This is a genomic window from Paenibacillus sp. 2TAB26, from assembly GCF_052115145.1.
Classification (GTDB): domain Bacteria; phylum Bacillota; class Bacilli; order Paenibacillales; family Paenibacillaceae; genus Pristimantibacillus.
In genome coordinates this window covers 115,343-230,685 of sequence record NZ_JBFRGC010000002.1, presented here as the reverse complement: position 1 = coordinate 230,685, position 115,343 = coordinate 115,343, and the positions used below count along the sequence as shown (strand labels likewise).

The window sequence follows — 115,343 nt, the reverse complement described above, 5'->3', positions numbered from 1 at the left end:
TTTAGTGTCCATCTCTACATTTTGACCATTAACCTTTGCAGTCTTATTGCCTGCCTGAATTTGAACAATGTTCTCCCCTTCTTTAATTTCAGCTGTTTTCGTTTGGTTATTATAAGAAACTGTAGCACCCAGCAATTCACTTACAGATCTTAATGGTAAAATCAATCGATTCTGTTTATCAACATAAGGCTCCTTTGGATAGGTATATGCCACATAATAATTGTTCATTTTCAAAATAACGGGTGTACTTTTTTTGGGTGCAGCATAACTGACAGCTGTTATGGAGAACATCATTACACCCGCAATGGTCAATTTTATTAATTTTCTCATCATTTAACAAACACTCCTTTTTTAGCATTTATCGATAAAACGTAATTCTCTATCCATTTGTTGCGCTAAAGCCCGAATTAGGTAATGCTTTTCAAATTTTGAAATGATATATTGAAATCATTAGCTAGGAAAGGATGATTGCCGATGTTATGCATCTTTATCGAATACTTCAATATTACTAATGTCAATAATCTACCTATAAATCAAAAGGATGGTCCTATTTGAAAATTAAAAATAGCAATAATATCCCTGTCCGTTTTTTCATAAACGACAAAATTAAGCTTGAAAAAAATGCTTTAGCAGAACTTGATCAACTCCTCACCGTCAATGAATCTGTAGAAACCCTGAAACAGCACACTAGCGGTTATTTTACGAACGAAAATGCAAAAATTGAAGAGGTAGCGATCACTCCCGATTTCCACAAAGGCAGCGGCATTCCGATTGGTACAACCATCTTCACCAAAGGATTTGTCATCCCTCAAGCTGTAGGCAATGACATTAATTGTGGCATGCGGTTATACACGACATCGCTGAAGGAAAATGATATCCGGTCAAATCTTAAACAAATCGAATCCGATATTCGTCATATTTTCTTTGAAGGCGGACGTCATATACCAATGACAAGGGTGCAGCGTGAAGCTATTTTCAAAGAAGGATTAATGGGTATTCTCGAGACACAGAAATCGATTAAGTGCAATGGTTTGTGGGAATTTTATGATGCTAAGCAGCAAGAGGACGACCTTTTAAAGGTAAATCGATTTGGTTCATTTATTACGGATAAAGTAGATGGACTGGATAGTTATTTAGGCAGCGATGATTTGTCCTATGATAGTCAGATTGGATCGATCGGCGGCGGCAATCATTTTGTAGAAATTCAGAAAGTAGTGAATATACGCAATCATGCTTTGGCAAAGGAATGGAATATCAAAGCTGGCCAAATCGTCGTTATGATTCATACAGGCTCTGTATCTATCGGGCATCACGCAGGTCTGAACATCAAAGAAATGCTTAAAGAAATTTACCCCGCCTCTCTTAAGCATCCAAGCAATGGGATCTATGTCCTGCCTCATTCCGAACAATATGAATATCAATGGAATCGTTATTGGAACCTCCTTCATAACGCAGCAAACTTCGCTTTTGCGAATCGCTTATTTCTGGGGCTTATGCTTCAAAAGTCATTGTCCAAAAGCATAAAGGATTTTGAGTATAAATTACTCTACGATGCCCCTCACAACTTCGTATGGGAAGAAACGATTGATGGCAGCGAAGGTTTTATCCATCGCAAAGGCTCTTGCACAGCAAAGTCAGCTGAACAAATGGCCAACACCCCTTTTCAATTTACGGGTGAGCCGGTCTTTATACCTGGATCCATGGGAGCGAAAAGCTACATTCTTGCAGGACTTGGCAATCGTGAGAGCTTATTCAGCGCTAGTCATGGTGCTGGTCGAAGCCTTTCAAGAGGAGATTCAGTAAAAGTAGATGATGCTTTGTTTCGCGAATTTATTTCCAAGTTTAATATTGTTACACCTATTGATCCGAACCGTAACGATATTGAATCCAGACAGGATATACTCAAGAAATGGGAAGAAGAATTGAAGAAAGAGGCTCCGTACGCTTACAAGGATATCAATGCCATCATCGAATCACATGAAGAACACGGCATGGCACAAATTGTTGCAGAAGTTGAACCTATTTTAACGATAAAAGGGTAAAGCTTTTTATACTGAAGGTTTAGTGGTTTAAACTAAAATATTTCATTTTTAATAATTAAAAGAGCAAAAAAGCCACGTCCTTGTGACGTGGCTAACAGATGACATTCTATATTTTAGACAGCTTTATTTTAACCATGTGTCCAATAAGTGTGAAACAGGATTATATATGTAGATAATCCCATCCAAAGGGTTGGGGAGTCCAATATGTAAAGCTTGAGCAATGCCTATTACAGTCCCAAACAGCAGAAGAATGGAAAATATCCATAATTCTTTTCTTGATTTTCCTCTTAATAGCGCAGGAACATCAATGGCAATAATTAAAGCGACCGCTACAAGGATCACTATGATAGGTACCATATGTGCATCTTCACTCCTCTTTCTTCATGTCTTCCAGAAAGGAATTAGACACCGTACCTAAATGTCGAATCTTATGATTTACCTTCACATTTACTGGCATCGTCTCAAAAGTGTGATCCCAATTTTTTTTGAGCTTTCTCCAATCTTTAGGATTCGAACGATGAATAACATCCCCAAATCCAAAAATATCAACTTTGTATTTTTTCTGCACTTTTTTTACTGTCGCGTCAATGAAACCCTCCACTTTGCTGTTTGCTAGCCTTTCTACTTCTGCAATATTTTTCGTCTCCAACAAATCTATGGAGCATTGTACTTCCCCTATATTAATTTCTATTCGTACTTCAATATCGATCTGAGGTTGTCCATTCTTTACGCTGCCTTTGACCTTTGTCTTAGACCGAATGACCTCGAACGTAATTTTGCCGCCTTGTGGACAAGCAACAAAACCAACCGTGCTTTTAATTTCATCGCTAATATAGTTGTATGCTTTGCTTTCAGTTTCATTTAGCCAACCAATCAACTTATCCTTCTTAAATACCGCGAGTCCCGAATATTGCAATGTAGTTGGGGTCAGAACCTTCTCCATATTTCTCTTTTCTTGCCCTATTTGCTCGTCTCCCAAAACAACAAGACCTGTTAATACAGGATCTCTTCCTTCGCTCACGAGTGTAGTAATAAGCTCATCCAATGTAACCGTTGTTGTTGGAGCCCATTGCTGCTCAGAAGTCTGAAGAGTAGAGAACAGACTGACCGCGGGGATCGTTTCCAGCTTTGTTAATACTTTTAGCGTATTCTCGGCAGTCGTATGCTTTGAAACAACGATAAAGAAATCAGTACGAATTTCTTCATCTCTTGACAAGAGATCTAACGCCTGACCGATTCCTTCCTTAGCTAAGGATTCGCCAAGAACCACAATTCGCAGATGGGAAGGATAGATTTTACGAGGGTTTACTGTAGTCATTTTGCGTATTGCTTCGAAAATGGTATTAGCCGTGATTTGATACGTCGTGACGGGTGTCTTGTCACCGCCCTTCTTCCCTGCAACTTCAGTCGGCTCGACGACCTGAACGGAAACCTTATATTGATTTCCGACCTTGTCAATCCCCAAAGCTACAGCGATTGCGAGCTCATTCAACTCACGGCCCTTCCAACAACCTGTGACGAATATAAGCGAGATGACAATTAAACAGAGTAAATATCTTTTATGCATCATCGATTATCCACCTGCATTATCGCGCGACGGTTCAGAATGACTACTTTGTTCGCGAATGATGTTGTTTTTATTGATCAATTTAGGTCGCGCAATCATTGCCCATCGGGGGAATCGGAATATGGTATCCTTTTGCTCTTCAAGATTAAATGGTGCAAATGGACTCAGGTAGGGAACTCCGAATGAACGCAAACTGCACAAGTGAAGTACGAGTGCAAAAATCCCAATAATAATCCCGAACAACCCAAAAGAAGCAGCAAGTATCATCAAAGGAAAACGAAGCATTCTAAAGGTCATGGACATGTCGAAGGCCGGAAGCACAAAGCTGGCAATCCCCGTTAGTGCAACGACGATTACCATGGCGGCAGATATAATCCCCGCCTCAACAGCCGCTGTTCCAATAACCAATGTTCCTACAATGGAGACGGCCTGTGCAATGGCCTTTGGCATTCTTAAGCCAGCTTCCCGTAAAATTTCAAATGTTACCTCCATCATCACGGCCTCGATGAACGCTGTAAAAGGTACCCCTTCTCGTTGAGCAGCCAAACCGATTAACAGCTGCGTAGGCAGCATTTCCTGATGGAATGTAGTGACAGCAATGTAAAGTGACGGACCTAACAGAGAAATAAAAATACTAAGAAAACGAAGCATACGAATCAACGTGCTGATATCCGCGCGCGTATAATAATCCTCAGCAGCCTGTATAAACGAGATAAATAATGCTGGGACGACCAATACAATCGGCGTTCCGTCAACCAAAATGGCTACTTTCCCTTCCAAAAGCTCAGCTGCTATGACATCCGGACGTTCCGAATGATACAACGTAGGAAAAGGAGTATAGGTTTTTTCTTGGATTAATTCCTCAATGTAGCCGCTCTCCAATATGCCATCAATATCGATCCGATCGAGACGACGATGCACTTCTTCTACTATCTTGTCATTTGCAATTCCTTTGATATACATGATCGATACATCGGTTTTTGTCACTCTCCCAATTGACGTTGTTGTGAGCCATAAATTAGGATCTTTTATTTTGCGGCGGATTAACGCCGTATTGGTTCGAATACATTCTGTAAAGCCTTCTTTCGGTCCCCGAATAACGGTCTCTGTCGTGGATTCCGTGACTGCACGGTCTTTCCAGCCTCGCATGCCGATGATGAACCCTTGGGCGCAACCGTCCAATAAAAGAATGACATCTCCAGACAACAAAGCAGTTGTCAAAGTACCAAATTCAGAAACATCCTTGATAGCTCCTACCGTTAGAATTTGATCCTTCACAACTTGGAGGATCTTCTCTGGGCTTGATACGTTTGGGTCAAGCTCCGTATTAGGGATGCTTGGCATAAGCGATTCGATGATGAATTTCTGCACAGATTGCAAATCCGTTAATCCATCTGTATAAAATATCCCGGCTTTAAATTTCTCTCCTGCTCCAATCTGAATTTCTCTGATCACAATATCGCTGCTATCACCTAGCATATTTTTTACATATTGGATATTATCATCAAGGCTTAAGTTCAACCTTTTTTCTTGGGCAGCTTTGTTGGAATCTATTCGCTTGCTTGCTGGAAGCTCCATCTTGTTTTTTGATTGATTATTGAAAAACCCCATTTGTCTATGTTCCTCTCTGCTCTGAAATAGGGTAATTTTTTTGAAAATATCTTTTACATTTGTTAACCAAACTTCGTTGATTCATACATTCATTGAATGAAGAGAGTAACTAGGACAAGTGTTTATCTAACAAAGTAAAAGGTAACAATGAGAAGATGCTGCAATGCTTTAGTCAAAGCTAATGGGGAATGGTTTTTATGGACGATATAATATAACGCAGATAACTTAGAAAGAGGCCAAAAATGGTAAGAGACATCAAAATAAATGTGCGTCAATTTACTGTGTTAGTCATATTGTATTCCGTTGGTACTGCTGTCTTAATTATTCCATCAACATTAGCTGAAATCGTCAAACAAGACGCTTGGATCGCGGCTGTTCTCGGTGTGGGATTAGGGATGTTACTCGTATTATTGTACAATGCCGTAGGGAATATTTATCCAGAAATGACCCTAGTTGAAAAAAATGAGAAGCTTCTCGGACGCTGGCTGGGAAAGGCCGTTTCTATTACCTTTGTTTTTTTTGCATTCATTACAGCGGCAGATCTTTTGTATTATATGGCGGATTTTATAACTACACAGATCATGGCCGACACACCAGCGCAAGCTATTCATATTCTTTTTGCTTGCATAGTCATCATGGGAGTTCGTCTTGGTCTTGAAAATCTAGCTCGGACAGCGGAGTTTTTTTTCCCTTGGTTCGTTTTATTATTTATCATATTAGTCATTTTCATCTCGCCGCAAATCGACAATCACAACATTCAACCCGTATTTGATACTGGAATAAAACCGATGATTCGTTCTACTTTAATCTTCACAAGTATTTTCTCTCTTTCCCCTGTTGTTTTTTTAATGATTTTCCCTGTTTCAGTGAATCAACCTAAAAAAGCACAAAAAGCTTTTTTGATAGGCACATTTATAGGGGGAATCATTTTAATTATTATTATCGCTTTGGCTATTCTAGTTCTCGGTCCTGATACAACAGGAAGGCATATGTATCCAAGTTTTGCGCTAGCCAAAAAAATAAACACAGGAAATTTTATACGTATTGAAGCCATAATGGCTGGAATATGGTTTGTCACGATTTTTTTTAGAACATCACTGTATTTTTACGCAGCTGTAATCGGTCTTGCACAAACGTTGAACTTAAAAGACTACCGCTCACTTACGTTACCTTTAGGGATGATCATGGTCGTATTTTCCCTCATTTTACATCCTAATGTCCTTCATGGAATTGAATTCAACAAAGGAGCATGGATACCTTATGTCTCGACATACGGACTCATTCTTCCTTTGATTTTATTAGTCGTTCATGCGTTTCGAAAACAGTTTTTAAAAAACTAACGTTTGAAAATAGGCTGTCCAACAAGTCATTTAGATGATTGGACGGCCTTTATTAATTACACTCCCCTACTCCTGCATTGTTCATCGATTCGTTACATTTCACCCTCCATATAGCTCTATCGAGTCATATTATTTTCACTTCATAAAGGGCATACTGATTTCAGCCCAATTGGAAGCTGTAATCATTTATTCATTGTGAAATACATCACATAGTTTGAAAGCGAGTGAAATCATGAAAGAAAACAAACAAAATCGTCCAAAACAACAGGAAAAAAAATTAATTATGTTATGTGCGGTTGTGACACTGCTCATGCTGCTGTCGATCATCCGAAAATTTATGAGCTAGTTCAAACAAGAATCAATCATCTAAGGAGTGAATTCCATGCTGCTTAACGGCTATGATCCCGTTGTATTCAGTCGTATACTAACCTCTCTCACCCTTGGCTTCCACATCATCTATGCCACGATAGGTGTCGGCATCCCGCTGATGATAGCACTAGCCGAATGGATCGGCATTAAACGAAATGACTTTCATTACCTGCTGCTTGCAAGGCGCTGGGCTCGTGGCTATGTAATCACCGTTGCAGTAGGCGTCGTGACAGGAACAGCTATTGGCCTGCAGCTAAGTCTGCTATGGCCAAGCTTTATGAGAGTTGCTGGACAATCTATCTCCCTGCCTCTTTTCCTTGAAACCTTTGCATTCTTTTTTGAAGCCATCTTTCTCGGTATTTACCTCTACACTTGGGATCGCTTTAAAAGTAGGATGACGCATTTTTGGCTGTTGATTCCCGTCGTTATTGGTTCTTCAGCTTCAGCTTTCTTCATTACGATCGTGAACGCATTTATGAATTACCCGGTTGGATTTACTTTAGTTAATGGTGAAATCGCGGACGTTAATCCTATTGCAGCAATGCTTAGCCCGGCCATGCCGACTAAGGTAGCACATGTGCTCTCTTCAGCTTACTTAACCTGCGCATTCATACTCGCAGCCATTACGGCTTGGTCGCTGCTTAAAGGAAAAAACCATATTTACTATAAGAAAGCTTTAAAGCTCACAATGGTTTGTGCCTTTGTTTTTATGATTTCTACAGCGCTTATCGGAGATTTGTCGGGAAAATATCTTGCAAAATATCAACCCGAGAAGCTGGCTGCAACGGAGTGGCATTTTGAAACGATGGGCAAAGCGCCGCTTATACTCGGAGGTATCCTTACCGAAGACAATGAAGTGAAATACGGACTAAAAATCCCGTTTGGCCTAAGCATTCTCGCTCACAGCAATCCGTTTGCTGAGGTTACTGGATTAAATGAATTTCCTGAGGATGAGCATCCGCCTCTATGGATTCATTACCTCTTTGACATTAAGATGGCTTATGTAGCCTTTATGGTGCTGGTCTCCCTTCTGTTTATTATTGAAATGGTTCGAAAAAAAGGGAATACATACCGCCGCTGGCTTCTTTGCGCCGTTGTTATTGCTGCTCCAGTAGCGATACTCACCATTGAGCATGGTTGGATTTTCTCAGAGGTTGGCAGGCAGCCGTGGATCTTAAGAGGCATTATGCGTACTGCGGAAGGTGCAACGACATCCGATCATGTCGATTTGATGCTTTTGCTATTTGCTCTGCTTTATCTTGTGCTCGGCATTTCTTCTGTAAGAGTTCTAATAAAAATGTTCCGAAATAATCACGCTGAAGATGAAATAGCTGCCTACGAGAAGGAGGCTCATGATCCATTATGAGTTATGAAGTCATTGGTATTACCGTGCTTTGGACTTTTCTGTTTGGCTATCTCATTATCGCTTCTATTGATTTTGGCGCCGGTTTTTTCAGCTATTACAGCTCTATTACTGGAACGAGGCATCTGATCCATTCCATCATTGATCGGTATTTGTCCCCAGTATGGGAGGTCACGAATGTTTTTCTCGTGTTCTTTTTTGTCGGGTTTATCGGATTTTTTCCGGATACCGCCTATTATTATGGAACTGCCTTGCTTATACCGGGAAGCATTGCCATTGTGCTGCTAGCTATTCGAGGGGCTTATTATGCTTTTAATCATTACGGCTCACGAAGTCGGAAAATCTATACACTCATGTACGGGGCTAGCGGCTTGCTTATTCCAGCTGCCTTATCAACAGTACTAACGATCTCAGAAGGAGGATACATCAAGGTTACAGACGAAGGAAAAGTAGTATTTCTCGTTAACGAACTGTTTAGAAGCAGCTATTCCTGGTCCGTTGTTCTGCTCGCCCTTGTAAGCGTGCTGTACATATCGGCTATGTTCTTAAGCTTCTATGCCCATAAAGCAGGCGATGCTCCTGCATTTAAGATCGTTCGAACATACGCGCTCGTATGGAGCTTACCGACAATACTTAGCAGCCTTCTTGTTTTCTTCGCCATCCATGACCATAATCGTGAGCACTATGAGAAAATGCTGGATAGATCATGGATGTTCGCTTTATCCTTTCTCTTTTTTATGTTAGCTGTTTACTTGGTGTGGAAGCGCCAGCGACTTGGATTATCGTTTATCTTCGTCATTTTGCAGTTTGCATTCGCCTTTTATGGATACGGCTCAGCTCATCTGCCTTACATTCTGTATCCCTATTTGACCATACACGATAATTTCACCAATGACTCGATGGCTATTGCGCTAATCATAGCATTTGTACTCGGCTTGCTGCTTCTGATCCCTTCACTATACTTGCTGATGCGTCTGTTTTTATTTAACACTAAATACGTCAAAGGCAAATAAATACCGTAAACGAAAGCAGGTGTACGATATTGGAAATTACTTTAATTATGATTGCCCCTCTTCTCATAATAGGCATTGCAGTTGTGTTCCTATTTGTATGGGGTGCTAAAGGCCAAACTTCGCCTAGGGAATAATCTCATTAAAAAACGCGTCTTTTTCCTTTTGGAATTGGACGCTTTTTTATTAAGATCTATATTCACGATGAAAGTATAGCCTCTGCTACAAGCTGCCCCGATAGGGTTACCATCGGTGTTCCCCCGCCTGGATGCGTCGTACCTCCGACAAACCATAAACCCTTTAGATCAGCTTGATTGGAGGGTCTGGCAAAGGTTTGCCGCGCTGTATTGGAGGAAATGCCATATATAGCTCCGCGGTATGCCGATGTCTGCTTTTGCATTTGGTCAGGAGTGTAGACTGCTGAAAACTCTGAATCATCAATTAAACCAGACAAGCCATATGCTTCAAGTTTCGTTAAAATGTTTTTCTGATACGATTCGGCTTCTTGCTCCCAGTTCAACAGCGGAGAAGTGTATGGAGCGTTAGTCAGGATAAACAGGTTGCTGCCTCCAGCAGGGGCCATCCCATCCTCTGAGTAACCTGAATGGCAAATGTAAATTGCAGGGTTCTGAGGTGCTCTTCTTTGCTGGAAGATGTCGTCAAACTCACTGCCATAGTGTTCTGGGAAAAACACAGTATGATGCAGCAGCTGGCTGTAGGTCTTCTTACTGCCAATGAGGGAAACAAAACCTGATAACGATGGCTCATACGATGAGATTTTGGCATTGCTCATGCTTGGTCGCTTTGATTCTTCCAGCAGGTTTTTGCAAATAGCCAGCACATCACCATTTGCGATGATGATATCAGCTTTATAGTCCGCTTTGCTCGTAACAACACCTGTGATGCGACCGTTTACTGATGTAATCTGTTGAACACTCTCGGACGTATGAATCGTTACACCAAGCTCCTGAGCAAGGCGGCCGAATGCCTCCACAATCTGGTAGGTGCCGCCTCTCACTCCATAAATACCTAACTGCAGCTCCAAATGAGCAAGCATTGCAAAAATAGACGGAGCCGTCCGAGGAGCCGATCCAACATAGGTCGCATACCGTCCGAAGAGTGCAAGTGTATGCGGATGCCTAAAGTAACGGCGAAGCAGCCGTTCCAATGTCAGCCATGGACGAATCCGCAGCAAACCCGCAAGCAGTCGGAAGTCAACTTTATCCTTCCATGACAGCAGCAGCCGATTCATGAATAGCTGATCAGCTTGTTGATATAACGCAGCAGCCTCTTTCATGAATGAGTGATACTGCTTCGCATCCTCTGGACTATATGCAGCAATTTGCGCTTCCATTAGAACGAAATCAGAGCATAAATCAACCGTCGTTCCGTCTGCAAAATGATTCCGCGTGCCCGGGTTCAGCGGATAAAAAGTAACGTAGTCCTCCATTCTTCGACTAACGCTCTCGAATACATGCTGAAATACATGAGGCATCGTAATCGTGCTTGGTCCACGGTCGAAGCGATAACCGCCAAGCTCAATGCGCTGAAGCTTTCCGCCGAGTGCTGCCTGTTGTTCAAGCACAGTGACGTGATAACCCGCATATGCCAATCGAATCGCTGCAGATAATCCGCCTAAACCTCCGCCAATGACAATGACTCGCTTCACGAATACCTCCTCCCTTTCCATTCATAACCAGTGCCATTTAAGCTCGCCCGCCATGAGGCCAAGGCAATCGCTGACAGCAGAAATATACTTGCAGGTAAACAGAGGGATAAGTACCAGGGCTGTCCACTTTTCCTATCAATGATTCTCTTCAGACAAATGCCTAGTAGATAGCAGAGCGAGCTTGGCAATAAAACAGTTGTAAGCCATCCTTCCGGATATGCATGCATGAGAAGCCCAGCTAAACTAATGATCATCATTATCGGAGGCAGTATATAAAGCAAGGTGTACATAAACAACATAATTCCAAGCAATAAGCTGCTGCGACCTATACCTGCAAATATATTTTTCTTATAGCCGTTCCAAACCCCGGCAGCGTTCTGATACATACGCATGGAAATTTGGGGGCAAACGTAGGCTAAAGTGACGGGAAGCCCGGCTTTTTTGACAGCACCAGCCAGCCGCATATCATCGACGAGATGACCTTTGAAGCCAGCATGGCCGCCTGTCGCCCAGTAGCTTTCTGCTGAAATCATCAGAAAAGCACCGTGTGCGGCGACGAACTTTGGATCTGGCGATTGCCGAACGAGTCGTATTGGCAGATGGCAAGCAATCGAGAAGCTCATCATCGGGACGATGAGCTTCTCCAGCCATGTTCCAGTTTCCTGCTTAGGGAAACCGGTCACGAGCCCTTGACCTTGCGCTAAAGCGGTGTCAAGCGCATCCGCGAGCGCACCCGGCTCAAGCCGCGCATCAGCGTCGAGGAATAACCACCATTCGCCGTGCGCCGCTTCGGCGAGCTGATGACATGCGTGCGACTTGCCCAGCCAGCCGAACGGCAGCACATCACCGGGCAAAACGCGAACACGGCTGTCGCCTGCTGCAGCGAGCCGCGCAGCTTCTGCTGTTCCGTCTGTGGAACGATCATCCAGCACCAGCACCTCAATAAATATGGAAGGCTCCAGCAGCACCGATTGTATACATGCTGCAATGTTATCCGCTTCATTACGCGCCGGGATAAGAACCGACAGCCGTGGTCTAGGTGTAATTCCGTGAACATCTGGAGCATCAGCTTGAATGGACTCAGCTCCTCCTGACAGCCAAACTCGTCCTATACCGCTGCCTCCCAACGAAGGCATTTGCGAGAGGTTCCATAACACAAATAATAGCTGCAGCATCAGGGCTGCAGCTACCGTCCAAAAAAAGATTTCCACCTTGTCACCCCGTTCATCCAAGCATCAAAAACCTCGTTCGTTGACCGTTTCGCCTTCAGCATTGATCGATACTCGGCTAGCTCCCCGCGAGCTGCTGCTATTACTGCAAGGCGGTGTTCATTCAGTTGATCCTCCAAAGCCGATTCAAGCATTGTCGTAATGGTTTTACGTCCCAGCTGCTGCCATGCTCTGTGGATAGGTTTACCGAATTGAAGACTGACTTCTGCCTTTTGATGAAGTCCTAGCGAATAATATGCTGTTACGGGCTGAACAATCGTTCCCGGACAGCGCTCCAATAAATAGCCAGCGCCGGTTTGAAATCTTAAAGGTCTACGCTCTAGATGCTCGATATCTCCTTGTGGAAACAACCATACTCCATAACCTTGATTTAATAAACTCTCACTATATCGAAGGGAAGCAACGATCGCTCGGCTTGACTTCTTATCAATCGAGAAAGCTCCTATTTTGCGAAAAAATCGATACCGCTTCATTTGTTCTTCATCCATCATCATATAGTGTTCACGCGCTGAAGCGTTTGCGATCGCATGATATACAACCATTCCATCCCACCAAGAGCTATGATTCATAAGATAGAGCACAGGCTGGCCTTGCGGAACTGGATCGATCTCACCGCTCAGTTGAAACGAGTGAAAATGTCGTCTTAACAAATAGTTTTCATTGTATTGCGCGAATATTCGTTTAAACCACTTGCTTGAGTCGGATGCGATCAATCCTTCCCGCTCCTTCCGCCACAACGATAGCTGCCAATGCGATGATGAACGGCATCATTAAACCTTCTTTGGCCCCTAAGAGACCAAACATAAACAGCATCATTTGCGTGAGTCTTACAGCCTGGATTCGAACGTTCGCCGATACTTCTCTTAAAGGGAACAGAAATGATATAGCTGCTGATATAACGAACCAACTGATGAAGTTTGCTGCCGGTATCCCGTAGAAATCACCAGGCTCATGCCAAATCCAGAACTGCCTAGCGAAAGCCACTGGATCGAGTACGAGGTCAAAAACAACCGTCCATAAGCCGGTATGAAGCGCACGCGTCCATCGATTCGAGAAGGCAGTCATTCGCATCACAGTGACAATGACACCAATCCACGCACAAAATATGGCGAGGGGTACTCCGCCAAGCGAGATGCCAAGTAAAGATGTGTATTTGTAGTCTCCAAACGGCCATCCCATCGTCACACCAAGCCATTCTACAGCAAACGTAAGTACCCCAACGAGCATTATTCTACTCCAGCTGCGACGGCGCTCCTCGCCCATCATGCCTTCAATATGAATGGCATACAGGGCAAAAAACACGAGAAACAAACCATTGGAAAAGGAAAGCCACGTTGGAACGCCAATGGTCAGCATGAGGATTAACCCGATGCAATACCAAAAAATAAATAAGTAGCGGATCATAGCGATACCGCATTGCTGTCATTAACCTCTGATACGAGCATATATTTCATTTTTATATTCGTATAAAGCTTTAATTTATTTAATGAGCTGACGATAGCTCGCTTCTTATAGACTTCGTAGTTGGCAGCCTTTACTTCATCCAAAATCGCTGCATAGAAGCTTGCGGCCAGCTCAACTGAAAAAGCGCTGCTGGCAGGATACGTTTCAAGCCCGCGCAAGCCTCGTGCGAACCAACTGCGTGAAAGTGTATCCAGCTCTTGAACAAGATGTTGAAATCGTTCGTCGACAACGCCCATTTCGAAGTCGCTTTCGGTATAGCGATGACGAGCGAGCAGCTCAAGCGGCAGGTAACGACGCCCTCTGCGCTGATCTTCGCCAACGTCGCGAACAATGTTTACAATTTGCATGGCTTTGCCAAGCCATATTCCTGCTTCTATTACTTGAATATCTGGCTGATCATGCAAGACTGGCAGAAGCATCTCCCCAACAGTTCCAGCAACCAAGTAGCAGTAGTCCTCCAACTGCTCCATCGTCTCATAGTGGGTGAAAGATAAATCCCGGCGCTGGCCCTCCATTTGTCTGAAAAACGGTTTTTTGCTGAGTGGAAAAGTATCAAACAGCCACCGTAAAGAAGCCCATATGAAATGATCCGCTGCCTGATCCAAACGGTTAAAATGTTGTTCTAGCTCATCAATGGTATAGGGAGAACGTTGCGGCTCATCTACTGCATCGTCTATCATGCGGCAGAAAGCATAAATAACGTAAACGGCTTCGCGCCTTGGGCTAGGCAAATAACGAAAAGCTTTATAGAACGATGATGATCCTTTCTGAATCATCGCTTCACATTGCGCCAAACAGACAGTGGGTTCCATGAGGTCACTCCTTTAACAAATAGTTGGCTAGCAATCTGGCACCTTGCATAACAATCGGGATTCCACCGCCAGGATGCACCGATGCCCCTACAGCATACAAACCTTTTATCGGATATGGCACGATTTGAGGACGGAACACTGCCGACTGTCCAAAAGTTGGCGCGATGCCGAAGCTGCCCCCATGATAGAGTCCATCCGACTCCGCGTCCTGCGGCGTCCTTACTTCCTTCCATTGAATCGCAGCTCTCAAGCCGGGAAAGCCCCTCTTCTCAGCCTCATCAATTACATGCTCGACTAACGCGGGCACTTCATCCTCCCACGCTACAGAACCGTGTGGCGGAGCGGGAATCAGCATATACATGACGCTCTCACCTGGAGGTGCTGCTTCCATATCCATAGCTGACGGATAAAATATGTAAAAGGATGGATCTCGCGGAAGCTGATTGTTTTGAAAAATTTGTTTTAATCCACTTTGTAAATTGTCAGGTAAAAAAAACTGGTGAACGGAAGCTTGCTCCCACTGTTTGTTTAGGCCTAAATAGATCAAGATTGTTCCTGAAGACGGCTTATAGGCTTTCATTGGAACAGTGTTCTTTGGCATCAATGAGGCTAGATGCGGAAAATCACCGTTATATACAATCGTATCATGCAGCGTTTCCCTGCCGCCTTCGTCTATCACGCCAATGCAGCGTCCATTCTCAAGTAACAATTGCTCAATCTGAGTTTCTGTCTTGATTTGAACCCCTCTACTCCGCAGCTCCTCTTCCAAGATGGAAACGATTCCGGCATAACCTCCTTTTACATACCAAATGCCATAAGCATGTTCAGCGAAGGGCAATAACGTATACAATCCGGGAGATTGAAAAGGAGCGCCACCTATGTATAAGGTTTGTAGAGAGAACGCATCAAGCAGCTTCTCACTTCGGAAATATCGTCCTGCAAAGGAACGCACGCTTTTGTAGGCTTTAAGCTTCGTTAATAACGTTAGGTTTCGAAAAGTATAAAACTCTCGTTTTCGCAAAAATGGACGTTCCAGAAAAGCTTCCTTTCCTTGTTTAAAAGCCACTTCCATGTCCGCCATATAACGCCGAAAACCATCGACTTCCTCTGGAAACATTCGCTCAAGCTCTTCGATCTGGCGCTGCTGATTCCGCCATTTGTGAAATACGGTGCCGTCTGCATAATGAATACGGTAAAGCGGATCGCATTCGAGGAGCGGTATGCGTGATCGCTCGATTCCAGCTTCCTCCAAAATACTAAGCAGCATTTCAGGCAACAGCACAATTGTAGGGCCTTGATCGATCCGATAGCCTCCGCCTTCCTGAAAAGCTAATCTACCGCCAAGCCGGGGGCCTCTTTCATAAATAGTAACCTGCTTGCCTTGCTTGCTAAGCAGCAGAGCTGCTGTTAAACTGCCTATTCCACCACCGACAAAAGCTACTCCCACCGAAAGGCCTCCTTCTGTGAGTGGATGACTGCTGAAGATCCGCCAACCCTTATACGTTCACTATCATCCTGCGCCATAAGTAGACGGGTACTAATGCGCGCTGATTCGAAGATCGTCGGCAAGCCGCTGCCAGGGTGAGTTCCTCCCCCTACAAGCCAACAATTAGCGAGCTCTTCGAAGCGGTTATGTGGACGAAGCTTCATCATTTGATCCAGTGAATGTGCAAGATTAAACGTTGCTCCTTCATAGACATGATGATCATTTCGCCAATCTAATGGTGTAATGATGGCTTCCTCTTCGATGTCAGCCGAGAAGCCTGCTAGCTCTGGCTCCTGCTCCATACGCTCGATCATCTTTTCTCTAACGAGTGTCCTCTGCTCCTCCCAACTGACATTCGCTGTCAGATTCGGTACCGGCATAAGCGCGTATAAAGCGGTTTTCCCTTGAGGAGCCAGCGTTGGATCGTTAAGCCCAGGATTATGTATATAAATAGATGCGTCTGTAGACAGCATCTTTTTTGTCATGATTTCATGTACGTTTTGGCGATAGTTGTTGGCAAATAAAATGTTATGGTGCGGCATATGTATTTCACGATTTACTCCGAGGTAGAGCATATAAGTAGAGCAAGAATATTTCTTCTTGGCAAGCTTTGCCGGACTGTATTTCTTAAGCTCACCCGGTTCAAACAAGTGGTTCATAGCGGTTGCAAAATCAGCATTGATGATGATATGATCCGCTTCTATTTTTTCACCATTTTCCAAAAGCAGACCTACTGCTTTTCCGCTCCGGCTCAGCACTCTTTGGACACCGCAGGAGGTAACAATCTCGCCATCGTACTCGCGAATCACTTCAGCCATTGCCTCGCAGACGCGGTTAACGCCTCCAACGGGATGAAAAAGGCCAAATTTATGTTCCAAATAAGCAAGTATTGTAAATGTTCCAGGGCATTCCCATGGCGACATGCCTAAATATTTTGCTTGGAAAGTAAACGCATATTTCAGCCTTTCATCTGTAAAATAACGTGAAAGTCTGTCATACACACTTCCTACCGCATTCAGCCGCGGCAGCGCTTGAAACACATCTCGAGAAATATAGTCGCTTATCTTGCTGAAAGGCCGCTGCAGCAGCGGGGAAACCTTGTTATATTTCTCCCCCTCCTCTTTCATAAACTGAAGATAACCTTTACCGTTGCCGGGAAATAGCGCCTCGATCCTCTCAACCATCTGCTTCTCGTCCCGTGTCGGTGAAAATGTAACATCGCCGAATTGCAGCCTATATAGCGGATCAAGCGCTATGAGCTCAACATAGTCGTACAAAGAGCGATTTACAGATTGAAACATTTCTTCAAGCAGGTGTGGCATCATGAAAAACGTAGGTCCTCGATCAAAAAAATACTCACCCAGCTGAAGCCTGGAGGTTCTCCCACCTATATAGGGCTGCTTCTCATAAACGGTAACTCGGTAACCTCGGCCAGCCAGCTCCATGGCAGCTGCTAAACCGCCAGGTCCTGCTCCAATAACGGCCACGATTCCCTTATCCATACCAATTCCCCTTTCCAAAAAAACAAATTAACTATACAAACATTATACAAACATAATACATACTTGATAATAGTCTGTAAAGTTAATTTATTCATTAGAATTGGAAACTTAACCCTAAAACCTTATCTTTAAACCATCTTTCCCATTCTTCTTGATTGCCATTCGGCAGCACCCAATCAGAATACGGTTCAGGTACGTTTTTGAAGCCCTGTCCGCCTAGAACGACTTGCAGATCAGCATGATGAACCAATAAACGTTTTATAAAAGCAAAAGTGGGTTCCATTAAGTTTGCGTCAGTTAACGATATACATAGGACTCGAATTTGCTGCGACTTAATCAACTCTGCAATGCCATCCTCCGGAGTATCTGGTCCAAGATACAGCACGTCAGCCCCTTTTTTACGCAAAAATAAAGAAAATAAAAGTAGTCCTGCTTGGTGATGTTCTCCAGATGGACATAAAGCAAGCATGCGGGGCACTCGATTATCAATCGGAAAAAGTTGAAAGAAACTAAGACAACGCTGAATCACGAACTGTGTAATGAAATGCTCCTGCGCAACAGAAGCTCTGCCTTCTTCCCACTCCGTGCCGGCTTTAATCATTACTGAAAATAAGATTTGATAGATCATAATGTCATAGCCATACATGGAAAATCCTAAATCAACCATTGTTTTTGCTTGTTCCGTACGAAAGTTGCAAAGCGTGTTATACAAACGCTCCACCATTTCTTGATGAGCCTCTTCTGCCCCAACTTTAGCATGGGTCTCTGTCTTCGCTTCCAACATCCGTTCACGCAAAAGCTGCTGCTCCTTTAGCAGCCGAACAGCTTGTGAAATCGTCATCCCTTTCTCATCCGTCTGATTTTTGAGGAAGCGTAAATCCTCCATATTTTTATCATCAAAGAGGCGATAGCCTGTTTCTGTGCGAATGGGCTTAATCGCTTCATATCTTGTTTCCCAAGCACGGATCGTAACCGCAGGAATACCTAGCAGTGTTGAAGCTTGTCTGATTGTGTACATCATTACATTTCACTCTTTTCCTTCAGTTTCCAAAAAATGCGCTGCAGCCGAAAACGGTTATAGCGCTGTACAATGATAAATGGGACATTGGCGACAATGGCATAAACGATCATGATCCAGCCATAAATGCTTTCGTTCCATAGGAAAAATAGCGGCGCAGGCAGCATCGAAATGATGTGAGTCCACTCTCCGCGCCGCGTTTCAAGTATAAAGGTCTGCAAGTAAGCTTTCTCAAGGACAGCTAATTTTTTCTTGGCAAAGCCTCCTTGAAACAAGCTTCCTCCGTCTGGCAGTTTGTCTTTCCAAACACGAATGAATAACAATCGTTCATAGACCAATTCTTCTCCGCGCCTCTTTGTCTGAGGTTTCATGCGATCAGCAGTGCGACTGAACCAAGCATCAGGCATTTTCAAAAACAAATAGGACACGCCCATATGCACAAGCAGCCATGCAAAAATATTTACAACCAATGTCCAAAACGGTGAAAATTCAAAAATTCTCACTTCCGCCCGCTTCCCTTCATAGTTGAAATCGAGCGACCTTTCCATGTGACCTTGCGGCAAAAAAAGGTTTGCAGCGTTGAACTAGCGAAGATCCCCATAAAAAAGAGAAGCGGAATAGGAAACAGGATAGCGGTCTGGAAACCAAAATTTCCAGCTCGGCTTAACTGTATATTTATTAACAAAACATAAGCAAGGTAGCTGATTATTCCTATCGTTATTTGGTCGCTTGATCTCCAAAATTGAGGATTCAACCATTGTGTAACAACCGTAATCGAACCAGTTAGCCACCAGATTATAGCTAGTAAACGCAGCGGTGTCGTAGAAGATGCACCTGATGCGAAGCTTTTACTCCAGCCTGCACACAATTGCCGAATGCCTTCCGGGTACATTCGGAAAGCAATAACGCTTTTTCCGCAACAATTTCTAACCGTTTGCTGCTCAGCAAATAGAAGGCCTAAGCTGTAATTTTCGAGAATACGCTCACGAATAGCCTCGTGCCCACCTGTTTGAAAATATGATTCTCGGGTACAGACTATACAAGGACCGAAAGCGCCTACAGCCTTCTTATTTGTTGCGGCAGCAGTTTGAGGTGCTCCAACCGCAGCTAAGACGATGATGTTGAAGAAAGCTGACAACCATTCATAGGGCCGCTTCATCTTGTGGTAAGGCTGGATCGAAAGCAGCCCGTTCTGCTTGGAATGGGCCTCAGCCAGCATCGCCAACCCAGCATCCTCTAAACAAGTATCTGCATCAAGGAAAATAAGTAAATGACCGCTTGCTGCCTGCGCGCCATTCCAGCACGCCCAGCTTTTACCAAGCCAACCATCCGGCAGCTCGCCCGGGTTTACAACTATTGCACCAAATGATTCAGCGATGGCTGCTGTACGATCAATTGATCCGTCATCTACTACAATCACTTCAAATGGAGCGAGTTGCTGCCCCTTTATTGATGGCAATAACTGTGTCAGGTTTCTCTCTTCATTTCTAGCTGGAATGATAACTGAAATGCTTGGGAGACTCTTTCTATCGTTCTTTGTGAAAGGCACCAAATCCTCTTCTAATGGTCGGATTTTGTTAAGCAGCCAAGCACCACAAATAAGTCCGCCAAGCAACAGCACAACATTTCCAATCATAGATCTAATCCACTGTACAAAAGGTACCAAAATTCCTTATATGACTCGTTATTCCATGTTTTCTTATACAAACAGCTCATTTTCCCCAAAGTTGTGTACCACCTTTCACCAGGCTGATTAGGTCATTCAATTTGGCAGTTGATAATGGTTATACAAACTTACAACCACAGCCCTATCTTTGGTGAAAATGATGGCATTCAAACTATACGAGCCATTATTCGCTCTTTTTATAGCCTCATTCTCGTCGCTTAACGACGAAATAGCAGGAGCTATCCGAAGATTTGATCCTGCAAAAGCTGCATGTTATAGGTAAAATTTGTTAATACTGAAAGTGAAAAAGTGTTGGTTAAATGCATATCCCGCATTCTGCTTATCGCATTAACCTTTTACGTTAGTTCTACAACGATTATACGATTGTGTATATAGTTTGTCATCTGCATCGTTTCGGCTAAATGACCAATGATGAGAGGAAGTGCTCCTATGAGCAAAAAGATTATTGTCGTCGGAGGCGGTCTCGGCGGACTATCAGCTGCTATTCGCCTCTCTGTAGATGGGCATCAAGTGACCATATTAGAAAAAAATGAACGCGTTGGCGGCAAATTAAACGTAAGATCAGGGCAAGGCTACACTTTCGATACGGGCCCTTCTATTCTGACGATGCCTTGGGTGCTCGAACAGCTGTTTGAAAGTGCTGGCCGCAAGCTAGAGGATTATATGAAGCTGGTTCGTGTTGAACCTCAGTGGAGAACTTTTTTCGAAGATGGGGTAACACTTGATATAACAGGTGACTTCCCTGACCTAATCAAGCAATTCGAACAAATCTCACCGGTTGATGCACAGCAATTCCTCTCTTATTTGGATTATTGTCAGCAAATGTATCAGCTCAACACAAAAAGCTTTTATAACAAGAGCCTTAGTGGTCTGAGCGACCTGCGGCGTCACCACAGTATGAAGGAACTGTTAGCGATGGACCCGATGAAGACGATGCATCAGACGACTAACCGCTTTCTGAAGGACAAGCATTTGCGTCAATTGTTCGATTTTTTCATCATGTATATCGGTTCCTCGCCTTATGCCGCTCCCGCTGTGCTGTCACAATTAATCTATGTACAAATGGGGCTTGGCATCTATTATGTAGAAGGCGGTATGTACCGAATTGCGGAGGGTATGCTTAAGCTGCTTGATGAGCTCGGTGTGGAGGTTCGCACTTCAGCTCCAGTTGCTCAAATGAATACAGTCGGCCAAACCGCAACAGGGGTAACTTTAGAAGATGGCAGCGAAATAGAAGCTGATCTGATTGTGTCAAATCTTGAGGCTATTCCAGCGCATCAGACACTGCTGCAGCATCATCCGAAATCGGCCGACCGCGTAAAGGATTTAGCTAAATACGAGCCTACTGTATCAGGACTTGTGCTGCTTCTTGGCGTGGATAAAGTGTATGATCAGCTTCTTCACCATAATTTCTTCTTCTCTGAAGATCCAGATAAAGAGTTCAACGATATATTTGTCGAAGGCAAACCTACAGATGATCCAACAGTGTACATCGGGGTTTCAAGCAAAACCGATCCTGGACAGGCACCGCAGGGCAAAGAAAATCTATTTGTGCTTACTCATGTGCCGGCGCTCAAACCTGGAGAAAGCTTCGAGTCACAGAAAGCGGCTTACAGAGACCTGGTTCTGAATAAGCTCGAACGTATGGGACTAACGGAGCTGAGACAGCATATTGAGTTTGAATACACCTTCACTCCAGATGATATCCAGCACCTTTATGGTTCTAATGGCGGTTCCATCTACGGCATTGTAACGGACCGCAAGCTTAACGGCGGCTTCAAAATTCCAAGCAAAAGCAAGCTGCTCGATAATCTTTATTTCGTTGGCGGATCAACGCACCCCGGTGGCGGCGTCCCGATGGTCACTTTATCCGGACAACTCACCGCTGACCTCATTAAAGAGCAATTGAGCATTTCTGCAAAATCCGTCATGTAGGCAGATTCAATTCATATAAAAAAACCTCTAATCCGTTATCGCGGATTAGAGGTTTTTATCAATTGATTAATTATTAAATAAGTTCAAGGGCCATTCCGCCTAATGCACCGGCCACAACAATCATCCAAGGTGGTAGCTTCCAAAAAACAAGCATAATAAACAATACGGCAGCCAGCATAAAATCACCGGACTCTACTATCGCGCTAGTCCAAAGCGGATCATACAGTGCAGCAAGCAATATGCCAACTACAGCGGCGTTAATGCCAACTAATGCACCTTGGATTTTCGAGTTATTTCGCAACACATTCCAAAACGGCAATATTCCAGCAACGAGAAGAAATGCCGGCAAAAAAATTGCTGTAGTTGCAACAATGGCTCCAGTTAATCCACCAGAGAGAGTGCCAAGATAACTAGCGATTGTGAAAAGTGGACCAGGCACAGCCTGCGCAGCGCTATAACCTGCTAAAAAATCCGATTCATTAACCCACCCGGTAAATACAACTTCGTTCTCAAGCAGCGGCAGCACAACATGTCCGCCTCCAAACACCAGTGAGCCTGCACGATAATAGCTATCGAACATCGCAATCCATTCCATATTTCCCCATTGCCTTAGAAATGGCAAAACAATTAGAAGCGTGAGAAATATAACGAGGCAGGAGATCGCAAGGGAACGGCTAATTCGAATGTTCAGATCAGGAGTTCCCTCGACTGTTTTCATACGATATAACCATACCCCGATCAGTCCAGCTGCAGCAATAATGATTACTTGACTATAGGCCGCTTGCCAATATAACGTTATCGCAGCAGCGATGACTGCTATCGTAGCTCTGTTTCGATCCGGTGTTAGTTTCTGCCCCATCCCTAGAATGGCATGAGCAACGATGGCCACCGCTACAATTTTCAATCCATGAATCCAGCCTGTGTTTCCAAGATCAAATCCTTGCAGCAAAAAAGCAAAGGCCACTAATGCAATGATCGATGGCAGTGTGAACCCTAACCAAGCCACTAGTCCGCCCAATAACCCAGCCCTAACTATCCCTATACCGATCCCAACTTGACTGCTGGCTGGTCCGGGTAGAAACTGACATAAAGCAACGAGGTCTGCATAACTACGTTCATCCATCCATTTACGACGACGAATATACTCATTGTGAAAATAACCCAGATGGGCTATCGGACCCCCAAATGAGGTAAGTCCTAGTTTAGTAGATACAGCTAGTACTTCTACCAAAGATGCGATTGTTCCTCTTTTCAATCCTATAACCTCATTCCATTACTCATGTTATTTACATTGTAAGCTTGCGAATTATTGGCTTACAACCCTTTAACAAATACTTAATAAATGGTTACATAAAAAAAACCACCTCGTAAGGTGGTTTTTAAAATCATTACACATTATTTAGACTCCATCATCGCAGCAAATGTATCTTCTGTTACGACACGCCTTGCTGTTACATAACGTTTTGCGTAATAAGAATCGTTAAGATTTGTAATCGTAACCCCTTTGCTTGTAGAAGAATGAGCAAATTTCCCATCCCCAATGTAAATGCCCGCATGAGAAACGCCTTTGCCGCTTGTGTTGAAGAACACAAGATCACCCACGCGTAGTTCATCTTTATTGACCTCTGTGCCTGTGTCTGATTGCGATTGCGATGTTCTAGGCAGCTTAACATCAAATTGATTAAAAATATGTAGAATAAAACCCGAGCAGTCAAACCCTTTGCTCGTTGTGCCTCCCCATTTATAAGGAGTTCCAACAACCTCGCTTATGGAATTCGTAAGCACTGACTTGTCCGACTTATCTGCAAGCACGCTTCCTCCTCCAGTAAGCAGCAGCAAGCAGGATAACAATAAAATAAAACCCTTCTTCAAAACAACTTCTCCCTTCGGTGCCTACGAGGTTAGCTTATGGGTTCGGTTGAAGATCCCTATGCTTAAAAAAAATACATTAAGCAATTCACCCTAGGTGGTTCCCCCGTTTCCGATATACAGAACTCGGCATGTCAATAAACCTTATAGTATCGTTAAATTCGATTATTTTTACCATAATCCTGCAATTGGTTTATTAGAATACTTTCATTTTTCTTCATTATTATTATTTATTTAGCTGTTCCCTACATGATTTTTGTCAAGAGTGCTGATTTTTTTGTCATTAAAATAGATGAATTTCCAAGCACAATTTCAAAATATAACGGTTTAAACACAAAAAAAGAGTATCCGTATTTTCATACAGTTACTCTTTCTAGTTAAGCAAGTTTCGCCAAAATATCGACCTTCTGCCAAGAACGTCTCCTCCATCTGTAGAGCATCAGTAAAGCTCTTATCCATTCATCGATTGAAAAGGCCAGCCATATTCCTACCAACCCCATGTCGAACACGATCCCAAACACGTATGCCAGCGGCACACTAATCCCCCACATGGATACTAACCCGGCAGCAACTGGAAATTTCACATCTCCAGCCGCATTTAGACAACTGATAAGCACCATGTTGCAAGCCCGAGCCGGCTCCAGCATAATCGATAACAACATGAGCTGCTTGCCTAACAATATAATTTCCGCATCATTAGTAAAGAGGCTGAGCAATAGACCTGAGAAGCTATAAATACAAATACCAAGCGCAAGCGAAATGACGAACGCCAGCTTCAAACTTTGAATACTGGATCGATAAGCATCATCCTTCTGATGGGCTCCAATCAGATGTCCAACAATAATTTGCGTTCCTTGACCTATTGCCATTGAAAAAACAAAAACAAAAGAAGTTATGCTCTGCGAATAAATTTTTGTCGTTAACGCTGCCGTACCGATCAGCGTGACTAGATATGTGATTACAACCTGTGAAAGATTATAAGAAACATGCTCACCTGCCGAAGGAATACCTAGTTTAAATATAAGGCCAATATTTTTTCTTTGAAACTTAAATGGACTAATCAAGCCAACCTTATACTCCAAGCTTCGAATACATAAAATCAAATAAGCGATCATCCCTATGGTACGGGTTATCCATGTAGATGCTGCTACTCCTTCTACGCCTAAATTAGGTAAGCCGAAGGGCTCCATCAGCACCAGATAATTTAAAGTAATATGCAGTACATTTATCCCCAATGCGATGAACATCATTTCTTTCACAATACCGCGGCATCGTAAAATAGTACCTAACGTCATGCTTATTGCTGTGATGAAGACGGAGCTGCCAACAATCGATAGATAGCTGACTCCTTCTGCCATCACATCCTCGGGCACTTTAAAAAGCGCTAAAAACACGTCGGCATAGACAATCAATCCTACGCTAGCTATTAAACCGAGCATAACATTCAAAGTAAGCGCCGTTCTCCCGATTCGATCGGCGCCATGCAAGTTGCCTGCGCCGAGCCATTGATTGAGAATGACACTTGTACCCACCGTAACAAATCCAAACATCAAGCCCACTACAACTAAAATCTGATTAGCTATCCCAACCGCTGCCACTGCTCCATCAGAGTAGCTGCTTAGCATCATCGTATCGACCGTTCCAATCAGCATCCCAAATAAAGCTTCAATAAAGATAGGCCATGTTATCGAAATGATGCTCTTTTGGCGCGGATCAACCTGTTTACTCATTCAAATTCACATTCTTCCTGTTCATGTACTACCCTGCTGTTATCGTCAGACTACTGTTATCATGTATGAGAGTACACCCTATCCAACAAATAGGGGTTGAGAGAATGCGCCAAAACCGCCTTCCAAATAAACTGCCGCCCTTACGTAACCTTCATCACCACGACACTTGTAACTAACGCTATTGAAACGACCGGAAGTCTCGTATAGCACATTTCCGTCTTTGCCGAACAAAGTTGCATATTTGTACATCCGGTCCAATCCTTCACTCGCAAGCAGCTTAAACTCGATCGTCCCATCGGCTGCATGAATCGACTCAAACCCATAGCCTGTGGAAACATAGAAACTTCCGGATTTCATCGCTGAAGTAATACTCTCATTGGTGTTTTGCTCAGCAAGCACCATATTCCAAGTTCGTTTCTCTTGCCCATATACATGAAAATCGTCTCCGCCAAACCCCCATACTTTTCGCCCAGCTGAGAGCAGCGCATCCCATTTGTCAAACGCAATGTCGAACGCTGGATTTCCTTCGCCATTTACGATCTCGATTCCGGTGTAGCAAGGCATCGCGAGCATATCTTCAATCGGCCAATACTGCGAATAATAACGATTCGGATGAACGAGTACGCTCATTCCTCCTTGCTTCGTGCAAAGGTCAGAATACTGCTGATACCGTTCTACCGAAAACTCGTTGGAATAGCTGTCCATCATCGAGCGCGGAGGGTTAATGAGAAGCATATGCCTTTGCGGACTGCTAACCTCCATCGCTTCGAATACGGTCGTGATTGAACGTTTCCCTTCATGAACGGTAATGAAATCGTGGTCGGAAATGCCGAGGAAATCGTATTGCCCATACATCCGGTAAACCGTCTCAAGCGTTTGAGAGCCGCAAGCACTATTTGTCGTATGATTATGGAAGCTCCCTTTCAGCCACATGCCCTCTTGTTTACCATAAGGATTTGAAATGATTACTTGTGTCATTCAATATGTTCCTCCGTTCCTGCCTTATTCTTTGACCGAACCGATCATAACGCCTTTGGCAAAATACTTCTGAATAAATGGATAAATCATAATAATCGGTGTGATGACGATAATAATCGTCGCCATTTTCAGCGAGTTTCCTGTCACCTGAATTTTGTCCAGCATTTCATATTGCGTCGAACCAGCCGCTTGCTCGAGCGTATTTCGAAGCGCATCTGCCCGGGTCAGCATTTCCTGCAGCAATGTCGATAAAGGCCGCAGATTGCTCTCTCGAACATAGAAGGCACCTGTAAACCAATCATTCCAATGCCCCACTGCGTTAAATAACGCGATGACAGCCACAACCGGCCTGCTGAGCGGCATGATCACCTTCATGAAAATTGAAAAATCATTATATCCATCAATTCTTGCAGATTCTTCGAGGCTCGGACTGATCTCTTGGAAGAAAGTCCGCATAATTATTAAATTCCATGCACTATACAAGCCCGGAATGATATAAACCCAGATTGTATTCGTCAAATGCAAGTCTTTCAACAACAAATAGTATGGAATGATGCCGCCGCTAAACAACATGGTAAAAAAAATAAGCATGGTAAAAAATCGAACGCCTGGCATCGCTTTTCTCTTTAATGCGTAAGCTGCCATCGCAGTCAAAAAGACGCTCGCTAATGTCCCGACAATCGTTCGGAACATCGAAATGCCGAATGCACTTACAATATTGGAGGATGAGAAAACTTCCTTATAGTTTTCAATAGACCATAATCTCGGCCACAAATAGATGCCTCCTCTTTCCGCATCTTTGCCTGAATTAAACGACAAAGCAAAGATGTTCAGAAACGGAAGAATGATAGATAAACATAAAAGAATGATCAATACATAGATGGCAATCTGAATTAATTTTTCTCCTGTAGAAATCTTATAAAATGGTTTATCCACGTTATTTGCACTCCTTCAACATTTGCGAAGCAAAACAGCCTCGGAAGCATGTCCTTAGCGTTAGTGGTCCGTCTCATCGCAGTACATTTCATGTACGAATGAAACAGACCACCAGCAGCTTTAATGATTGTTATAGTTCTACTTTTGTATTTGGATCGCTATCTTTTTTCTCAAGCAATGCTAAGTAATCATCCAAGCCTGCAGCCTTTAATTGTTCAGATGCTGACTCCAATATTTTCGTTACTTGATCCTGGCTTTTAGCATAATAAGCACGTTTGAGGCTCTCGTCATAATTATCAAGTGCAGCTTTTAATTCCGTTTCCTTCGCAAACTCGCCAAGGAAAGCCGTTGGAGCATACGTATCTGAGATTATTGCATTCGCTCTTTTCTTATCCCACTCCCAATACTCAGCAATCTTGAGCGGTCCCTCATTGATATTAGGTTTGGCAGCATTACCGTATTCTGTTTCACCAAAATCCGCTATACGATCAACGTCTGTATTGCCAAGAATTTCGCCCCAATAGTTGCCTACCCCCGCAAACCCAAGCGCTTTCGCGGCTTTCGAATCTTTATCTTTCAATTCCAATACTTCATTTTTCACAATCGGGTTGCCCTTATCATCAAGTGTGTAGTCTCTTCCTTCAATTCCGTATTGCCAGAGCAGCTTGCCTTCGCGGCTCGCCAAGAAGTCAGCGAATTTGACGATATCTTCGGGATTTTTGGTTGAAGATGGAATCGCCCAAGCACCGCCAGCCGTTTTATAGCTAAGCTTCATCTGGTAAGGCTTATCCGCTTCATTTAACGGACCAATCGGCAAGTAATGCATATCCTTATTAAAATCAAGGTAGTTATGCATATCAGCAATAATCGCGAAGGAGCCGTTCAAAATCCCTTCTGTTGCACGATTTTCTTCCATCGTATAAAACTCAGGATTCATCAGCTTTTCTTTCAGCAGCTTTTGAACAAACGCTACACGCTTGAGCGGGTATTCCGTTTGACTCTCGTGAACAATTTTACCTTCCTTATTCCTTACAAAAGTTTGGTTCACATTTACAGTCAAGTCACTATACAACGCTTTAACTTCTGTTCCGCCCCAGTATCTTGGACCAATAACGCTGGCAATGTCTTTTCCATTGTTGTCTTTGAAATTTCCAGCTTTAATTTTTTGTGCCACCTCATACAACTTCTCGGAAGTTGTAATCGTTTTTGGATCGATATTAAGCGCTTCGGCAATATCCTTGCGAATAAATGGTCCGCCTAACATTTTCCGCGTTTCATAGCCTGTTTCTCTCGAAACATTCATGTGCATGAAATAAGCTGAGCCGTTAAACTCTGGACGGAACATGACACCGTTTTTCGTATCAAGCGGCAGATAGCCATCTTCTAGATACTTGCTGTATACTTTCGTATCCTTCATAAACGGAGTCAGATCTGTGAACATCCCTTCGCGCGCAGCTTTTAGTACAACCGGCATTTCTGGTCGACCGCTATGATTCAAATAAAATCCGATAAAGTCAGGCAAGTCACCCGAAGCAAGTCCAGCAATTAAGCCGTCAAGCGAACGATTGGCTGGCATTATATTAATTTGATAATCAATTCCCGTTTTCTCTTTAATTTGTTTTAATACTTCCGGGTTCATCTCTTCCGTATAATCGTCTGCCCCCATAAAGATTAAGCCTTTAATTTTGCGGTCGGCAATCCAAGTCGCAGGTTTATCTTTGTTATCTTTGACGCCTTCCTGCTTGTTCCCTGAATTTGTTGAATTTGTTTCTTTGGCCGCGCAGCCAGTAATTAACAAGGAAGCTATAATCGGAACCGTCAACATTCTTGCCCAATTTTTGTTTTTAAACATGATATCTCCATTCCTACCTTCTCTTTTTAATTTATATGGAAAAACGCGGTTAAGCGTCTCTCTTCAAGGAAAAATGCTTCTATCGAACAAGTTACCAAACCGAAGTGCCGGACACTTTTCGTGCGAAACGATTGGCAGTGACTACAAGAACTAAAGCGATAACACCTTGCATCATACCGACTGCCGTTGCATATCCGTATTGGCCTTGCTGCAAGCCCACGCGAATCACATACGTATCCAGAATATCTACCAGATCACTGTTTCCTGGCATCTTGAGCAAATATAGCTGGTCGAATCCCGCTGACAAAATGCTTCCAAGCGATAGAATAAACACGATGAGAATGGTCGGACGAATCGACGGAAGGGTTATATGCCATATTTCCGCCCATTTGCTTGCCCCGTCAATTTTGGCCGCTTCATACATGTCTTGATTAATTCCAGCGATGGCTGCCAAATAAATAATGGAATCCCAACCGATTGTTTTCCATATGTGGCTGCCGAACATGATTTGATAAAAATATTTGGCTTCATTCATAAAGAATGTGCTGCCGTCTCCCCCAAAATAGGTGATCGCTTCATTAAGCAAGCCAGTATCCGGCGCCAATGTTCTTTGTACTAAACCAATAACGATGACCCATGACATAAAATGCGGTAAATACGAAATACTCTGGGCGATGTTTTTAAAGGCACGGTTTTTAATTTCATTGAACATTAGCGCAAGTAAAATCGGGAACGGCAAACCGAGAAACAGCTTCATTGAGCTGATGATGAGTGTGTTTTTGATCAGCGTCATACTTTGAACATCGTTGAAAAACTTTGCGAAATATTCGAAGCCGACCCACGGACTCTCAAGTATGGTTTGATTAAATTTGAATTCCTTAAACGCCAGAAGCAATCCGCCCATTGGGATATAGGAAAAAATAATGAAGGACGCTAGACAAGGCAGAAGCATAAAGTACAAATAGCGGTATAACCATATTTTTTTCAACAAATAAACTAAACGCTGTTTTTTTCGATTTCCAGTTGGAACTAAAGCTACTTTGGTTTGCAATGAGGGCTTCTCCCTTCGTTATCATTTTTGAATTAACCTGTTTCCATCTTTAATTGTTTCAGCAGATTAACCTCGTTTGTCGTTATTTCATCGACACCTAAATCAATCATCTCCTTAAGAGATTCCCTATCATCAACGGTATAGACCCACACTGCCAAACCCAGCCTATGTGCGTATTCCACCAATTCGCTGCGGCAAGTTCGGTAATTCAGGTTTAAGCCGTAATATCCGCCTACATTTGCCCATTCGCTAACGATTCGTGCCCATCCGATATAGTCGAGTTCCTCTTGTTCAGTAAGTACATCCGGCGTGTTATAAAGAACCTTAATTCCCCGGTGGCGGTTCGTAATTTCGTCCGAGCACCCTGTAATGAATACAAGCTCCTCCATTTCAAAATTCCTGATGCTCTTAATCGCTGGTTCAATTACCGCATTTGTTTTGATATCCAAATTGAGCTTTATACCGTATTCTCTTGCCAAGCCTAGAACTTCATCGAGTGTCGTAATGGTGTGGCTTTCGTAAACAGGGCTGAGCTTTACGCGGTTTTCCGGCCGGTTCAATTGCTCGAATGTCAATTCGGCAAGCAGCGGGCTATGGTCATGCAGCAATACTACCTTACCGTCCTCTGTCACCCTAAGATCAACTTCTGCCACGTCTGCACGCATAGCTATGCTCTCCAGAAAGGAAGCCCTTGTGTTATCCGGTGCAGCACCGCTCCCTGTATGGGCGCAAATGAGCGGAAAAGTTCGACAAGTCATAAACCATTCTCCTATTCTTCTAATTTCAAAATTTCTCTAATAAGTAATTAATAAAGCACTTATTACTGTTGTTGTGATATTTATAGTGTAGTTAAAGATTGTTATCGTGGTATTTTCGTAATAATAAGGTATCATTAAGCCCGATGTTGTTGTTTGTTGTATGATTGATCAATTTCAAGCCTAAAATCTAGCCGTTCCTATTATTTAAGCTAATCATTTTCGCAAAATAAAAAAGAAGAACCGGAGCTGCGTCCGATTCTTCTCGCTTAATTGATTTGACTTGCGTTAATCCAAGTAATTCCTTTTATTTCGAGCTCTTGTGCCCATGCTTCAGGATGATCCTTCTCACAGACGACAACATCAATCGCTTCTAAAGGTGCAATGTGGCAAAATGCCTGTATACTAATCTTGCTGTGATCCGCTAACACGATCACTTCCTTCGCCTTCAATATAATCATTCTTGAAATGACGGAATCATTCATATCGTAATCGCTAATTCCTGTCTCGATTGAAATACCGCCTACGGAAACAAAAGCTCTATCCACGTAAAAGTTTTTAAGTATTTCCTGTGATATATGACCACTGACTGATTGCTGCTCTGGCGAGATTTCGCCTCCCAAAATAATAACTCGTCCGTTAAACAGTCCTTGTGTTAATGATTCCGTTAGAAGATTCGCTACCGTTAAGGAGTTGGTAATAACCGTTATCCTTTTTTTACCTCGCAGAGCTCGTGCCATTTCATGAATCGTTGTACCGGTATCCATATAAATCGTGTTCCCGTCATTGATCAGATCTACCGCTCGCTGCCCAATAACCTGTTTAGCTTCAAGATTGAGAATTTGACGCTGCTGATAGGGAGGCTCGCCTTTCTCATATTGCACCTTTACAGCTCCGCCATATACACGTTTAAGCTTTCCTTCCTCCTCCAGCACAAACAGATCACGTCTAATCGTTTCAAGAGAAACCTGAAGCTGTTCTGCTAACGAAATGACCTGCACCTTCCCGAAGGTATCCAGCTGAACGAGAATATACTGTTTTCGATCTTCTGATAAAAGAGACATTCAAAGATCACTCCATTTCTAGCCTTAAGCTATTATTCACAAAGGAAAACCGTTTTTTAAAATCAAATGAAAAGGTAAACGAATCATATTTTCCTGTTAAATAGCGATAATCCGGATAGGTCAAAGATTCGCTTTGCCCTAACATTTCCACCCAAGGAGAATAGGTTTGAAAACAAATATGATTGTCGTTCTCGTTAAATTGAGCCAATCTCATCCAGCCATTGCCGCCGCGGTAGCTGTCTTGATAATTGATTAGCAGCTGTATAACCTCGTGACCTGAATTGTTCTGCCTTGTTTGATGAAAATTGCCGTTATAATGCCCATTAGCCGTCATGAACACTTGGTTATAGGGAGCAACCAGCTCATCCCATATGATTTTCCCGTTTTCCGATTCATGTGAAATTAGATTCTGACTATCACCCGTTGTATACAAAATATCATGCGAAACAAGAATAGTTGGCATATCGCTATGTTCATCAAGCACTATTTTACACCATGCCAAGTCCTTCATTAGATGCTGCATATCTACCATTAACCATAAATAATGATAGCTTCCAGCCTGGACAATGCCATATGAACTATATCTTGATGGTGAATTGCCCTTATAATAATCTTTGCTGAGAAAACGTTCTGGGCCAAAATAATTCAAATACGTATCTTCCTCATTATAGTCATGATTTCCAGCTGTCATCAAATACGGAGTTCGTGACTGATCCATAGCAGAGATTGCACTGGAGGAACGTTCCCATTCCTCTAAGGCATCACTATGATCGACAATATCACCTACATAAGCAGTCATTGCAATTTTGCTGCTCAACTCATTATTCACAATCCAATCAACCTGTGCTTCAAACATTTCCGGATTTAAGTAGACCAGCTTCTGAGCATCTGGAATAAAAGCGAAATTGTAATTGGTTTCCTGCTGCAGAAGTGAAACATGCTCATTCGTACCTTGAAGAACTTGCTGTGGACTAATGTTTTTCAACCAATCTGCCCTGTCCAGAGGCTCATTAGCGATACGGATTTCTCGAATGGTTCCGGAAAATAATTGATCCAATTGACCGCCCCACTCCGATGCTCCAATATTCCATCCTTTGCCTTCAACTCCAGAAACGCCGACAATTGATTTGGAAGGACTGCTGTAATCACAAATTCCGTTCACATACATGAGCGTTTGTTCCCTATCGTTCACAATTGCGATATGATGCCATTGTCCTGTATTCAAATAACGCGACCAGCTCGTTACCGAGGATGATCGATTCGTTGGATGACATATCCACTGGTATTCCTTGCAGTTCGAAACAGACAATGTCGCGAGCAGTTCATTTTCTCCCGAGTTGCCGATGTCAGCGCCCCTGCCCTGTCTCGTAAGCACCCCCATCCAGCTATTTTTATCCTCATGAAATGGCTCAGGCAATTGAACGATTGCTTCAATCGTGTACCCATGTTCTAATCGGTCAAGGTTAATAGGTGCATTCTCCACCGTTTGAAAATAACTACCGCTTCCTTTATTGCATCGATCATTTTGAAAAGTTAATCCCGCTTCGTCACGGCTTCCTTCCATCCATCCAAGCAAAACCTTATCAGGCTGCTCCAAAACATCCTGCGTCGTAACCATCTTAATATGATTCCCGCTGCCACTTACATCGTTTAAGACCAAATTCCTTTCCTCAATCGAACCAGACAATGTGTTCACAGAATCAAATATCCAATGCGTCAACACATTGACAGGCTGCTGCCGCTGCGGAATGTGCATGACACGTCCTTGTTCCATAGTGCTCAACCATCCTTCTCTACATTAAGATCGTCTGTTTGTCGTTCCTCGTCCATGAAATAGTCCCTTACTTCACCCCAGTTATGCACCCGAACATACCCGGTCTTATGAATATTGTGCGGAGCATCGTAAAGAATGCCTTGACCTCGAAAACGTTCAAGCTGCTTTACATTGTCATCAATCAAATAATCAGCGTGAATGACACTCTTATTTCCGCAAAACACAAAATTCATATTGTTTAGAAAACTAAAGTGCTCGAGTAACCACTCGTACTTGGCTTTAAATGATGCCGGAACCTCCATCGCAGCAGTCGTAATATAAATCTCATAAAATTGACTGAGCTCGCGTATGACTTCTTGGCTATGTTCAATAACTTTTAGTTCACGAAAAAAAACTTCATTGTCAAAACAACGGTCTATTTCTTTTTTTAGTTGAGGCCTCAATTGCGACAAGGTTGTTCCATGCAAATCCGTAATCAGCAGGTTATCGTTAAAATCCCTGTTGTACCATTCCAAATGCGCACCCGCAGTATCCGCCATTACCTCATCCATATCAATCGCTATGCGTTTCAATGCAATCTCTCCTTGTTCAAAGCATTTAATTGTTCAACAAAACAAAACGAATCGGTAACAAACAGTCTACATACCACAATTATAGGCACGAATTGTTTTCACCATCTCAAATACATATTAACTTACTGTAAATCTAATGGCGTGGAAAGCAGCTAAAAAAATCAACTCGATATATAAAAAAAGACCATCCCGAGGGATGGTCTTTAATCATAATGAACCTGTTAAATCTTATTAAAAAGCTTATGCGTTGCTATACTTTGCCTGAATATAGCCTTCTGCTTTAAGAAGCTCGGCAATCAGTACAGCACCGCCCGCAGCTCCACGTATTGTATTATGAGATAGTCCTACAAATTTATAATCGTATACAGAGTCTTCACGCAATCTTCCCGCTGAAACGCCCATGCCCTGTTCAATGTCACGATCTAGTCTCGTTTGCGGTCTGTTCTCTTCCTCAAAATACGTAATAAACTGTTTCGGTGCGCTTGGCAAGCCAAGCTCCTGCGGACGACCTTTGAATTGCTGCCAACGATCGAGAATTTCTTCTTTCGAAGGTTTGTTTTCGAATGATACAAATACAGTTGCCAAATGTCCGTCTAATACGGGAACGCGGATACACTGTGTAGAAATTAAAGGTGCGTTCGCTTTTACGATTTCATTATTTTCGATGCTGCCCCAAATGCGTAGAGGCTCCTGCTCGCTCTTTTCTTCCTCGCCGCCAATATAAGGTATAACGTTGTCTAACATTTCAGGCCAATCGGTAAAGTTTTTGCCTGCGCCAGAAATCGCCTGATACGTCGATGCAATGACAACTTGAGGTTTGAAATCAAGCAGTGCATGAAGTGCAGGTACATAGCTCTGAATGGAACAGTTGGGCTTAACAGCAATAAATCCAGTTTCTGTTCCAAGTCGCTTTCTCTGTGCTGCAATGACTTCCAAATGACCAGGATTAATCTCTGGAATGACCATAGGAATATCAGGCGTCCAGCGGTGAGCTGAATTGTTGGATACAACAGGCGTGCCTGTTTTTGCATAAGCTTCTTCCAACGCTTTGATTTCATCTTTTTTCATATCGACTGCACAAAAAACAAAATCGACCTGATTAGCAACTTCCTCTACTTTCGAAGCATCCAGAACGACAATATTTTTTACAGCTTCAGGAATAGGGCTGGTGAGCTTCCATCTGCCTTGTACTGACTGCTCGTAAGTTTTACCTGCCGAGCTGGCGCTAGCTGCAATAGCTGTAACCTCAAACCAAGGATGCTGATCCAGCAGGTCAACAAACCGCTGGCCCACCATGCCTGTTCCTCCAACAATACCTACTTTTAATTTTTGTGTCATTAGATATTCAATCCTTTCTATATCGCTTAATCATTCTGCTACTAACGATTCGAATATTTTAAATTGTTATACCTTATATACAATGTACGTTGAGTAAGCTTTGCACCAATAAAAAAAATCCCACCCCCAAGACTATGGTAAGTCTTAGGGACGAGATTAATATGCTCGTGGTACCACCCCAGATTCGTCAATATGTCGCCATATTAACCTCTTCAAGTACGGCTATGCAAGCGCATGCTTATACTCTAGCTCTGTAACAGGAGCTCCTGTCACACCATCCCCGTAACCCGGTTCCGATGTGCTGCTCTAAGTCTTTGTTCAATAAGGAACTCTTACTCCTTTTCAGCTAACGGAGCTCTCTGTGAAAGAATTCATTTATTTACTCATCTCTTCATCGCATTTGAATGTTGCGATTATATTATCAAAAATCTGTTCTAACGTAAACAACAATTTTTGAAAAGTAGAAAAAATTACACATTTAAGTAACTGTGCTCCGTTTAACACAAGTCCTCGAGATGCTGTTTTTTGCCCAAAATGGTGCAATGCTCTCTTCAAATAATCTTTTCATGAAGCTAGAAAACTGTTATTTTTTGAGCAGTAAATAAACAAAATACGGGCCGCCGATCAATGAAACCATGATACCGGCAGGTATACCGTCAGGATCGACGATATTGCGGCCAATTGTGTCCGCCACTAACAGCAGTAATCCGCCGAGCAAAACAGCGACAGGAATGAACAGCTGATTGCGTGGACCAACCAATGCTTTCGCAATATGCGGTGCCATCAATCCAACAAAGGCAATTCCTCCTGTAACCGATACCGCTGACGCAGATGCGGCAACCGCGGTTAGAATCAACACGAGACGTTCCCGTTCAAGCTTTAGACCGACACCAACCGCTGTTTCTTCGTTCAATGAAAGAAGATTGAGCCGATGTGACTTATACAAGGTGAACGGAATGAGTAAGCACAGCCATGGAAGCAAAGCCCAGATGAACGGCCAATCCGCCCCCCATATATTACCTGCAATCCATTTTGCGATAAAATCTACCTTCGAGCGTTCTGCTGAGGAAATAATGACGATCATTATCCCCGACAGCGCCATTGAGAAACCGACACCGACGAGTACCAGTCGAATGGGATCAAGCCCGCGTGTTCGGCTGTACGAGAAAAAATAGATTAGAGCCGCTGTGAGCAATGCGCCAAGGAAAGCGACTAACGGCAAAATATAAACGAATGTTCCTACATCGATCGGAAAGTAGAGAAAAAATATCGCAATCGCCACGCCTGCTCCAGAATTGATGCCGATTATTCCAGGATCTGCGAGATCGTTGCGAGTGACGCTTTGCAATATAGAGCCGGCCAGTGCAAGAGCCATACCCGACAGCAAGGTGATCAAAATCCTCGGCAAACGTACGGAGAACAAGACAAAATCCTCTTTGAAGGTGCCATGGCCAAGCAGCACAGGAAGCAGTCTGTCAAACGACAGCTTAGAGTACCCTACTCCCATGCTGATGACAGCCGTAACAACAATCAGTACTAAACTGGCTAGCAGGATAAAGCGTTGTTTGCGAATGAGAGCTGACAATGTCATGAGAATGCTTTCCCTCCTCTACGCACGACGAATAAGAAGAAAGGCAAACCCAGCATAGCAACTATAGCTGCTACAGGCGTCTCATAAGGTGCGTTAATCGTCCGGCTCAGCATATCAGCAAGCAGCATGAAGATTGCTCCTGCAAAAGCGGAGAAGGTCATGACATGCCGATAATCGGTACCTACGAACCTACGCACGATATGCGGAATCATCAAACCTACAAAGGCCATATTGCCAACAAGCGCAACCGAAGCGCCAGTAAGTACAATTACTAGAACGAACAAAATCGCTTTGATCATCATCAGCTTTTGTCCAAGCCCCGTCGCTACCTCATCACTCAGACTCAGTATGCCTACTTGGTTCGAGAGAACCAAAGCTGCCGCAATGCCAATAAGAATGACCGGTGCAATGGCTTGAAGCTGCCACCAGGTTGTTCCGATCAATCCTCCAGCAGTCCACATCGTTACATCCTTGGAAATTTTGAAAAAGATGCTGACGCCATCTGAGATCGCGTACAAAAAAGCTGAAACGGCTGCTCCAGCAAGTATAATTCGCATCGGAGACAATCTTCCTCGCCGAGTCGCGCCAAGAGCCATGACCAGCGCTGCTCCAAGAGCAGCTCCGAGGAAACAAGCAAGCATGATGCCGAAATAATTCAGCCCCGGTATGAATACAAAAGCCAGCGCGAGCGCCATGTTGGCGCCGGAAGTAAGACCTAGCAAGCCTGGATCTGCAAGTGGATTGCGCGTGACCCCTTGCATAATAGCGCCGGATACGGCAAAAGCAGCACCGATCAATATCGCCGCTATTGCACGAGGCAGCCGGATCTCGCGAAGGACGAGAATATTATCGTCCTTCACGTTTGATGTGATAGCCAGCCACAGCTCGCGAAATGTCGTATCCGCTGCTCCGAATTTCATGGATAGAAAGAAGCTCAGAACAAGCATGAGTAAGCAGCCTATGAGCTTATATGAAATTAAAACAGATTGTCGTTTACTTTTCATTGGACTCTCTTCTTTACTTTATTTTCCTAGAAAATTTTGAATGAAAAATTCTAATTGATATTCCATGCTAAGCGGGTCATTAAAGTAGAACGCTTTGGCATCCGCTTCAAAAACGTGTTGGTTTTTGACAGCAGCAATATTTTTGTACGTCTCAGTGTCTTGGAACGTATTGTCTTCATCTGCGTTTTTGCTGAAAATGACATAATCCCCACTGTAGTCCTTCAGAACTTCCGTTGAAACTGCGAAAAATCCTTCTGCTTTCGTCGCTTCTTTAACTTTCTCAGGCATGCCTAGCCCGAATTGTTGATAGAGGATTTCAGTTCCGCGACCGAAATTGTCACCATAAACATAAAGCTGCTTATTGAATGTCTCGATTACCGAAACCGTCGCATCCGCACCGATTTTTGCTTTGATTTCTTCGCCAACTTTTTTCGTACGCGCGTTAAAATCATCGACCCAGTTTTTGGCTTCCTGCTCCTTATTCAACAGCTTGCCAATTTCAATCTGTTGCGTTAAGAAATCTACTTTGCCGTAAGTATAAGTAACTGTAGGAGCGATTTGCTTAAGCTTGTCAATGTTTTTAATATCGGATAGTCCTATAATAAGATCTGGATTCAACTCGATAATTTTCTCAAGACTTTCATCTGTAACTGCTTCTGTATTCGCTAGCTTTTCTTTAAAGTTTGGGTTATCCTTGGACATTTCATCCACGCCGACAAGCGGTACACCTAACGCCATAACGTTACCTGTTAAGAACCTTGTAATTACAATGACGCGTTGTGGATTGCTCGGAACTTCCACAGGGCCATTTTCTGATTGATAAGTAAAGGTGCCCGAATCTGAGGTTGTTGATGGTGACGCCTCATTTTTCGGTGCATCCGTGGATGATACTTCAGGTGTGCTGCTTGCATTATTGTTTTGATTGCCGCCGCAAGCGCTCAGAATAAGAACTAAAGATAGAACGAACGGAACAAAAAGCTTTTTCATAAGATGACTCTCTCCCTTTTCTTTTGCTATCATGTATAGGCATTGAAAATAATTATCATTTTCATTACCATAACGTTATTATAGGGATGCATTTTGCTCTGATCCATGCCTTTTTGTTGGGAAATTAACTTGGACTATTAGTTGCTTGTGAATAAAGATACAGCGCGTTGAAGCTGCAAACGAATTGAAACGGGATTGTATGGAATCCATTCATCATGGCTGAGCAGATGTACATTACCTTGCTGTACGGCAGGAAGCTGACTCCAATAATTAGATTTGAATATTACATCTGAATGAGCAGTTGATCCTTTCGCATCAGGAAAAACGATAACTAATATTCGATCACCAGCATATTGTGTAAGCTCCGATATCTTAATCGGAATGGAATGAAATTTATCGCCAAGCTTGTCCATATCCTCCTTGATCCGTGCAGGAGGCTGTAATCCGAGCGATTGATAAACCACACATCCGACATTGCGCGCTCCATAAACGAGCAAATGTTCAGGCTTAATGACGAGAATCGTTATAATTTCTTGCGCGGCTCTGCTTTGCTGCACCAAGGAATGCGCGTGCTGTTCCTCTCTCTGATACTCTGTTAGCCACTGCTCCGCTCTATCTCTTCTCTGTATAACTTGAGCGATAAGACGAAGATGCTCTTTCCAGCCTAAATCCATCCACGATATTTCCACAATAGGGGCAACTGCCCGTAATTGTTCTACATTGAGTCCATACTCATCCAAATGCTGATTTGCCGCAATAATCAGCTCAATGTTGTTTTCGAGCAATAGCGATTTCACTTGTTCTGCCGAACAGTCAGCGTTTATAAACATCATGGTTTGAGGCGATTGAAGTCCGGACGTATTCAAATATTCACTGCTGTCCGAGATGATTACCGTCGGCTCCAAACCAAGTAAAAGCAGATGGCTCGCATAGGGTGTCAGCAATACAGCCACTCTCTGGAAAGTGCCTCGGTTGTACGCCGAAGGTGCTGCCCCCGTTTCCTGTTTAAAACGCCGGCTGAGATAAAATTCATCCTTGTACCCAACCTTCAGAGCAATTTCCCTGAGCGTGCCCGAACCGCTAATCAATAGCTCCTTGGCACGATGCACACGAAGGCGCGATAAGTAATCGCTAGGCGAAAACCCGGTTAATTGCTTAAAGAGAATGGAGTAGTGGGACCGACTTACACCTGCAATTTCTGCTAATTGCTCACGCGTTATCTTTTCACTAAAGTGGCTCTCTAAGTAAGCAATGCTGCGTTCCATAGATGGTTTTTCGCTTGAAGCAAACTTAGCCTCTTGCCCCTCTAGCAATTGGAGAATAATTTGATGAAACACAATTTGATTTTGTACATGGCGGATTTCATTTCCTGGCAATCGGTGAATATATAGCTCCTCCACAGATGCTGTAATCGCAGGTTCATTAGGAAAAAAATGTACACTAGAATTTGATGCTGCCTCACTCTTTCTCATCATTGTGCCTGATGACTGAGAATTCGCCTGCTCTCGGGTATTTATAGCAAGCTTGTACATATGAAGAGGATGCATCATATTTGCACTCAGTACTGCCTCTGTGTTCGCTGGAACGAGGATAACGCTGCCATCCATCAACTCGTAGAGCTGATCCTTGATCCGAAGGCTGCCTTTGCCGCTAACAATTGCAATCAGCACCGTTAAGCTCTCGTTTATTTCATACATTGGGCGATTCGTTGTACTATAAATCGAATCAATACTCTCAGCCGTATATAATGGAAAGTGGGATTCTGCCCACTCCGAGTCAACATTTTTTTTCACAAATAAAGCCTCCAATAGTAAAAGTGAACACTTGCAGCGTATTCAGACCATACAAATGAGATGATAATGAAAGTCCTGATTATATTGTACAACCATAAGGATAATATCATCTACACTGCGGTTTGGAAACTAGAGGCACTTAATTATAAACGCAAAATAACCTCCATTCGTATGGAGGATTTTGGCTGCAAAAGCGCGCACTTCAACGATCGCTTTCTAATCACACTTTATGATGCTAATATGAATAATGAAATCAATCATAGTAAGTACAAGCTTACATGTACTATAGTATACAAAAATACTGTAAGGTGGAACGAAACGAAATGGACAAGCAGCCCGAGTTATGTAATGTAGATGATGCCCTTAGTATCTTAGTAGGCAAATGGAAGCCCCTCATTTTGTTGCATCTTATGCATTCAGGCACAAACAGATTCAGTGAGTTGAAACGAAATCTACCAGGAATAACGCAGAAAATGTTAACCCAACAGCTGCGTGAGCTCGAAGAAGAGTACATCATCTCTCGAAAAGTATATGCTCAAGTACCGCCAAAAGTAGAATATTCCATAACGGAATACGGCAAGAGCATAGAACCTGTTCTCGATATTATGCACGAATGGGGCACCAAGCACACCTTGTATAAAATGCAAAAAAAGAATCAAACTAGCCTTTAAGTAAAAAAAGATGAACTCTTCAGTTCATCTTTTTACTCTATGGCACAGCGGGACTGCAACGTCTTCAAGCAGTTGTCTTAGAAATCGTACTTTTCTTCTTTCTGTTCACGAATCTTGGTAAATGTTTCGGTCAATACAACGGTATCCTCCACCAAACGTTCAATTCGAAAAATAACATCGTCATTCGCAATTTCTTTCCGTTGAAAGTCCTTCTCTTCAATAAACACATAGGTTTGCACGATCTGAGCTTTCATATAAGCTAAAATTGGCTTCAATTGTTGTTCTGCAATTAAATAGTGCTTGGATGACCCCGCTGTTACAAGCATACTCACAATTTTATCGCGAAAAGCATTAACGGGCAGCAAATCAAAAATATTTTTTAAAGTAGCTGGAATGGAAGCTTGAAAGACGGGTGTCCCAATAATAATGGCATCTGCATCCATAATGGTTTTCGTAACGTAGCCCGTATCTCCTTCATATTCCAAGTAATTTCGACCATCGCTGAATTGAATCGTATAATCGGCCAAATCAATTAACGTCACTTCCGCTTCAGGGTATTGCTTTTTGACCGATTCCAAAGTGTAATTCATTGCTGTTCTTGTTTTTGAGCCCACGATTGATCCCGACAAACCAACGATTTTCATAATGAATCCCTCCTATTATTTCGCTGCTGTATATTTTTTTATTGCGGGTAAAATAACAGTGCCAATGGTTTCAATCATCTCCATGATTTTTTCAAATGATACGCCGCCAAATTCGATTTGAGCGAGAAAACGCTGGTGACCAAATAGCTCATATTGATATAGTATTTTTTCAATAATTTCTTGAGGACTTCCGACCATCAAAGCATTGCGGGTATCGGCACCTTGAGCAAAATGCTGCTTCGGAAAACCGCGTCCGTTAGAAAATTCCATACCTTTGTTAACATGAGGGTAAGCTTCCTTCATCGCTTGCTGTGAGGTCTCCGCTACATAAAACAAGCTAGTGGTTGCAACTGGCAGCGCTGCTGGGTCAAAACCACTTTGTTCAGCAGCTCTTCGGTAGGCGTCAACAGATAATTTAAAGCTTGATGACGGTCCTGCTAATGTCGCCAGCATCATTGGCACTCCTGCCATTCCAGCTTTTATCGCACTTGCTGGCGATCCGCCTACTGCACGCCATATCGGCAAAGAGCCGTTTAACGGCCGCGGCAATATTTTTGCATCGTTAAGAGGAGCACGAAATTGTCCATTCCATGTAACCGTCTCCTGATTATTGATTACATTTAACAGCTCGAATTTCTCTTCATACAGCTCTTCGTAATCACGAAGATCATACCCAAGCAATTGAAACAATCCGATTCGTGATGCTCTGCCAGCCACGATTTCTGCTCGTCCACTCGATATCAAATCGATCGTCGCAAAGTCTTCATAGACACGAACGGGATCAGAAGTGCTTATAATCGACGCTGAGCTTGATATTTTAATTTTATCTGTTGCCTGAGCAATAGCGCTAAGAATAACTGCATGGGCTTGGGATACAAAGTATTCCTGATGACTTTCACCAACGCTGAATACATCAAGACCTGCTTGTTCAGATAATTTGGCCGCTTCAATGATTTCTTTAATGCGCTGCTGTGCAGAGATCCGCTCACCCGTATGCGGGTTGGGCAAATGATCCCCTAGAGAGTAAAGCCCAAACTCTATTCCTTTGCTTTGATCAATACGATATTTTTCCACTATATATCAACCTCTCTCTTATCTAATTTAAGTTAATTACTTTTTGTTATGACCCTATTATTACTCTTTTAAATAGGTAATGGAAGTACGTACTTTCGAGGAACAGGGTATCTAAAAGTATACTATTGTGATATTTACACCTTTTTTAGATTTGAAATGATAGCTCTATCGAGTCATCCGATGTTATCCTTCATGACGTTATAATAAATGAGATTTATTATTACAGGAACGGGGTAACGTTTTATGAGCAAAATACCAGTAGAAAAATTAAACACATCTGAACCCGGGATGAAAAAACGCGCGTCAACAGGATTACGCCAAGCCATTTATCAGTCGGTATGGAGATGGCATTTTTACGCAGGTATTATTTTTGCACCCTTCTTGATCGTTTTAGCATTCAGCGGTTCCGTCTATTTATTCAAACCTCAAATCGAGGGATATTTGTACAAAGATATGCTTACTGTTCGTGAAGTTGGAACAACCAAGATGCCGCCTGAGGGAATTATTGAAAAAACAACAAAAGCTTATCCAGGCACTATAGTATCGTCTATTACGCTCGACGATGATCCTAAATCAAGCTACAAAATGGCGGTAAGCCGGAATGGAACCTCCACAACGATGTACGTGGATCCTTACACTGGCAATGTACTTGGCATGATGAACAGTGACAAAACATTTTCCGCTTTTTTCAAAAAAATGCACAGCGAGCTCGTTATAGGCGGTACCTTTGCCAACCGGCTTGTAGAACTTGCAGCATGCTGGGCGATCATCATGTTATTGACCGGTATATTCCTTTGGTGGCCTCGCAATAAAGCTGCCATATGGGGAACTATTCTTCCAAGGCTCAGTAAACCCGGAAGCCGTATTTTCTGGAGAGATTTGCATGCGGTTCCTGCCTTCTGGATATCCCTCGTTTTGTTAGTCATTATAGCTGGAGGACTGCCATGGTCTGGGATTATGGGGGGACAAATCGATAAGCTGGCTAATTCAACGAACACGAATACGCCCCCCTTCGCTTCCATCTTTGGCGCAAAACCTGAATCCGTTACGGTCGCCAAAGATATTGCCGAGGATTTGCCTTGGGCAGCAGAAAGTTTACCCGTTCCTGCTTCTGTACTAGGGGGTTATGTACCTTTAAGCATAAATGAAATGGAAGCTATTGCTGATCAGCGTCATGTTCTGAAACCCTACACGATTACAATCCCTATAGGAGAAAGCGGTGTTTTTACTGTATCCACATCGCATCCCACACCGGGTAAGGATGCAACGCTTCACATCGATCAATATAGCGGAGCAGTACTGACAGATGTACGCTTTGCAGATTATGGTATTATGGCTAAAGCGATTTCATATGGCATCGCTTTTCATGAAGGCACCCTATTTGGCTTAGCCAATCAGCTGCTTGGATTAATTGCCTGCATGGGACTTATCCTAGTAGCCATAAGCTCTTATGTAATGTGGCGCAAGCGTAAGCCTGAAGGCAAACTTGGCGCTCCAGCCAAACCAAAGAGCAGAAAAATAACGATTGGCGTACTGATCATCATGTTGGCATGCGGCGCTTTAATGCCCTTAGTTGGCTTATCGATTCTCGTTGTTCTTGTCCTCGATCTATTCATCCTCCGCAGAATAAAGTCGCTACGGCACTGGTTCTCGGTCTAAGTTTAAGGAGAATGTACTTATGAATGTAACTATCCGCCGTTTGTATAAGTCGGCATTGCCGCTTCTTCTTGTCGTATTGTTATGTAGCTGCACTGCCAAAGCTGCTGAAGTTGACGAGAGCGGTCTACCGCCTCATCTAACTGTTAATCTTCTTTCGCCTGAGAATGTCGAAATTGAAAAACCAAACCATTTCTCCGTAGAAGTCCTTAAGGGCGGTAAGCCGATGATAAACGCAGATCAAGCACAATTCATCATCTGGCAGGAAGACGACCAGTCTTCCGCCGTGACCATACAAGCAGAACAATTGTCGCCTGGCGTATATAGTGTCACGCATCCAATTGCCAAGGAAGGCCTTTATGTTGTCCAATCTCGCATTCATTTTGCAAACGATCAGGTTATGCCGGCCAAACGACTTGCGATTGGCAAGGATGCGATTGAAAAGCTAGCAATGCTGGAGAGCGCACAACATTCTGGTGAACCTGCACCTATGGAGAGCGGACATCATCATTAAAGAATAGATGCAACAAATCCCCCGCCTAAACAGGTCGGGGGATTTGTTTTGTGAATTAGGGAATAATTAAAATCCGTTAAGGCTGCCCGTTAATCCAAACCACTCTGCGAATGCATCCTGAAGTCCTCTCGCCCCTAATTGTTCTCGAATCTGTACAGAAGAGCCCTCAAGCTCAATATGACCGCCTCTTAACAGAGCAATTCGGTTTGCGAGTGCCTCTGCCACATGAAGTTGATGGGTTGAAAAAATAACAGTCTGGCCATTCGCTGCGATTTCTTTCACCATACGTACGAAGGTTTCAATCCAGTATGGATCGAGACCATTAGTAGGCTCATCCATCAATACAATGGGCGGCTTGGCCAATAAAGCCTGTGCAAACAATACACGTTGTCGCATTCCTTTCGAGAAAGAGGATACTGATTTTTTCCCAGTATCCGCAAGGCCTACTTCCTCCAGTACTTCCAGTACTCTTAGTTTTGGTACCCCTCGCAGCGATGCCCAAAATGCAAGTGTTTCATAAGCTGTTAATCCAGTACCAAACCGAAAATCATCCGGCATGTAACCTATAAGCTCAGCATAACGCTTGCGATCCTCTTTCCAACGCAAGCCTTGAACAGCAATAATACCGCTGTCAGGCTGTGATATACCTGCGATCATTCTTAAAATCGTACTTTTGCCTGCGCCATTTCCTCCGCACAAAGCCAAAATTTGACCTTGTTCCACGTTCAAATCAAGCGCATTAATGACGACTTGTTTCTTTATTGATTTCTTGACGCCTTCAAGCTTCACTAAAGGATCAGGCACGTGATCGCCTCCTCTCCCAAATGAACTGTGCAGCTGTGATCACGCATGCTATCCATAGAATAGCTGTAAAAGCGAAACCTATACTCCCCGCAGGCTGCTTGATCCATTTGATCCATCCATAATATTCCGGACCTAATATGGCTCCCCCGCCAAGCTTCACTACTGTAAAAAGCCTGGAAAGCTCTGCAGGATTAACAAAAGTGAGTACAGTAACTGCTGGCTTGATAACGGGATATGGCATGAAGCCAAGGACGGAAATAAGCAATGGAGGCCAGCCGATAATGGCAAAAAACCAAATGGCTACACCAATCGTTAAAGCTTGCCAGCGATTTTTTGCGAGTGTACCTATGAGCAGAGCAATGGCAAGAAAAAACAAAGCAATGCTGGCGGAAAAGGATAGCAGCTGCACATATGTCTGCAATCCAAAGCCTGATCCAGCGGCCAAACCAAGAAGACCCGCAGCGCCAAAACCTACAAAAACGATAACTAGCAGCACAACTGCAAGCCCTAAGTATTTTCCGAGCATAAATGACCAGGTGCTGATAGGATATGTCGATAATAGCTCCCAGCTCCCGTCCTCCTTCTCTGCGGTCAAAGAAAACGAGCCGAGCAGCAGGGACATCAATGGCAATAAATATAAGACTAGATTAAGCGTTGTTCCGGTAATGCCAGAATAGCCCTGAACATAACCTTGCGCGTTAATTAAGAGCAGGCAGAGCATAAATAATGCAAAAAGACCCATAAAAGAATAGGCCCACGGATTGCGAAACCCTAACTTCAATTCCCTTATTGCAAAATAAATCGTCTGAATCACGACTGGTTACCTTCCGTTTCATGGCCCATGTCCATCTCATCTTTGCTTCCATCGGAATGCATGCTTTCATTGTGCTTCTCCATGTCTTCCATATCCATCATTTCTCGGTTAACTTCCCATTTATGATGAGCAAGCTCATCCGAGCTAAGCAGCTGTCCCTTTCCTTGCTCGTCGATGTAAGCTTGAGCGGACGCTATATCCTCAAAGGCAATAACGCCATAAGCCATTGGAGTAATATACTCAGCATCGTAAGCATAATAAGCTTTCTCATATTTAACCCAATCTCCGCTATTATGATCTCTAACAAACTCTGCACCTAATGTTTCGGTTCCGTTCTCAACTTTCCACTTATTCATGCATCCGATGTCATCAAATTTTAAAGACTGACCGTCCTTTGTTATGATTTGGGTTGCGTAAGGATCATCCTTTACTGCCATATTGCAGATGACGCATTTATCCGTTTCTTCGTTAATTGCTTGCGGCTTGTATTCCTTGGCTCCACAAGCGCTTGCCAGCATCAAAATAACAATTAAAAAAAGTGCTGCACCTAATCGTCCTGTTTTCATCTTTTTCTTACCCCCATATACATGATAAAAAACGCCAAAATCAAAAGTCCACTGCCAACTAATGCAGAATGAAGCAGCGTTTGTGTCGGTAATATAGCATTCTGTTTCCCATTTGGCTGCATCAACGGAGAAAGGTCTGTTGACCAGAGCTGTCTATCCGACTGATAGAGATCTTCGAGAAAGATCATACCTGGCGACTGAAAAAACAATTGAAAACCTGGCTTCGCTTTAACAAGACTTTGAAAAAAAGGATTTAATGCATAGGCTATTTCGCTTCTGCCATCGCCATCCGTATCAATGCCTTGGAAGGAATCCCAGTAGTTACCGTCTAGCGCATTGCCAATACTATTTTTTGCTTCTGCGCTTGCCACATTACCTACAAACTGATTTTTAGTGATCACATTATCTTTAGCATCTAGCAGCTGTATCCCAATAAAATTACCGATTACAGCATTGTCTTCTATTTTGTTTTGCGTGGATTGTTCTACATAAAGCCCGACGCGATTTCCCTCGACATGATTGCCTATGATTGATGTATCATGTGCGTCAAACAATAAAATGCCTTGTGAATTAACACTTTCACTTTGTTTATTGAATCGGTTTCCAGAAACCTCGACATCACGAACAGCCATAATCATTGCTCCAGTAATGTTCAGATTGCCGTAATTATTGCGAATGACCGTCCCTTTGGTATACATGCAATGCACACCATAACGCAGCAGCTCAAAATGATTATTTTCGATTAAATTATCATCGCTATTCTCCATATAAATACCATCGTGCATAGAAGAAATCATATTCCCATTGAAGTTATTCCCATTTGACTCATAAAGATCTATTCCATTTCCTTTGTCAGATAGTTTCAATGGACGATTCTGAGCTACGCCAACCCAATCAATTCTTGTGTTTCGAACTTCACCGTTATTTGCTTTCCTCATCTTGATACCAAAGGAGCCGGTGTGTATCTGCAAACCATCCAGTAAAACGCCATTCGCTTGCACTAAAATAGTAGGGTCTCTCTTAATCTTCTCATCCAAAATGTTAATTCCAGTGATAGAAACGTTGTTAGCCTTTATTAGTATGGCTGATTTTTCAGATGTATTTTTAATCGTAACCTCTGCGCCAGACTCTGCTGCCAGTTGTAACGGTTTATCAATCATTATGGGGCCTTCATATGTTCCTGAAGAAAGCAGCAGAATATCGCCTGCCTGGGCCTCATTAATCAACATCTGCAACGATTTCGCCGTTGCTTCAGCCTTTACACTGCTTGCCCCAATCAAAATAGGCAGCATTGCCACAATTAAACCAAACATTAATTTCTGTACAGCTGCTCTCATTGCACCTCTACCTGCTTCTTTTTCGTCACATGGATATCGTCGGTATACAGATGCATGTAGACCTCGTATGTACCCGGCTCTGGAAATGTATACGTGCCGCTAAATACATTTTGTCCTTCCTTTTTTGCCTCAATAAACACAGGCTCCTCTTTCACGCGGACTTCAAATGTCATCCCTGAGGAATCGGTGAGCTCAGCTCCCGTGAAATCTGCCATAAGTTCTATCGGCGAGCCTGATACTGGCTTGTCAGGATCTGTCCTCAAGTCCACCTCAATGGCTGCAGGGTCGTTTGTCACTGGAGCCGAAGCAGAGCAAGCTGCTAAGCAAACTAGAATGAAACACAATAACCCCGCTGCTATAATTATTTTTCGCAATGGTTCACCTACTCTCCTAAAAGTACTTCTCTTATTTTAACAACGTATACTTTTAACCAAATGACTCGAAAGAGTCATCTATAGTGCATAATCATCTGTTCACAAAACAAAAAAAGCTGCTTCAAAAGTAAGTAGTTCTACTTTTGAAACAGCCTCTATTCAAGGTTACGGTGATCATTTGTTAAGCAAACAATTCATTTAATCCTTTTGCGATTTCGTTCATACAATCTTCCGCTTGCGGATATAGCCCTATTTTGTCCATAAAAGCATGGTCTACACCGTTGTACCTGATCATCTTCGTCTTGACACCTGATCTGATTAATTTTCTGGCATAAGCCTCGCCTTCCAATCTCAGATAATCATATTCCGCTTCAATAATAAGGGTTGCTGGCAAACCGCTCAAATCGTCTGCTAACAACGGTGATACATAAGGATCGGTTACTTTAGTATTTCCATCCAAATAAATGTTCTCAAGCCCCGTAGAACTGCTTAATGCTCGTATGATTCCCTGAATAAGTTCGTGGTTGTGGTTAACGGTATACTCTTCCAAATTCCATTCAAAATCATCGGTAGCAACGCCGCTCATGCTAACCGTAGGGTAGAGCAACGCCTGATATTTAATCATACCGGTTCCTAAATCCCTATCCATTAGAGAGCACACAGCTGACAAATTCCCGCCTGCACTGTCGCCTGCCACTCCAATTTGTTCCGGGTTGACATTGATTTCAGCTGCATGCTCATATACCCATTTGACCGCATCAAAACAATCGGTAAGTCCGGCAGGAAAAGGATTCTCCGGCGCTAAGCGGTAGTCAACGTTCACCACAACAGCCCCTGCTTTTTCTGCCAAACACTTGCACGGGTTTTCAACACTAACTACAGAACCTCCAATAAACCCTCCACCATGGAAAAACACAATTGCTGGCATTGGCCCGCTCTTTTGCGGCGAATAGATACGGATCGGAATCGGACCGTGTTTGCCATCAATCGTTTTATGTTCGGTTTCAATTTCGGTAACGGTAACATCTACGTTTGGCCATCCCATCATAGCTCTGAGTTGACCGATGTTATCCGCAGCGAGTGAACCAAAATCCATCTGGGGTCCGGAAGCCATCGCCTTCAGCATATCCAAAGTAACATTCATCACCCTTGGGTCCAGATCCCCTTCTACATCGGAATCCGGAATTTTTTTAATGACAATATCAAGCCCTTTATGCTTGTTGACCTCAACTCGTTCTTCCATCAAAGAAACTAATTTTTTGTACTCTTCATCCATAACCATGATTTTTTCAGCTCCCTTTTCTCGTGTTTTCACGTTCGAAATCATTTAAATATACAGCGCTTTCATGTTGCATTTTACTGCTCAGCTTTGTTCATTCCCTTATGGTGCAAACTCACGATATGGTCTGTTTAATTTTATCAAGCAGTTTATTCAAACGTTCGTTCCTCTTGCAAATTTGTAAGCGTTATCAAATCATGATTGAGTCTGATTGCAAAATCAAAAATGTTCCACTTGTCAACTACTCCTCCTTCAAAAAACGTGATTGGATAAGAGCTCTTATGTATGTATAATAATAGGCAAAGTCGACGCAAACAATGTAATTGTTCCTGTATACGGAATTATTAAATTAAAATATAAATCGGAGAATGGGGTTTCAACTCGTGCCGAATACAAATCCGCAGACGCTCTCTTCTGTTAAAAACGCACTACGTTTATTAAAATTGTTTACTGTGCAAACGCCTGATAAAAGACTAACGGAGCTGGCCAAAGAATTAGGTCTAGGTAAAAGCACAACCAGCCGCCTGCTGTCTACCTTGCTGAGCGAAGGTTTTGTTTTTCAAGATCCAGTTTCTCATAAATACAGACTTGGCCAACGCATCGTATCGTTATATCATGTTATGGTTATGTCCTTTGAGGACTTAGCTGAAGCAGCAAGCCCCTTCATTGAGCGTCTCGCGCAAGAAACCTGCGAAGCACTCCGAATAGCTGTATTGGAGGAAAATGAAGTAGCTTATATTTATCAAAGAGAGGGTTCAAGTAAAGAAGACATCGGTTCTTTTGTGGGCGGGAGAAATCCGCTACATTGCACGAGTTCCGGAAAAATGCTACTAGCCTTTCAAAATGAGCTTGAAATGAACAAAATGTTGAACCAACCACTTAGCAAGTTTACTTCAAAAACAATTACTGACCCCTCCCTGTTGAAAGAGGAACTGAAACGAATTCGGAAACAGGATTATTGCGTCGTAATTGGGGAATTCAACGAAAACTTAGTTTCCATTTCATCTCCAATTCGAGACTCGAACGGTCAGGTTATTTCCGCACTTACTTTAATTAGCTCCATACATCGTATGGATGAAAATCGAATTATCTCCTATACGAATAAAGTCTTAAAAACGGCTAAAGAAATTTCACGGCAGTTTGGTTATTTGAAATGAACACAGCATCGCTTTGTATTATTTTGAAGGGTCTTTATGGTTTGAAACGGAATATTTTTCAGAACTCGAATGCACAATATTCAAGTCAATTTTGACTTCATTAATTGGATTTTCTTTTAACAGAAGTTCCCCTGCCGGAGAGCTAGCTTTCCACTGACGGTAATGGTGTCGATATAAATCATGTTCAAGATTTAAGACATCTGTCTTCGTCTCTTTTCCTGTACGGAATAACTCAACAATTTCTTGATCGATTGTTTTTTTCGTCTCGTCAGTTAATTGCTGCAGCCCAAGAAAGCTGTTCTTGGTCTGGCTTACGATATAAGCTTTCGCTTTTATCTCAATATTATATTTAGGTTTTCCTTCCGCACTTACAAGCTTCAACTTGGTTTTAGGATTTTCAACAACAATTTGAACGGTTTCCTGCGTATTTTTAGGTACAGATACACCTGCACGAATCGTCCCCTGTTGCATCCAGCGCAGTCCGGACAGTTTTTTTAATGGGATGTAGCTTTGATAAGCTTCGTTTTTGAGAAATATAGCCCCATCAATCATCAGTTTGGGCTCGTTTTGGTTTTTTTCCTTCCATTGCTTGTTGTTTACAGCTAGTACTGGAATACAAGAAGTATAGCCAGGTTCATATATCTCTCCGATTAATCGGTGGAGCTTAATCGGTTTTATAGTAGAGCTTTGAGCATAAATTCCTTCCGGTTCATGGAGAATGGTGCTCAGCGGAGACTGTCCTAGAAAACCACCTGTGCTAAGAATATCCTTTACCGATTCTCTTGTCCCGAATACCCAAGGCGTTAAACGAAATTCATAATAACGAACAATACTATCGTAGATTTCTCCAAATCCTCTTTTGAAAGCCGCTTCGCTCACGATAACAGAAGTCAAATGCCCCCAATAAATTCGTTCTTGCGCGGTTTGATATAGGGCAAAGAAGGACTCTTCAAAAGAGCTTCCTACCCCCTCGCCCACCCAAATTTTCGCTGTTTGCTTCTTTCCTTCAGTCGATTTAGCGATCGATTGAAAATCAACAAACTGGATATAACCGTGATATTTTCCATCCTTGTAATCCACGCCAATTGCCGATGCATAATTCAATTTCTCAATATCCTTAACATCTGAAGCACAGCCTGAGATACATAACGAGAGGACTATCAGAACAAAAGTCAATCGTAAATTACGCATCATTTCTCTCACCTTTTCCTTTTGTTTAACATCGCCGAAGAGAAACGTGACCTTCTGAATGGATCAGCAAGCAACGCTGATAACCAGTCTTTCATTCGCAAGGAGGATATCGGTTCTAGATAGGAAAGCCCAAACGAATCGAGCCTGCATAAATAGATCAGAATCAGAAACATGCACAGAAAGAAACCGTAAATGCCAAGCATAGAGGAAATTAGCAAAATAAAAAGTCTGAGCAGGCTCACTGTTCCTGACAGCGACTGATTGACCAAACTAAATGTAGCTACCACCGAAATAGCAATAACAACAAGCAATGTGGGTGAAGCAAGTCCAGCCTTTATTAACGAGTCTCCAATAATTAAACCGCCGACAATACCGATGGTTTGTCCAACAGCTTTAGGCAGCCGAACGCCCGCTTCTCTAAGCAATTCAAATTGAAATAACAGCAGCAATGCTTCAAGGAAAGATGGCATAGGAACACCTTCACGAGATATGACTACTGTCGATAATAAGGAGAAAGGGATTTGATCCAGATTTACGGTCGCAATGGCAATCCAGAAGCCAGGTAAAAAAATACTTAGTATGAGCCCTATAATGCGAAGGGCTCTTTGAAACATGACATAAAAATAGGGGAAGTGGACATCCTCAGGTGATTTTAATAACTCAAAAAAGTTGCTCGGTCCGATCAGTACCATTGGTGATCCGTCTACAACAATGATAAATCTCCCCCGCAGAAGTGTTTCGATAACAAAATCAGGACGACCAATATAATCAATTAATGGAAACAGCGAGAAGGTTCGATCCGATAACCATTGCTCCAACTGCCCACTGCTCACCACACTTTCCAAATCAATGTTACTCAATCGTTTACGTGCTTCAGCTATCATTTCCGGGTTCGCTTTATGACTAAGATAAAGCAAAGATACTTCGGTTTTGCTAATGTTCCCAATGACGAACTGCTCACTGAACAGCAAACCCGTTTGCATCCGTTTCCGAATGAGTGAGATATTCGTAAACAAATCTTCCGTGAAGGCGTCTTTTGGCCCCTTAATTGAAATTTCTGTATTCGATTCCTGCAACGACCGCTGTGGAATCTTAGAAATGTGAACAACCCAAAAGTCCACTGCTCCTTCACAATATATAATCAAGCTGCCGCAAAATAAATGAGACACCATATCTTCAGCTGTCGTTTTTATTGCGAATAAGGGTAATTCGTCCACTTGAGCCTGTACTTCATCCGTACCGCATAACATGGCGTTTATATACTGGCACATGCGGGTGAAATAGATGTTCAACTCCGTTTTATCAACCATTCCTTCACAATAAAATGCCGTCAGCTTATCCTGCATCTCCAGTTGCGGCAGTGGGGGAAATTGTACATCTGAGTAATTGGAGAATACATCTATCAATTGGCTCTTCCTTAGGCTACCACTTTGCAGGCTAGTTTCCAGATCAACAAAAAGCTTTGATTCTTCAAGCAGCTGATTCATTGGGCTTCCTCTCTTCGATGTGGCATATAGGTGATCATAAAGAGTATCGCCGTTATGGCTACTCCAAACCACAGTGAATAGGTATAGAAGTAGCGCTGAATGAACGCCTGCATGCTAATATCACTAATCATTAATAACGAAGGTATAGAAATGACAACTGTTATGCAAATCATAATCGTTTTTGAATATTTCTCAGAACCACGTCCCATAAGTTGAGCTAAAAAATAGATGATAAGGGCCGTTCTCACGATACTTCCGGCCATTAATTGAAAAGCTGCAAAAAAGTCTACATGCGAAATATGTCTTCCGATCATCACCAGCCTCCACTGCTCAAAAGCGGGAAACCGAAAATTTTCAGCCTGGATCGGCCCAAAGGAAGCTAAAGATCCTATAGTAGGTCCCATGATCAATCCCACTAATAAGGTAAGCAGCACAAAAACGGTGCTATAATTTAAAGGTTTCTTCAATTTATGCTGTAATAGAAGCAGCACCATGAGGTCTATGCTCCCGCCAAAAACGACCACTATTCCTCTCAGATCTGGACCTATTCCTTCTGTCAAAATGGGTTGCAGCATGCCGTAATCTTTGCTGTTCTTTGTCATAATAGCTACGCCGATTCCCAATATCCAAACGACAGGCAATAATACGGTAGACATATATACGATGGTTTTGAGTCCCCCTCTAGCAGCGCAGTAAGCCAAGAAAATAAAGCTGAGGATAACGATAGCACTCGGTGTTCTCGGGAGGAAATAAATATTGACGTTTTTTGTTGTATCAAAAACAATCATCATGCCGGCTACCAGTAAATATAGAGCGAATCCACCGCCAATGACATTAAAACCGATTTTTCCGATTCGGCCTTCAATCCAGCTTTGAAACGATAAAGTACTCATCGATTTTAAAATCCAATATAAGATCAGGCTCCAAACAATCAATCCAACATAAGCAAGCAGAATACTAATCCAGGCATCGCGTCCCGCTGCTTTTAACAGATGCGGAATGATTAGTACATGATTCGATATTCCGAGCGATAACAACAATAAAAAAATGATTTGAAGTCTAGAAAAGGATACTTCCACTGTTATTCACCTCCATTTTCCGGACAATATTTCATTTGGTATAATTACCCTCGAAGCGCCCAATTATGCATGGAGATGGAGCTTTATCCCATTTCACATCAATAGACCAATAATATGTATGCACGATTTAAATGAAATGTAAAAAAGCATGCTGCATTACGCAGCATGCTTACTCACCTATTATTTCCACCTTGGCGCGCTCGATATATATTTACTCAAAATATCATGCGGATTCAGATTTCAGTCTAAGCCGATAATCGTTGTATCATAATCTCACCCTTAATAAATACGATCCAGTGACACTGACCACTCAACGGGTTCAATTTTCACTTGTAGAGATAACATCTTTCTTTGTCCTAGCCAGAAAGCCAACCATGAATAAAATCAGAATGAGGAAGATCTCGCTCGTACCTACCGTTCCAAATCCTAGTCCTCCATCGTCCTTAGATTGGGACAAATAGTCTCCAAGCGAGGCACCTAGTGGACGTGTGACGATGTAAGCAATCCAGAATGACAATACGGGATTCAAATTGAAGCGATAATAAGCAAACGATACGATACCGATTACAGCAGCGAATAACATGGCAGCCAGCAAGTACCCCATATTCATCCCTTCAGAGATAAGATCACCGGCAGCAGTGCCAAGTGAAAACGTGAATAGAATGGCTAACCAATAATAGACCTCCCTCTTGGTGGTGTAGATAGAGTGGATGGACAACGTTTTTTCACTCTTGAACCAGGCAATAAAAGTGAGAATCAATAAAATGGAGAATACAATCGTGGTTACCTCTAGCGACACTCCAAAATTATCAGTGAGATTGTCCGTTACCAGTGTGCCCAAAATACTGATTAACACTACGTTCACCCAATAAATACCAGGTACATACTTTTTCACATTGAATTGAAATACCAAAGCAACAATCAGTAATATCGCCATTAAATATGTGGTATTGTCAAGACCCCAATTCAAATTGAAATTCAGATAATCCGCAGCCGTCTCTCCTACTGTTGTAGCCATGATTTTAATCAACCAAAAATAGATCGTTATACCCGGCACCTTGCTTAACATTTCATGCTTGGATATCGTATTCATGACAGATCAGTCTCCTTTGAAATTAGAGTTTGCTCTAAATGTGTCTCTTGTTTTCCGAAGCAGGCAAACGATATGCAACAAAATTCGCCTACGTAATAGGCAATGATGGAGCAAATCAAATCTCTTCACTTTTATTTCTTCTTAGAACTGGGTCATTGCGCTGTTAGCAGCAAATAAATTAGAAATACAGCTGCGAGCACAAAACGGTAATAAGCAAATGGCGCCAGCTTCACACGCTCAAGAAGCTTTAAAAATGTAATCACGGCTATAAGCGCCACAAGGAAAGCAGCAATGAATCCAGTCACAAAGAAACCAGCATCTGAAGCCGTTAACGTATCGTAACTCTTCAGCAGCTCGTAGACGCTGGCTGCTACCATCATCGGTATGGCGATTAGGAAGGAAAAGTTGGTCGCAGCCCGATAGCTTGCACCAATTAATAATCCGCCTGCAATGGTTGCCCCTGAACGAGAAAAGCCCGGCCATAGCGCCAAACATTGAAACAGGCCTATCAATAAAGCCTGTCTATAGGATAGTTGATCAATGTCTTCAGCTTGTACCACTGCTTGTTTCTGCTGACCTACCAGCATAAACACGCCGCCAAGTACTAATCCAATCAGTACCGTATAAGGGGAAAATAAGTACGATTTAATAAACGAATGTAGCGCTAACCCTAACACCATGGCAGGCAAACAAGCTAAGATTAAATGAATCAGGTTTAGTTTATGAGCTGGTATTAATCCCTCATCCGCGTCATCTTTCGCCTTCGTTATACCTAGCAGGTTTAGTATTCTCTTCCAGTAAATTACGGCGACTGCCAGAATAGCTCCTAATTGAATGACGATTTCAAACGTATCTGCCTTTTCACCGGTAAAACCAAGCAGATTCCCTGTCAGAATCAGATGTCCGGTCGAGGATACCGGTAAAAACTCGGTCAATCCTTCAACAATCCCTTGGATAACGGAGTTAATGATATTTCCCATGAACACTCGCACGCTCCCTTTGCGTAATTGCCTTACTAACTTGTGCTAACCCTACTGTAGTAGCTAATCGTGAAATCAAAATAAACCAATTATTAAAATTATCTTAAATCATATGAAGGACTTGATTTCTCCGTATCCATAAAAAAAAAGCCTGATCAAAATCAGACTTTTTTTACCCTTTAAAGCGATAACCGGCTCCCCAAACCGTCTCGATATATGTCGGATCTGCAGAACTTTTTTCAATTTTTTCACGTATTTTGCGGATATGCACGGTTACCGTTTGCATATCTCCCATAGCATCGATGCCCCAGACCTTCTCGAACAAATGATTTTTACTAAACACATGATTCGGATGGTTCGCAAGAAAATAAAGCAGGTCAAATTCTTTCGTTGTCAGTATGGTCTCCACCTCATCGACGAACACGATTCGTGTATTCGGTTCAATACGCAGGCCACGAATATGAATTTCATTTTTTGATCCCATTGTCCCGATCAATCGATCATATCTTGCTAGATGAGCCTTGACCCTGGCAACAAGCTCCGCTGGTTTAAACGGCTTTGTAACATAATCGTCCGCTCCTAAGCCTAATCCCCGGATTACATCAATATCTTCCAGTTTGGATGAAACCATCAGTATCGGAATGTTCTTTTTCTCGCGAATTTTTTTACAAACCTCAAAGCCATTTAACTTGGGCAGCATTAAATCAAGGATAATTAAATCATAGCTCCCCCATAAGCTCATTTGTAGACCTATCTCGCCATCTGGAGCCATATCGACTTTATACCCGTTAATTTCCAAATAATCTCGTTGAAGCTCCGAGATCGTTATATCATCCTCAATCAGAAGAATCTTTTTCATTTGATCATCATCCCCTTGTCGCTATGGGGATACATAGCTTAATTGTTGTACCAACCCTCAGCTTGCTGTAAGCTTCTATACCGCCTTGATGACCTAACATAATTTGTTTGGCAATAGCAAGGCCTAGTCCGCTTCCACCTGTTCGAGCATTGCGTGATTCATCTGCTCGATAGAACCTCTCGAAAATATGCTGAAGCGCTTCGGGATCTATCCCGGATCCGTTATCTCTAATTTCCAGAATGGCTTCGCTCTCTGTACAATGGGCTGTTAATTGAATGGAAGGCTGTTGTTTATCCATATATCTAACGCTGTTCTGTATAATATTATTGAGAACTCTCTTAAACTGATCTCGATCTAATAAAAACATTGCAGACGGATCAAGCTGGATGTCTGAATGGTAAGTTATCCCTTGCTTCTCTAATTCAAATTCGAGCTCCTCCGACCAATCCATTAAAAATGCCAATACATTTACTGCTTCAAAATGAAATTGCTGCTGATTTAAATCCAGTTTGGAATACAAAAACAGCTCATTAATAAGATGATCCAGCTCTTCAGCTTTGACAGCTATCGTTTGCATGTATTTCAAGTTCTTCTCCGGCGTGTCTGCAACACCATCTAAGATGCCATCAATATAACCTCTAATTGTAGTTAATGGCGTTTTCAGATCATGGGATATATTCGAAATCAATTCTTTTCGGTTGACTTCGTATTGCTCCTGAACTTGAATTGACGTTTGGAGTCGCGAACGCATTTCTTCAAACATAATACCGAGCTGGCCAATCTCATCTTTTCCGTTAACCTTAATTTGAAAATCCAAATTTCCCTCTTTTATTTCACTAGCTGCATTCCGAAGTGCTTGGAGAGGTCGAATAATATTCTTGGACATGAAAGTCGTGAGCAGAATATGCGTGACAATCAGAACAAGTATCAACGATAGAAACAAGGTCGGAAAATACTTACGAATAAAATAGGTAGTGGGATTGACCTTCGAGAAGATAAATAAGGTTCCCTGCTTGTTATTTTGATAATGAAAATCGAATTGCATAAATGAATAGTTGGCATTTCCGATCTTTTTTGCCGGATACTGCCTAAAAGCTTCATTTCGATTAAACGGCGGTAAATTCGAACTTACATCTGAAAACTTTTGAATATTAAGCGAACGGTATAATACCTCTCCGTCTACTCGGACAATAATTTCAGAATCTCTTTTTTGAAGCTCATTTGTCATTTCTTCAAGATAGGATTGATTATTCAATATGTTGGGCTGAAGTTCGACAGAACGCTTAATTTCTTGTGCAATATGCTTCACTTCTTCTTGGCCAAAAAGCTCTTCGGTGGATTCATATAGGCTCTTTATACCCTGTAGATCTCCACGAAATACAATAACCATAAGCAGCGAAATGAGAACAATGGAAATAAGCGGAATGACAAGCATCGCCGCATAGGATAGGAGCAGCTTCAAACGAATGGACATACTCTGAATTCTCCTCCGCTTTTAAGCTTCTTTACGATCATACATAATGTATCCCATTGTAAAAAACAAGACAAGTCCTGAAAAGATAAAAAAGATTGAATTAATTAAGTATCCCCATCCCATTGATTATCTTAACCAAAGTACATATCAATCCGAATAAGTGATAAGCGAAAACCACTTTTTCTTCATTTTTATCCTCCTAAGTGAATGAATTTATGGTTATTTCTTACTCAGGATAAGCAATGGCTATAAAAATATAGTGAACCAGTTATTAAAATTCTCTTAAATTACTTTTCATATCTGAAGATAGATCCGCTACGTATACCGCCATAACGATAAGTGCTGCTGGCAACCCGCTTAAATCTTCCCTGAGCAGACGAGATACATAAAGCTCGGAAACCTTTGATTTACCTTGCAGATAATGGATTGTCCGGGGTTTTATGAATAATAAATAGAAAAAAACCACCTAAAAAGGTGGCTTTTGCTCGCGAGGAGTGTAAAAAAGCTCCTCATCTAAATTAATTTCAGAGGCAGACTATTGTGCCTGCCTCCTATTGATGAGAAAACAGATTCGTTGATCTCTACTCCTTGCGCCACTCGTCGAGGATCATTTGGGCAACTGCCGCTAAAGTACGAATATCAATTGCATTTATGCCTAGCACATCCGCTTTCTCAATTTCAGACCAGTTCGGATCTGCTGAGGTTACACCGTAGAATTTCGCAATAATCGATAGATCTCGTATCGTAACCTTCGTTTGTCCCTCGATTAATGTCACGATCTTCGACGTGAATACTTGAACAGCTTTGTTTAGCAACGTTACAGCTTCATCGACCTGCCACTGGCTGCTGCCAGCGTTTTTGGCCGTATTAATAGCTGCTTGAAGCGCCGCTTTTGATCCTGCAGCATACTTTCCAACCTTAGTCCCTTCAATCGCCCTGTCATGTTTTGTCTGTGCTGCTGCAATCGCAGCGTTCAATACGGTTCTGTCCACAGGAATCGATGGAATGACCGAGTCGGCAAACCGTTTCATAGCCGCATTCAAAGCATTAAGCGCACCAGCAACTTCCTCACCTGTCGCATTCGCATCATTCTTGACGGCTGTCGCGCTGTTGATTGCTGCTTGCAATGCTGCTTTAGCTCCAATTGGATACTGACCAGGTAAAGTTCCTTCCACCGCAGCTTCATGAGCGGACTCCGCTTGCTGGATTGCTGCATTCAGTGCCGTTTTATCAGCAAGATTCACTTCGATCAATAGCGAAGCTTGGGACACATTCATAATCGTTCCTTTGCCATTCATCGATACTTCGAAATTAGACAACGATGCGGTCGTACTGCCTGCCTTCGCATCAGCCTTCACCTTACCGTGGAGGCTGAACAAAGGACCACTGTCGATGCCGCCTTGCTGCTCACCCGTGGTTACCATAATGATTCGAATCTGGCCAAGCTCTGGTTTAACCGCACTCCCGAATACAGCGAAATTCGGCTTCAACGATTGAATGGCTGACGTATCTAACGCTTGAGATATGCCTTCTTTCACTGTCTGGAATTCAAACTTCTGCGGATCATAATGAAAAATAACATCAAGAGCTGTGAAATTTGAACTTATATTGTCCGTTCCAATCGTCCACTCTGCCTCCTGCCCTGCTAAAACCATTGCTGGACCTGACAGTGTGGCCATATCTTTTTCTGAAGCAACTGCGGTTACTTTGACATTCAGCGCAGCTGTTTTTGCTCCATCTTCCGTCTTCGCCGTTATGAGACCTGTTAATGCTTCCGCTCCCTTATTGGTTGCCGTAACGGTTGCTTTGGTTACTGCACTAGCCTCATCATAATGAACATTCGTGACAACGATGTTTTCATGATTAGATACAAAATGCACATTTTTGTTTGTTGCATTCGCTGGAAAGACGGTAGCAGAAATTTCAATGCTTTCACCATCCTTCAATTCGATGGAAGAACGATCGAGCTTTAGTTCAGTAACAGGAATATTTGCGCTTACTTCGAAACGCTTGATTGCTTGCGTCGTTCCATTGCCTGCAACCACTGTGTAAGTTCCCGAAGAAGCATCTTTTTCTATTAAATAGGATTCACTAAATACACCGCCAGGCAATTCTTTATTGAACAACATTGCTTGATCCGGCCCTAGTACCTTTACCTCCACTTTATCGAGTGTCGTATATCCCGCTATCGTTATGGAGTCCCCAGCTACTCTAGCAGGAATATCCTGTAACGAGACATATTCTGCGTTCAGCGGCATCGTCCAAACGTCGGCAATCGAAGGATCATAATTGCGTCCTTCCTCATCTTCTTGGAACCGAACGGTCACCTTGCCATCCTTTGTTAAAGAGATATCATCAACAACAAATTGATAGGTTACAATACCTCGGCTATCTTTTTCATTCACGCGGCTGAGCACTTTCGTTCCGTTTACCAACACATAATAATCTTTCATTTGTGCCCGATCATACGTTTCGATTGCCCTAATGATGAAAGGTTTGCCTGACTCAACGGTCATATCAAATTGGAAATAACCATTTGCGTCTCCATGATTAACATACCTTCTCGTTAATCCCTCCTCAACATTTGCACCGGACTGAGCGGAAAACTTTACATTATGTTTTTGTTCAGAGCCTTGTTCGCCAACGTCTACATGATCGTAAAAGCCAATCGGCGGGTTTTTATAACGCACTTGAATGGCCGTACTACTCTTGGCTGCTTCAGCTCCATTAAACGAAGCAATCGCATGCAGCTCAGCAGCCGTTTCAACGGCAAGAAGCGGTGATTTCACCTCAAAACTAATATTCATTTCTTCACCGGCTTCAAGGCTATAGGCTTGGCGTGCAGGGGAAACCGTCCAGTTTAAAGGAGCACTGAGCTCTATAGATCCTTCAACGGAAAAGCTTCCTTTATTTTGAATGGTTGTATTAACCGTTGCTGTACCGCTTGGCTCGATTGTTGCTGGTTCAGCCACTAATGCTTTAATAATGATTGGCGAATCGATCTTTATTGTCGTCTTCAAAGGCACTTCCACTGTTGCATCATTTATTTTGTAGCTTCCGCTGCCAACTATATTAAATAGGCTAGTGGGTTTTTGTTGCTCCGACACTTTCACACGGAATGCAGCAGCAAACGTTTCACCTGGTTTAATGACAGCCATTTGATTATCTCCTATCGAAGTGACTTCCCATCCTTCGGGTTTCTGGAGAGTATAACGCACATCATTAATGCTCGCATCGCCATCGTTAGTTGCTTTCACTTCAACTGTAAATGTATTTCCGGGCAGTACGGATACCTCGGAAGGGCTAATTAACCACTTTATTCCTAGCTTTTCATTACTAATGGCAGACAAAAACGTTGTTGCGTTTGAAATAAGATTTGCTAAATTTTTAGCAATAATGTCGTTTATTGACCCAGCATCGCTTTGTTCTTGCAACCATAGCTGTAAACCATCTGTTTCATATAAAGCATGATGAACTTGCTCGATAAAGAGAGCATCATCACCGGCTTTGTACGCCTCAATACTTGCTTCAATTCGGCTTGCAAGCGCCTCGCCTTTACCTGAAAGTGCTTGAGTTTGTTCGCTGGTGAGCTCTCCATTATTGGAATAGCTTATTACTTCATTTTGAAATTTCTCCGCCTCATCAAGTGCACTGCCTAAATTTCCAATAATAGGATCAACTACAAACTGATAATCACCCGAGCCTACAGTGAATACTGCATTGCCTTCCTCCATACCAACAAATTGCACACCTTCCACCGACAATGCAAATTGGCCGCTCTCTGTTACTGCCCACTTGCTATCAGCAGGGATATAGACCGTAGCCGTTGTATTTGCTGGAATCGTGACATGCTGGCTAAAAATATCCCCTTCTTTTTTCCAATCGCTTACAATCATGCCATAAACAGAATTGTACGATCCTTTAGCACTAGTCAAATCTCCACCAGGTCGAGGTTTAATCAAAATATGCTTATAACCCGGGCTTGCAGGGTCCTGTTGAATGCCGGCAATATTTTGATACATCCAGTCTCCGACTGCTCCATAAGCGTAATGGTTAAAGGAGTTCATGCCAATGTCTTGGAAACTGCCATCCGGCTTAATAGAATCCCAGCGCTCCCACATCGTAGTCGCACCATTTTTGATTTGATATCCCCATGAAGGATAAGTGTCATTGTTGAGCAATCGGTAAGCAACATCCAAATGTCCCGTTTCGCTCAATACCGGCAATAAATCTCTCGTGCCAAGAAAACCGGTTGATAAATGCCAGTCGCGCGCTTTAATCAGCTCTACCAAATGATCCGCCGCAGCTTGACGTTTCGATTCGGGAACCAAATCCATGTACAAAGCCAAGACGTATCCCGTTTGGCTATTTCCTTTAACTTTTCCATCTTCGCTAACATAGGCTTTAATAAACGCTGCTTTCACTTGCTCATAAAGCTGCTCGTACTTGTCGGCATCTTCTTGACGGCCGATGGCATGCCCCATTTCGGATACTAGTTTTGTACTGTACGCAAAATAAGCGGTAGAGATTAAATCTCCTGGCGTTGGATCATTCACATCCAGCCAATCACCATACATCGACGACGGACGAATAAGTCCAGAGCTATTTTTTCTCATATATTCGATCCAGTGAACCATTTCATCATAATTTTCTTCAATAACACGGATATCTCCGTAACGCTGCCAAATGGTATACGGAACGGTAACGCCAGCATCCCCCCAGCCGGCATTGCCTCTTTCTCCGAGAACATTAGGCGCTACATCGGGAAAAGCACCGTTAATCGATTGTCCATCTCTCAAATCTCTCATCCATTTGCTTCCTATAAACTTTGCCACGTCCATATTAAAAGCAGCAGCTCCAATAAAGACATTGATATCACCGGTCCAACCCAAACGCTCGTCACGCGCAGGCGTATCGGTAGGAACCTCCAAGAAATTGCCTCGCTGCCCCCAAGTAATATTGCTTTGCAGTTGATTCAACATCGCACTAGAAGTTTCTAACTTGCCACTAAACGGTGCTGCTGTATGCATGACCATTCCTGTAACGGCATCCATACTCGGCACACCGGGATAACCCGTTACCTCCACATAACGGAAACCATGAAACGTAAACTTCGGCTCATATACTTCATCTCCGCTGCCCTTCAAGGTATAACGGTCCGTTGCTTTTGCCGCACGCAAGTTTGCTGTATAGAAGGTCCCGTCCGGGTTTAACACCTCTGCATGTCGCAGAGTAACCGTTTGACCTGCTTCACCGCTTACTTTTAGCCTTACGGTTCCGACCATGTTCTGCCCTAAATCAAACACATATTTGCCAGGTACCGGCTCTGTCATCTTAATCGGCTTCATTTCTTCAATTAATTGTACCGTTGGGCCATCCTGGGCGACTAGCTTCCCAGTCACTTCATCCTCTAATTTCTGAACCGAATCCCAGCTCGATGCATCGAAGGCAGGAGTATCCCATCCGTCTATTTCTTTCGTTGCATCATAGGTCTCTCCCATCAAAATACTAGAAGATACAATTGGTCCTGCAGCCCATTTCCATGATTGATCCGTTCCAATCGTTTCTGTTGAACCGTCTGTGTACTCAAGATTTAATTGCATGAACAAATAATTGCTATCGCCATAAATGTTCGGACCAATAAAACCGACATGACCTGAATACCATCCCTCAGCCAATATAGCGCCAATGACGTTGTCACCGTTTTGAAGCAAATCAGTTACATCATAAGTCTGGTATTGAATATGCTTCGTGTAATCTGTCCATCCTGGCGTAAATAAATCTCTGCCTATACGTTTGCCGTTAATGCTAGGTTCATATATTCCGAGAGCGCTGGAGTAAAGTCTTGCTTTTGCAATGGACTTCTCTAAAGAGAAACCTTTGCGAATGTAAGGAGGCGAAGCTGTAATTTTTACGTTTTTCCCCCACGGCGACTCCCCATAGGACGCGACGATCATCGCAGCTGACCAGCTGCTGTCATCATAATCTGATTTCTCCCATCCCTCCATCTTTACCTTGGCTGCTTTCAAACCATGATCCATATTCAATTGAAGAGGTGTTCCTTCCTCGAATACCACTTTCAAGCTGCCAAGAAGACCAGCAGGTCCGCCATCGTTTGATGTTTGGATTGCAATCGTATTAGATCCAGGAATGAGTGCACTTGAGACATCTACAATTTTGCCTTCTTTCCATGAATCGACCGCTTTGATAGAACTGCCCATTCGCTTTCCATTCACATATAACACGAACCCATCATCCGCAGTTAATAAAAATTTCCCTTGTGTTATTGTCCGGTCTAACGGCAATTGAATGGTTTTGCGAAAAAAGCGATCTCCTGCAGGAGCATTTGAAGCCGGATTCCCTTCCGGAAACCAAACCCATTTAAGACCTTCTGTTGTCATATTGTTCGCGTCGCTCATACCGATCCACTCCGCTTGCCAATCCGAATCATGGAGAAGACCCATTTCCCACCAAGCAGGATCACTCCATCCTGAAGCCTTCTCATTGTTCAAGTCCCATACTTTTACTCTCCAAAAGTAACGATTGCCGGACTCCAGAGGTTTGCCGTCATAAACGACATTTACCGATTGATTCGAATCAACTTTATCGGTATTCCACATATCCGGTTGATTATCCAGCAATTTCTGTTTGGTGCTAGCTACCTGAATGGCATATGCTGTTTGAAGCTGTCCACGTTTATCGGACTGAAGCTTCCAACTCATCCTCGGCTTCACCACATCAATACCGATCGGATTGTTCGTGTACTCCGTCGTTAAATCGGTTACCGCCATCGTTGCTCCCGTTCCACCCGCTTCGCCATATGCCGTACTAGTCATAGGCAAGCATAATGTGAAGCCAATCACCAAAGCTAATAGAAGACTCATGGTTTTCCTCATACTTTTTTTCCCCTCGACTTTCCTTTGTTATTGTTTATCGTTCTATTTTTGCTTCAACATTGCAAGGATGACGACTACCGACTCAGCCCGAGTAGCATGCTCTTGAGGTGCAAACCGGTTACCATTTCGCCCTTTGATTATTCCTGTCTCCACAGCTGCAGCTACGTAACCAGTCGCCCAAACAGGAATTTCTAACGCATCCGCAAACTGCAGCTTCGTTTTTTGGTCTGCTTTTAGATCAAGAGCCCTCATGACGACAGCAACCATTTCTGTCCGATTAATTAACTGGTCTGCGCGGAAGCTTCCGTCATCATAACCTTTTAATAGACCTGCCTTAACCGCAGTTGCAATATACGGTTTCGCCCACGCAGCTATTCTATCGCTATCGTTGAAGGCAAGTTTACTGTCTGCTCCAAGTTCTAGATGAAGCGCCCGAACCATCATAGCTGAGAACTCCGCACGCGTTACTGCGCGGTTAGGAAGGAATGTTCCATCGGCATATCCCGTAACAAAACCGAGCTCAGCCGCTTCCCTAATCGCACTCTCCGCCCAATGTCCTTTAATATCTTTCCAATCCACAGTAATAGATTTTCCAGCTACAGTTACCTGCAGCACAGGTTTCAGTTCATTCATCTCCAATTTCGAATTAACAAGCTGCACAGCTTGAAGGCTGACCTCAGCATTCCCCTCAGCAATTCGCTCAAATTTCAGCAATACCAGCTCTTTGTCCCCTGTCTCGCCAGCTGAATTGCCTGTCTTCGTATGGGCAAACCGAATGGTCCCCTTCTTTACGATCGGATCGACAGAAAAACCTGTCAAAGCAGTACGTGCTCCAACAAACTTCAATCGAGAGGAATCGTATTTCATCGAAATATCATAGGCAAATACATCGGTTAAGTTTTTTCCCACTACTGAAATTTCAATTTTGGCTTCTTGACTAGTAATCTTTATTTCAAAAGAAGAAACTGCCTTATCCGCCATTGCCGAAATGGGCATTAAACTGAATATACTGATTAAAATTGTGAATACTATCGTCATTCGTTTTGCATTCGACATATCGCATGAATCCTTTCATAGCAGAGTTTATGAGGCAGGTTAGTGTGCCTGCCTCCTTTTCGAAATTCGTATGTCTATTCCAAGCTCCACTCTTCAAGAATCATTTGCGCAATGGAAGCTAATACACGAATGTCGATTACATTTGCGCCGATCACATCTGCTTTCTCAATTTCAGACCAGTTTGGATCTTTGTAGGTGACACCATAGAAATTCGCTATAATCGACAGATCTCGAATTGTAACCTTCGTTTGTCCCTCGATCAGTGTCACAATCTTCGCTTTGAAAACTTGAAGAGCTTTGTTTAGCATCGTTACAGCCTCATCTATTTGCCACTGGCTGCTTCCTGTATTCTTGGCTGTGTTAATGGCTGCCAGCAGCAGCGCTTTTGATCCCGCAGCGTACTTGCCGACCTTTGTGCCTTCGATTGCCCTGTCATGTTTTAATTGTGCTTCTGCAATCAATCGGTTTAACTCCGTCCTGTCACCAGGAGCTGATGGAATCACCGAATCATTAAACACTTTTACTGCTCCATTCAAGCCGTTAAGCGCTATGGTGACTTGCTCCACAGTCGCATTCGGATCATTCTTCACTGCAATCGCACTGTTGATTACTGCTTGCAATGCCGCCTTAGAACCTGTTGGATACTGACCCGGCTGCGTGCCTTCCATTGCGGCATCATGTAACGCCTGCGCTTGTTCGATTGCCGTATTCAGCGCTGTTTTGTCAGCGAGGAGCACTTCCATCGAGAGTACAGCTCGCGATACATTCATCATTGTTCCCTTGCCACTATCCGACACTTGGAAATCAGACAGCGATACCGTTGTATTGCCTGCTTGTGCACTCGGTTTCACCTTCCCGTGGAGGCGGAACAGATTGCCACCGTCAATACCTGCTTGCTGCTGGCCTGAGGTGACCATGATGATCCGAATCTGGCCAAGCTCGGGTTTAACCGCCGTTCCAAACACTTCGAAATTCGGCTTCAACGACTGAATGACCGATGGGTCCAGCGAGAGGTAAGTACTTTCCCCAACCGTCTGGAATTCGAATTTCTGCGGGTCATAATGAACAATAACATCAAGAGCCGTGAAGTTTGAGCCTACATTTTCAGCACCGATCGTCCACTCCGTTCCCTGTCCTGCTATGACAGTGTCACTTCCTGACAAAGCAGCCATATCTCGTTCTGCGGAAGCTGCGGTTACCGTAACATTTAGCGCAGCCGTCTTGCTGCCGTCTTCTGTCGTCGCAGTTATGACGCCATTTACTTGATCTGCTCCCTTATTGGTTGCTGTTACAGTTGCTTTCGTTGTATCGCTAGCCTCATCATAATGAACATTCGTGACGATAATATTCTCGTGATTGGACTCAAAGTGCACCAGCTTATTTGCAGCATTTGCCGGAAGCACTGTCGCAGCAATTTCGATGCTTTCTCCATCCTTCATTTCGAGCGAAGTACGATCCAAGCTTATGCCAGTAACGGGCAAGCCAGCTTGATTGTTATATACCTCCAGCTCAGCTAATTGGAGCCTATAGTAAATATCGTCTGATGCCATATCCCCAAGCTTATTGACCGACAGCCTCACATATCTAGCGGTTTGGTTTTCAAACGTATACAGCTGTGGCAGCATCAACGGGTTCGGCTCACCAGTCATTCTCTTTACTTCTAAATAATCTCCGCCATCAGGCTTAACCTGAATAAGGAAATCAATAGGGTAGGAGGCGGTTCGTGAATCCTTTGTACTGGAATCCGTTCTTGGATACAGCACCACACTATTCAGATCTTGATTCGCACCCAGATCAATCTCTACCCAAAGCGGGTTGTTTTCCTGAGATTGCGAAGGAGAGCCTGTTGATGAATATTTTCGCGCCAAATTGCCGTCCGTGAGCCCTGCTGCCCCCCACTCTGGCGAAATCTCCAACGTTTCGCGTGCGGTTGCCTTTTTGCCTAACGCCAGATTCGCCCCGGTAACTACGATCAACCGAATAGAGGAGGTAAGCACAACTTCTCCTGATTTTACCGTTGCAGTAATTTCTGCGGAGCCGGGTCCAACTGCAGCTGCGATTCCGTTATCAGCAACCTTGATCACATTAGTGTTGCTGCTCTCATACTTAATCTCAGCATTAGTGAAATCGGCTTCCATTCCATTATCCATACTTCCGCTTAATGTGAGCTGAGTTTGTTCACCATGCTGCAGCTTCGTTGCTTTGCTGCTCAAGTTGATGCTTTCCAGCTTTAAGTTGGAATCAGCCATTGTACTAGCGAACGAGTATGCTCCAGATCCGACCGAATAGACCGCTTTGTCCCCTTCCATTCGCAAAAACTTGACACCAACAGCTTCTTCAGCTAGCTGTCCGCCTTCGCTCACGGATGCTTGATCTACCGCTGGAATGTATACGGTCGCTGTTGTATTAGCTGGAATCGTCACATTCAGCTTGAAGGCTGAGCCTTCCTGCTCCCAGCGGCTCTTGATCAAACCGTAAATAGACTTGTATTCTCCATTCACATGGCTAAACTCTCCACCAGGTGTAGGCTGAATGATAATATGTTTGAATCCAGGCTGCTCTGGATCTGCCTCGATTCCTGCCGCATAGCGGAACATCCATTCTCCAACGGAGCCAAGCGAATAATGGTTAAAAGAGTTCATTCCTGCGTCACCGAATCCATTCTCCTGTGTATAGGAATTCCATCTCTCCCAAATGGTCGTTGCGCCATTTTTGATGCTGTATCCCCAAGAGGGGTAAGTATCGTTCGTCAACAAGCGGTAAGCAACCTCTGTATAGCCCGCTTCTGTTAGTACCGGCAGCAAATAACCTACACCAAGAAACCCGGTCGACAGATGCCAGTTTTTACTCTTAATATTTTTAACTAGATGCTCAACAGCTTTCTTCTTGATATCTCCATCCAATAAATCCATGTGCAGTGCAAACACATAACCTGCTTGTGTATTGCCTTTGATCTGTCCGTCCAAACCAACAAATGCGGTGTTAAAAGCAGCTTTAATATCATTAAATAATTGACTATATTTCTCCGCATCGTCTGTTTTCCCAATGATCGCTGCCATCTTGGACAATAAATTCGTGCTGTATGCAAAATAGGCCGTATTCACCACATCCGTTGGTGTAGTTTCATTCACGCTCAACCAGTCTCCGTAACCACCAGCCGGACGAATGAGCTTGTTGCTGTTCGTTTTGAGAAACTCGATCCATTTCACCATCGCATCATAATGCTCTTTGATTACGGAAGTGTCGTTATAAGCTAAGTACAGTGTCCATGGGATAATAACGCCTGCATCTCCCCAGCCGTTGCTTCCATTACCCATTCCGCTAACATTTGGCGCAACGTCTGGGAATGCTCCATTTGCCCCCTGCGCATCAACAACATCCCGCATATATTTCTCGTAAAACCCAGGAACTTCCATGTTATAGGTAGCAGTGCGAACGAACACCTGAGCATCTCCTGTCCAGCCCATTCGTTCATTACGCTGAGGACAGTCTGTTGGAACGCTTAAAAAATTTCCTCGTTGTCCCCATGTGATGTTGCTATAAAGCTGATTGACCATCGGATTGGAGGTTTCAAATGTCCCGGTCTTCGGTGTATCGGTGTGAACAACAATCCCCGTTATGCTATCTAAAGCAGGTTCACCCGGATAACCAGTCACTTCTACGTAACGGAAACCGTGGAATGTGAAATGCGGTTCATATTGCTCAAGCCCGCTTCCTTTTAGGACATATTCATCTGTTTGTTTAGCTGTACGCAAGTTCTCCGTGTAAAGCGTCCCATCATCATTCAGCATCTCGGCAAACCGCAGCTTTACTTTCGTTCCAGCAGTGCCTTCGACTTTTAACCTTGCCCAACCAACCATATTCTGTCCCATGTCAAAAATATAAGTGCCGGCACTTGGCTGCTTCACTGAGATCGGCTTCAATTCTTCCGTCGCCTTGACGGTAGGGCCTACCTGTGCAACCAGCTTCCCGCGGAAATGGCTGACCTCTTTTACACCGTTCCATGATGAAGGGTCATAATTCGAACGGTTCCACTTATCCATTTCTTTGCGCGCGTCATATGTCTCTCCCATTAGAATGTCGGAGTAGCGAACGGGACCCGAAGTCGTTGAATGCCAAGAAGAATCGGTCATTACCGTTTCACTTGTGCCGTCTTCATATTCGATTTTTAATTGGAATAAAAACGACAGCTCAGTTCCGTACTGATTTGGACCAACATGTGCTACATTTCCCGCGTACCAGCCGTCACCCAGCATTGCCCCAACCGCATTGCCTCCTTCAAGGAGCATGTCGGTTACATCATAGGTCTGATACTGCAAACGCTTATTGTAATCCGTCCATCCCGGATTAAAGTAATCGCTGCCTACACGGGTCCCATTTAGGCTGAGCTCATAAAGTCCAAGCGCCGTCGAGTAAACAGTCGCTTTACGCACTGGCTTCGCAATTTCAAAATCTTTCCTCAACAAAGGTGAGCTTCTGCTTTCGACTTTCTGATAAAAGGTGCCGTTCTCTACGAGTAGTTTTCCATCTTCCGTTAATTGCCCCCCTTCAAAGCTTGCTGCTTCCTTATCATCAAAATTTGCTTGAAACAACTCCTTGCCGTGATCATCCTTAATGACGATATTATCGAACAAGGCGCGCTCATTCGTCCTTGCGTCTTTATGCTGGCGGAATCCAATAGGACCGAATGATATATTGTCATTTTTCATCGTGTCGATTAACTCATTGTTGATGTAGGTTTTGATTTCTTTGCCGTTCACTTCAATTTTCAGATGATAAGCAACATTCAATTGCTTGTCATTCGAAATGACATGTGAAATATCTACTTCCTTCATAAGCTTCGTACCGCCGACATTCGTGTGTGGCCGAAACTGGGCATACGCTTTTTCTTTTACGTTAAACTGCCAGAAAAAATTATTGGAAGCATTAGGTCCGCCAAACAAAATGGCTGCCCCATCATTTAATATTGTAAAATCCAGCTCGATCGAATAGCTTGATGGTACAGTCGCAGGTGTTGAGGCGGCAATCCACTTGGCTTGCCAATCAGCTGGCGCGAGCAATCCCATTTCCCACGAGCCCGGTTCACTCCATGCTGAAGCGTGATCATGGTTATCCCAAACCTTCACTTTCCAGAAATAATGTTTTCCGGATTGTAAAGCTTCCCCTTTGTATTCCACATTGTTGGAATCGCTGGACATGATTTTGCCAGAATCCCATATGTCTCCTTCATTGCCAGCCAAACGGCTCTCTTCTGAAGCGACAATGATTTGATAGGCAGTTTGCATCTGTGCTCTCTCTGTTGCTTCAAGCAACCAGCTGAGTCTCGGCTTGGTGTTATCGATTCCGATTGGGTTATGGCTATACTCTGTATGTAAGTCATATGCTGTCATTTGGCCCGTTCCTTCTGCTCCGAATGCGGCTACTGGCTGTAATAAAGCAATGACTAGAACAGTTGCTAAAAATAAACCAAGCAGCTTCTTCCTGAACAAACTATTCATTTGCCAAAACACTCCCTTTTTCGTTACATTGGTATCGCTTTCAATTTGGAAGACTAAACATAAATCCATAAAAAAATAGCCGGGAGTACAAGAAAGGATATCCTGCTTGCTGCAGGTCCTTCAACGACTACCCGGCCAATCTTCTCATTCTTCGATTATGTGTAATGATGAAAGGTTTGTTTTAATAAACATCCTTCCATTCCGCGATGTTAGAGGAATCGAATTTGAAGGGATCGCCAAGCATAATTTGCGTGCCTTCACCATCTTTCACGACTTCTTTCTCACCTAGTTTGCCAGCTGTCAGCTTATCCCCAACCGCACCTGTAATTTTGCCGTTCACCAATGCGTCTGCTGCATAACCGGACAAGTAACCAACATCAATCGGATTCCACAAATACATCCACTGACATACGCCGCTCACGATGTATTCCGCCATTTCACTTGGCAGGCCAAGACCGGTCAATTGCACTTTCCCAGTGAGACCCTTATCCGTTAAAACCTTGCCCGCAGCCGCGATTCCTACTGTCGTTGGCGCAATAATACCTTTCAGATCAGGATACGATTTCAAGAGCGCCTCAGTCTCGGACACGCTTTTATCACGCAAATCATCACCATAAGCTACTTTAACGAGCTTGATTTTACTGTATTTCGAATCCTCCAACTCTTTCTTCATCCATTCGATCCAAGTGTTTTGGTTTGTCGCTTGCGAGGTCGCGCTCAGGATCGCAATTTCGCCTTCGCCGCCAATCATTTCCGATACGCCTTGAATTAGTGTGCGGCCGATACGCTCAGGATCTGCTTGATTTACATGAACCATGCGACTGGCTGCGTTAACCGCTGAATCTAAAGAAAGCACTTTAATTCCTTGTTTCATCGCTTTCTTCAGCGCCGGCTGGAGCGCATCCGGATCATTTGCCGCAATTGCGATCACGTCCACCTTTTGTGAGATAAGCTCTTCAATCATTTGAATTTGTGCTTCTGCAGTCGGCTGATCAGGCGCCTTCAAAATCGCTTCATATCCGAGCTCTTCAACAGCATTTTTGTAGCCTTCCATTTGCTTCTCACCGTATGGATTACCCGTGTTTTTAAAGATAATGGCATATTTCTTCTTTTTCGTGCTGTCCGATGTGTCATTTCCCTTGTTTTTCTCTGTAGCTTCGCTCTTGTTGCCGCCCGTATTTTTGGAGTTATTGACGCTGTTGCCTCCTCCGCATGCGGTTAACATCGAGATCGTAAGCAAAACAGTTAAACAAACGGATAACACCTTGTTTCTTTTCATTGTTTTTCCTCCCTTTTTTTGTCCAATCCTTTATATACAAAACAGCCGATCGACTGTATTGCACCAACTTAAGTTTTCTTCGTACGACTCCGGCCTACTTTAAGCCTCGGAACAGCGACGGCGAATATAAGCAGCAAGCCTATAATAATGAGCAGGATTTGCGCTTGTACGTTAACTAATCCTAAACCATAACGCAGGAAACCTATGAGGAAGACCGCTAGTATGGCTCCTACCATTCTTCCTTTTCCTCCAGCCGTGCTAATGCCGCCGAGAACAACCATGGCAATGACATCGAGTTCATACCCCATCGCAATATTAGGACGCGTGCTTCCCATACGGGAAGTTAGAAACAAAGCAGTCACAGCGGACATCAGTCCTGCAAGCGTAAAGACGATTACTTTTACACGATCGACATTCACACCTGAGAAGCGGGCCGCGTTGATGTTATTCCCCATCGCGTACAATTGTCGGCCGAACACGGTTTTGTGCAGCAGTAAGCTAAACACAATGGCAAATACCGCAAAAACGATCAAGATAAACGGAATCGGTCCCACGTACCCCCAGCCCAAATAGCTAAACCACTCTGGAAAAGATCCTGCTGCTTGATCTTCCAAAATAATGTAGGCGATTCCCCGATAAATGATCATCGTTGCCAAAGTAATGATAACTGCGGACAATTCCTTGTACTTCACAATAAGGATGCCGTTAATCCATCCGCAAATGGTGCCCACTGCCAAACAAATGACCATAGCCAGCACAATAGGGACTCCTTTATTGAATAAGTCCGCCATAATAACAGACGATAATGCTACAATCGATGCGACGGATATATCGATATCCGCGAGGATGATGATGAACACCATAGGGAGCACGATAAATGCTTTATCCAGAAATCCCATCGTTGCATCTCGCAAATTATCGTAATCCCAATAAAACTCAGATAGATTCATATTCATGACGGTTATGGCAAGAAACAATACCACCAACATCCATTCCCACTGAAGGAAAAACCTTTTGAAGGAAAAATCCTGCTTATTCGTAACAATTCTCGGCTCCATAGCGTTAGATTTTCCTCCTCATAAGATTGTTGCGATCAACGCCGCGCTTGACGATTGCATTAATAAGGACCGCGATCAAAATAATTGCGCCTTGAATGCCGTTTTGCCAAAATGGCGATACGTTAATCAAAGGAAGTGCATTATTCAAAATACCTAGTAAAATAGAGCCAAGGATGATGCCCGATATTTTGCCAGAACCGCCTGCAATGCTCACACCGCCTAGTACACACGCAGCAATTACGCTGAGCTCATAACCCGATGCGGTATCACCTTGCGCTGATGCAAATTTGGATACCCATAGCACACCTGCTAAGCCGGAGAGACCGCCCATAATGGAATATACGAGCCATAAAATTTTGTCTACCTTAATGCCGCTTATTACTGCCGAATCTGGATTGCTTCCAACAGCATAGATTTGTCTGCCCGTTCGGGTATGATTAACAAAATAATAAGCGACGAAATAAATGAGGATTGCAATAAAGATCAGATTATTGATTCCGAGCGTTGTTCCCGTTGCCATCGCTTTGAAACTTGTAGGCATTTGATGTGCACTAACCCATTTGCCCCCACTAGTTAGATAAGTAAACCCGCGGAACACGTTCATCATCCCGAGTGTGGCTATGATGGGCAGGATACCGATTTTGGAAACCAGGAAACCAATGATCACACCGCTGACAAGTCCCGTTAAAGTGCCGATCAGAAGGGCGACGACAGCTGGTATTTCCGGAAATGCACTGACCGTCTGTGCCGCGATCATGCCTGAAAGAGCCAATGTTGCACCGATGGAAAGATCAATTCCGCGGGTAACGATTACGAGCATCATCCCCACAGCCAAAATGCTCAAAATCGCGGTGTTCGTTACCATATCGTTTATATTTTCCAAGGTCAAAAAGCTGGGATTGCGAAGCTGAACGCCAATTGAAAGCAAAACAATAAATCCGAGTAGTCCAAGCTCTCTGAATTTGGCGATCTTAGCGCTGAGCGTGCGCGTTGGCCTTGTAGCTCTAAGCGAAGCTGCGGTTATACCTCTCGTACTGAGTTCTCTCTCCTGCATGTGTCATGCCCACCTTTAATGTTGTTGTATAAGAGGGCGATCGTCAGCCATTGATGCTTGAAGTATCGCTTCCTGCGAGATCGAATCGCGGTCTAGAAAAGCTGTTATCCGGCCCTCGCGCATGACGGCTACCCGATCGCACATCCCAATCATTTCAGGCATCTCTGACGATACCATCAGTATCCCATACCCTTGACATGCCAAATCGCTGATCATTTCATATATGGCAGATTTGGCGCCAACATCCACACCTTTGGTTGGTTCATCCAAAATGATGACATCCACATCAGCAGTCAGAAGCTTTGCAAATACAACCTTCTGCTGGTTGCCGCCTGAGAGCGAGCTAGCCAAATCAAATATGCTTTTTGCTTTAACATTTACCTTCTCAGCTAATTGCTTAGCGATACTCGCTTCCTTATCGGTGTTAAGAACACCTTTGCTTGAAATCTTCTCAAGCGATGATAATGTTATATTTCTACCGATGCTCCACTGTAGAACGAGCCCCTGCTTCTGCCTGTCCTCCGGCAAGTAGCCAATCCCCATACGCATCGCATCGATCGGTTTTCGGATGTTCACTTCCTGCCCCTTGAAGAATACCTTTCCTTTGTCGCTTCGCTCAATGCCGAAGATGCTTTGGCAAACCTCTGTCCGTCCTGCCCCAACGAGACCAGTCAATCCTAATATTTCCCCTCTTCGCAGCGCAAAAGAAATATCAGCAAAGTAGCCGGTTCTGCCAAGACCTTCAACCCGAAGCAATTCTTCCCCAATCTGCGCTTCCTTCTTCGGAAACAATTGCGTAATTTCACGACCTACCATCGCAATAATTAGATCTTGGTTCGATATTTCATCCACATTCCAAGTCCCGATGTATCTGGAATCCCGGAATACGGTCACCTTGCTGGCCAGTCGATACATGTCCTCGAAGCGATGAGAGATAAAAATAATAGCTGTTCCCTTGTCACGCAAACGCTCTGTAATGCGATACAAGTCTTCGCTTTCCCTATTGGTAAGAGCGGCTGTTGGTTCATCCATAATAATGATCTTCGCATCAACAGAAAGCGCTTTCGCAATTTCGACGATTTGCTGCTCAGCTACACTTAATGCTCCCATTTGCGTTTTGGGGCTGAATGCTGCGCCAAGCTCCTTCAGAAGCTTATCGGCCTCCTTATGCATTTCGTTCCAAAGAATCCGCTTAGTCCCTTTTTGAATTTTCTCATGCCCCATAAATATATTTTCTGTGACGCTTAAATCAGGATAACAAGTAACATGCTGATAAATGGCTGCAATGCCCCTCCGCTTCGCATCCGTAGGATTTTTAAAATCCACGCGTTGTCCATCAAAGAGGATCTCGCCGACATCTGCTGGGTGGACACCGGTAATCACCTTAATAAAGGTTGATTTCCCCGCTCCATTTTCGCCCATCAACGCATGAATCTCACCGGGCTTTAACTTAAAATAGACATTATCAAGCGCCTTGACGCCTGGAAAAGTTTTTGTAATTCCCTCTAGCTCCAAAATGTACTCGGCCATTGCCGGATCACCCTCCATCCTTCGCTGTTCTCTACATGCTGCTGCTTCTTGCTTCCTTCTAGGTCTACCTTACCGAAATTGCAGATCGTGAAGAAGGAGACATTCGTTACTTATGGGGGAGTGTATTCGCTTTGTATATGGAATCCACATTGTATGGCTGTTTGTGAACAAAATAAAAAGGCAGGCGCTAGGCCTACCCTTTAGTTTCTCTACTATACTGACTATCATTTCGAAAACTTCTGTTCTCGATATTTAGATGGCGTCTCCCCAGACCATTGCTTGAACAGCTTACTGAAATACTTTACGTCTTGATAACCAACAAGAACGCTTATATCGTAGAGCTTTAATTGCGAATCAATAAGCAGCTCCTTTGCTTTCTCCATTCTAAGACGCGTGATGTAATCGAGAATTGTTTCACCTGTTTGCGTCTTGAAATGCCGGCAGAAATACGAGGGATTCATATAGACTTGCTCAGCTATACGCTTAATCGTTAAGTCGTCTTGTAGATTGGCTATGATCCAAGCTTTGGCCTGCTCTATCGGTTTCATGCTGCCGCTTTGACGCATTCGTTTCATTTCCAGAACAAGCTGAGCGATCTGCTGATCGAGTTCCACTTTGAGCTCATTAAGATTTATCGCCCGTTTAATCGTTTGAAGTCGGCTCTCGAGCGGATCTAACATTGGCGTATTCACTTTCATTTCAACGCCGACCGAATGGATAAGAATAAATGCGTTCATTATTGCTCGTTGAATTGCAGCAGGCGAATCCATTTTTTCAAGCCGGGCAAAAAACTCCTTCGTAAACTGAACTGCTGCTTGCTCATTTACTTGTTCGACTGCCTGCTTCATTCGCTGCGCAATATGGACAAGCTCATTATCCATTTGGTCTGAAGAGCTCTCCGTCTTGAATTGAATGCCATCTCGGCCAAACAACTGATTGCCGCCATATAATAAACGATAATACATTAATGATAATGCTTGATCCTTTGCTTCTGGCAGCAAATATAAATCCTCAATCGAGCTGCCGCATGAAACAGAAACTGTAAATGGCGTGTAGGACTGAATCGCTGAACGAATTTGACCAGACAGCTCGAACGATGTTTTTTCTAATAAACCGTTGTTTTCGCCATAAGCCTCGGAAAGATGCAGCAATATCCAAAAATTCGAATCGTCCCCTCTCCAGCACCAGCCTATGATTTCTGATTCATTCGAACATTTCTCTACCACTTCTTTGATGATATTCTCAAGCACATAAACATAAGCTTCCCAGTCTTTTGGGGTATAACTTCTTGTTTTTACCGGAAGAGCATCGAGGCCTACATATTGAAGGACGTATCGGCCTTTCGGAAACTCATCCACCCAATATCCTAGCCGCGAAATATCGAGCCCTGCCGAAGTAACATAGCTTAATAGTTGCACTTGTTGCGATGTTTTTAACTCCTCGGATTTTCTTTCCATCTCATTCCATTTCATATGCTGAAACCGTCCGCTTTCAATTTTCACCTTGATTTCTGTCATTCGATTCTTAAACTGCTCCCGGTCTATCGGCTTTAAAAAATAGTCAACAGCTCCTTCTCGAAGCGCTGTCTGAATATATTGAAACTCATCATAACCACTGATCACAAGCGGAAAGAAGGAATAATGGCGTTTTCCCTCGCTTATTAACGTTAGACCATCCATCACGGGCATCTTCACATCCGTAATAAGCAAATCTACTGCTCCTTGTGACTGATGCAAATAATCCATTGCTTCTTTGCCATCAGACAGCGTCGCAACGATTTCCCACCCCTCACCGCAAGAGCGTATGAGTCTAGCAATGCCGTTTCGAATCATTTCTTCATCATCTACAATCAATGTTCTGATCGCCTTGTGCATGCTTACTCCTCCTTGCTTTTCGATTTTTCTGCCACATCGTTCAGGGTGATGACAGGAATACGGATAATAACCTCTGTTCCCTTACCAAAAATGCTATGAAGCTGCACCCCATACTGCTGGCCTAACATAATCATAATTCTAGCGTTTACATTACTTAGCCCAAAACCAGAATCCTTGTGGGCTAGTGTCTCCGATCTGAGTGACCTCTCGAGCTTCTCCAATCGATCATGATCGATACCCGGACCATTGTCCCATATGCGAAAAACGATATCTTCTTCTCCAGAACGCGCACCAAATTCACGACTGATGCTTAGACGAATATCGAGTGCTTTACGGGTTTCAAGTCCATATTTAATGGCATTCTCAATAACCGGCTGCAAAATAAATTTGGGTGTATAAAAGGATTCGATGTCCGTTTTTTTATCGATCTCAAACAACAGCCGATCATTGAATCGATATTTCTGAATGGTCAAATAATTGCTAATATGCTGGACTTCATCCGCAATCGCTACAAATTTGTTTTTGTTGCTAACCGAAAAACGAAGCATACGACCAAGCAGTGTAACCATCTCGACAACCATATCCGATCTGCCGTCCTCTACCGCCATGTTAATGGTCTCCAGCGTATTGTACATAAAGTGCGGATTGATCTGAGACTGAAGGGCGTACAGCTCAGCTTCCTTCTGTCTAATTTTGATATCAAAATTCGTTTCGATCAGCTCATGAATCGTAGCTACCATCGAATTAAAGCTGCGCGCGAGTGCTCCAATCTCATCATTGCTTTCAACCTTAAGATCCACCTGAAACCTGCCCATTTCCACATCCTTCATTAGACGGGAAAGCTTCTTGATCGGCCGCGTTACATTCATAGCGAAGAAAATCGAAATAATCGAAGTAATGAGGACAAAGCAAATAAATACAAAAATGGTCACATTCATAACCAAATCTGTACGCTCTGTTAAATATTTTAGCGGTATGCTATGAGCTAGTATCCAATCAAAATCATTTGATTCGCTAAGACTTACGATCACCGCTTTTTTCCCTGACCCTTTTCGAAAGCTGCCGTTAAAAATGGGATATCGATTTATTTCTTCATCAAAGCCTCCTATTTTCTCCTCATCTGTATGAAAGATGATTTCGCCCTCACGGTTCATCAGCCATAAATCCGCTGTATTGTTCTGTTCAAACTCCCGCAATATGTTGTCAATAAAAGAGAGCTTTACCGCAACCAGCATAGTCGCCAGGCTTTTGCGGTTATCCACATCATTCATCTGTTTCATGATCAGTACATAGGGTTCGTTATTCTCGAATGTCAGATTGATTTGGCTAGGAAGAATAATTTTCGCTTTTCCGCGTAAATCAAGATCCTGCCCATAAGGGATAAAAGCATTATCCGCATTAAGACCTGTAAACTTTGATCTCGCACTGTAAAAAAACCTGTTTTTCGAAAATATGAAAACACCCATAACATCGGGGTTCCCCGTATTTAAATAAGTACGTGCCAAATAATTGTTTACCTCGAATTGGTCCTGATTCAGCTGTGAACGGCTCTGATAGGAGTCGCGACGCAAAATAGCGATCATATTGTCAGAGTTGAACATTAATGTATGCAGCTCTGCAAAATCCTCCATATGCTTCGTTATATTCGCATTTGCTTGATACAGAAAACGGGGCATATATTCACCAATTTGTTCTTCAATTGATTTTGTGTACTGCAAATAAGAAAAAGTACCGAGCAGCGACATGGGGATAACGCTTAGCAGTAAATAAACTAATATAAGCTTAGAGCTGAGCCGATAGTTTCTGAAGCGCAGTTGCTCTGGAAATTTAAAAATCATATTGATCCACATTCTCTGCTGTAAAATCGATCGGTTCTCCCATAATGACCGTATCCCCGTTCACCCTAATAGTGCCAACATTATAAATGTCTTGACCATCATACGGCAGCTTGCCTTCGAGCAGATTTTTTGCAAGCACAACAGTTAAATATCCAAGTTTTTTGGGGCTCCAAAGTGTCGCCATTTGTGCTGAGCCGTCCTTTAAATAATCGCGCATCAAATTCGGCGTGGATAGACCGACAACTTTGACCTGACCTGTTTTGCCAGCTTCTCTTACAGCTTGTGCGGCAGCTGGTGGCCCAACAGAAGAATTGCCGATAATGCCTGCAAGATTCGGGTACTTAGCTAACAGTTCCTTTGCTTTCTCATAAGCCTTTTGCGGATCATCTTCCGTCTCTACAATATCAATCAGCTTCATTTTTGGGTAAAACTCACTCTGCTGATGTTTGATCCATTTGAGCCATTCATTATGATTAGAAGCAGAGAACGCTCCTGTCATAATTGCGTATTCGCCAGTTTCTTCTGTGTTCCATGCAAGCGTATCCAACAAATGGCGGCCTAATGTCTCTGTATCGACCATGTTGACAAAAAAATCTCTGCCTTCTGGATTCGTATCTGCATCCCATGTAATGACCTTGATCCCCTTGCTTTTGGCTTCTAAAATGATGGGCAGCAGCTTTTCTGGATCGTTTGCAGAAACTGCAATCGCATCTACCGACAAATTGATAAGATGTCTAATCACATTAATCTGCTTTGATGCATCAGCGATTGGAGGCCCTTCATAAATGACGTTAACGTCTAAATCATTAGCTGCTTCCATCGCACCTTCTTCAGCAACATTAAAATAAGAAATCCCCATCACTTTTGGTACGATGCCGATGGTGTACTTTCGATGATCTTCCTGTTTCTCTGAGGTTGAATTCGATTTAATGGAATGGATCACGTCATAATCACTTTTTGAGTAACGCCCCTGACATGCGGTTGCAGTAAAAATTAATAACAGGATAACAATCATTTTCCTGAACATGCCTTCACCCTTTTCCATTAACCGTTTGCAATAGTTTCATTAAATGATGACAAAAAATTCGTTGTTGCTTAACAACTGCCTTACCATTGAAAGCGTTTACTTAAATCATTTGAATTCTTCTTATATTGACGCCACCCCTCGCTGGAATTCATAGCTACTCTATTCTACATTCAGCTTAGCTATCCTCCCATTATGTAAAATTGATAAAAGTTAAATGCAATGTTGACTCCTACACTGAAATTGATTTGTACATTGCTCACATGAACGAAACATATCGGACACATTTAGCAAGGAAATGACTACTTCGAGCTATTATTTTCAGGCACCATTTCCTTTTATAATGATAGGACTAACGAAATAGATTCAGAAAGGAGAAATGAAACATGCTTTATTGGATTATTTTAGGAGGCTTATTTCTGTCAGGCGGCTTATATCTCATGCTGAATGGAGCAAAACTTGTTCAAGAAGACAACGTAATTCAGGATAAGATGGCGAAATCATATGTATCAACACCTCATGAGGATGTCATTTCGTAAGCATACATCACATTTGAAGCTGCAACAAAAAACTTAATAAAAAACAATTGGATCATACGGTGACCGCTCCTCTGCTGGTTGGTGCGAAGCAGCCCATTAAAAATCTTTATCGTTTGGGCGAGAAAATGGTCATCCAATTATCTTGAAGAATATAACTAAACACTCGAAAGAAAAAATGTGTTCAGAAAAGCTACGTTAAGAGATGGAAAAAGGTCTACTCTATAAGTCACTTTGACTTGTAGAGTAGACCCTTGTTTTCTATGTTATAGGCTGAGTCTATAGATTAACGGTTCTTTGGAATTTATTTATGTTCAGCCAGCCATGCAGCCAAACTTTGAATCTGTTCCGTCGTTAAGCTGCTCTCGAACTTTGGCATACCCTTTCGACCATTGGAAACAACATCCACTATTTCCTCTTCTGTCAGCTTGGCCCCGACCTGCTGCAAATTAGGGCCGGCTCTTCCCTGCAGCTCCGTGCCATGACAAGAAATACACCTTTTCTTATATAGTGCCACCGCCTCGCTGCTCTCTGCGCCTTCACCGCTGTTGTCCTTATTTGGCGCGTCTCCTGTTGTTCCCCCGCCGCAAGCTGACAATAACAAAACCAACACAATCGCAACACCTACTGAAAACTGTTTTAAACTACTCATTTTAGGTTTGCCTCCTCTCATTTTTGTCGTGGTAACATTACATCCAATCCCCTTCAAATGTTTATCCGCCGAGTTGGGTCGGTGATCCACATGAAGGTTGTACTTGTGAGCTTTGATAGCTTTGATAGCTTTTAAAAATCTACAAAAGCTTCAAATCCTTCAAAAACTTCAAAACCACCTAAAGCTCCTAGAACTTCTAGAGTTCCTAAAGCTCCTAGAGCTTCAAATGCTTCAAATGCTTCAAATGCTTCAAATGCTTCAAAAGCATCAAAAAGCATCGATTGCCTTAATATCATTTTCTTTTATACTTGCTTGCTTACGCATGACTCGATAGAGCTATTGCTGGATAAAGTCATATCTTTGTAATAAATTTTACGATAAATAGCCACATTAAAGCGTTTTCCTTGTCCTCTTTCTACTCCTAACAGGAATATCTACTCTATACCGACTTGTCCTTGGTCTTCTTCGTTTATGAATAGAAACAATCTCAATTAAGTAAATGACATTACCGACACTTTTTCAGAAAAATACGAAGAAAAGAAGCGTTAGTCGCATAAGCAAATCAATCCTTAATCCCTAAACATCGAGTTTAAAAGGTCAGATGTACGTTGAAGATGCGCTTATTATCTCTCGCAAGACAATAATTAGCTCATTTCGCTTTCACTTTTCTCGTTTTATACAGAAAAAGGCTGTCTCAAAAGTAGATTTATCTACGTTTGAGACAACCCCTATTTAATCGTACCATATGTTGAAGCGGAAAAAATTTAGATGCTCAAAAACCGTTGTTCGCAGCTGTCATCATTAATGGATAAATCGCTTACGAACCCAGCAGCTCTTATTTAGACCTTTTGTAGTAAATTTATATTTTAACGAACTCCACAATCGTTATTTCATGGAAAATAACGAATAACACCCTATACAGCACGAAATAACGACGATACAGTTCGTTAAAACTTTTGAAAAGTAATTTTCTGCATAATAAGGTTGATACGGTTCGTTAGCGAATTGATCAAAGGATGATATGCGCTGACGGTGAGACAAATGATTAAACACAAAAGCCTATTCAGGCAAATCAATGATAACTTGAGTTTTCAATTTTTTATGCATCTAGGGTTGTTAAGCAATAAACTACGATTGGGAGCCTTTGTTTACCCTATACGCAGCAGCTCAAATTCGCTTGCATACAGAACCTCCAGCGGAGGATTCATCCATCATATGAACCAACACATTTCTCTCCTCAAAAGTTTTAGCATATGTCGATGTCGTCCATGAATGATGCGGTGAGTAATTCAATCATACCTAGCCTCACTGAAACATCGTAATGGGATTTCAATTTCTTCAATTAAGCACTAGTAGCGTCAAGTGCTCCTCGCGTATTTCAGCTAGTACATCTTCCCTAACAGCTAAGCCGATCCGAAACACTAGACGATGAAATAAGATAAAGTTACACCAATAACTAAAACGAGAAGTGTAACTATATATTCTTTTGATCCTTTTAGAAACTTCCAATCTACAAATGATTGAAAGCCCGCAACGATAAATATGAACAACATACAAAACCATTTCAGAGCATTTCCTTCTAAATCAATAAAAATAATAATAGCTGTTGCTATGAGTGCTGCGATGGTCATTCCCCACATACTCACTCTTTTACCCTTATCTGAAGTTTCTTTTTTTGCGGTTCCAACTATCCATTTTCTTAAAAATAAACTAGCAAAAACGAGTAGTATGCCTACTAATCCAATTTGACCACCCATTAAATCACTCCCTCGTACTCTCTCTGCTGAATAAATTAAATAATTTATTTTATTATCAAATCCCATTTCATTTGTTTTTGATCCATTGTGGAGAATAAATTTGGCCAACTCATCATTATTTAAACCAAGAACAAATTCCATGTAATAGTAAGTACCATACTACGTTTATGAAGCTCAAAAGGGAAGGAATGATTATGCGATTGTTAAGTCGCTCCAGTTTTATTTCATAAAGTTTATTTAATTCATTTGCAGGGTAATCTACACACAATAAATTAAGCGAGGTGAGGCTAACGAATGTTCTCTTCATTAAAAAGGTTTTTAATCGGACGACCATTAAAATCAACGGAATTAGGCGAGCAAAAACTGAATAAAACAAAAGCTCTTGCCATTCTTTCTTCAGATGCCTTATCCTCTGTGGCATATGGTCCTGAGCAAATATTGTTAGTCTTAATCACCGTTAGTGCAGCAGCATTTTGGTATTCCATACCGATTGCCATTGGTGTTTTGATTTTATTATTAGCACTTATTTTATCCTATAGGCAAATTATTTTTGCATATCCTCATGGCGGAGGCGCTTATGTCGTATCCAAGAAAAATTTAGGTGTATACTCTGGGTTAGTAGCCGGAGGCTCACTGTTAGTTGACTATATTTTAACGGTAGCGGTAAGCGTATCAGCTGGAACAGATGCCATTACGTCAGCTTTTCCAAGCTTGCATCCTTATAATGTAATTATTGCGATTATTTTTGTATTGTTTATAACCATCTTGAATTTAAGGGGAGTAACGGAGTCCGCTTCAATATTAGCCTATCCGGTTTATTTATTCGTTTTGGCTTTATTCATTTTAATCATTGTAGGCATTTACAACATTCTATTAGGCAATGTCTCGCCTGAATTACATACACCCATTGGAACGCCAGTGGCGGGAATCAGTTTGTTTCTGCTGCTAAAAGCTTTTTCCTCCGGAAGTTCTGCTTTAACAGGGGTTGAAGCTATTTCGAACGCAATACCCAATTTTAAAAGCCCGTCTCCAAATAATGCTTCCAAAACGTTAATCGCGATGGGATCGCTGCTTGCCATATTATTTTCTGGAATTGTATTTTTAGCTTATTATTATGGTATTAGTCCCCGGGAAGAAGTGACCGTTGTTTCAGACATTGCTGAACATACGTTTGGTCGGAACTTTATGTATTATTTTATTCAAGGAACAACCGCATTAATTCTGATCCTTGCTGCTAATACAGGGTATTCTGCTTTCCCCTTGCTGGCAGTCAACTTAGCCAAAGATAAATTCATCCCTCGAATGTTTACCATTAGAGGAGACAGATTAGGTTATTCCAACGGCATTATTATTCTGGGCGTTTTCTCAATCCTGTTGATTATAGCATTTGAAGGCCGAACTGAGCATCTCATCCCACTTTATGCCGTAGGTGTATTTATCCCCTTTACACTCTCGCAGACGGGGATGATGGTAAAATGGATTCGTGAAAAACCGCAAGGCTGGGTATCTAAGCTAATCATTAACTCAACTGGTGCGGTTATAAGCTTTATCGTCACCATGATGTTCTTTTTAACCAAATTCGCACAGGTGTGGTCCGTATTAGTTTTTCTACCTCTTATCATTTTGCTCTTTCACCGAATTAGAAAACATTATGAATCTGTAGCCGATCAACTGCGAATTACGACCTCTGAGGCAGCGATACCAATTGAGGGGAATGTGATCATACTTCCTGTGGCTGGTATTACACATGTGGTTGAGAACTCATTGAATTACGCCAAATCACTATCTGCTCACCAGATCATTGCGGTTCATATTCCATTTGAAAGAGAGGATGAATTCACTTTCGAAGAGAAATGGAAAACGTGGCAGCCTGATGTGAGACTAGTTACTTTACATTCGCCTTATCGAAGCATCATTCAACCATTAACTAAATTTATTGATACCGTTCAGCGAAAGGCGAGTGAATCAAATTACAAAGTTACTGTCATCATCCCGCAATTTATTCCAAAAAAAGGTTGGCACAATATGCTTCATAACCAATCCAGTTTATTGATTCGTGCTCACTTGTTATATAGAAGAAATGTGATCGTCACTACAGTACCTTATCACTTGAAAAAATAATGACTTGAACGATTATGATGTAATTGTTCCATGAATAAAAGGCTGCCGATGGCAGCCTTTTATTGCTATCTAGTTGCTGCGATCAAATGACCATTGTTATCCATACCTCGAAAAACAAATCCCCTATTGTCCTTAGGATTTATTTCTTGATAAGAAACTGCATACCCACTTCGTACAGGTAATTCAATGTATACCGTTGAGTCGCTCTTAATGACTTCCAAATTGTCCTCTTCAACGTTGCTAAAACTATCATTGCTAATAATGACTCGCTTTATCTCAGGGTTAATCGTAGAAAATGCAAAAATAATGTCGTACATTTTGTTAGCATTCAATTGAGCTGACCATGTTCGTTGAATGGTTTTCGGTTCGTTAGCGCTTGGCGCTAATGGAGAGGTCTCGGATACGAGATATAGAAATCCCCATTTCTTCGTAACGAGCTTAACATAATCCAGATCATCCATTTTCCATATAACTAGTTTATCCTTCCCGAATGCTTGCTGATACACCGCTTCTCCGTCTGCACGAGGATATGCTTCTTTCAGTGCTTTACTTTCACTAAATACATACCCGCTTCTATTTCCAAAATAAACTAGGAGAAGAAATACACATACAGAGTAAATAAGTATTCTCGACCGTTTTGGCTTCATCTTGTCTCCTATTCTTGATTAATGATCTTAAAAGGTTAGATTTCTTTCCAATTTTATGTTTTCAAAATAATCCCATAATTTACAGACGTGTAATAGGATTGAAAGTTGCGCATAACAAATCGTTCCTTTTACAAAGAAAAAAGAATCTGTGCCCTTGTATCCTCCCATGAACACAAAAAAGTTGAGCAGAAGTTTTCCTTCTACTCAACTTTTTATTGTGATTGCGAATGGGTTACTCCACGCCGTCCTTGAAGTTTTTAGTATAGTTTTTATCACCTTTGTGCTCCAGGTCCTTCACCGTTTTCTCCAGCGTAGACACAATCTCTTCTTTCACTTGTGTCAGCGTTTCATAAAACAATGCCTCTTCCGTACCTATGATTTTGACGCCGCTAATGGCCTGCATGGATTGAAAGCGTCTGTGCTGATCAGCAAGATCGTCAATCGCTTTCAGCGTGTGCATCGTTTGCAGAAATAAATCCTTATGTTGCTGGTTGGAAAGTCGATCCTCAAGTTGTTTCATTCGTGTGTTCATCGGCACTCTTCCCTTCATTTACAATATGAGGATGGCTACTTCAAGCAGTTCCTTACTTCCATTGTATAATTTTCCTTCTGTCAAAAACAACTTTTATCCTTCGCGCTCCAAAATCACTGTCTCCATTCGCCATCTGAAACAAAAAAACTCCTACACAGATAACATGAAAAATGAATTCATGATTATCTGCTAGGAGTTTGTGTTGGTTTTAATCGTTATTCGTTATTTTCCATCCATTGAAAGTGGAAGCTTCCCTCTTTATCAAGGCGCTGGAAAGTATGTGCTCCAAAATAATCCCGTTGCGCTTGCAGCAAATTAGCAGGAAGTCTTTCAGTACGATAGCTGTCATAATACGCTAGTGCGGATGCAAACGCTGGAACCGGAATACCTCTAGTTACGGCAATGGAAATGACTTTTCTCCAAGCCTCCTGATAGTTCTCAACAATATTGCTGAAGTATTCATCCATCAATAGGTTGTTCAGAGCTGGGTTGCGGTCATAGGCATCCTTAATATTTTGCAAAAATCTTGCACGGATAATACATCCTCCACGGAAGATCATCGCAATGCTGCCATATTTCAAATCCCAGTTATAAGCGTCAGAAGCAGCTCTCATCTGTGCAAAGCCTTGCGCGTAGGAAGCGATTTTGCTTGTGTACAGTGCTTTGCGAACAGCTTCGATAAATTCCTGCGGATCACCGTCGTAGCTGGATACCGCTGGGCCGTTTAATTTTTTGCTCGCAGCCACACGTTCTTCTTTCATAGCGGAAATAAAGCGTGCGAACACGGATTCCGTAATGATCGACAATGGCACACCCAAATCCAATGCACTTTGGCTAGTCCACTTGCCAGTACCCTTTTGTCCTGCTGAATCGAGAATGACATCTACCATTGATTTGCCTGTTTCCGGATCAATTTTCTTGAAAATATCAGCCGTTATCTCGATTAAATAACTATCCAGCTCGCCATTGTTCCATTCCGTGAAAATATCATGAAGCTGGCTAGTGTTCAGGTTTAACACATCTTTGAGCAGGTGGTACGCTTCGCCGATGAGCTGCATATCGCCGTATTCGATGCCGTTGTGTACCATTTTGACATAGTGGCCAGCGCCATCAGCACCGATATAAGTGCTGCATGGATCACCATTCACTTTTGCTGAAATAGCTGTCAAGATTGGCTCTACAAGCTCGTATGCGTCTCTTTGACCGCCTGGCATGATAGCTGGTCCGTTAAGCGCACCCTCTTCGCCGCCAGAAACGCCGGCTCCGATAAAGCGGAAGCCTAATGCTTGAAGTTCTTTGTTTCTGCGCTGTGTGTCTGGAAAATAGGCGTTTCCGCCATCAATTAGAATATCTCCTTGATCCAGATACGGCACCAACTGATTGATCGTATCATCTGTCGGTTGACCCGCTTTCACCATGATAAGAATTTTACGCGGCGATTCCAGTGATTGTACGAAATCTTCCACACTGAATGCGCCGACAAAATCTTTTCCTTGTGCCTCCGCCAATAGTTCATTTGTTTTCTCTGCTGAACGATTATACACGGCAACCGAGAAACCTTTGCTTTCTATATTCAAGGCTAGGTTTTTACCCATTACGGCCAAACCGACCACGCCAATTTGTTGTTTTTTCATGATAACTGCCTCCCTGTCATTACTGTCCTGTTGTAGATAAAAAATCAAAAAAACTTTGCTTATGCGCATCGATATCCGACTGGCCTAGCAGTGCGAATATATGAACTATATAGGCTTCTATGCTAGGCTAGTCGAACCGATTAAGGTTTGGAAACTGCAGCTTACTGCTGCGCCGTTTTCTTCCAATCAGCTGCGAACTTCTCCATGCCTTGATCCGTTAGAGGATGTTTGGAGATTTGTTCGATTACAGAGAACGGAATCGTTGCTATATGTGCCCCAGCCATCGCTACACGAGTGACATGATCCGGGTGGCGAACAGATGCAGCGATGATTTGGGCATCCAGATTGTGCGTACGGAACAATTCAGCAATCTTCGTGACGAGCAGCACACCATCTTCTGAAATATCATCCAAACGACCGAGGAAAGGAGAAACATAAGTCGCTCCAGCGCGAGCAGCCAAAAGCGCTTGGTTCACAGTGAAAATCAATGTTACGTTTGTTTTCACGCCTTTTTTGGTCAAGTAGCGGCAAGCTTCTAGACCAGCTAGCGTCATCGGAAGCTTAATTGTAATGTTTTTATCATTGTTGTTGATTTTGATCAGTTCATTTGCCTGCGCGATCATTTCTTCAGCTGTTTCTGCGTCAGGCGTTACTTCTGCTGATACCGATTCTACCTCAGGCACTTCGCGGAGAATTTCTGCTATGCGGTCTTCGAATTTCACGCCTTCTTTGGCAACCAAAGATGGATTCGTCGTAACACCAGACAATACACCGATTTTATAAGCTTTTTTGATATCTACCAAATTTGCAGTGTCGATGAAAAATTTCATAATTAAAACCTCCGTTTTTTATTATTAAATTTTTATTGTCTTCATGCGTTGCTTAGCGTAATTCTTTCGCCATTCGAACCACGTTATCTACCGAAAATCCGAAAAACTCTAACACTTCACTACCTGGGCCAGAAGCGCCAAACGTATCGATGGACAATACGCTGCCGCTTGGTCCTGTGTAACTATCCCAGCCTAACGAAATGCCAGCTTCAATTGCTAAACGTTTCGTAACAGATGCAGGCAGCACTGATTGCTTATATTCTGCCGATTGACGGTTGAACAATTCACGACTTGGCATAGCTACTACACGAACTGAAATATTTTCCTTCTCAAGTTCAGCTTTTGCGCCAACTGCCAGAGAAACCTCAGAACCGGTACCGATCAGAATAATGTCAGGCTTGTCGTTTGTCTCCGTTAGAACATAACCACCGCTAGCAACCGCAGCGACATTGCCTTTAGTTTCTTCATAGATAGGCAAGTTTTGTCTGCTTAGTACTAAAGCTACTGGTCCTTCATTTTGCTGCAATGCATAAGCCCAAGCATTAGCCGTTTCATTGGCATCAGTTGGACGGATAACTGTAAGCCCAGGAATCGTGCGCAATGCGGTCAAATGCTCAACGGGCTCATGAGTAGGTCCATCTTCGCCAACAGCGATGGAATCATGTGTAAATACATAAATGACAGGTAGCTTCTGCAGTGCAGCCAAACGAATGGACGGACGCAGATAGTCGCTAAACACGAAGAATGTACTTACAAACGGTTTTACGCCGCCGTGCAGTGCCATACCATTTCCAGCAGCGCCCATAGCATGCTCACGAACGCCGAAGTAAATATTACGTCCTGCATAGGATTCAACAGCAAAGGTTTTTTCGCCGTTAATATCAGTCATCGTTGAATGGGACAAGTCTGCGCTACCGCCAAAAATTGAAGGCACCGTTTTAAGGTAATGATTGATCGCTTGACCGCTCGCTACACGAGTAGAAACTGTTTTGGAAGCATCGAAAGTAAGAAGATCTGCAGCATCGATGACAACAGAACCTTCAATGACTTGCTCAAGTTCTGTACCAAGCGCCGGATGCTGTTCTTTATAAGCAGCCATTAGCTGATTCCACGCTGCTTCTTTTGCTTCGCCTTTTTGTTTCAACTGTGCAAAGTGAGCTTGAACTTCTGCTGGAACGGTAAATTCTTCCTCATGATCCCAACCGTAAACCGCTTTTGTCGCTTTTGCCTCTTCTTTGCCTAGTGGATTGCCGTGCACTTTATTCGTTCCCGCTGCCTTGCTTCCGTATCCGATAACCGTACGAACTTCGATAATGGTCGGCTGCTCTTCATTGCTCTTTGCTGCCTCGATCGCTTTCGTGATTTGTTCGATATCATTGCCATCTTCAACTCGCAAATAGTGCCAGTTAGCAGATTCCGCTCTCTTCTGCATGTTTTCACCGAAAGAAAGATTGAGGTCGCCGTCTAAGGAAATATCGTTGGAATCGTACAATACAACGAGTTTATCGAGCTTCATATGTCCAGCCATAGACATCGCCTCGTAAGAAATTCCTTCCATTAAGCAGCCGTCTCCAACAAGTGCATACGTGTAATGATCAACAACCGGGTATCCGTTTTGATTAAATTTTGATGCTAGGTGAGCTTCGGCCATTGCCATACCTACAGCCATCGCAAGTCCTTGTCCTAGTGGCCCTGTCGTTGCATCAACGCCATCTGTATGGCCATATTCAGGATGTCCAGGCGTTTTGCTGTTCAGCTTACGGAACTGCTTCAAGTCCTCGAGCGATACGTTATAGCCGGATAAATGCAGCAGGCTGTAAAGTAAAGCTGAGCCATGACCCGCGGATAAGACGAAACGGTCACGGTTGAACCATTTTGAATGGCTCGGATTGTGATTAAGATGGTTGCCCCAAAGTGAGTACGCCATAGGCGCAGCTCCCATTGGAAGCCCCGGATGTCCGGAATTTGCAGCGTTTATAGCATCGATAGACAGTGTACGGATAGTATCAATAGATAGTTGTTCAATTGTTTTTGTATTAAGCATATTGTTCTCCTTTTATGGTTTCGATTTCTTGTTCGGTCTTCTCATCGAACCACCAATGGAAGCCGTCTTGTGCAAGCAGCATATCAGACTCAACCGGACCGTATGTGCCAGCTGCATAACGATGCAGCGGAACTAAGTTTTCTTCATAAGCTTCCAAAATGGGTTGAACCCATTTCCATGACAATTCGACTTCGTCCCAATGCGCGAAAAATGTAGAGTCGCCGTGCAAAGCATCGTGAATCAAATTCTCATAAGCTTCAGGCACATTGTCTCTCGTCGCATGAAAATCGATATTCATGGGCTTTAATTCACCCTTGTGCTCAGGGTCTCTCGTATTTAATTGCAATCTAATGCTCTCGTCAGGACTGATCTCAAATACAAGCAGATTAGGCATTTTGCTATCATCGTTTGTTGCAGCTTGCTTTATTGGTTCTTTGAACTCGATCACAATTCTTGTTGATTTGTCCTTCATTCTTTTGCCTGTACGGATATAGAAAGGAACGCCCCGCCAGAAGTAATCGTCAATTTGCAGTTTAGCTGCAATAAAAGTGTCGTTCATGGAGTTTGCAGCAATGTTTGGTTCGGAGGTATAACCGACCACCGATTTCCCTTGAATCTCTCCTTCTCCATATTGTCCTCTTATCACTTGGGTGTTGACATCTGCTTTTTGCAGCTGCTCCAGTGATTCCATGACCAGTTTCTTTTTGAAACGGACATTTTCTGAGGTGCTGTTATTCGGAAGGTGAATGGTCAACATCATGAGCAATTGAAGCATATGGTTCTGGAACATGTCTCTGATTGCACCAACATGATCATAATAGCCAGCTCTTTCTTCCACGCCTACAATTTCGTTTGCCGTAATTTGAACGTTGGCAATGTAGCGTTTGTCCCAAAGTGCTTGAAGGACTGGATTGCTTTGCTGCAGAACCTCAAGCTTCTGTACCATCGGCTTGCCAAGATAATGATCAATACGGAAAACTTCTTCTTCCGCAAACGATTTGCTCAGGTTTTCATTCAATTCTCGAGCAGACTGCAAATCATGACCAAATGGCTTCTCGATTACAAGCCGCTTCCAGCCATTAGCGGAACCAAGCCCGCTTTCATGAATGTTAGCTGCAATCGGTTCAAAAAATTCAGGTCCAACCGACAAGTAAAACAAGCGATTGGGTGCAACGCGCAGCTCTTCTTCCCGTTTCTCAATAAGACGAAGAAGCTTATGGTAATCTTCTTTGCGGCCAACATCCAATACACTATAGCGGAAAGCACGCAAAAAATTTTGAATCAATTCGGGATCATTTGCTTCACGCCTGGAAAACATACGAAGAGATTGTTCGACATTGTCCTGAAAGGTTTTATCGGATAGCTCTCTTCTTCCAAGGCCGACCACGGAGAAGAACTCCGGCAGCTTCTGATCAATAAATAAATTATACAAAGCAGGGTAAATTTTTCTTTTTGCTAAATCCCCTGTCGCTCCAAACAAAACAAATGTGGTAGCCTCCATGTTCTTACTCCTTCCAGCAGTGCTTTGTAGTTAGTACTGGTTTCTATTTCCTAATTCCACTATAATACGAATATGACCTATACAAGTAATTCATATTTTTCACAGGAGCTATAGATACTGTCTATGATCAATTATGAGCTATACAAAGTTTTTTACTGGACGGCGAAGAAGGGAAGCTTATCCCAAGCCGCAAAATCGTTGTATATCACCCAGCCGAGCGTTAGCCATGCCATCAAGCAGTTGGAAGACAGTTTAGGCATCATTTTGTTTTACCGGAATTCAAAGGGTGTTGCTCTGACGCAAGAGGGTGAAATCCTTTATTCCTATATTGAGAAATCTCAAATTCTCATCTCGCTAGCCGAAGAAAAGATGGCGGCTCTTAAAAATTTGGACAGCGGTGAGCTGCGGATCGGTGGAAGCGATTCGTTGTTCAAGCATTATTTGCTGCCTTATTTGGAAACCTATCACGAAAAATATCCCGGTATCAAGCTGCATCTGAATCATGGAACGACACCGGAAACCATCGCTTTTCTGAAGGAAGGCAAAATCGATTTGGGCGTCGTTCGTATGCCCATCGTCGATTCTCAGCTAGAAGTTATGAAGGGCATTCAGCTGCAGGATTGTTTTGTAGCAGGAGCTCGATATGCTGAGCTTAAGGACAAAGTGCTTTCACTAGAAGTGCTGCTTCAATATCCAATTATCCTGTTCTCTCGAAACAGTCGTGTACGAATGGCGATTACCGAACTATTCCAAAACTATGGGCATCAAATCAAGCCTGAAATTGAAGTAGGAAGCGTAGATTTACTCATCGAATTCGCGCGGAAAGGCCTCGGTATTTCTTATGTGACTAAAGAATTTATTGCCAAAGAATTGGAAGAAGGTTCTCTCTTTGAGATTCAATTGGATATTCAGATGCCTCCTTCCCAAGTAGGCTTTATGATCATGCACAATATGCCATTATCCAATGCGGCAAGCAAGTTTTTGGAGCTTGTTAAATAGCAGCTTATGGAAAAAAAGGTCAAGTACGGTGAGTACACACCATGCTTGACCTTTTTTCTATCTATTTTCTCGGAACCAATATCATATCAGCGGGTTTATGTCGTTAATTTATAGCTTCTTGACAATTGGCTTTATTATCATTTAATGCTGTTTTGTTCCTCTTTAAAACATCACAATGGAAACGCGGCTTTAGCATAGCTAACGTTAACTATAACTATAAATAGAATTGAGAACTCTATTTTTTCGGATTGTAATCAATGGATATTGACCATTTATTAGAACCTATTTTTCCACTTGAAAAAATGTCAATTTCCGAACCAGTGATTAGTTCTACTACAAACCCCTTTTTAATTGACTGTTGAATTTCATCCTGCTCAATATAGCTATAGCTTTCAATTTCCCCATTGTATTGTAAGATTTTCAATTCTTTCTCGTAAAAGGAGTAAAATTCTTTGTCATCAACATAAGTTGAGTAAAAAGGAGAACAGCCGTCGGATTTTCCAAGAAACACAGTTCTTTTCGGGAGTGGAATAGAAATATTAATTTGGTCTTCCATATAGGACTCACACTCAAAGATTTTACTTGGAAATAAGTAACTACGAATATAACTGTTAAATTCTAAATTCCAAAAGTAAAGTTGGAATAAAGCAATAATTGGTACCGTATAAGCTAAAAATTTTTTAGTTGATCCCTTGCCTTTTTTTATTCCGATTATTACTACGCAAACAATAAAAGCTAAAATCATAATAACAGTATAGGGAATGTATAATATATTACCCGCCATAGAGTCACATCCCTTATTAGTAATTTACCACTATTACGATCTTAATATTGTAAAAATATCGACAACTAGGCAGTTTTCACCCAAGTTGTCGATACCTGATATTTTATATAAACTCACTTAATATCGCATCTCTAAAACGCATAATATGCAGCTTTTTTCCAACAAATCCTTCTATTAATCCGCACATTGAAGATGAGCACTAGTGCTTCTATATCGTATCATGAAAAATAGCCGTTTTATATGATCAACAATGATAACCGTACTAAATAATGACTTTTTCCCAAACATACACGTATTTCCTATATCAAAATTACTTAATCTTCGATAGACCAACAATCCAGTCCGCCAACTCCTTCGTTTGTGCGAGGAGAGCGATAGGATCACGATACCATGAACGTTCTTCATTCCAAAGGAAAATTCGTTCTTCCCGTACCGCTTCCAGAGAGCCCCATAATGGATCTTTTTTGAGCTCTTCCAGCGATGACTCGGTTGTTAGGACGATATAGTCCCCTGCATACTCCGGCAGTTTCTCTATTGATATTTTTGAATAAGTATTAGCTAATATATTTTCAGGGATTGCAGTTGGAGCAGCAAGGCTCAGCATCTGATAAATATTTCTGCCTCCACGACCTGATTTGGGGCCGAATGCGAAAACTTGTCCATCATACTCCTGGAATACTGAAAATGTAGAACCTTCTGGTAAAAGCCCTGCAATTTTCTCCTTCGCTTCAGCTGTGTGAAGATCATATTGTTTCAACCATTCAGCCGCCTCATCTTCTTTGCCTAATACTTCTCCAAAATAGGTTAATTCTTCATGAACACTATTGAAGGTATTAGAGGCGATAGACACCGTCGGCGCAATCTCACTATATTTCTCATAAACCTCTGGCTTGGTCGTATGTGTAATAATAATATCCGGCTCTATAGAAAGGAGCTTCTCTATGGAGTCACCGACATCTTCCACACCTTCCAAATGCCCCTTTAAATACGGGCTATTCAGCAGCACATTATTGGATCCGATCGGTTCAACGCCAAGAGCAATTACAGTGCCCAAATAGTCAATAGATGCTACTCGCTTCGGATTTATTGGAATTTCCACATCACCAAAATGGGTAGATACTATTTTTGTTTCATTTAACTGCGCAGCAGTTGTAGAAGTATTGGCAGACTGATTGTCAGATGATTTCTCTGTTCCTGTCGTATTGCCCGAGCTCGCGATTCTCGGGGTGTTAGTCGCTGCTGAGCATGCACTAACCATAATAGCAAAACAGAGCCATAATGTGGACAGCATTACCGTTTTGGAGCCTTTGTTCATTGTGTAATCCTCTTCTCCTATGAATTGAGAATGTTTTTCATTCTCATTATAAATATAGTTTTGAGAGGTTTGATTAACAATGGAGTTTTTTAACGCTTTTTTTGTATGATTAGAACCCTGACCTTGATCGGACAGATGTTTATTTCGAAATTTACCAGGTGCAATACCTGCATATTTTTTGAAAATACGATTGAAATAGAACAAATCTGAATATCCCACATTCAGTGCGATCTCTTGTAAAGTAGCATCTGTCGTAAGCAATAAAAATTGTGCTTTCTCTATTCTCAATTTAATGACATATTCAATCGGACTGAATCCTGTCTGCTCTTTAAATTTCCGCGTAAGATACTGTGGACTATAATTGAGCTCCAAAGATAATGATTCCATTGATTTCGGCTCTTGATATCTATCGGATAAAAAGCGCAATACTTGCTCTGCTAGATTATTTTGACTGATCGCCTCAGAGCTTTGCAGCATTTGACGAAACAGCCTATGTACAAATTGATAAAATACCCCTCTAACCTGCAGCATGTCCAGCTTGTTTGCTTGAATCCAATCTCTATGCATCATTTGTATAAATTCCAAGAGTGCCAACCCGTCATATGGATTATAGCTGTATGCCTTCTCGAATGGATTATCACTTTGCATCAGTAATTTAAAATCATAAAGACAGTTTTGCGGCAATACAGCCTTATATAGAATTAGATAGTATTCAATTGCCGTTTCTGCTTCAATCTCCAAGCAAGCTCCTTTCCCTCCGTGCAGCACATAAAACCTGTCGACAAAATGGACATCTCCGTCCAGCCAAAGTCGACCTCTGCCGCGAACAATATAAACAAAGGTGCTGGTGGGCAATGTATACTTTTGCAAGCAATTTCCTTGCTCTAACGTGTTTTGTCTAACATCTAAAACCCTTACAATTGCCTGATCCCATAATTGGATATGGTCATTAATGTTCATTTGCTTCGATTCAAATCCTCTCTCTACTCTCGCAGCGATCAAAGTGTATAACTCTTTGCTTATTAGCAATAAACCCTTATATAAGTGTATTTATTGAGAATTGTTCTCATTGTTATTGTATAGGAAAATAATAGAACTTTCAATTTGCAATCATGAACACATTGGAAGATCAAATTTATAATAAGCTTATTGTATGCAACCGTAGAACAGTATTTGATATTCTGGCGAAGTTACGGCAGGTATGTAGTAGCTAAAAAAAGCAAAAAACCACCTTTAAGGGTGGTTTCTGATACATATTATTAATGTCGATAGTTTATGGCTAGCTTGATTCGAGAGGAAGCGATTCTGCATGAAGAAACGGTTTCTTTTGTATCAAGCGTTTCGCAAAAAGAGTAAAAAGAATCAAGGAAATCGCGACGGACAAAGCACTGACGATGAACAACACCTTATAGCTTGCATACTGAGAGACAGAGCCTAACATGATTGCACCTAACCCAATACCAAGATCATTAGCAGTCGAGATTGAGGCGTTCGCAACTCCTATACGATTCGGGTGAGCCAAACGGATCGTAGCCGCTTGAAGAGCTGGCTGCGCCGAACCGAAACCAATACCATATAAAATTGCTGATAGCAGTACGCCCATCAATCCGCTTGAGAGGCTCAATACAATCAATGAACCAATCGTAATTACAAGTGCCGGTACAATGACAAAAATTTCTCCGTACCGATCAGATAGTTTTCCCGAAATGGGACGGCTTAGGGCAAGCGTTGCAGCAAATGCTAGAAAAAACGCGCCGGAATTAACCTGAATCGACTCAGCGAAAAGCGGAACAAAGGTTGTAATGCCGCCATAAGCAATAAAGAGAAAAAAGACCGAGGCCGCAACGGGCAAAACCGATTTTTCGAATAATTCAATTTTTCTTGTGTCAGCTTTTGGCTGGAAAGGCATTTTTGCACCTAACATCAGGAGCAGTGCTCCTGATGAGAGGACCACAGCGATTAAAAACAAATCGCTGTATGATCGATTCTGAGCAACCCATATGCCGAACATTGGGCCGATTGCCATAGCCAGTGTCATGGATGTGCTAAACCACCCCATTCCCTCACCACGGCGGGTGGACGGGATCATATCTGTAATCGCCGTCATCGTAGCGGTTGTAGATACCGCCCAGCTCATGCCATGCAATATTCTGAGCCCCAGCAAAACAGCAATTCCCCCGACCCAGTTATACAAATACATTGCTAGGATGAAGAGAATCAGTCCCCAAATGATAAACGGTCGCCTGCCGAACCGGTCTAGCAGCCCGCCAACAAGCGGCCGTAAAATAACAGCAGACAACATAAAAGCACCCATCGCTAGACCGACCTGTGATTCATTGCCTCCCAGTTGTTTGATGAACAGCGGTAGCGTCGGATACAGCATATAAAATGCGTTAAATAAGAACAGGTTACCTATAGTCATGAGAATAAACGACTTCGTCCATAGGCGTTCGATATTTCATTCCTCCTCAGGTGCAAAATGTTTTGATTTCTACTAATGAACAATAATCAGGAAATACAGAAGATATAAAGAAGCTTAATCCATGGAGTGAACTCCAAGTCAATACATAAATTCCACTTGCTTCGGAGCAAAATGTATGGCCAATTTCAATGATGTAATAATAATCATTGATTCATTAATGAACACTTGTCTATAATTATAAACAGATGCAAAACATCTGCAATTGTTAACTGAACGTGATTTGTTAATTAATGAACAACTTCTGTATAGTTGTTAATTATTTACGAAAGCTTGGTGACCTGAAATTGGCTAAAGTGGATCGAAGAATACAAAAAACGCAGGATGCGTTAAAAAAAGCGGTTATAGATCTGATGTCAGAAAAAAATTTTGATGATATTACAATTCAGGATCTTTCCGACAGGGCAAATGTGAGCCGCGGGACCATCTATCTTCATTATTTAGATAAATATGATCTGCTGGATAAACTCATTGAAGAACATATTGACGTGCTAAGGGTAACGTGCAGAGCGGCTGCGGAATTGGATTTTACCGAATCGACTCTAATCTGGACCGAATATTTTGAACGTCATTATTCATTTTTTTCCATGATGTTAGCGAGTAAAGGTGCTCCTTACTTTCACGGTCGTTTTCTTGCATTTCTTATCGAAGAATTTATGAATGAAATCGATGTAACGAAAGGAAAAAATGAGGGGTTAAATGAAGATCTTCTTGTGAGGTTTGTCGCTTCTTCTTTTGTAGGAGTAGTGGAATGGTGGTTCATGAATGAAATGCCTGTCCCCCATCATGTCTTAGCAGAACAACTGGGGACATTGCTAGAGAGGAATGTATAATCGTTATAAACGTACGGCATACATCATCTTGCCAAGTTCGTCAGAACAATAACTTTAGTGCTCTCTAATATCTACTAAATAAGGCTTACGTATTAAATTAAGTTTATAAACGAAAAAATATTCAATATCTGCCTTTATTAGATTCCAAGTTGTTAATGGAACTTTAATTTTATCCGTACGAGTTTGGTCAGCATATATAATATTTATAAAATGATTTCCGCCTTTACTCTCCTTGCTTTCAATCGTGCCAACTGTGATACGAGTAGTCTCTATCGGTTTATAGATCCAAAATATGATAAAAACGATAGAAACAATCAATACAACAATATACTTGTTTCTCATCAATTTAAGCATTGTTGCAGACCGCCCTTTCTAGTCTAATCGGTATTTTTTTATCTGATTTTTTGTTTGTAGAAGTGAATTATGGAATTAATTTCTCGGATTTCAATTTTGTTACAAATCATAAAACTAATTAATACTATAGTCAATCATCTTTTCTAAGTTGACGCTTCACTTCCTATCAATAAAATAGCCACCGCAATGGGTGGCTAGTACAATTATTTAAAATGACCCTTCGGCTTTTTGCCGCTCCATCTTTCGTCAACCTTTTCGTAGGCTGATTGGTATCTCGCATCCACACTAATTCGGTATTGATTGGTTGTATTCTCCAGTGAGCAATGCATTAAAAACATGCCGAAAATGAGTACATCGCCTGCCTGAAACTGAGTTGTCGCCCACTGACCACCGAACTTCTCCGTTATAACAAGCGGATCATCCGTGTAATGTCCCAAACCATCACGATCCGAATCTTTCGATCCATACGATTGCTTCAGCGTTTCAAATCGATGCGAGCCGAGGCAAATCGCAAGTCCCCCCATTTCATACGAAACGTCTCCAAGAGGAGACCATACGGTATAGACATTTGGGGTACCTCTTCCCATGTAAACAATGTCATAGTGCGCTCCTGTGAAATCACCTTTACCTACCGCACGAAGCCACTTGTAGTGATAAGTCAGTGATTGCTCTCCGAGAAATTCATCGAAGAAACGCATGATGTGCTCCCCATTCAAAACATTAAGCAGTGCAGGAAGATCCTCGTTCGTTCCTCCAAAAAAAATCGTTTTGCTTCCGTCTGCCATGACGCCATCTTCTAATTGCGTATCCCGATCTAGCTTTCCCATCTGTTTCATCTTTTCCAAAATATTTGTTCGAGCCTGCAACACCTTATCGCGATCATGAAACCCGCGGATCAGTAAATAACCGTCTTCCTCCATCCGATCGCGCAGCGCCTGAACATCATGAAAAATATCATTAGAGCTTCTGAGCTCTGTAAGCTCTTTTCCATCCATCTCCAACTCACGGCTTCCAACTTTTAGCTTCATTTCAATTACACTCCTCTACTCGGTATTTGTTCTAAGTGTAGAGGAAAAGCATCTATGCATCCATGGATACATGTATTCACATCATGTATAATTGTACATATTATACATAGATTTTACGGAGATTACTGAAATTAAATGTATATTAGAACAATGGTATGGAGTTGATTAATATGACCTACATGAATATTCCTTATATACTTGGAAAAGAACCCATCAGCTTCCCTCAATTTAATTCGATTTGGAAAGTGCAGGCTGACGATGCCTACAACATTATAACCAGTGAAGGATTCGTCGTTCCCGGTCTTTTTATTACTTATGAAGGTAAGGGCATCCTATCCCAAGGGAATGACCGCTATGAGCTGCATGCAGGCACTTTCTTTTTCGTACAGGAGGGAATTCCCTCCGAATACAAGTGTCAGGATAATAACTGGAAATTTTATTATCTTGATTTCAATTCCCTGGATGCCATTCGAAATCTGCAGCTCCCTGTAAGCAAGGTCGAAACAACCGGAAAAGTTGCAGAGGCAGTATTGCTGTGCGAGCGTATCATTGATACTTTGATTGCAGAATCCTTCGGCTACGCTTATTCTTCGAATATCTTCCTGCAACAATTATTGGTACTCTTTGCTAGAGAACTTGAGTCAGGGCAGACCTCGCGCCAAACCGAACTCAACAATATATTAATCTATATCCATCGGAATATGGATAAAGGTATTCGGGTCGAAGAACTCATCGAACGCAGCGGCTTGTCGCGAACGTCCTTTTTTTCGCGCTTCCGCGCATTAACTGGCCAATCCCCCAGCGAGTATATGCAAAATTTAAAGCTAGAATCGGCCAAAGTATCGCTGGAGACAACAAGCCTGTCAGTGAAGGAAATTTCTTCCCAGCTGCAATTTTATGACGAGTTTCATTTCTCTAAACTGTTTAAACGAAAGTATGGTCAGTCTCCAAGCAATTGGCGCTCTTCCAGAGGAACATGAATCCTAGCTGAATGATGAATCGTTTTTTGTCCGTTCCGCTTTTACATGTTTCAGCTGTGCGACGATAATGACACTAATGATTGCCAGAAGGAACCATGAGCTAATCTTACTGAAACTGACCAGCTGCCAGGTTTGATTCTGATCAGGATATTTCCAAGCATTAAAAAACGTGGCTATATTTTCAGCTAACCAAATAAAAAAACCTACAATAATAAATGAAACGGTTAACGGCATTCGATAAGTTATAGCTCTTACTCGGAATATGATCCATGTTTTCCAAAATACAATAAATACAAGCGCCGTCAGCCACCAGCGAAAATCAGGAATAAAATGATGTGTGAAAAAGTTGAAATAGATGGCTCCTCCAAGCAGCGCCGATGACGTAAGTCCAGGCCAGCCCGTCATGTCCATGCGTAGTCTCCGCCAAACCTGACACATAAAGCTTGCAACACTTGCATACATAAATCCGCTATAGAGCGGAACACCTAGCAACTTTGTATACCCTAACTCCGGGTATGACCAAGAGCCCATCCTTACCTTATAGATCTCAAGAAGTAAACCTATGATATGAAATATACAGATTACTTTGATTTCATCACGTGTCTCTAATCCGCTGCGATACATGAGGTATTGCACGCCAAGCAGTACAAGTAGAATGGCATCATAACGATGAATGAAAGGTATTTCTACGATGTTAGAAAGAGCTAATGTTCCAAAAATCGCAACAGGAAATATGCAGCTCATCGCCTGATGGTAGCCAAAATGCAGTAGCTGTAACATTGATTTCAATTTATTTCTCTCCTCACCATGACCAAAGGATAACATTTCACGACAGTGTCAACGTTCTACAACTGTCCTACGAGCTAGATCTCCCGCCATGTTAAATAAAAAAACAATTTCCTTTTCTGATCAGGAAATTGTTTTTTATTTTATTTTATTGTTCTATAAATTATGTTTATTTTTTTTGATCATAGAAATGACAGCCATCAACAATAATATAATCATTCCACTTAAAAATAATAGATAACTTAATGGAATTAAAAAGAACAAAGGTTCTATTAGTGTACCATCTGGAGCGACTTCGGATTTCCCCATCATTCCGATAACTAGACAAATGATTCCCAAAAAAATTGGGATAGAAGCTAATCGATATTGGTTAATCAACATACATTCTCCTTTGCCTACAAAATTAAATATCATTCTTATATTCTAAAATGTCTCCAGGTTGACACTCCAAAATTTCACATATTTTTTCTAAAGTTGAAAATTTTACAGCTTTATCTTTTCCATTTTTTAAAATTGAAACATTAGCCATTGTGATTCCTAGTCAATACCCATTTTTAGCGGTATAGGCTTGATAAGAGCCAATATCCGAACATATTTTCCACCCTAAAACTAATGCTATAAAAAAAGGAATCGCAGTCACCCATATAAACGCAATAGCGGTTTTGTATAATTCCTTTAACTTCGCTGATCATTTTTTCTGTCTCATAAAAATCCTCCTCAAAGCTAACTACAAAAATAATATCTTCATTACCTGTTTAAGTCAATATAAAATTATCGTAAAACGATAAATTTTTGTTGTTTAAATTTCTTACTATGCTTTACACCTTCCTATTTGTAAGCTCTCGCTCAAATCGTTTAGCTCAACGCCACAAATTCGTAACAACTTGCTCATTGTGCATCATTGCCCATTGGGCAATAATATAAGCAGGGATTATTTTTGAAAATGCTTCCATTCTATTTGAAAAGGGGTGAACGCTTAAGCGTTACATGATGAACAAACAAAGCCTACGCGATATTAAAAGAGAAGCAACCGCAAATGCGCTTGCCGATGCAGCTTTCGCTCTTGCTCTGGAAAGGGGAATGGATGGTTTCGTCGTCGAAGATGTCGTGCAACGCGCCGGATACTCCAGAAGAACGTTTGCCAACCACTACTCCTGTAAAGAGGAAGCGATAGCTTCAGCAGCTCTCATCTTTAAAGGCGCCGACGAAATTGGGAATTGGATCAAAAGCTTAAACGAGGACATGTCCCCACTCGACATTCTTCACCAGTTGATGAAGCTGCATCTGACAGGAGAACATATTGGAAAACTGCGACAGCTTGTATCATTTTCGAGGCAGCACCCTACGCTTGAGCCTTACATCTTAAGCGGACTGCGCCGTTTGCAAATTATGGCTCAGGAAACTTTAGATGAGTTTTCCCATGAACGATATCCCGATGGTTATACCCACCTCCTCGCCGGAGCTGTTTATGGAGCCATGCTCCCCATTCTGGATGGCAGCCTGAGTGTGCTGTTACCAGGTCAATCCGTCGCCGAGAACCCAGAGGCCGTAACGTTCGATCAATATTTAGACACCATGTTTGGTTACTTGCGAAACGGATTTTAGTACACGACCTCACGTTATTTCTACATGCAAAGGAGAATCATTAACAGATGTCAAATTTTCTGTACAGATTGGGTAAGTCAGCCTATACCAAGCCATGGTATTTCATTATTAGCTGGATCGCAATTCTCGGAGTTGTACTCGCTATACTCGGGGTCAATGGAATCCATGTAACCTCCGATATGAAAATTGAGGGAACGGAATCGCAGAAGGTATTGGATCAGTTGTCAGCGGAACTGCCAGAAGCTTCAGGCGGACAAGCCAGCATCGTATTTACGGCTCCCAAAGACGAACGACTAGATACACCAGAGCGTTTGAGCGCCATTACTAAAGCTGTTAATGATGTTTATAACCTTGAATATGTTATTAATGCTGCTGAATTGGCTGCTAAAGCCGGCGCTTCAGCTTCAGAAAACGCTCAAGGGAGTGCACCACAAGAAGGGGACGGAACAGCGCAAGCAACCACAGGTGAATTGCCTCCTTTCGGCCCTCTAATGGTCAACGGTGTTCCGGTACCTGGCGTGATGCTTGCCTCTGACGGCAGCGTTGCCCTGTTCCAATTCCAATTCACCGTTCAGCAAATGTCGCTTCCTGAATCGGTACCCGATTCCGTCATCGATGCCGCCATGTCTGTTGAACAAACGGGTATTCAAGCATTGCCAAGCGACTCGCTGTCAACTAAACCTTCCATTGGTTCGACAGAAGCTATCGGTATTGCCGTAGCTGCCGTTGTGCTATTCATGACACTTGGTTCGGTTGTTGCTGCTGGCTTGCCGCTTCTAACTGCCTTAATGGGAGTAGGAATTAGTGTAGGAGGAGCATACGCCTTCTCAAAATTCATCCATATGACTGATCTCACTCCTGTTCTAGCGCTTATGGTTGGGCTTGCCGTCGGAATTGACTACTCGCTGTTTATCGTAAATCGTCAACGCCGCATGATTCTTGATCAGGGATTAAGTGCGCGGGAAGCAGCCAGCAGAGCAGTCGGCACAGCCGGAAGTGCAGTGTTTTTCGCTGGCTTGACCGTTATTATTGCTTTGTGCGGCATGCTTGTCATCGGAATTGGCTTCTTGTCTGCCATGGCGCTTGTTGCTGCTTTGGCTGTCCTCGTCAATGTTCTGGTTGCTTTAACTCTGCTGCCGGCACTGCTAGGTCTGTTGGGTGAACGCATCTGCTCAGCAAAAGCGCGTACGAAGAGCAGCACCCAATCGAATAAAACTGCTCATGGGTTCGCACACCGCTGGGTAACAGCTATAGCGAAAGGCCGCTGGCTAGTTATTGTTGCTGTTATTGTTATTCTTGGCGCAGCAGCACTACCAGTCGCAAAAATGGAAATGGGCATCCCATCGGGAGCCACGGCTAACTTAGATACACCATCAAGGCAGAGCTACGACGCCATTTCAAACGGTTTTGGCGAAGGCTTCAATGGCCCGTTGCTCCTGGTAGCAAAGCCAAAAGGCGTATCGGACAAAGTGACGCCGGAATTGCTGAATGGTCTAGTTCAAGATCTAGGGAAGCATGAAAATGTTTCGCTTGTGACACCTATGGGCGTAAACAAAACCGGAGATATGGCGATTATTAGCCTTATCCCCAAAACAGGTCCAACGGATGCAGAAACCAAAAACCTAGTTCGTGAGATTCGAGCTTCTGATTCCAGCATGGCGCTAACGTATGATGTCACGGTTGGCGTTACTGGGTTCACAGCAATTAACATCGATATGTCATCGAAGCTGGCTGAGGTGTTCCCTCTCTACGTCGGCATTATCGTCATCCTATCGCTTATTATTCTGCTGCTCGTGTTTCGCTCAATCATCGTTCCGCTCAAAGCTACGGTTGGATTCCTTCTCAGTGTGCTCGCCACATTCGGGATTACAACGGCCGTATACCAATGGGGATGGCTTCACTCCCTCTTCGGCTTTGATACCGGCGGTCCGCTGCTCAGCTTTATGCCAATAATGGTTACCGGCATTCTTTACGGTCTTGCGATGGATTATCAAGTGTTCCTCGTCAGCTCCATGCGCGAGTCTTACGTACATGGTCATCACGGAACAGAGAGTGTCGTTCACGGCTACAATCAGGCCAGCCGTGTAGTAGTAGCCGCTGCCGTGATTATGGTGTCCGTGTTCGCAGGCTTTATTTTCGCGCATGATATTATGATTAAGCAGATCGGTTTTGCACTCGCAATCGGCATTCTTATTGACGCCTTTTTCGTCCGCATGGCGCTTGTCCCAGCTGTCATGGCAGTCTTCGGCGACAAAGCTTGGTGGCTGCCAAAATGGCTAGACCGCATGCTGCCGAACCTGGATGTCGAAGGTGATAAACTTCTAGCTGAACTTAAGAGCCAGGAGAACGCTGCTTCCATTAAGGCGAAGCCTCGTCGGGCATATTGATTCATTTATCGCTAATTTGATTTACAAAAAAGGCAAACCAGATCATCTGGTTTGCCTTTTTTCGCATATGATCCCAAAGTCATGCATCAGGAATTGTAGGAGAATTATTAATCCAATTAGATTGACAAAATTATGATTGAGGATTCGTTGGGGTATACTATCACGTATTGAGATTAAAATTCACTGTTTTGAATATTTTACAACATATTCTGAAATATTTTTTCTCATTTGCATTCACTTCCATTGCTTTGTATAAAGTTATTAGTGTATTATTTGTCCTTAGAATACAAAAAAATAGAACCGTAGAGGACGTGTTTACATGCAAGCAAAAATTACACTTCAAGAAGGTCAACGACTAATTACGAACAAAGATTTTGAAGTTGCGATTGCTCAAAAAGCAATAATCAAACCTATGCAAAACGGCATGCAGATTCGCCCAGCATCAACCATAACAGGATATAACGACGATTCTGTTCGCATGTCAGATGGAAGCATTATTCACAGAACAGCAAATTCATTTTTCGTCTAAAAACAATGTCTACAAGGCCGATGTAAAAATCGGTTTTTTTATTTTTTATATGACCATTAACATTAAGGTAAACAACAAAATGTGAGCATGGAACAAAAAAAGCAAGGAAACTTCCCCTGCTTTTTTTACTTTATTTAATTGATTTATAATACTCCGCAAACACGTCAGCGAAAGCCTCTGCTGTTTGGAGATTTTCTTCCAGTGTATTATTTACTCCCCCAAATTCCAGAAGCAGGCTACCATTAGAGACGGACTGGTTGTACTCGGCATTCCCCTGGTGGGCGCTTTTCATAAGAACTCCCCTCGATATGCCAGGATACTTCTTGTTCAATAGAGCGTTTAACGCTTCGGCGAACTTTTTGTTTTCCTTATGCGCGGGATTAGCATCACCAATGACGAACATAATTCGTGCATACGTTTTACCATTAATGACAACCGTTGTTTTGCTCCGCGGAACATCAGCATCACGGTGAATATCGAAGAAATAGGATAGTGAAGTATTAGCCTTCATCGCCTTGTCGACTGCTTTACGCGATTCAACGTAGGCTTTTGTGTAGCTTAATTTCTGTTCATTCAGTCTTTCAGTAAAGTCGGTCTGTTCAACAATGGAGGATATCCCTTTTTTCTGAAGACTCTCAGCAAGCTTCTTGCCTACAAGCGTAATGTTTACTTTGGCATCGTCGACGGAGGTCCCTTTTGAATTACCTAATACATTTCTCCAGGACTCCCTATTATGCGTATGATATATATACACTTTACTGCCGCTTTGTTTGTTACTCCCCGTGTTCACAACCCAATTAGCAACGTAAGCGGTTCCTCCACTTGGCAACGATACTTTATACCAATCTCCTTCTAATCCGACGACAGGAAAGGTTTCTCCAGCTCTAGCCTTGGCAACAATCTCATAATCTAAACCAGGACCTTTTCGCAAATTAGTAGTATCTACTATATTTACTATAGCTTCCTTATCTTGACCACCACTCGGATTGTTGGCATTTTCCTGGTCTTGTCCATTATTTGAAGTAGGTTGGCTGCCACTGCTCTCAACCGTCTCCACTACCCAATTTGCAACATAAGCCGTGTTACCGCTGGAAAGAGTTACTTTGTACCATTCCCCTTTCGATCCAACGATTGGATAAGATGTGCCCGCCTTCGCTTTGGCAACAATCTCATATTCAAGCCCCGGTCCTTTGCGCAAATTGGTAGTATCCACAATTTTAGCGATTGTTTCTTTCTTTTGAACGGTTTGAGCGTACTGCTGTACTCCATGGCTTAGCTTTTTTCCTGCCGACAAGTTCTGAATTGACGCATAGGCAGAATCGGATCCCCCTGCTAATAAAGAAAGAATGATCGTTCCACCCAATATTTGATTTCTTAATCTCAAAGCTAACTTTCCTCCATTTCAAATGCTTATTCTACGGATTTCGACAGCAATGGAGGAAAATCCTTCTAATCTATATTTTAGAACGCGAAAATGAGCGTAAATTCCTAGTAGAGTCATTCAAAAGACATGACAGATAAAGACAAATCAATCTATCAAGCATTCATATATAACTATATTTTTTACCAGCATCTATTTTTTCAACTGTAACACTATTGTATTTAACTCAATTAAGTCATCAATAACTATATCTGCCTGAGAGAGTTCATCTTCTTGTGCAAAATCAAAGTTGCATCCAATAGCGACTAAACCATTATCTTTGGCTGCATTTATATCCGATAGACGATCTCCTACTACAGCTGCGTTGGTAATACCGTATTTTTCAATAATGCTTTTAACTAAGTCTGATTTATTCAGTGATTCAATTTGTTGAATACTAAAGGTTTCTGTAACCCAATTATCCAAATGATAATAACTAACAATTGCTTTTAAATAATCCGTTAAACCATTGCTAGCTATGTATATTGAAAAACCATTGTCTTTTAGATAACTAAAAACTTCTTTTACATTAGGATATAAAGCACCTTTCCCGCTTCTAATGTTTTCAATTAATCGTTCTAGAAAGTATGAGTCCGTTTGTTCTCTTATTTCTTTGGAATGATTAGGCAACAGAGTTTCCCAAACCTTTGGTAAAGGGATGCCCATAATTTCGCGGTATTTATCAATAGGCGTTGCTGTATCCCATTCATTTATTGACCTTAACTGATTAAACGCATCTTCAAGTGATATTTCTAAAATTTTATTTGTTTGAAATAGTGTTCCGTCCATATCAAAGATAAGTGATAGTGACATTTCTTCCTCTCCTTTTATAAAATACATGATCATTCCCACTTTAACACAAATCATTGAGGTTAACTGCTCAATAACAGTACGAGGCTGCCGTTTCATACCGGCAGCCTCGTTCTTTTTAAGCTATAGTAACCCATTCTTTCTTTCCATTAATGAATATTCAATAATCTGATCCAACAGTTGACTGAATGAAATTCCCGCAGCTTTGGCGCTTTTGGGCAGAAGGCTATTTTTCGTCAAGCCAGGCAATGTGTTCACTTCCATTACATAAGGAATTCCATCTTTAATAATCATGTCGATTCGGGCGTAAACGCTGCATTTTAATGTCTTGTAACAGCCGAGTGCAGAAGCACAAACCCGATCAAAAATCTCAGGAGGCAGCTGGATCACTTGTTCATCGGCTCCACCGTCATCATACTTGGAAGAATAATCAAAAAATTCAGATTGAGACCGAATAGCGATGATAGGAAGAAGTTTACCGTTTAAAATGGAGCAGGTTATTTCCTCACCTTCGATATATTGCTCGATCAATACTTCATTATCCCATCGAAAGGTTTCTAATACCTCATCAACCAACGTTTCTTTGTTCTTTAATATTTTGACTCCTAAACTCGATCCGCCTGAATTTGGCTTCACGATAACCGGATACCCCAGACGTTCGACATCTTCAATACATAATTCATCTGCACCGTTCAAATGTATCCAGTCAGGAGTATCGATGCCTTCATTACGAAAAAGCTTTTTGGATATATTTTTATCCATGCTCAAGCTGCTCGATAAAACACCGCAGCCGGTATAAGGAACCCCTAGTGTTTCAAGCGCTCCTTGAATCGTTCCATCTTCACCAAACTTCCCATGAAGCGCAAGCAGAGCTACATCAATATTTTTCACTTTTTCAATGAGTTCATCTTTTCGATTGATTTCAATCGGATACAACTCATATTTTTCTCTATCCAAATTAGCAATCATTTCGCGTCCAGTCATAAGGGATACTTCTTTTTCTGATGAAATACCCCCCATTATCACTCCAACTCTCATAGCTGTCTCTCCTTCATCATTTGTTTAGCCGTATCACCTATAATTTGAATCCCTTTTATGATGTCCTCATCTGCTACTCGTGAGAAACCAAGCCGCATCGTATGATGACCTTTATTATCTGTAAAAAAAATGTTGCCCGGAGTAAATATGACTCCTTTGTGGCGACAGTGTTCTAATAAGACATTGGTATCAAAGTTATCTTCGAATTCAATAAAAACATGAAGCCCTCCGTCGCCTGAAAGGCGTTTTAACGGAATAAACGCTTTACAGCACCGAATGACTAATTCACATTTTCGTTTATATTCAGATTTGGCTTTCTTCAAATACTTCTCGAAGTTGCCATTATGAAGATATTGATAAAGCAAGGATTGATCTAACGTGGAGGTGTGGATGCTTCGCGCACGCTTTACACTTTCCAGATAATAAATGAGCTCTTTCTCAGCCAAGACCCATCCAACCCGGAGGCCGGGGAAAAGGATTTTCGAAAAACTGCCTAGATAGATGACACTATTTCCATTTCCGTTACATGCAAGTAAAGGAGCAATGTGGTCACCTGAAAACCTTAGCTCCTCGTTGAATCCATCTTCAATAAGCGGGACTTGATATTTATGGAGCAGCTTGATGACTTCCATTCGTTTATGGGGAGACATCACAATACCCGTTGGATTATGATAAGAAGGTACAAGATAGGTTAAATCAAACGATCGTTGTGACAATGCCCTCTCCAGCTCCGCAAGATTAATCCCGTCTTGCTCCATTTCGATACCCTCAATATCAAATCCATGCATCTTAAACAGTTTAGTTGCCGCATGATGGGTAGGGTTCTCGCAAAGGACACGACCATGTTTCTTAATTAAAGCCGATAAAATAAGGTCTAATCCTTCTGTAAAACCGTTCGTAATCAGAATATCCTTACCCTCTAGATTTACCCCTTTATTCTCCATATATCGAAGTAAATATTCCATTAACGGCTTGTAGCCTTGTGCATATCCATAGTTTAAAATGATTTCACCCTCTATGGACATCCGATCTAAAAATGCTCGTTTGACATTATCGAGATCAAACAGTTTCCCATCCGGTGCAATACTTGTGAAATTGATTTCTCCTGTGCTCGAACGTATCCCGTGCTTGCTAAGATCCATTTCTTCAGCAATCTTCGCTTGTTTGCTAATATTTTGCTTCCAATCAAGCTGCCATGAAGGATCAGTTGCTGCCTCACCGAATTTTTGAGCAACAAAGCTCCCTTTTCCTTTATCTACAAACACAAAACCTTCGTCTTTCAAATCTGCGTATGCACTTACTACCGTATTTCTACTGACATTCAACATAGAACTGAGTTCGCGCGTGGACGGGAGCTTCTGATTCGCTTGCAATACACCTAAAGTAATTAAACTTTTCATGTATTCTTTTACTTGGGTATAGGCAGGGCTGTCATCCGTCAAATTGAATTCAGTAAACATCCAATCCCCCCTAGAAATATAATGACATACATTTATCGATAAAATAAGATCCACGATGTCTGATTTTCAGCCTACCTGTGGATATGTAACAAACTTGGACGAATTTATAACCCATTAGAAATATCAACAATCGCTCACAAATGACAGGGACGATACTTCCCCATAATGCAAACGTTCGTTTTAATCTTCTTTAGTAAGCTTCCAAACCTTATTTGAATAAACTAACCAAACCTTGTAATCCCTAATTTCTTTTCTAAAATCGTATACGCTGTCCATATCAATGTCATGACCAATAAAGCTTACCGGTATTCTTAATTCAGCTTTGCTTTTTTGAATTTTTGACAAGTCAATCAATAATCCATCTCTTGTCCATTCTAAAAGTACCGATGATATATCCTTTGGAATATCCTGAACTTTTCTACCGGCTAGCTTATGAAGCTTAAAAGCAATCACTTTAGCTAAAAGAACTTCATAATCATATAAGTCGCTAACATAAAGCTTGTTAAACCAGCCATCATCATGTGCAAAATAAGCAAACCTCAGCTTTGGTATATGATGCAATGGCTTACCCATATGGCCAAAAAACAATAATTCAGCGATTTGATTGTTGCTTAAAGCATTTAAATCCTCTTTTTTGGAGAAATCTACCCAACAAAAATCTCCATAGTCATACACGTTTTCTTCAATTAATTCATCCAATCCTTGCTGCAAAACATAATGAAGT

General features: G+C 42.5%; 95 protein-coding genes, 1 pseudogene, 1 riboswitch and 1 other annotated feature (2 of these 98 running past the window's edge). Of the genes and pseudogenes, 19 read left to right on the top strand and 77 right to left on the bottom strand.

The window, feature by feature from the left end; translation table 11 throughout:
* A protein-coding gene (locus tag AB4Z50_RS02435; RefSeq protein ID WP_441875254.1) for a copper amine oxidase N-terminal domain-containing protein crosses the window boundary here: on the bottom strand, positions 1-333 show its beginning. The gene continues 513 nt to the left of window position 1, outside the view; the window shows 333 of its 846 coding nt (coding positions 1-333); it begins with the start codon at positions 331-333; its stop codon lies off the left edge, out of view.
* A gap of 218 nt (positions 334-551) precedes the next feature.
* On the opposite strand from AB4Z50_RS02435, the gene AB4Z50_RS02430 reads away from it, so the two are divergent.
* Entirely contained in the window at positions 552-2,042 is a 1,491-nt protein-coding gene (locus AB4Z50_RS02430; RefSeq protein WP_441875251.1) for an RtcB family protein, read from the top strand.
* A 123-nt stretch (positions 2,043-2,165) separates the two neighbouring features.
* Here AB4Z50_RS02430 and AB4Z50_RS02425 read toward each other — a convergent pair whose 3' ends face one another.
* Genes AB4Z50_RS02425 through AB4Z50_RS02415 form a run of 3 tightly spaced genes read right to left on the bottom strand, consistent with a single transcriptional unit; the run spans position 2,166 to position 5,220 of the window.
* Positions 2,166-2,399, bottom strand: coding sequence for a hypothetical protein (locus tag AB4Z50_RS02425; RefSeq protein WP_441875248.1), 234 nt, complete (start codon positions 2,397-2,399; stop codon positions 2,166-2,168).
* A gap of 10 nt (positions 2,400-2,409) precedes the next feature.
* Entirely contained in the window at positions 2,410-3,612 is a 1,203-nt protein-coding gene (locus AB4Z50_RS02420) for a Ger(x)C family spore germination protein (RefSeq protein WP_441875245.1), read from the bottom strand.
* A 3-nt stretch (positions 3,613-3,615) separates the two neighbouring features.
* Positions 3,616-5,220 carry a spore germination protein gene (locus AB4Z50_RS02415; protein WP_441875242.1) on the bottom strand — a complete coding sequence of 535 codons (1,605 nt, stop codon included), beginning with the start codon at positions 5,218-5,220 and terminating at the stop codon, positions 3,616-3,618.
* 242 nt (positions 5,221-5,462) lie between these two features.
* Between AB4Z50_RS02415 and AB4Z50_RS02410 the strand changes: the two genes are divergently transcribed.
* From AB4Z50_RS02410 to cydS, 4 genes are all read left to right on the top strand, one after another.
* Entirely contained in the window at positions 5,463-6,560 is a 1,098-nt protein-coding gene (locus AB4Z50_RS02410; RefSeq protein WP_441875239.1) for a GerAB/ArcD/ProY family transporter, read from the top strand.
* Between the two features lie 382 nt (positions 6,561-6,942).
* Positions 6,943-8,295: a cytochrome ubiquinol oxidase subunit I gene (locus AB4Z50_RS02405; protein ID WP_441875236.1), complete on the top strand. Its 1,353-nt coding sequence runs from the start codon at positions 6,943-6,945 to the stop codon at positions 8,293-8,295.
* A complete protein-coding gene (locus AB4Z50_RS02400) occupies positions 8,292-9,305 on the top strand; it encodes a cytochrome d ubiquinol oxidase subunit II (protein ID WP_441875233.1) in 1,014 nt (337 codons plus the stop codon). Before AB4Z50_RS02405 ends, AB4Z50_RS02400 begins: the two co-directional genes overlap by 4 nt.
* 47 nt (positions 9,306-9,352) lie before the next feature.
* Positions 9,353-9,439, top strand: a complete 87-nt coding sequence (cydS, locus tag AB4Z50_RS02395) for a cytochrome bd oxidase small subunit CydS (protein WP_441875572.1) — start codon at positions 9,353-9,355, stop codon at positions 9,437-9,439.
* 62 nt (positions 9,440-9,501) lie between these two features.
* On the opposite strand, the gene AB4Z50_RS02390 is transcribed toward cydS, so the two are convergent.
* The 10 genes from AB4Z50_RS02390 to AB4Z50_RS02345 all read right to left on the bottom strand — a co-directional run bounded on the left by AB4Z50_RS02390 (position 9,502) and on the right by AB4Z50_RS02345 (position 20,118).
* Positions 9,502-10,971 (bottom strand): phytoene desaturase family protein, encoded by a 1,470-nt coding sequence (locus tag AB4Z50_RS02390; protein WP_441875230.1) that lies wholly within the window; start codon positions 10,969-10,971, stop codon positions 9,502-9,504.
* Positions 10,968-12,203, bottom strand: coding sequence for a glycosyltransferase (locus AB4Z50_RS02385; protein ID WP_441875227.1), 1,236 nt, complete (start codon positions 12,201-12,203; stop codon positions 10,968-10,970). Before AB4Z50_RS02385 ends, AB4Z50_RS02390 begins: the two co-directional genes overlap by 4 nt.
* The gene (locus tag AB4Z50_RS02380) at positions 12,158-12,913 is read right to left on the bottom strand and encodes a lysophospholipid acyltransferase family protein (RefSeq protein WP_441875224.1); all 756 of its coding nucleotides are present in this window, start codon (positions 12,911-12,913) and stop codon (positions 12,158-12,160) included. Before AB4Z50_RS02380 ends, AB4Z50_RS02385 begins: the two co-directional genes overlap by 46 nt.
* Complete coding sequence (locus tag AB4Z50_RS02375; protein WP_441875221.1) at positions 12,882-13,604, bottom strand: carotenoid biosynthesis protein; 723 nt, start codon at positions 13,602-13,604, stop codon at positions 12,882-12,884. Before AB4Z50_RS02375 ends, AB4Z50_RS02380 begins: the two co-directional genes overlap by 32 nt.
* Entirely contained in the window at positions 13,601-14,476 is an 876-nt protein-coding gene (locus AB4Z50_RS02370; RefSeq protein ID WP_441875218.1) for a phytoene/squalene synthase family protein, read from the bottom strand. The genes AB4Z50_RS02375 and AB4Z50_RS02370 overlap by 4 nt, the downstream gene beginning before the upstream one ends.
* A gap of 4 nt (positions 14,477-14,480) precedes the next feature.
* Positions 14,481-15,923: a phytoene desaturase family protein gene (locus AB4Z50_RS02365; protein WP_441875215.1), complete on the bottom strand. Its 1,443-nt coding sequence runs from the start codon at positions 15,921-15,923 to the stop codon at positions 14,481-14,483.
* On the bottom strand, positions 15,914-17,464 hold the full coding sequence (locus tag AB4Z50_RS02360) for a phytoene desaturase family protein (RefSeq protein ID WP_441875212.1): 1,551 nt from the start codon (positions 17,462-17,464) through the stop codon (positions 15,914-15,916). Before AB4Z50_RS02360 ends, AB4Z50_RS02365 begins: the two co-directional genes overlap by 10 nt.
* A 94-nt stretch (positions 17,465-17,558) precedes the next feature.
* A complete protein-coding gene (locus AB4Z50_RS02355; RefSeq protein ID WP_441875209.1) occupies positions 17,559-18,485 on the bottom strand; it encodes a MerR family transcriptional regulator in 927 nt (308 codons plus the stop codon).
* A complete protein-coding gene (locus AB4Z50_RS02350) occupies positions 18,485-18,985 on the bottom strand; it encodes a glycosyl-4,4'-diaponeurosporenoate acyltransferase (RefSeq protein ID WP_441875206.1) in 501 nt (166 codons plus the stop codon). Before AB4Z50_RS02350 ends, AB4Z50_RS02355 begins: the two co-directional genes overlap by 1 nt.
* Positions 18,982-20,118: a glycosyltransferase family 2 protein gene (locus tag AB4Z50_RS02345; RefSeq protein WP_441875203.1), complete on the bottom strand. Its 1,137-nt coding sequence runs from the start codon at positions 20,116-20,118 to the stop codon at positions 18,982-18,984. The genes AB4Z50_RS02350 and AB4Z50_RS02345 overlap by 4 nt, the downstream gene beginning before the upstream one ends.
* 480 nt (positions 20,119-20,598) lie before the next feature.
* On the opposite strand from AB4Z50_RS02345, the gene AB4Z50_RS02340 reads away from it, so the two are divergent.
* Entirely contained in the window at positions 20,599-22,104 is a 1,506-nt protein-coding gene (locus AB4Z50_RS02340; RefSeq protein WP_441875200.1) for a phytoene desaturase family protein, read from the top strand.
* Positions 22,105-22,177: 73 nt separating this feature from the next.
* On the opposite strand, the gene AB4Z50_RS02335 is transcribed toward AB4Z50_RS02340, so the two are convergent.
* The 16 genes from AB4Z50_RS02335 to AB4Z50_RS02260 all read right to left on the bottom strand — a co-directional run bounded on the left by AB4Z50_RS02335 (position 22,178) and on the right by AB4Z50_RS02260 (position 41,398).
* Positions 22,178-23,359: a chromate transporter gene (locus AB4Z50_RS02335; RefSeq protein ID WP_441875197.1), complete on the bottom strand. Its 1,182-nt coding sequence runs from the start codon at positions 23,357-23,359 to the stop codon at positions 22,178-22,180.
* Between the two features lie 140 nt (positions 23,360-23,499).
* Positions 23,500-23,976 carry a C40 family peptidase gene (locus AB4Z50_RS02330; RefSeq protein WP_339202917.1) on the bottom strand — a complete coding sequence of 159 codons (477 nt, stop codon included), beginning with the start codon at positions 23,974-23,976 and terminating at the stop codon, positions 23,500-23,502.
* 3 nt (positions 23,977-23,979) lie between these two features.
* A riboswitch (cyclic di-AMP (ydaO/yuaA leader) is annotated at positions 23,980-24,115 on the bottom strand.
* 235 nt (positions 24,116-24,350) lie between these two features.
* Positions 24,351-25,703, bottom strand: coding sequence for an MATE family efflux transporter (locus AB4Z50_RS02325; protein WP_441875193.1), 1,353 nt, complete (start codon positions 25,701-25,703; stop codon positions 24,351-24,353).
* A gap of 78 nt (positions 25,704-25,781) precedes the next feature.
* Positions 25,782-26,681 carry a phosphoesterase gene (locus tag AB4Z50_RS02320; protein WP_441875190.1) on the bottom strand — a complete coding sequence of 300 codons (900 nt, stop codon included), beginning with the start codon at positions 26,679-26,681 and terminating at the stop codon, positions 25,782-25,784.
* 24 nt (positions 26,682-26,705) lie between these two features.
* Positions 26,706-27,617, bottom strand: coding sequence for a carbohydrate ABC transporter permease (locus AB4Z50_RS02315; RefSeq protein WP_372238946.1), 912 nt, complete (start codon positions 27,615-27,617; stop codon positions 26,706-26,708).
* Between the two features lie 130 nt (positions 27,618-27,747).
* Positions 27,748-29,469: an extracellular solute-binding protein gene (locus tag AB4Z50_RS02310; protein WP_441875187.1), complete on the bottom strand. Its 1,722-nt coding sequence runs from the start codon at positions 29,467-29,469 to the stop codon at positions 27,748-27,750.
* Positions 29,470-29,560: 91 nt separating this feature from the next.
* Complete coding sequence (locus tag AB4Z50_RS02305) at positions 29,561-30,421, bottom strand: ABC transporter permease (protein ID WP_430059321.1); 861 nt, start codon at positions 30,419-30,421, stop codon at positions 29,561-29,563.
* Between the two features lie 131 nt (positions 30,422-30,552).
* A complete protein-coding gene (locus AB4Z50_RS02300) occupies positions 30,553-31,278 on the bottom strand; it encodes a glycerophosphodiester phosphodiesterase (protein ID WP_441875184.1) in 726 nt (241 codons plus the stop codon).
* A gap of 266 nt (positions 31,279-31,544) precedes the next feature.
* Positions 31,545-32,339 (bottom strand): DeoR/GlpR family DNA-binding transcription regulator, encoded by a 795-nt coding sequence (locus AB4Z50_RS02295; RefSeq protein WP_441875181.1) that lies wholly within the window; start codon positions 32,337-32,339, stop codon positions 31,545-31,547.
* A gap of 7 nt (positions 32,340-32,346) precedes the next feature.
* Complete coding sequence (locus AB4Z50_RS02290; RefSeq protein WP_441875178.1) at positions 32,347-34,113, bottom strand: LamG-like jellyroll fold domain-containing protein; 1,767 nt, start codon at positions 34,111-34,113, stop codon at positions 32,347-32,349.
* Positions 34,114-34,118: 5 nt separating this feature from the next.
* Entirely contained in the window at positions 34,119-34,685 is a 567-nt protein-coding gene (locus tag AB4Z50_RS02285; protein WP_441875175.1) for a 5' nucleotidase, NT5C type, read from the bottom strand.
* 240 nt (positions 34,686-34,925) lie between these two features.
* Positions 34,926-36,023, bottom strand: coding sequence for an aspartate-semialdehyde dehydrogenase (gene asd / locus AB4Z50_RS02280; protein WP_441875172.1), 1,098 nt, complete (start codon positions 36,021-36,023; stop codon positions 34,926-34,928).
* Between the two features lie 143 nt (positions 36,024-36,166).
* Positions 36,167-36,427, bottom strand: a binding site (T-box leader).
* 179 nt (positions 36,428-36,606) lie between these two features.
* Positions 36,607-37,614 (bottom strand): FecCD family ABC transporter permease, encoded by a 1,008-nt coding sequence (locus tag AB4Z50_RS02275; RefSeq protein WP_441875169.1) that lies wholly within the window; start codon positions 37,612-37,614, stop codon positions 36,607-36,609.
* Positions 37,611-38,618: a FecCD family ABC transporter permease gene (locus tag AB4Z50_RS02270; RefSeq protein ID WP_441875166.1), complete on the bottom strand. Its 1,008-nt coding sequence runs from the start codon at positions 38,616-38,618 to the stop codon at positions 37,611-37,613. The genes AB4Z50_RS02275 and AB4Z50_RS02270 overlap by 4 nt, the downstream gene beginning before the upstream one ends.
* An 18-nt stretch (positions 38,619-38,636) precedes the next feature.
* Positions 38,637-39,605 (bottom strand): iron-hydroxamate ABC transporter substrate-binding protein, encoded by a 969-nt coding sequence (locus AB4Z50_RS02265; protein WP_441875163.1) that lies wholly within the window; start codon positions 39,603-39,605, stop codon positions 38,637-38,639.
* A gap of 137 nt (positions 39,606-39,742) precedes the next feature.
* Positions 39,743-41,398: a helix-turn-helix domain-containing protein gene (locus AB4Z50_RS02260; RefSeq protein ID WP_441875160.1), complete on the bottom strand. Its 1,656-nt coding sequence runs from the start codon at positions 41,396-41,398 to the stop codon at positions 39,743-39,745.
* Between the two features lie 66 nt (positions 41,399-41,464).
* On the opposite strand from AB4Z50_RS02260, the gene AB4Z50_RS02255 reads away from it, so the two are divergent.
* Both AB4Z50_RS02255 and AB4Z50_RS02250 read left to right on the top strand, forming a co-directional pair.
* The gene (locus AB4Z50_RS02255) at positions 41,465-41,752 is read left to right on the top strand and encodes a hypothetical protein (protein ID WP_441875157.1); all 288 of its coding nucleotides are present in this window, start codon (positions 41,465-41,467) and stop codon (positions 41,750-41,752) included.
* On the top strand, positions 41,722-42,069 hold the full coding sequence (locus tag AB4Z50_RS02250; protein ID WP_441875154.1) for a winged helix-turn-helix transcriptional regulator: 348 nt from the start codon (positions 41,722-41,724) through the stop codon (positions 42,067-42,069). Before AB4Z50_RS02255 ends, AB4Z50_RS02250 begins: the two co-directional genes overlap by 31 nt.
* 77 nt (positions 42,070-42,146) lie before the next feature.
* Here the strand turns inward: AB4Z50_RS02250 and AB4Z50_RS02245 are convergent, their stop codons facing one another.
* Both AB4Z50_RS02245 and AB4Z50_RS02240 read right to left on the bottom strand, forming a co-directional pair.
* Positions 42,147-42,713, bottom strand: a complete 567-nt coding sequence (locus tag AB4Z50_RS02245; RefSeq protein WP_441875151.1) for an NADPH-dependent FMN reductase — start codon at positions 42,711-42,713, stop codon at positions 42,147-42,149.
* A 15-nt stretch (positions 42,714-42,728) separates the two neighbouring features.
* Positions 42,729-43,787: an LLM class flavin-dependent oxidoreductase gene (locus tag AB4Z50_RS02240; RefSeq protein WP_441875148.1), complete on the bottom strand. Its 1,059-nt coding sequence runs from the start codon at positions 43,785-43,787 to the stop codon at positions 42,729-42,731.
* Between the two features lie 243 nt (positions 43,788-44,030).
* Between AB4Z50_RS02240 and AB4Z50_RS02235 the strand changes: the two genes are divergently transcribed.
* Together AB4Z50_RS02235 and AB4Z50_RS02230 are read left to right on the top strand one after the other, a co-directional pair.
* The gene (locus tag AB4Z50_RS02235; RefSeq protein ID WP_441875145.1) at positions 44,031-45,446 is read left to right on the top strand and encodes a PepSY-associated TM helix domain-containing protein; all 1,416 of its coding nucleotides are present in this window, start codon (positions 44,031-44,033) and stop codon (positions 45,444-45,446) included.
* Positions 45,447-45,465: 19 nt separating this feature from the next.
* Positions 45,466-45,957 (top strand): FixH family protein, encoded by a 492-nt coding sequence (locus AB4Z50_RS02230; RefSeq protein ID WP_441875142.1) that lies wholly within the window; start codon positions 45,466-45,468, stop codon positions 45,955-45,957.
* Positions 45,958-46,023: 66 nt separating this feature from the next.
* On the opposite strand, the gene AB4Z50_RS02225 is transcribed toward AB4Z50_RS02230, so the two are convergent.
* The 6 genes from AB4Z50_RS02225 to AB4Z50_RS02200 all read right to left on the bottom strand — a co-directional run bounded on the left by AB4Z50_RS02225 (position 46,024) and on the right by AB4Z50_RS02200 (position 51,128).
* A complete protein-coding gene (locus AB4Z50_RS02225; protein WP_441875139.1) occupies positions 46,024-46,761 on the bottom strand; it encodes an ABC transporter ATP-binding protein in 738 nt (245 codons plus the stop codon).
* Positions 46,754-47,575, bottom strand: coding sequence for an ABC transporter permease (locus AB4Z50_RS02220; protein WP_441875136.1), 822 nt, complete (start codon positions 47,573-47,575; stop codon positions 46,754-46,756). The genes AB4Z50_RS02225 and AB4Z50_RS02220 overlap by 8 nt, the downstream gene beginning before the upstream one ends.
* Positions 47,572-48,141, bottom strand: a complete 570-nt coding sequence (locus AB4Z50_RS02215) for a nitrous oxide reductase accessory protein NosL (RefSeq protein WP_441875133.1) — start codon at positions 48,139-48,141, stop codon at positions 47,572-47,574. The genes AB4Z50_RS02220 and AB4Z50_RS02215 overlap by 4 nt, the downstream gene beginning before the upstream one ends.
* Complete coding sequence (locus AB4Z50_RS02210; protein WP_441875130.1) at positions 48,138-49,478, bottom strand: right-handed parallel beta-helix repeat-containing protein; 1,341 nt, start codon at positions 49,476-49,478, stop codon at positions 48,138-48,140. Before AB4Z50_RS02210 ends, AB4Z50_RS02215 begins: the two co-directional genes overlap by 4 nt.
* Positions 49,475-49,852 carry a hypothetical protein gene (locus tag AB4Z50_RS02205; protein ID WP_441875127.1) on the bottom strand — a complete coding sequence of 126 codons (378 nt, stop codon included), beginning with the start codon at positions 49,850-49,852 and terminating at the stop codon, positions 49,475-49,477. The genes AB4Z50_RS02210 and AB4Z50_RS02205 overlap by 4 nt, the downstream gene beginning before the upstream one ends.
* A gap of 181 nt (positions 49,853-50,033) precedes the next feature.
* Positions 50,034-51,128 carry an alpha/beta hydrolase gene (locus AB4Z50_RS02200; RefSeq protein ID WP_441875568.1) on the bottom strand — a complete coding sequence of 365 codons (1,095 nt, stop codon included), beginning with the start codon at positions 51,126-51,128 and terminating at the stop codon, positions 50,034-50,036.
* Between the two features lie 386 nt (positions 51,129-51,514).
* On the opposite strand from AB4Z50_RS02200, the gene AB4Z50_RS02195 reads away from it, so the two are divergent.
* On the top strand, positions 51,515-52,288 hold the full coding sequence (locus AB4Z50_RS02195) for an IclR family transcriptional regulator (RefSeq protein ID WP_441875124.1): 774 nt from the start codon (positions 51,515-51,517) through the stop codon (positions 52,286-52,288).
* An 18-nt stretch (positions 52,289-52,306) separates the two neighbouring features.
* Here AB4Z50_RS02195 and AB4Z50_RS02190 read toward each other — a convergent pair whose 3' ends face one another.
* The 17 genes from AB4Z50_RS02190 to AB4Z50_RS02110 all read right to left on the bottom strand — a co-directional run bounded on the left by AB4Z50_RS02190 (position 52,307) and on the right by AB4Z50_RS02110 (position 83,579).
* Entirely contained in the window at positions 52,307-53,482 is a 1,176-nt protein-coding gene (locus tag AB4Z50_RS02190) for a Ger(x)C family spore germination protein (RefSeq protein WP_441875565.1), read from the bottom strand.
* A 5-nt stretch (positions 53,483-53,487) separates the two neighbouring features.
* Positions 53,488-54,966: a spore germination protein gene (locus tag AB4Z50_RS02185; protein WP_441875121.1), complete on the bottom strand. Its 1,479-nt coding sequence runs from the start codon at positions 54,964-54,966 to the stop codon at positions 53,488-53,490.
* Entirely contained in the window at positions 54,963-56,045 is a 1,083-nt protein-coding gene (locus AB4Z50_RS02180) for an endospore germination permease (protein WP_441875118.1), read from the bottom strand. The genes AB4Z50_RS02185 and AB4Z50_RS02180 overlap by 4 nt, the downstream gene beginning before the upstream one ends.
* A gap of 319 nt (positions 56,046-56,364) precedes the next feature.
* Positions 56,365-57,138, bottom strand: coding sequence for a COG4705 family protein (locus tag AB4Z50_RS02175; RefSeq protein ID WP_441875116.1), 774 nt, complete (start codon positions 57,136-57,138; stop codon positions 56,365-56,367).
* Between the two features lie 152 nt (positions 57,139-57,290).
* Positions 57,291-58,118 (bottom strand): undecaprenyl-diphosphate phosphatase, encoded by an 828-nt coding sequence (gene bacA, locus AB4Z50_RS02170; protein ID WP_441875113.1) that lies wholly within the window; start codon positions 58,116-58,118, stop codon positions 57,291-57,293.
* Between the two features lie 172 nt (positions 58,119-58,290).
* Positions 58,291-58,977, bottom strand: coding sequence for a response regulator transcription factor (locus AB4Z50_RS02165; protein WP_441875110.1), 687 nt, complete (start codon positions 58,975-58,977; stop codon positions 58,291-58,293).
* Positions 58,978-58,984: 7 nt separating this feature from the next.
* Complete coding sequence (locus tag AB4Z50_RS02160) at positions 58,985-60,451, bottom strand: sensor histidine kinase (RefSeq protein ID WP_441875107.1); 1,467 nt, start codon at positions 60,449-60,451, stop codon at positions 58,985-58,987.
* Positions 60,452-61,032: 581 nt separating this feature from the next.
* Positions 61,033-67,347, bottom strand: coding sequence for a family 78 glycoside hydrolase catalytic domain (locus AB4Z50_RS02155; RefSeq protein WP_441875104.1), 6,315 nt, complete (start codon positions 67,345-67,347; stop codon positions 61,033-61,035).
* Positions 67,348-67,389: 42 nt separating this feature from the next.
* Positions 67,390-68,403, bottom strand: coding sequence for an S-layer homology domain-containing protein (locus AB4Z50_RS02150; RefSeq protein WP_441875101.1), 1,014 nt, complete (start codon positions 68,401-68,403; stop codon positions 67,390-67,392).
* Positions 68,404-68,477: 74 nt separating this feature from the next.
* Positions 68,478-73,901 (bottom strand): family 78 glycoside hydrolase catalytic domain, encoded by a 5,424-nt coding sequence (locus AB4Z50_RS02145; protein ID WP_441875098.1) that lies wholly within the window; start codon positions 73,899-73,901, stop codon positions 68,478-68,480.
* A 181-nt stretch (positions 73,902-74,082) separates the two neighbouring features.
* Positions 74,083-75,180, bottom strand: a complete 1,098-nt coding sequence (gene rhaS / locus AB4Z50_RS02140; RefSeq protein ID WP_441875095.1) for a rhamnose ABC transporter substrate-binding protein — start codon at positions 75,178-75,180, stop codon at positions 74,083-74,085.
* A gap of 68 nt (positions 75,181-75,248) precedes the next feature.
* On the bottom strand, positions 75,249-76,238 hold the full coding sequence (locus AB4Z50_RS02135) for an ABC transporter permease (RefSeq protein WP_339202968.1): 990 nt from the start codon (positions 76,236-76,238) through the stop codon (positions 75,249-75,251).
* A gap of 4 nt (positions 76,239-76,242) precedes the next feature.
* Complete coding sequence (locus AB4Z50_RS02130; RefSeq protein WP_441875092.1) at positions 76,243-77,292, bottom strand: ABC transporter permease; 1,050 nt, start codon at positions 77,290-77,292, stop codon at positions 76,243-76,245.
* 15 nt (positions 77,293-77,307) lie between these two features.
* Entirely contained in the window at positions 77,308-78,822 is a 1,515-nt protein-coding gene (locus AB4Z50_RS02125; protein WP_441875089.1) for a sugar ABC transporter ATP-binding protein, read from the bottom strand.
* Between the two features lie 224 nt (positions 78,823-79,046).
* Positions 79,047-80,696, bottom strand: coding sequence for a response regulator transcription factor (locus AB4Z50_RS02120; RefSeq protein WP_441875086.1), 1,650 nt, complete (start codon positions 80,694-80,696; stop codon positions 79,047-79,049).
* Positions 80,697-80,698: 2 nt separating this feature from the next.
* On the bottom strand, positions 80,699-82,534 hold the full coding sequence (locus AB4Z50_RS02115) for a cache domain-containing sensor histidine kinase (protein WP_441875083.1): 1,836 nt from the start codon (positions 82,532-82,534) through the stop codon (positions 80,699-80,701).
* Entirely contained in the window at positions 82,524-83,579 is a 1,056-nt protein-coding gene (locus AB4Z50_RS02110) for an autoinducer 2 ABC transporter substrate-binding protein (RefSeq protein WP_441875080.1), read from the bottom strand. Before AB4Z50_RS02110 ends, AB4Z50_RS02115 begins: the two co-directional genes overlap by 11 nt.
* A gap of 365 nt (positions 83,580-83,944) precedes the next feature.
* Here AB4Z50_RS02110 and AB4Z50_RS02105 point away from each other — a divergent pair, with 365 nt between their 5' ends.
* A complete protein-coding gene (locus AB4Z50_RS02105; RefSeq protein WP_441875077.1) occupies positions 83,945-84,097 on the top strand; it encodes a hypothetical protein in 153 nt (50 codons plus the stop codon).
* Positions 84,098-84,398: 301 nt separating this feature from the next.
* Here the strand turns inward: AB4Z50_RS02105 and AB4Z50_RS02100 are convergent, their stop codons facing one another.
* The 3 genes from AB4Z50_RS02100 to AB4Z50_RS02090 form a co-directional block, all read right to left on the bottom strand.
* Complete coding sequence (locus AB4Z50_RS02100) at positions 84,399-84,746, bottom strand: c-type cytochrome (RefSeq protein WP_441875074.1); 348 nt, start codon at positions 84,744-84,746, stop codon at positions 84,399-84,401.
* A 131-nt stretch (positions 84,747-84,877) separates the two neighbouring features.
* Positions 84,878-85,024, bottom strand: a complete 147-nt coding sequence (locus tag AB4Z50_RS02095; protein ID WP_441875072.1) for a hypothetical protein — start codon at positions 85,022-85,024, stop codon at positions 84,878-84,880.
* 1,143 nt (positions 85,025-86,167) lie between these two features.
* Positions 86,168-86,644, bottom strand: coding sequence for a DUF4181 domain-containing protein (locus AB4Z50_RS02090; RefSeq protein WP_441875069.1), 477 nt, complete (start codon positions 86,642-86,644; stop codon positions 86,168-86,170).
* Between the two features lie 153 nt (positions 86,645-86,797).
* On the opposite strand from AB4Z50_RS02090, the gene AB4Z50_RS02085 reads away from it, so the two are divergent.
* Entirely contained in the window at positions 86,798-88,624 is a 1,827-nt protein-coding gene (locus AB4Z50_RS02085; RefSeq protein ID WP_441875066.1) for an APC family permease, read from the top strand.
* Positions 88,625-88,689: 65 nt separating this feature from the next.
* Here AB4Z50_RS02085 and AB4Z50_RS02080 read toward each other — a convergent pair whose 3' ends face one another.
* The 6 genes from AB4Z50_RS02080 to zwf all read right to left on the bottom strand — a co-directional run bounded on the left by AB4Z50_RS02080 (position 88,690) and on the right by zwf (position 95,812).
* Positions 88,690-89,271 carry a hypothetical protein gene (locus tag AB4Z50_RS02080; protein WP_441875063.1) on the bottom strand — a complete coding sequence of 194 codons (582 nt, stop codon included), beginning with the start codon at positions 89,269-89,271 and terminating at the stop codon, positions 88,690-88,692.
* A gap of 232 nt (positions 89,272-89,503) precedes the next feature.
* Complete coding sequence (locus AB4Z50_RS02075) at positions 89,504-89,821, bottom strand: hypothetical protein (protein WP_339202986.1); 318 nt, start codon at positions 89,819-89,821, stop codon at positions 89,504-89,506.
* A 197-nt stretch (positions 89,822-90,018) separates the two neighbouring features.
* A complete protein-coding gene (gene gndA, locus AB4Z50_RS02070; protein WP_441875060.1) occupies positions 90,019-91,437 on the bottom strand; it encodes an NADP-dependent phosphogluconate dehydrogenase in 1,419 nt (472 codons plus the stop codon).
* A 161-nt stretch (positions 91,438-91,598) separates the two neighbouring features.
* On the bottom strand, positions 91,599-92,267 hold the full coding sequence (gene fsa / locus AB4Z50_RS02065) for a fructose-6-phosphate aldolase (protein WP_076265617.1): 669 nt from the start codon (positions 92,265-92,267) through the stop codon (positions 91,599-91,601).
* A gap of 52 nt (positions 92,268-92,319) precedes the next feature.
* Positions 92,320-94,311: a transketolase gene (gene tkt / locus AB4Z50_RS02060; RefSeq protein ID WP_441875057.1), complete on the bottom strand. Its 1,992-nt coding sequence runs from the start codon at positions 94,309-94,311 to the stop codon at positions 92,320-92,322.
* Positions 94,304-95,812 carry a glucose-6-phosphate dehydrogenase gene (gene zwf, locus AB4Z50_RS02055; RefSeq protein ID WP_441875054.1) on the bottom strand — a complete coding sequence of 503 codons (1,509 nt, stop codon included), beginning with the start codon at positions 95,810-95,812 and terminating at the stop codon, positions 94,304-94,306. Before zwf ends, tkt begins: the two co-directional genes overlap by 8 nt.
* Positions 95,813-95,935: 123 nt before the next feature.
* On the opposite strand from zwf, the gene AB4Z50_RS02050 reads away from it, so the two are divergent.
* Positions 95,936-96,811: a LysR family transcriptional regulator gene (locus AB4Z50_RS02050; protein ID WP_076265614.1), complete on the top strand. Its 876-nt coding sequence runs from the start codon at positions 95,936-95,938 to the stop codon at positions 96,809-96,811.
* A 235-nt stretch (positions 96,812-97,046) separates the two neighbouring features.
* Here AB4Z50_RS02050 and AB4Z50_RS02045 read toward each other — a convergent pair whose 3' ends face one another.
* The 3 genes from AB4Z50_RS02045 to AB4Z50_RS02035 all read right to left on the bottom strand — a co-directional run bounded on the left by AB4Z50_RS02045 (position 97,047) and on the right by AB4Z50_RS02035 (position 101,365).
* Positions 97,047-97,595, bottom strand: a complete 549-nt coding sequence (locus AB4Z50_RS02045; protein WP_441875051.1) for a hypothetical protein — start codon at positions 97,593-97,595, stop codon at positions 97,047-97,049.
* Between the two features lie 310 nt (positions 97,596-97,905).
* Positions 97,906-99,912, bottom strand: a complete 2,007-nt coding sequence (locus AB4Z50_RS02040) for an AraC family transcriptional regulator (protein WP_441875048.1) — start codon at positions 99,910-99,912, stop codon at positions 97,906-97,908.
* Positions 99,913-100,189: 277 nt separating this feature from the next.
* A complete protein-coding gene (locus tag AB4Z50_RS02035) occupies positions 100,190-101,365 on the bottom strand; it encodes an MFS transporter (protein ID WP_441875562.1) in 1,176 nt (391 codons plus the stop codon).
* A 311-nt stretch (positions 101,366-101,676) separates the two neighbouring features.
* Here AB4Z50_RS02035 and AB4Z50_RS02030 point away from each other — a divergent pair, with 311 nt between their 5' ends.
* Positions 101,677-102,222, top strand: coding sequence for a TetR/AcrR family transcriptional regulator (locus tag AB4Z50_RS02030; protein ID WP_441875045.1), 546 nt, complete (start codon positions 101,677-101,679; stop codon positions 102,220-102,222).
* 54 nt (positions 102,223-102,276) lie between these two features.
* On the opposite strand, the gene AB4Z50_RS02025 is transcribed toward AB4Z50_RS02030, so the two are convergent.
* Together AB4Z50_RS02025 and AB4Z50_RS02020 are read right to left on the bottom strand one after the other, a co-directional pair.
* Positions 102,277-102,576, bottom strand: a complete 300-nt coding sequence (locus AB4Z50_RS02025) for a hypothetical protein (RefSeq protein WP_441875042.1) — start codon at positions 102,574-102,576, stop codon at positions 102,277-102,279.
* A 203-nt stretch (positions 102,577-102,779) separates the two neighbouring features.
* The gene (locus AB4Z50_RS02020; RefSeq protein ID WP_441875038.1) at positions 102,780-103,604 is read right to left on the bottom strand and encodes a phytanoyl-CoA dioxygenase family protein; all 825 of its coding nucleotides are present in this window, start codon (positions 103,602-103,604) and stop codon (positions 102,780-102,782) included.
* A gap of 155 nt (positions 103,605-103,759) precedes the next feature.
* On the opposite strand from AB4Z50_RS02020, the gene AB4Z50_RS02015 reads away from it, so the two are divergent.
* On the top strand, positions 103,760-104,584 hold the full coding sequence (locus tag AB4Z50_RS02015) for an AraC family transcriptional regulator (RefSeq protein ID WP_441875034.1): 825 nt from the start codon (positions 103,760-103,762) through the stop codon (positions 104,582-104,584).
* A 3-nt stretch (positions 104,585-104,587) separates the two neighbouring features.
* On the opposite strand, the gene AB4Z50_RS02010 is transcribed toward AB4Z50_RS02015, so the two are convergent.
* The 3 genes and pseudogenes from AB4Z50_RS02010 to AB4Z50_RS02000 all read right to left on the bottom strand — a co-directional run.
* Positions 104,588-105,364, bottom strand: a complete 777-nt coding sequence (locus AB4Z50_RS02010) for a DUF817 domain-containing protein (protein WP_441875559.1) — start codon at positions 105,362-105,364, stop codon at positions 104,588-104,590.
* A 162-nt stretch (positions 105,365-105,526) separates the two neighbouring features.
* A complete protein-coding gene (locus AB4Z50_RS02005; protein WP_441875556.1) occupies positions 105,527-105,751 on the bottom strand; it encodes a DUF3955 domain-containing protein in 225 nt (74 codons plus the stop codon).
* 22 nt (positions 105,752-105,773) lie between these two features.
* A pseudogene (locus tag AB4Z50_RS02000) lies at positions 105,774-105,911 on the bottom strand (helix-turn-helix domain-containing protein); the annotation flags it as partial.
* A gap of 446 nt (positions 105,912-106,357) precedes the next feature.
* On the opposite strand from AB4Z50_RS02000, the gene AB4Z50_RS01995 reads away from it, so the two are divergent.
* From AB4Z50_RS01995 to AB4Z50_RS01985, 3 genes are all read left to right on the top strand, one after another.
* Positions 106,358-106,975 carry a TetR/AcrR family transcriptional regulator gene (locus tag AB4Z50_RS01995; RefSeq protein ID WP_441875031.1) on the top strand — a complete coding sequence of 206 codons (618 nt, stop codon included), beginning with the start codon at positions 106,358-106,360 and terminating at the stop codon, positions 106,973-106,975.
* Positions 106,976-107,022: 47 nt separating this feature from the next.
* A complete protein-coding gene (locus AB4Z50_RS01990; RefSeq protein WP_441875028.1) occupies positions 107,023-109,362 on the top strand; it encodes an MMPL family transporter in 2,340 nt (779 codons plus the stop codon).
* Between the two features lie 319 nt (positions 109,363-109,681).
* A complete protein-coding gene (locus tag AB4Z50_RS01985; protein WP_076265602.1) occupies positions 109,682-109,891 on the top strand; it encodes a hypothetical protein in 210 nt (69 codons plus the stop codon).
* 130 nt (positions 109,892-110,021) lie between these two features.
* Here the strand turns inward: AB4Z50_RS01985 and spoIIP are convergent, their stop codons facing one another.
* The 5 genes from spoIIP to AB4Z50_RS01960 form a co-directional block, all read right to left on the bottom strand.
* Positions 110,022-111,275 (bottom strand): stage II sporulation protein P, encoded by a 1,254-nt coding sequence (spoIIP, locus tag AB4Z50_RS01980; protein ID WP_441875024.1) that lies wholly within the window; start codon positions 111,273-111,275, stop codon positions 110,022-110,024.
* A 189-nt stretch (positions 111,276-111,464) separates the two neighbouring features.
* On the bottom strand, positions 111,465-112,124 hold the full coding sequence (locus AB4Z50_RS01975) for an HAD family hydrolase (RefSeq protein ID WP_441875553.1): 660 nt from the start codon (positions 112,122-112,124) through the stop codon (positions 111,465-111,467).
* A 120-nt stretch (positions 112,125-112,244) separates the two neighbouring features.
* Entirely contained in the window at positions 112,245-113,159 is a 915-nt protein-coding gene (locus AB4Z50_RS01970; RefSeq protein WP_441875021.1) for a D-alanine--D-alanine ligase, read from the bottom strand.
* A complete protein-coding gene (gene pdxR, locus AB4Z50_RS01965) occupies positions 113,156-114,619 on the bottom strand; it encodes a MocR-like pyridoxine biosynthesis transcription factor PdxR (RefSeq protein WP_441875018.1) in 1,464 nt (487 codons plus the stop codon). The genes AB4Z50_RS01970 and pdxR overlap by 4 nt, the downstream gene beginning before the upstream one ends.
* A 180-nt stretch (positions 114,620-114,799) precedes the next feature.
* Positions 114,800-115,343: the 3' portion of a hypothetical protein gene (locus AB4Z50_RS01960; protein ID WP_441875015.1), read on the bottom strand. It continues 179 nt past the right edge of the window; 544 of the gene's 723 nt are visible here — the last part of the coding sequence; its start codon lies off the right edge, out of view; the stop codon is at positions 114,800-114,802.

Coding starts and splice junctions, on each gene's coding strand:
- AB4Z50_RS02425 (WP_441875248.1), bottom strand. CDS start 2,399: ATGGTACCTATCATAGTGATCCTTGTAGCGGTCGCTTTAATTATTGCC.
- AB4Z50_RS02420 (WP_441875245.1), bottom strand. CDS start 3,612: ATGATGCATAAAAGATATTTACTCTGTTTAATTGTCATCTCGCTTATA.
- AB4Z50_RS02415 (WP_441875242.1), bottom strand. CDS start 5,220: ATGGGGTTTTTCAATAATCAATCAAAAAACAAGATGGAGCTTCCAGCA.
- AB4Z50_RS02410 (WP_441875239.1), top strand. CDS start 5,463: ATGGTAAGAGACATCAAAATAAATGTGCGTCAATTTACTGTGTTAGTC.
- AB4Z50_RS02405 (WP_441875236.1), top strand. CDS start 6,943: ATGCTGCTTAACGGCTATGATCCCGTTGTATTCAGTCGTATACTAACC.
- AB4Z50_RS02400 (WP_441875233.1), top strand. CDS start 8,292: ATGAGTTATGAAGTCATTGGTATTACCGTGCTTTGGACTTTTCTGTTT.
- cydS (WP_441875572.1), top strand. CDS start 9,353: ATGATTGCCCCTCTTCTCATAATAGGCATTGCAGTTGTGTTCCTATTT.
- AB4Z50_RS02375 (WP_441875221.1), bottom strand. CDS start 13,604: ATGATCCGCTACTTATTTATTTTTTGGTATTGCATCGGGTTAATCCTC.
- AB4Z50_RS02370 (WP_441875218.1), bottom strand. CDS start 14,476: ATGGAACCCACTGTCTGTTTGGCGCAATGTGAAGCGATGATTCAGAAA.
- AB4Z50_RS02360 (WP_441875212.1), bottom strand. CDS start 17,464: ATGGATAAGGGAATCGTGGCCGTTATTGGAGCAGGACCTGGCGGTTTA.
- AB4Z50_RS02355 (WP_441875209.1), bottom strand. CDS start 18,485: ATGATGTACACAATCAGACAAGCTTCAACACTGCTAGGTATTCCTGCG.
- AB4Z50_RS02345 (WP_441875203.1), bottom strand. CDS start 20,118: ATGATTGGAAATGTTGTGCTGTTGCTTGGCGGACTTATTTGTGGTGCT.
- AB4Z50_RS02340 (WP_441875200.1), top strand. CDS start 20,599: ATGAGCAAAAAGATTATTGTCGTCGGAGGCGGTCTCGGCGGACTATCA.
- AB4Z50_RS02325 (WP_441875193.1), bottom strand. CDS start 25,703: ATGAGTAAACAGGTTGATCCGCGCCAAAAGAGCATCATTTCGATAACA.
- AB4Z50_RS02320 (WP_441875190.1), bottom strand. CDS start 26,681: ATGACACAAGTAATCATTTCAAATCCTTATGGTAAACAAGAGGGCATG.
- AB4Z50_RS02310 (WP_441875187.1), bottom strand. CDS start 29,469: ATGTTTAAAAACAAAAATTGGGCAAGAATGTTGACGGTTCCGATTATA.
- AB4Z50_RS02305 (WP_430059321.1), bottom strand. CDS start 30,421: ATGCTTCTGCCTTGTCTAGCGTCCTTCATTATTTTTTCCTATATCCCA.
- AB4Z50_RS02300 (WP_441875184.1), bottom strand. CDS start 31,278: ATGACTTGTCGAACTTTTCCGCTCATTTGCGCCCATACAGGGAGCGGT.
- AB4Z50_RS02295 (WP_441875181.1), bottom strand. CDS start 32,339: ATGTCTCTTTTATCAGAAGATCGAAAACAGTATATTCTCGTTCAGCTG.
- AB4Z50_RS02290 (WP_441875178.1), bottom strand. CDS start 34,113: ATGGAACAAGGACGTGTCATGCACATTCCGCAGCGGCAGCAGCCTGTC.
- asd (WP_441875172.1), bottom strand. CDS start 36,023: ATGACACAAAAATTAAAAGTAGGTATTGTTGGAGGAACAGGCATGGTG.
- AB4Z50_RS02275 (WP_441875169.1), bottom strand. CDS start 37,614: ATGACATTGTCAGCTCTCATTCGCAAACAACGCTTTATCCTGCTAGCC.
- AB4Z50_RS02270 (WP_441875166.1), bottom strand. CDS start 38,618: ATGAAAAGTAAACGACAATCTGTTTTAATTTCATATAAGCTCATAGGC.
- AB4Z50_RS02265 (WP_441875163.1), bottom strand. CDS start 39,605: ATGAAAAAGCTTTTTGTTCCGTTCGTTCTATCTTTAGTTCTTATTCTG.
- AB4Z50_RS02255 (WP_441875157.1), top strand. CDS start 41,465: ATGAAAGTCCTGATTATATTGTACAACCATAAGGATAATATCATCTAC.
- AB4Z50_RS02250 (WP_441875154.1), top strand. CDS start 41,722: ATGGACAAGCAGCCCGAGTTATGTAATGTAGATGATGCCCTTAGTATC.
- AB4Z50_RS02245 (WP_441875151.1), bottom strand. CDS start 42,713: ATGAAAATCGTTGGTTTGTCGGGATCAATCGTGGGCTCAAAAACAAGA.
- AB4Z50_RS02235 (WP_441875145.1), top strand. CDS start 44,031: ATGAGCAAAATACCAGTAGAAAAATTAAACACATCTGAACCCGGGATG.
- AB4Z50_RS02230 (WP_441875142.1), top strand. CDS start 45,466: ATGAATGTAACTATCCGCCGTTTGTATAAGTCGGCATTGCCGCTTCTT.
- AB4Z50_RS02215 (WP_441875133.1), bottom strand. CDS start 48,141: ATGAAAACAGGACGATTAGGTGCAGCACTTTTTTTAATTGTTATTTTG.
- AB4Z50_RS02210 (WP_441875130.1), bottom strand. CDS start 49,478: ATGAGAGCAGCTGTACAGAAATTAATGTTTGGTTTAATTGTGGCAATG.
- AB4Z50_RS02200 (WP_441875568.1), bottom strand. CDS start 51,128: ATGGATGAAGAGTACAAAAAATTAGTTTCTTTGATGGAAGAACGAGTT.
- AB4Z50_RS02190 (WP_441875565.1), bottom strand. CDS start 53,482: ATGATGCGTAATTTACGATTGACTTTTGTTCTGATAGTCCTCTCGTTA.
- AB4Z50_RS02185 (WP_441875121.1), bottom strand. CDS start 54,966: ATGAATCAGCTGCTTGAAGAATCAAAGCTTTTTGTTGATCTGGAAACT.
- AB4Z50_RS02175 (WP_441875116.1), bottom strand. CDS start 57,138: ATGAATACGATATCCAAGCATGAAATGTTAAGCAAGGTGCCGGGTATA.
- bacA (WP_441875113.1), bottom strand. CDS start 58,118: ATGGGAAATATCATTAACTCCGTTATCCAAGGGATTGTTGAAGGATTG.
- AB4Z50_RS02165 (WP_441875110.1), bottom strand. CDS start 58,977: ATGAAAAAGATTCTTCTGATTGAGGATGATATAACGATCTCGGAGCTT.
- AB4Z50_RS02160 (WP_441875107.1), bottom strand. CDS start 60,451: ATGTCCATTCGTTTGAAGCTGCTCCTATCCTATGCGGCGATGCTTGTC.
- AB4Z50_RS02155 (WP_441875104.1), bottom strand. CDS start 67,347: ATGAGGAAAACCATGAGTCTTCTATTAGCTTTGGTGATTGGCTTCACA.
- AB4Z50_RS02150 (WP_441875101.1), bottom strand. CDS start 68,403: ATGTCGAATGCAAAACGAATGACGATAGTATTCACAATTTTAATCAGT.
- AB4Z50_RS02145 (WP_441875098.1), bottom strand. CDS start 73,901: ATGAATAGTTTGTTCAGGAAGAAGCTGCTTGGTTTATTTTTAGCAACT.
- rhaS (WP_441875095.1), bottom strand. CDS start 75,180: ATGAAAAGAAACAAGGTGTTATCCGTTTGTTTAACTGTTTTGCTTACG.
- AB4Z50_RS02135 (WP_339202968.1), bottom strand. CDS start 76,238: ATGGAGCCGAGAATTGTTACGAATAAGCAGGATTTTTCCTTCAAAAGG.
- AB4Z50_RS02130 (WP_441875092.1), bottom strand. CDS start 77,292: ATGCAGGAGAGAGAACTCAGTACGAGAGGTATAACCGCAGCTTCGCTT.
- AB4Z50_RS02125 (WP_441875089.1), bottom strand. CDS start 78,822: ATGGCCGAGTACATTTTGGAGCTAGAGGGAATTACAAAAACTTTTCCA.
- AB4Z50_RS02120 (WP_441875086.1), bottom strand. CDS start 80,696: ATGCACAAGGCGATCAGAACATTGATTGTAGATGATGAAGAAATGATT.
- AB4Z50_RS02115 (WP_441875083.1), bottom strand. CDS start 82,534: ATGATTTTTAAATTTCCAGAGCAACTGCGCTTCAGAAACTATCGGCTC.
- AB4Z50_RS02110 (WP_441875080.1), bottom strand. CDS start 83,579: ATGGAAAAGGGTGAAGGCATGTTCAGGAAAATGATTGTTATCCTGTTA.
- AB4Z50_RS02105 (WP_441875077.1), top strand. CDS start 83,945: ATGCTTTATTGGATTATTTTAGGAGGCTTATTTCTGTCAGGCGGCTTA.
- AB4Z50_RS02100 (WP_441875074.1), bottom strand. CDS start 84,746: ATGAGTAGTTTAAAACAGTTTTCAGTAGGTGTTGCGATTGTGTTGGTT.
- AB4Z50_RS02095 (WP_441875072.1), bottom strand. CDS start 85,024: ATGCTTTTTGATGCTTTTGAAGCATTTGAAGCATTTGAAGCATTTGAA.
- AB4Z50_RS02090 (WP_441875069.1), bottom strand. CDS start 86,644: ATGGAATTTGTTCTTGGTTTAAATAATGATGAGTTGGCCAAATTTATT.
- AB4Z50_RS02085 (WP_441875066.1), top strand. CDS start 86,798: ATGTTCTCTTCATTAAAAAGGTTTTTAATCGGACGACCATTAAAATCA.
- AB4Z50_RS02080 (WP_441875063.1), bottom strand. CDS start 89,271: ATGAAGCCAAAACGGTCGAGAATACTTATTTACTCTGTATGTGTATTT.
- AB4Z50_RS02075 (WP_339202986.1), bottom strand. CDS start 89,821: ATGAAGGGAAGAGTGCCGATGAACACACGAATGAAACAACTTGAGGAT.
- gndA (WP_441875060.1), bottom strand. CDS start 91,437: ATGAAAAAACAACAAATTGGCGTGGTCGGTTTGGCCGTAATGGGTAAA.
- fsa (WP_076265617.1), bottom strand. CDS start 92,267: ATGAAATTTTTCATCGACACTGCAAATTTGGTAGATATCAAAAAAGCT.
- tkt (WP_441875057.1), bottom strand. CDS start 94,311: ATGCTTAATACAAAAACAATTGAACAACTATCTATTGATACTATCCGT.
- zwf (WP_441875054.1), bottom strand. CDS start 95,812: ATGGAGGCTACCACATTTGTTTTGTTTGGAGCGACAGGGGATTTAGCA.
- AB4Z50_RS02050 (WP_076265614.1), top strand. CDS start 95,936: ATGATCAATTATGAGCTATACAAAGTTTTTTACTGGACGGCGAAGAAG.
- AB4Z50_RS02045 (WP_441875051.1), bottom strand. CDS start 97,595: ATGGCGGGTAATATATTATACATTCCCTATACTGTTATTATGATTTTA.
- AB4Z50_RS02025 (WP_441875042.1), bottom strand. CDS start 102,576: ATGCTTAAATTGATGAGAAACAAGTATATTGTTGTATTGATTGTTTCT.
- AB4Z50_RS02020 (WP_441875038.1), bottom strand. CDS start 103,604: ATGAAGCTAAAAGTTGGAAGCCGTGAGTTGGAGATGGATGGAAAAGAG.
- AB4Z50_RS02015 (WP_441875034.1), top strand. CDS start 103,760: ATGGAGTTGATTAATATGACCTACATGAATATTCCTTATATACTTGGA.
- AB4Z50_RS02010 (WP_441875559.1), bottom strand. CDS start 105,364: ATGTTACAGCTACTGCATTTTGGCTACCATCAGGCGATGAGCTGCATA.
- AB4Z50_RS02005 (WP_441875556.1), bottom strand. CDS start 105,751: ATGTTGATTAACCAATATCGATTAGCTTCTATCCCAATTTTTTTGGGA.
- AB4Z50_RS01995 (WP_441875031.1), top strand. CDS start 106,358: ATGATGAACAAACAAAGCCTACGCGATATTAAAAGAGAAGCAACCGCA.
- AB4Z50_RS01990 (WP_441875028.1), top strand. CDS start 107,023: ATGTCAAATTTTCTGTACAGATTGGGTAAGTCAGCCTATACCAAGCCA.
- AB4Z50_RS01985 (WP_076265602.1), top strand. CDS start 109,682: ATGCAAGCAAAAATTACACTTCAAGAAGGTCAACGACTAATTACGAAC.
- AB4Z50_RS01975 (WP_441875553.1), bottom strand. CDS start 112,124: ATGTCACTATCACTTATCTTTGATATGGACGGAACACTATTTCAAACA.
- AB4Z50_RS01970 (WP_441875021.1), bottom strand. CDS start 113,159: ATGAGAGTTGGAGTGATAATGGGGGGTATTTCATCAGAAAAAGAAGTA.
- pdxR (WP_441875018.1), bottom strand. CDS start 114,619: ATGTTTACTGAATTCAATTTGACGGATGACAGCCCTGCCTATACCCAA.